This is a genomic window from Pseudomonas sp. NMI542_15, from assembly GCF_021283425.1.
GTDB classification, from domain to species: Bacteria; Pseudomonadota; Gammaproteobacteria; order Pseudomonadales; family Pseudomonadaceae; genus Aquipseudomonas; species Aquipseudomonas fortuita.
On the sequence record NZ_JAJSRO010000012.1, the window covers coordinates 1 to 110,881 of the forward strand.

Sequence of the window (110,881 nt, forward strand, 5' to 3'; positions counted from 1 at the left end):
CTGGCCCGGCTGGCAATACAAACAGCGCCTGTGGTGGTTTGGTCGCCCTCAAGGCCCTGGTATCGGCCGAAGATGTTCATGCGCATGCTCAAGGCTTGCCTCTTTTTTGAGGATGAAAGCCAGGAACCTAGCAGCCTGTAGACGGGTATTTTCGGAGCAGGGGGGCTTTAGGAAGCGTCCTACAGGGGATAGAGAATTAGACTACAAGCCTTGCTGGGTGGCACCGCCTGTCAGCCCTGATGCATTCCCAAGGCATGCGCCACCCCCACCACACGTTTAGTCATTAATGCCCCTTTGACTCCCCGGCGAGCAGTGCTTCACTGGGTCTCTCAAGCCTACCCGGATCCAGGAGCCCCCCGATGAACCTGCACCAGTACGCTGAAACCCACGAAGTCACCAACCAGCCACCGTCCCTCGACGGCGCCAACCTGTACCGCCTCGACCTGCCATTGCAGGAGTGGTCACGGCGTTTCGGCGCGGGCTGGGCCGAGTCGCGGATCGATGCCTATGGCGCCCTGGCGGGGGGGCCGCTGATGCAGGCAGGTTTCCTGGCCAACGCGCACAAGCCGGAGTTCATCAGCCACGACCGCTACGGCCATCGCATCGACCTGGTCGAGTTCCACCCGGCCTACCACCAGCTGATGCGCACCGCCGTCGAGCACGGCCTGCCTTCCTTGCCATGGGCCGAACCCCGCGCTGGCGCCCATGTGGCACGGGCTTCGATGACCTACCTGCACAGCCAGGCCGAAGCCGGTACCGGCTGCCCGCTGACCATGACCTTCGCCGCCGTGCCGGCGCTACGCCTTCAGCCCGAACTGGCCGAGTACTGGCTGCCGAAAATCCTGGCCTGCGAATATGACCCGCGCAACGTCGGCGACCGGCACAAGGCCGGGGTCACCCTGGGCATGGCCATGACCGAGAAGCAGGGCGGCACCGATGTGCGCGCCAATACCACGCGGGCGTATCCGGTGGGCGCACCTGGCCCGGGGCAGCCGTACGAGCTGGTCGGGCACAAGTGGTTCTGCTCGGCGCCGATGTGTGATGCATTCCTGACGCTGGCGCAAACCGAAAAAGGCCTGAGCTGCTTCCTGCTGCCGCGCCACCGCCCGGACGACAATCGCAACCAGTTCTATATCCAGCGCCTGAAGAACAAGCTGGGCAACAGCTCCAACGCCTCCAGCGAAGTGGAGTTCCGTGGTGCGCTGGCGTGGATGATCGGCGAAGAAGGGCGGGGTGTGCCGACCATCATCGAGATGGTCGCCATGACCCGTTTCGACTGCATGGTGGGCTCCAGCGCCCTGATGCGTCAGGCGCTGACCCAGGCGACCCACCACTGTGCGTACCGCAAGGTTGGCGGGCGGGTGTTGAACGAGCAGCCGCTGATGCAGAACGTGTTGGCCGACCTGGCCCTGGAGAGCGAGGCTGCACTGGCCCTGAGCCTGCGCATGGGGCAAGCGCTGGAGCAACTGGACGACCCGCAGCAGGCGCATTTCGCCCGGTTGGTCACGGCGGTGGGCAAGTACTGGATCTGCAAGCGCGCGCCGGCCATGATCAACGAGGCCGCCGAATGCCTGGGCGGTGCGGGTTATGTCGAAGACAGCATCCTGCCGCGACTGTACCGCGAGGCGCCGGTCAATTCGACCTGGGAAGGCTCTGGCAACGTACAGTGCCTGGATGTGCTGCGGGCCTTGTCCAAAGAGCCGGGCGTGCTCGATGCGCTGTTCACCGAATTGGGCGATGGGCATGGGGATCCGCGCCTGGCGGCGCATATCGGCAACCTCAAGGGGGCATTTGTCGACACCGGCGACATACAGTACCGCGCGCGGCAGCTGACCGAGGATATCGCCCTGGCGCTTCAGGCCAAGTTGTTGCTGGAGGCGGGCAATGCGGTGGTCAGTGACGCGTTCATCGGTAGCCGGCTGACGGGTGGTGGACGGGTGTATGGGGCGCTGCCTCGGGGTGCCGATGTGCAGGCACTGGTGAGCAGGGCAACACCTGCCTGGCCGAGTTGAGCTGGCTTTGAAGGGCTCACCGCCGGCAAGCCAGCTGCCACAGGTCATGCACAAGGTTCGATACCGGTGGAGTACTTGTGGCAGCTGGCTTGCCGGCGATGAGGCCGGTACTGACCGCCGGGGATGTAATTGCCACGAAACGCAGGCAAGATGGCTCACATGCATGTCCAGACAGGAAGCACAGTGTGAGCCACGCTTTTGTAGTCGTTGATACCCCCGAACAGGCCGTCGACCGTCTGGCGGCCCTGCATGAACAGGCCACGGGGGCCCTTAGCCAGGCCCTCAAGCGATACCTGAAGGACCGTACCGAGCCGGGCGCCGACGAGCGCGACCTGTTCCGTTACCCGGCACTGCGCCTGACCTACTACAGCCACGGTGAGGTTGCCGCCACCACGCGGGCCTATGCCAAGGTCCAGGTGGCCGGCACTTACAGCGTCACCGTCACCCAGCCCGCCGCGTTTCGCGGCTACCTGCTGGAGCAACTGCGCCCACTGATGCACGACTACACCGTCACGGTAGAAGTGGGCATCAGCGAGCAGAACATTCCCTACCCTTATGTGGTTGACCAGGGTGACGAACTGGCCGGCAGCGGTATTACCGCCGCGCAGCTGGCACGGGTATTCCCCAGCACCGACCTGTCGGCCGCCACCGACAACATCGCCGATGGCCTTTACGACTGGGACCGTGCCGAAATTTTCCCACTGGCGCTGTTCGACGCCGCGCGCGTCGACTTTTCGCTGCGCCGCCTGGTGCACTACACCGGCAGTGACTGGCGCCATGTGCAGCCGTGGATCCTGCTGACCAACTACCACCGTTATGTCGACCAGTTCATCAGCCACGGTCTTGAGCAACTTCGCGACGACCCGCGCTTCGTGCGCATGGTGCTGCCGGGTAACGTGATCATCGAAAAAGCCATGGACCATGGTGAAACCCAGGCCCTGGTCGCCAGCGTGATCTGGCACCGCTACCAGATGCCGGCCTACCACCTGATCGCCGCCGATGGCGACGGCGTGACCTTGGTCAACATTGGTGTCGGCCCATCCAACGCCAAGAACATCACCGACCACCTGGCCGTGCTGCGTCCGCACTGCTGGCTGATGATCGGCCACTGCGGCGGCCTGCGGCAGTCGCAAACCATTGGCGACTACGTGCTGGCCCACGCCTATATGCGCCGTGACGGCATTCTTGACCGGGTAGTGCCGCCGAACATCCCGATTCCCGCCCTGGCCGAGGTGCAGATGGCCTTGCAGGAGGCTGCCGCGCAGGTCACCGGTGAGCGTGGCGAACAGCTGAAAAAGCGCCTGCGCACCGGTACCGTGCTGACTTACGACGACCGTAACTGGGAGCTGCGCTGGGCGCAGGAGCGTCCGCTCATCAACTTGTCGCGCGCCGTGGCGGTGGACATGGAAAGCGGCACCATTGCCGCCCAGGGTTATCGATTGCGCGTGCCGTACGGCACCTTGCTGTGTGTGTCCGACAAGCCGCTGCACAGCGAGATAAAGCTGCCAGGTTCGGCCAACGCCTTCTACAACCGGGCGGTCAGCCAGCACCTGAAGATCGGCATTGCGGCCCTCGACCTGTTGCGCACCGAGCTCAACTCGCTGCACTCGCGTAAACTGCGCAGCTTCGATGAGCCGCCGTTCCGCTGAGGATCCATGTCACTGCCACCCCGTAACAAGCCGCGCCGTCCCCAGGCGCGGCCTGCCGCCGGCCCGCGTCGCCAGCCCAAGGCGCCACCGGCCGAGCCGCGCCTGATCCTGTTCAACAAACCGTTCGACGTGCTGACCCAGTTCAGCGACGGCGAAGGGCGCGCGACCCTCAAGGACTTCATCGACATCGCAGGCGTGTACCCGGCCGGCCGGCTGGACCGTGACAGTGAAGGCTTGCTGTTGCTGACCAACGATGGCGGGCTGCAGGCGCGTATTGCCGACCCCAGGCACAAGCTGGCCAAGACTTACTGGGTGCAGGTGGAGGGGGAACCGAGCGACGAGCAGTTGCAGCGTTTGCGTAATGGCGTGGAGCTGAACGATGGGCCGACCTTGCCGGCCGAGGCACGGCGCCTGGAAGAACCCGAACTGTGGCCACGCAACCCCCCGGTGCGCTTTCGCAAGAGCGTGCCGACCAGCTGGCTGGAACTGGTGATCCGGGAGGGGCGTAACCGGCAGGTACGGCGGATGACGGCGGCGGTTGGGCTACCGACCTTGCGCCTGGTGCGGGTGCGGATCGGGGATTGGGCGCTGGATGGGCTGGAGCAGGGTTGCTGGCGCGAAGTAGTTCCGAAGTTACAGCGATAATGGGGGCCGCTTTGCGGCCCATCGCGACACAAGGCCGCCCCGACAGGTACAGGGCCAGCCTCAGGCATGTGTATTCCCTGTTGGAGCGGGCTCGCGTCGCGAAAGGAGCGCAAAGCAGCCTTACACCCCTTCGAGAAACCCCACCACCACGCTCTTGATGATAAAGGCCAGCACCCCCAGCCCCAGCACGAAGAACAGGATCAACGTCCCGAACTTGCCGGCCTTGGACTTTTTCGCCAGGTCCCAGACGATGAAGCCCATGAAACCGATCAATACGGTGACCAGGATGATCATCATCCACTCTTCGAATACGGCGGGATCCATCTGTGTTCTCCAGGCAGGCTGAGCAGCTGATTATACGCGGGCTACCGTGGGTATTTAACGCAGGTGGGTCAATGGCAGCTCGGTGCTGGCCAACACCTGGTTGAGCACAAAGCTCGAACGCACGCTGGTGACGCCCTCGATGCGGGTCAGGCTGCCTAGAAGCAGTTTTTGGTAATGGTCCATGTCTGGCACCACCACTTTGAGCTGGTAGTCGGCATCCATCCCGGTGACCAGGCTGCATTCAAGCACCTGCGGCAGGACACGGATGGCCGCCTCGAAGGTTTCGAAGCGCTCCGGGGTGTGGCGGTCCATGCCGATCAGCACGTAGGCGGTCAGGCTCAGGCCCAGCTTCTTGCGGTCGAGCAGGGCCACCTGGCGCGAGATGTAGCCGTCGTCCTCCAGTTGCTTGACCCGACGCGAGCATGGCGACGGCGACAGGCCGATGCGTTCGGCCAGTTCCTGGTTGGAAATGCGCGCATCGCGCTGCAATTCGGCGAGGATGCTCAGGTCGTAGCGGTCAAGTTTGCTCATGGCATTTGCCTTTTCTGTACGTATTGCGGCGAATTATCAATCCAGGGTGAAAAATTGCGCAAGTGCTATTTATCTGAGCAATCTTCGCAATCCTCTGCCGCAACCTCTCCGGTATCTTTATCCACAGAATCACTGCCCGGACATCAGTCCACGGCGACGCGCTCTAGGCGGGCGGTCGCGGCCAGCCATCCAACAGGATGCGCCAGGCCCCCGGGCTACACACCCTTCAGAAGACGGTGTGAGGTGAGCCGGCGCCACAAGTGCCGAGCACGGACGACAATTTCAGAAGGGAGGCCCTGCGGCCTCCCTTTTTTCTGTCTGGAAATTTAATTGGCCTGGGTGGCCGTCACGGTAGACTGGCTGTGATTGCAGCATTTTCTACCGAGAGGAACACCATGAAGTCGCGCATCTGGCAGTTGGCAGGTGTTGGTTTGCTAGGTTTGAGCATCAGCCTGGGGGCTTTGGCCGAAGGGCCGGGTGAGGGGCATGGCGAACGAGGCCAGCAAGGGCAAGCAGATGGTATGCCCGGCCGCTCGCTGAACTCACGCGACGAAGTGCGCCAGACCCAGCCGCCAAGGCAGGGCTACTACCAGGACATTCCCCGGCGCCATGGCGATAACCGTCAATGGCAAGCCGGCGGCCCTGGGCAACGCCCGGGTGGTGATTGGCAGGGGCGCCCGGATGGCCATGGCAACGGCTGGGGGCCTGGGCCGCAGTATCGCCCGGGGCACACGGTGGATCATTTCCCCGACCGCTACTGGAAAGTGCCCTACCGTGGTGCTGACTACTTCTACTCCGGTGGCTACTGGTATCGCCCGCATGGCGGCAGTTACATCGTGGTGACGCCGCCTTACGGCGTGCGGATCAATTACCTGCCGCCCTATGCGCAGGAGGTATGGCTGGGTGGTGCGCTGTTCTTCCTGGTGGCGGACACCTATTACCAGTATCTGGCTGACAGCCAGGAGTATGTGGTGGTCAACCCGCCCTCCGTCGCGCCGGCACCCGTACCGGTGTCACCGGCCAACGGCGGGTACGACGTGGTGGCTTACCCGATGAACGGGCAGGGGCAACAGCAGCAGGAGCAGGACCGCTACCAGTGCCATCGCTGGGCGGTGAGCCAGTCGGGATTCGACCCGGCGACGGCGACTTACGCACCGGCGGCCAATGTGCTCGACACCTATCGCCGGGCGCTGGGTGCCTGCTTCAGTGGCCGGGGTTACAGCATCAACTAAGCCAGTTGTGCTGTCGGTCCCGACCCTGTCGCCGGCAAGCCAGCTCCCACAGGTATTGCGCATGCCCTCAGGCCGGTCACGCCTGTGGGAGCTGGCTTGCCGGCGATTTGCAGATTCACACCGGGTCGGCGTGCACCATCACATCCGCTTGTGGATAACGCTGGCGGATCACCCGCGACGCCTCCACACACAACCCATGCGCGTCATGCAGCGGCAACTGGCCCGGCAGCTCCAGATGCAACTGCACGAACCACTGATTACCCGACACCCGCGTGCGCAGGTCATGCACACCTTTCACGCCGGGTATGGCCAGAACCAACGCGCTCATGTCTTCGCCAACATCGCCGGGCAGTTCCTTGTCCATCAGTATCGACGTACTTTCGCGGGCAATCTGCAATGCGCTCCAGAGGATGTAGCAGGCAATGCCCAGGCCGAACAGTGCATCCAGTTGTGGCCAGCCAAAGCGTGCCAGCAACAGGGCCAGCAGAATGCTGCTGTTCAGCAACAGGTCCGAGCGGTAGTGCAGGGAGTCGGCCCGTACTGCGGTGGAGCCGGTCAGGCGAATGACCTTGTGCTGCAGTGCCAGCAAGGCAAGCGTCAGCACCAGTGACAGCAGCATCACTGCAATGCCGACACCGGTGTCGCCCAAAGGCTGCGGCGTGTGCAGGCGTTCGGCCGCCTGCACGCCAATCAGCACCGCACTGACGCCGATGAACAGCGCCTGCGCCATACCGGCCAAGGCTTCGGCCTTGCCATGGCCAAAACGGTGGTCGTCGTCGGCGGGGCGCAAGGCGTAGTGCACGGCGAGCAGGTTGATAAACGACGCGACAGCATCCAGTGCCGAGTCGGTCAACCCGGCCAGCAGGCTGACCGAGCCGCTCAGCCACCAGGCCAGGGCCTTGCTCAGCACCAGGATACTGGCCACCGCCAGTGAGGCGCGGGTGGCCAGGCGTAGCAGGCGCTGGTGTTCGGCTGGGGTGATCATCCGTGGTCAAGTCCGTGTGTGGGGTTCAGGCTGCCGGCACCAGGCCCAGGCTGGCCAGCTGTTCGACGCTGCCGCGGTGCTGGATCAGCCGTGGGTCGTTCAGCGGCAGGCGCTGGCCCAGTTCGCTTTCGAGAATGGCCTGCAACTTCAGGTTGTCGACCTTGCCGTCGGGGCTTACCGCTTCTTGCAGCTTGGCCGGGTCGACCTGGGCGGTGCGGCCACCCGGGTAGTAGATGGCGCCGGTGGCAAAGTCGATGCCGAAGGCAATCAGCCCCGGGATCACGTAGAACAGGATGCCGATGGCGTCCATTGCGGCTACCACGGGGTCGATCTTGCCGCCGATCTGGCCGCGCCGGTCCGGGTAGAAAATGGTGCCGCAGGCCGTCAGCTGGGTCAGCAAGGTGGCGATGAGAGCGCCGCCGATGACGCGGGATGGGATGCGCATGTAAATCTCCGAGAGGGTTTTCAGCAGGGCAAGCGAAGCGCCTGCGCCTGAAGCTTAAGACCATGATAGAGCAGGCTGGGTTCGCCGTTATACTCGCCAGATTGTTCGAGGACCACCATGATTTCATTACCGATCGATGCCGTCTTGCCTGCCTTGCGCCAAGCCCTGGAAAACCGTCACGAAGCCGTGCTCGAAGCGCCACCCGGCGCCGGCAAGACCACCCGCGTGCCGCTGGCGCTGCTGAACGAGCCGTGGCTGGCCGGGCAGACCATTCTCATGCTCGAACCCCGGCGCCTGGCGGCGCGGGCGGCGGCCGAACGGCTGGCCAGTGAACTGGGCGAGCAGGTCGGTGAAACGGTGGGTTATCGCATTCGCCTGGACAGCAAGGTCGGGCCGAAAACCCGTATCGAGGTGGTGACCGAAGGCATTCTTACCCGCCGCCTGCAAGCCGACCCGGCGCTGGAAGGTGTGGGCCTGCTGATCTTCGACGAATTTCACGAGCGCAGCCTGGATGCCGACCTGGCCCTTGCCCTGAGCCTCAATGGCCGTGAGTTGCTGCGTGACGACCCGCCACTGAAGATCATGCTGATGTCCGCAACCCTGGAGGGCGAGCGCCTGTCACGGCTGCTGGATGAAGCCCCGGTGGTCAGCAGCGAGGGCCGCATGCACCCGGTGGATATCCGCTGGGGGCGGCCTTTCCAGCCGGGCGAGTTCATCGAGCCACGGGTCGTGGACAGCGTGCTGCAGGCCTTGGCCGAGCAGACGGGGAGCGTGCTGGTGTTCTTGCCCGGCCAGGCCGAAATCCGCCGGGTGCACCAGAGCCTGCAGGAGGCACTGGGCGAGCGGCCGGAGATTTTGCTGTGCCCGCTGCATGGCGAACTTGACCTCAATGCCCAGCGCGCAGCCATCGACCCGGCGCCCAAGGGCCTGCGCAAGGTGGTGCTGGCCACCAATATCGCCGAGACCAGCCTGACCATCGACGGCGTGCGCGTAGTGATCGATGCCGGCCTGGCCCGGGTGCCGCGGTTCGATCCTGGCAGTGGCATGACCCGGCTGGACACCCAGCGTATCTCCCGCGCCAGCGCCACCCAGCGCGCCGGCCGTGCCGGCCGGCTGGAGCCGGGCGTGTGCTACCGGCTGTGGTCCGAGGCCCAGCATGACCAGTTGGCTGCCCATGGCAGCGCCGAAATCCTCCAGGCCGACCTGGCTGGTTTGGCCCTGCAACTGGCGCGTTGGGGCGTCGCACCTCATCAGTTGCGCTGGCTCGACCAACCGCCCAGCGCAGCGTTTTCCCAGGCTCAGGACCTGCTGGCGCGCCTGGGGGCATTTAAACCGGGCAGCCGCGACAACCTCAGCGATCACGGCCAGGCCATGGCCGAGCTGCCGGCTCACCCACGTATCGCCCATTTGTTGCTGCGTGGTCAGGGCCTGGGTTTGGCCGCCATGGCCTGTGATGTGGCGGCGTTGCTCGGCGAGCGGGATATCCAGCGTGGCGGCGGTTCCGACCTGCACAGCCGGCTGGCGTTGATCAGCGGCGAGACCAAGGCCAGCCGAGGCGGCCAGGGTGGCGTGCAGCGCGCCCGGCAGCTTGCGCGTCAGTACCGTGGCCTGTTGCGCGGCAAGGCCAAAGCCGCCGTCGCTGACCCTGATCACCCGCGCTGGCTTGGGGCTCTGCTGGCGCTGGCCTATCCCGACCGGGTTGCGCAGCAGCGGCGTGAAGGGGGCGCCGAGTATCGTCTGGCCAACGGCCGTGCAGCCTTGTTCGGTGAGGTCGATGCGTTGATGAAACACCCGTGGCTGGTGATCGCCGACCTGGGCAGCCGCCAGGGCCAGCGCGAAGAGCGTATCTACCTTGCGGCAGCATTCGACCCGGCGCTGCTCGATGATGTGCTGGCCGAGCAGGTAGAACGCGTCGATCTACTCGACTGGGACGAGCGCGAGCAGGTGCTGCGTGCCGAACGCCAAACCAAAGTGGGTGAGCTCATACTAAGCCGCGAACCACTGACCGGCCTGAGTGACGAAGCGCGCGCCAAAGCGCTGCTCGGCCTGGTACGACGCAAAGGTCTGAACCTGCTGACATGGACACCGGAACTGCGCCAGTGGCAGGCACGGGTGGCACTGTTACGCCAGCTGGACCTGGACAGGGGCGGGCAAAGCGAATGGCCCGACCTGGGTGACGAGGCGCTGCTCGCCAGCCTGGAAGACTGGTTGCAGCCCTACCTTGGCAAAGTGTCCCGCCTCAGCCACTTCAGCGCGCTGGACCTGCCGTCGATACTGCGCAACCTGCTGCCCTGGCCGCTGCCGCAACGCCTGGACGAACAGGCACCCGCGCATCTGGCCGTGCCGTCCGGCTCGAACATCCGCCTGGACTACAGCGAAATCCCGCCGATTCTTGCCGTGCGCCTGCAAGAATTGTTCGGCCTTGCCGACACCCCACGCATTGCCAATGGCCGGCAGCAGGTCAAGTTGCACCTGCTGTCACCGGCACGCCGACCCGTGCAGGTGACCCAGGACCTGGCCAATTTCTGGCGCACCACTTATGCCGAGGTAAAGAAAGACCTGAAAGGGCGGTACCCCAAGCATTACTGGCCGGACGACCCGCTGGTGGCCGAGGCTACAGCACGGGCCAAGCCCAGGGGGACGTGACCGTAGCCGGGCTGGTGGTCAGTCGGCTTCACCTTCCAGCAGCATGAACAGGCGGTACAGCACCACAGTGCTGAACAGCTGCAGGAAGCCGCTGAGGCTGTCCATGGCCAGCTCCATGCCGGGCGATGGCTCGGGGAACGCCATCAGCAGCAGCCCGTCGATCAGCCAGATCGGTGCCAGCACTGCCAGCACGCAGATCATGATGCGCATGAAGTGCCCGGTAGTCATGCGGGCGCTTTCGCGCATCGACTGCACCACCGGCAGGCCGCGCAGCACCAGCAGGTACTCGGCGAACACCAGGTTGATCATGATCCACACGCCCGGGAAGATGAACAGCGCAAGGCCGGCCATGATCAGCAGCGAGCTGATCAGGATCAGCAGGGCCAGTTGTGGCCATAGTTGCAAGGCGCGGGCGAACAGGTCGCGCTTGCCGATGTCCTGGCCGTTGCTGCGGGTGTGCAGGTAAAGAATCAGTGCCGCACTGTACAGCGGGTAGAACAGCAGGCTGACCAGCATGCCGTAGGCCGGCGATGCCTGGTCGCCCATCTGCCGGTACAGCAGCTGGGTGAGCAAGGCTTCCAGCACCACCAACGGCAGGCACAGCTGGAGAATGTTCGGCAGGTGGCGGCGGAAGAAGTACAGGGAGTCGCGCAGAACGCTCAGCGGATTCATCAGTCAACATCGCATGGCAGTAAAAACAGGGGCATAACTTTAGCCCAAAGCAGGCGTGGGGCTGTCACTTGCTGAAAAAAGTTTCACGGCGCCGGTGATTGAATCCTGTGCCGCTACACCCCATCTTTGACGCTGTCCGTTGTCACGCTACCCCACGAGGTCGCCCCATGAACACTGAAGAACAAACCCTGATCGACGGCCTGTTCGGCCGCATCAAGCAAGCCGAAGACCCGAACCAGCCGCGTGACGCGCAGGCCCAGGCGTGCATCGAGCAACACCTGCGTCAGCAGCCGGCGGCGCCTTACTACATGGCACAGGCAATTCTGGTGCAGGAGGCGGCAATCAAACGCCTCGACGAGCAGAACAAGCAACTGGAGGCCGAGCTGAAGCAGGCCCGCGCCCAGGCCGAGGCCGCACAAGCCGGTAACAGCGCACCAGGCAACGGCGGCGGTGGCTTCTTGTCCAGCATCTTTGGCTCGGGCGGGCGCAGTGCGGCCCCGGCTGTGCAGCCTCAGCGCCCTTCGGCGCCGCCTGCAGCATCCGGCGGTGGCTGGCGCGAGCCGTCGGCCCCAGGTTTCTCCCAGCCTCAGCCTCAGCCGCAGCAGCCTGGCTTTGGCGCTGCGCCGGCGCGCAGCGGTGCCAGCAGCTTCCTCGGTGGGGCCATGCAGACCGCAGCCGGTGTGGCCGGTGGTGTGTTGCTGGCGCAGGGCATCAGCAGCCTGTTCAACCATAACTCGCAGCCGGAAGAGGTGGTCGAGGTGATCAAGGAAGAGCCAGCACCGGCCAGTGACAGCGGCGGCTGGAACGACCAGGGCGGGCAGCAGCAGGTGGCTGACAACGGTGGTTGGGGCAGCGACCAGGGCGGTTATGCCGACTCCGATTACGGCAGTGACGATGGCGAGTTCTTCTCGGACGACGATTCGTACGTCTGACAGGTCTGGCATACTGCTGGCAATTCTGGGGGCGCTTGGCGCCCCTTCGCGGGCACGCCCGCGAAGGGCTGCGCAGCAGCCCCCGGTATCCCAGGCCAGACATGAGGTTCCCAGGTGAAAAAGATCGCGCTGTTCGCCGATGTGCAGAACCTCTACTACACCGTGCGCCAGGCGCACGGCTGCCATTTCAACTACACCGCGTTGTGGGCTGACGTCAGCCGTGAAGGCCAGATTGTCGAAGCGGTGGCGTATGCCATCGACCGTGGCGACAGCAAGCAACAGCAGTTCCAGCAGATTTTGCGCAACCTTGGTTTCGATGTCCGCCTCAAACCCTTCATCCAGCGCAGCGATGGTTCGGCCAAAGGGGACTGGGATGTGGGTATTACCCTGGATGTGATCGACGCGGCCAGCCGGGTCGACCAGGTGGTGCTGGCCTCTGGCGATGGTGACTTCGACCTGTTGCTGGAACGGGTGATCCAGCGCCACGGTACAGAGGCCGTGGTGTATGGCGTGCCTGGGCTAACCGCCTTGTCGTTGATCCGTGCGGCCACCCGCTATGTGCCCATCGAGGGTAAGCTATTGCTCAAACATTGAGGCCCTTTGATGGAACGTATTGCTGTAATCGACTTTGAAACTACCGGCATCAGCCCTGGCGCTGGCTGCCGCGCCACCGAAGTGGCGGTGGTGATGCTGGAGGGCGGGCGCATTGTCGAGCGCTACCAGAGCCTGATGAACGCCGGTGTGCCGGTGCCAGCCTTCGTCGCCGGGCTGACTGGCATTCCACCGCCATGCTGCGCAGCGCGCCGCCGGTGGACAAGGTAATGAACGAAGTCGCCGAGTTCGTCGGGGTCACCCCGTTGCTGGCGCACAACGCTGCCTTCGACCAGAAGTTCTGGGACTACGAGCTGAGCCGCATTGGCCGTAGCCGTAGCCAGTCTTTCGCCTGCTCCCTGCTGCTGTCCCGGCGCCTGCTGCCGATGGCACCGAACCACAAGCTGGGCACTTTGACCCGCTGGGCCGGCCTACCGGATACCGGTACCGCGCACAGGGCCATGGCCGATGCCGAGATGGCCGCCAACCTGCTGCAACATTTGGTAGGCGAATTGCGCCAGGCCCATGGTGTACAGCAACTCTCGCACGACCTGCTTTGCCGTTTGCAGAAGACCCCGGCTGCGAAAATGCGCGAAGCGCTGGCCAAATACCGTTAGGCAACACTGCCCCTAAACCGGACGCACCACAATTGTGCCGCTCATTTGCACCCGTTCTGTAACGTACCTTGACCCAGGCAGGCCGTTAGACTGAATGACCCGTAAACGGATTTCGAGTTTTCCCATGCCTGCCTCCCGTCGCTTCCCGTTGTTGCTCATCGGTGCTTTCCTGGCCTTGTACCTGGTCTGGGGCTCTACCTACCTGTTCATTCGCATTGGTGTGGAGAGCTGGCCGCCGATGCTCATGGCCGGGGTGCGCTTCCTGATTGCGGGTGGTCTGCTGTACGGTTTTCTGCGCTGGCGTGGTGCGCCGGCGCCGACCTGGGCGCAGTGGCGGGCGGCAGGGGCAATCGGTTTTCTGCTGCTTAGCTGTGGCAACGGCGGCGTGACCGTGGCCGAGCATGCAGGGGTGGCATCGGGCGTGGCGGCGCTGGCAGTGGCCACAGTTCCCTTGTTCACCTTGCTGTTCGGCCTGTTGTTCGGGCACCGCAACTCGAGATTGGAGTGGGCTGGGATCGCCCTGGGGCTGGTAGGTATCGGCCTGCTGAACCTGGGCTCCAACCTGCAGGCAAGCCCGATGGGTGCGGCGCTGATTGTTTTCGCGGCTGCGTCGTGGGCGTTCGGTTCGGTGTGGAGCAAGACCTTGCCGTTGCCCCAAGGGCCGATGGCCAGCGCTGCAGAAATGCTGGTGGGTGGCGCGGCGCTGTTGCTGGGCAGCGTGCTGTCTGGCGAGCGTATGACGCAGATGCCGACTGCGGCCGGCTGGGGGGCGTTGGCCTACCTGGTGTTCTTCGGCTCGATCCTGGCGTTCAGTGCCTACATGTACCTGCTCAAGCACGTACGCCCGGCGGCGGCCACCAGCTATGCCTACGTTAACCCGGCGGTTGCCGTGCTGCTGGGCATTGTCTTTGCCGGCGAACAGATTGGCGCCGAGGAGTGCGTGGCCATGGCGGTGATTATCGGTGCGGTGGTGCTGATCGGCCTGCCACAGTGGCGCAAGGCACCTACGCCTGCGCAGCCGTTGGAAGGCGAAATCTGCAAGTAGGCCGGGGTGATGCGGTAAACTTGCCGCCTTCGCTGAACCCCCTGACGGTATTGCCATGAATTTCGCCAAACTCGGCCTGATCGAACCCCTGCTGCGCACGCTGCAGCAGCTGGACTACACCACCCCGACCCCGGTGCAGGCCAAGGCCATCCCCGCCGTGCTGGCCGGCCGCGACCTGATGGCCGCGGCCCAGACCGGCACCGGCAAGACCGCAGGCTTTGCCCTGCCCGTGCTGCAGCGCCTGGCACTGGAGGGCGAGAAGGTGGCCAGCAACTCGATCCGCGCGCTGGTGCTGGTGCCTACCCGTGAGCTGGCCGAGCAGGTGCACAACAACGTGCGCGAGTATGCCGAGAACCTGCCCCTGAGCACTTACGCGGTGTACGGCGGCGTCAGCATCAACCCCCAGATGATGCGCCTGCGCCGTGGCGTCGACCTGTTGGTGGCCACCCCGGGCCGCTTGCTCGACCTGTTCCGGCAGAATGCGGTGAAGTTCAACCAGGTGCAGACGCTGGTGCTGGACGAAGCTGACCGCATGCTCGACCTGGGCTTTGCCGAAGAACTGCAATCGGTGTACGCCGCGCTGCCGCGCAAGCGCCAGACGCTGTTGTTTTCTGCCACGTTCTCTGACCAGATTCGCGTACTGGCGGGGCTGGCGTTGAATGACCCGCTCAGTATCGAAGTGAGCCCGCGCAACGCCACTGCAACCAGCGTCAAACAGTGGCTGGTGCCTGTGGACAAAAAGCGCAAGGAAGACCTGTTCTGTCACCTGCTGCGCAAACAGCGCTGGAGCCAGGTGCTGGTGTTTGCCAAGACCCGTAACGGTGTCGACCAGTTGGTGTCGCGCTTGCTGGCCGAAGGCGTAAACGCCGACGGCATCCACGGTGACCGCCCGCAGGCCACCCGCCAGCGGGCGCTGGACAGCTTCAAGGCCCGCGAGATTCAGGTACTGGTGGCGACCGACGTGGCGGCCCGTGGCCTGGATATCGACGACCTGCCGCTGGTGGTCAACCTCGACCTGCCGATCGTCGCCGAGGATTACGTGCACCGCATCGGGCGTACCGGGCGGGCGGGTAACAAGGGCGAGGCGATTTCGCTGGTGTGCGCGGATGAAGTGCAGTTGCTGGGGGCTATCGAAGTGCTGACCCGGCAGACCCTGCCACGCCATGAAGAACCGGATTTCATCCCTGATCACCGGGTGCCGATGACCGACGCCAGTGGCCAGGTGATCAAGAAGCCGAAGAAGCCCAAAAAGCCGAAAGAGAACAGCCCCAAGCGCGGGCTGGGGCGTTGGATGGACAGTGGGGAGCCGGAGCCGGCAGTGAAGGCGGTGCGCAAGGTGCCGAGCTTCAATGGTGGGCCGCGTAAGCGTAAGCCTTGAGATTGATGGGGCCGCTTTGCGGCCCCAAAATTTGTCAGGAAACCCGCGTAACCCACTCCGCCGCCGCCCGCCCGGCACGCAACCCGCTGGCAAAGCAAGCCGTCAGCAGGTACCCCCCGGTCGGCGCCTCCCAGTCCAGCATCTCGCCGGCACAGAACACCCCCGGCATGCTTTTGACCATCAACCCCTCATCCAGCCCCTCGAAGCGTACCCCGCCGGCACTGCTGATTGCTTCATCCAGTGGCCGCGTACGCACCAATGTGATCGGCAAGGCCTTGATCGCCTGGGCCAGCGCCAATGGGTCGGCAAAGGTCGCCTGATCGGTCAGCTCGCGCAGCAGCGCCGCCTTGACGCCATCAATGCCCAGCTGGCTGTGCAGATGCTTGGCCATGGAGCGCGAACCGCGTGGCTTGGCCAGTGCCTGGGCAATTTTGTCCACAGGCTTGTCTGGCAGCAGGTCGAGCAGCAGTACCCCTCGGCCTTCGCGGTTGATGGCTTCGCGCACCGGTGCCGACCAGGCATACACCAGGCTGCCTTCAACACCCTGCGCGGTGAGGATGAACTCGCCTTTGCGCGGCGCGCTGCCGGGGACGCTGAGGGCAATGTTCTTCAGCGGTGCGCCCGCGAATTTCTCCTTCAACAATGCGCTCCAGCCATCCACCTCAAACCCGCAGTTGCTGGGCTGCAAAGGCGAGATATCCACAGCCCGTTCAGCCAGTAATGGCTGCCAGGCGCCATCCGAACCCAATCGCGCCCAACTGCCGCCACCCAGCGCCAGTACCACGACTGCAGCCTGCACCGCGCGCTCGCCCTGTGGATAAGCGATCCGCAAGGCACCGTCGGCATTCCAGCCCAACCAACGGTGGCGGGTGTGGATAACTACCCCGCAGTCGCGCAGCCGCTTGAGCCAGGCGCGCAGCAGGGGGGCGGCTTTCATGTCGGTGGGGAACACCCGCCCCGAGGTGCCGACGAAGGTTTCGATGCCCAGGCTGTGAATCCACTGGCGCAAGGCTTCGGCGTCGAAGCCGCGCAGCAGCGCCTCGACTTCGCCCTGGCGCCCGGCATAGCGTGAAACGAACGCCGGGTACGGCTCGGAGTGGGTGATGTTCATCCCGCCAACACCCGCCAGCAGGAACTTGCGCCCCACCGAAGGCATGGCGTCGAACACCTCGACCGCCAGGCCTGCCTGGGCCAGTGCTTCGGCAGCCATCAGGCCGGCGGGGCCACCACCAATAACGACGGCGAGAGGAGGGGAGGCGGGGTTCAGATCGGACATGGTGGGCAGCAGGCTGTGGAAAAGATGCGCATTCTAGCGCAGCGCTGCCCATGGAAGCACTGGTCAAAAAATGATCATAGTTCTGCAGGCCTTGCGTACAAAGGGCTACAGCGCCTTTCCCGCAGGTTATCCACAAGCGGTTCCACAGTCACTGTGAACAACCGATGACGCGTGCCGCGCTGTGGTGAAGGATGCCATGGCGCCTGGCCAACGCTTCGCGGTCCTTGCTGTAGCCGCCGCCGATCACGCCAACCACCGGGATGTCACGGCCCAGACAATGGCGCAGCACCGCTTCGTCACGGGCGGCCAGGCCGGCGTCAGTCAGTTGCAGGTAGCCCAGGGCGTCGTCCTTGTGCACATCGACGCCGGCGTCATACAGCACCAGGTCGGGTTGATAGAGCGGCAGCAGGTAGTTAAGGGTGTCGTCCACCACCTTCAGGTAGGCCGCATCGCCCATGCCACGGGGCAGGGGAATGTCCCAGTCGCTCTGCGCCTTGCGGGCCGGGAAGTTCTGTTCGCAATGCAACGACACGGTGATGGCCTCGGGGGTGTCGTGCAGGATGCGCGCGGTGCCGTCACCCTGGTGCACATCGCAATCGAAGATCAGTACCCGGTGTACCCGGCCAGCCTCCAGCAGGTAGCGGCTGATCACGGCCAGGTCGTTGAAGATGCAGAAGCCGGCGGGGTGGTCGTAATGGGCATGGTGGGTGCCACCGGCGAGGTGGCAGGCGATGCCATGTTGCAGCGCCATCTCGGCGGTCAGCAGCGAGCCACCCACAGCCCGCACCGTGCGCCGGGCCAGGGCTTCGCTCCAGGGCAGGCCGAGGCGACGCTGGTCCTCGCGGGACAGGTCGCCGTTCATGTAACGCTCGATATAGCCACGGTCGTGGGCCAGGGCGAGGATATCGTTGGGGCAGATGTCCGGGCGCAGCAATGCCTGGTCGGTGGTCAGCCCGCTGTCCACCAGGTGGTCATGCAGCAGGCGGAACTTGTCCATCGGGAAGCGGTGTTCGGCGGGGAACTCCGGGCTGTAGTCTTCGTGGTAGATCAGCGGCAACGGCATGGGTGGGGTCGCAATCAGGGCCAGTGCTGATCTTGCCATGACGGGTGACTGCAATGGGAGTACCTGTTTTTTTCGCCGGTACTGGCCCTTTTGTGGGAGCGGCCTTGTGTCGCGATTGGGCCGCTCCCACAGGGATCGCGTTTACGTTTGAGGGCTATTTTCCTGTGCTGGCCAATACGCGTTGCCAGTCGGGTTCGTTCAGTCGCCCGAGGATGCGTGCCTTGCCATTGCCATCCACCGACACGAACAGGGCACTGGCATAGCCACTCTCGCGCTCGCCACCCGCAACGTTCTGCTGGCGGGCGAAATGGTCGATGCAGCCATTGTGGGTCACCAGCACCAGGTTGTGGCCGGGGCGCTTGCGTGACAGTGCTTCACTGGCGAACTGGTTGTCACAGCCTTCCAGCCAGTTCTCGCTGGCCACCGCCTGGCCGAGGATGAAATGCGCGGTTTGCCGGGTGCGCAGTTTCGGGCTGCTAAGCATATCGGTGTTGTCAAGGCCCAGTTGGTGCAACCCTTGGCCAACGCGTCCGGCGGCCTGGCTGCCGGCCACGGTGATGCCGGTGGGGTCGCCCAGGCAGGGGCCGGGGGCGCTGTCGCAGCGTTCGGCGTGGCGGATCATCACGATCACTGCGCCGTCGGCCCAGTCCTGCAGCAGGCCGCTGTCACTCAGTTGTTGCTCGTTACCAAGGTCCACGATATGCGTCCTCGTCGCCAGCCAGGTGGTCACCGCCGCCACGACCATGCAAAGCCCAAGGGCGGCACCGAGGGCTTTGCGTGACAGGCGCCGCTTGCGCCGGGCGTGAATGGCAGGGTGTCCCAGGGTGTTGCTCGATAGCATGTGTTGCTCCGTTGGCGGTGCCGCGGTTGGCGCGGAGGTGGATGGCAGCATCCTGCCAAGTGGCCTGTCGGGGACCGGTGAAGGGCGTGTGAAAATTGCATTTGGCGGCTGCCGGCTGGGTGAACCCCGCGCCCGCGCCTACGCTGTAAACTGCAAGGCGGTAAACCGGAGCAGGCACGATGACCCCCATTCTTGAACTGGAAAGCGCACGGCTGGTGCTGCGTCAATGGCATGACGATGACTTGCGCGAGTTCGCCGCGCTGTGCGCCGACCCACAGGTGATGCGCTATTTTCCGGCGCCGCTGACGCGTGTTGAGGCGGCAGCGTTGATCGGCCGGGTACGCGGGCATTTCAATGAGTACGGCTTTGGCCTGTGGGCCTTGGAGCGCAAGGACAGTGGCGCATTCATCGGCATGACCGGGTTGCTCAATGTCAACTTCGACGCGCCTTTTGCCCCGGCGGTGGAGATCGGCTGGCGCCTGGCACGTCGCCACTGGGGCCTGGGCTTTGCCAGCGAGGCGGCGTGGACCTGCCTGCGTTGTGCTTTCGCCCAATTGCGCCTGGAAGAGGTGGTGTCGTTCACTAGCGAGAGCAACTTGCCGTCGCAGAAGGTGATGCAGGCCATCGGCATGCAGCAGGACCTGAACGGCAGCTTCGAACACCCCCGCCTGCCCGTGGGGCACCCGTTGCGCCCGCATGTGCTGTACCGCATCGACCGCGCGCTTTGGGAGCGCACCCTGCGCGCCTGAATGCACGGCCATGCCCGGTAAGAATGACAAACCCTGTATCATTTGCCTTCATAACGAGCGCTGTAGAGACGTGTTGCCTTGCGAGGAGAACCCCCAATGAGTCATGTGTTGGACGACCTGGTCGACCTGTTGAGCCTCGAATCCATCGAGGAGAACCTGTTCCGTGGACGCAGCCAGGACCTGGGCTTCCGTCAGTTGTACGGTGGGCAGGTGCTGGGCCAATCGTTGTCGGCGGCCAGCCAGACAGTCGAGGACGCCCGCCATGTGCATTCGTTGCATGGCTACTTCCTGCGCCCGGGCGATGCCAGCCTGCCGGTGGTGTACTCGGTGGACCGCGTGCGCGATGGCGGCAGCTTCAGTACCCGACGGGTGACGGCGATCCAGAAGGGCCAGACCATCTTCACCTGCAGCGCGTCGTTCCAGTACGACGAGGAAGGTTTCGGGCACCAGGCGCAAATGCCTGACGTGGTCGGCCCGGAAAACCTGCCCACCGAGGTGGAGCTGGCCCGCGCCATGGCCGACCAGTTGCCCGAGCGTATTCGCGACAAAGTGCTGTGCGCCAAGCCAATCGAGATCCGCCCGGTCACCGAGCGCGACCCGTTCAACCCCAAGCCCGGCGACCCGGTGAAGTACGCCTGGTTTCGCGCCGACGGCAACCTGCCCGACGTACCCGCCCTGCACAAGTACCTGCTGGCCTATGCCTCGGACTTCGGCCTGCTGACCACGGCGTTGCTGCCGCATGGCAAGTCGGTGTGGCAGCGCGACATGCAAATCGCCAGCCTCGACCATTCGCTGTGGTTCCATGGCAACCTGCGCGCCGATGAGTGGCTGCTGTACGCAACAGACAGCCCCTGGGCCGGGAACTCCCGCGGTTTCTGCCGCGGCAGCATCTTCAACCAGGCCGGGCAACTGGTGGCATCGTCGAGCCAGGAAGGCCTGATTCGCCATCGCAAGGACTGGGCATGAGCCTGGGCGAGGTGCGTCACTGGGTGTTCGACATGGACGGTACCCTGACCGTGGCCGTGCATGATTTCGACGCCATTCGCGTGGCGTTGGAGATACCGGCCGAGCACGACATCCTCACCCACCTGGCGGCGTTGCCGGCAGACGAAGCGGCGGCCAAGCATGCCTGGTTGCTGGAGCACGAACGCGACCTGGCGGTAGCCTCCACGGCGGCCACCGGGGCGGTGGAGCTGGTGCGCGAGTTGGCCGGGCGCGGGTGCCGGCTGGGCATCCTGACCCGCAATGCCCGCGAGCTGGCGCATGTGACGCTGGAGGCCATCGGCTTGGCAGACTGCTTCCCGGTGGAGCACATTCTTGGGCGTGACGAAGCGGCGCCCAAGCCAAGCCCGGATGGGCTGCTGAAAATTGCCGGTGCCTGGGGCGTGGCGCCGAGCGAGCTGGTGATGGTGGGGGATTACCGGTTTGACCTGGACTGCGGTCGTGCAGCGGGTGCGCGCACGGTGCTGGTGAACCTGCCGGATAACCCATGGCCGGAGCTGGCGGACTGGCATGCGGCCGATTGCCGGGCACTGAAGGTGATGCTGGGCTGATTTTGTGTTGGCAATGCGGGACTCTTCGCGGGCATGCCCGCTCCCACAATGGCACTTGCTCCCTGCGCGACAGCGCAGCCCAACTGATTTACTGATTTAGCAATGACTTTGTGGGAGCGGGCTTGTCCCGCGAACCCCGGCGCAGCCGGGCCATGCATCGTGTCGCCTGCTTCGCGGGGCAAGCCCGCTCCCACAGGTATTGCGCAAGTCTCAGGGCTGTGGTGCCCCTGTGGGAGCGGGCGTGCCCGCGAAAGGGCCGAACCTGTCTATGCTGAACCCCATTCTTTCCTCTGATACGGAGACCCACCCATGACCAGCAAGGCCATCTACGTACAACCCGGCGGCGGCTACGACAAGGTCGAGGTCGGCACAAGCGAGGCCGCTGCCCCCAAGGCCGGCGAAATCACCGTGCGCCTGCACGCCAGCTCCCTCAACTATCACGACTTTGCAGTGGTCAGCGGCATGTGGGGCCCGAGCGAGCGGCGTATCCCCATGGCCGATGGCGCTGGTGAAGTGGTTGCGGTGGGCGAAGGTGTCAGCGAGTTCCAGGTGGGCGACGATGTGGTCAGCACCTTCTTCCCCGACTGGCTCGACGGCCAGGCCAACGTCGAAGGCTTTGGCAGGGTACCCGGCGACGGCCTCGATGGTTATGCCCGTGAGCAGGTCACTGCCCGTGCCACCGCGTTCACCCTGGCCCCCAAGGGCTTCAGCCACGCTGAAGCGGCTACCCTGACCACCGCAGGCCTCACCGCCTGGCGTGCGCTGATGAGCGACGACCACCTCAAACCTGGCGACACGGTACTGGTGCAAGGCACCGGTGGTGTGTCGATCTTCGCCCTGCAGTTCGCCAAGCTGGCTGGCGCCACCGTGATCGCCACGTCGTCCAGCGACGCCAAGCTGGAGCGCCTGAAGGCCCTGGGCGCCGACCACCTGATCAATTACAAGAGCACCCCGGCTTGGGGTGAGAAGGTGCGCGCGCTCACCGGCAACCGCGGTGTCGACCATGTGATCGAAGTGGGCGGCCCGGCGACGCTGGAGCAGTCGATGATTGCCGCGCGCATCGGTGGGCATGTCTCGCTGATCGGCATCCTTACCGGCGTGGCCGGTCAGCTGCCGCTGGTGCAGGCGCTGGTGCGGCAGATTCGTCTGCAAGGTGTGCTGGTGGGCAGCCGCGCCCAGCAGCAGGCGATGGTGAGGGCGATCGATGCCAACGGCCTGCGGCCGGTGGTGGACAAGCACTTCGAACTGGAGCAGATCGTCGAAGCGTTCCGCTACCAGGAAAGCAACCGGCATTTCGGCAAGATCTGCCTGACCTGGTGAAGGCTGGACTCCCAAAGGCCCTGCCCATACGCGGGACCTGTGTGAGCGGGCGCACCCGCGAAGGGCTGCGCAGCGGCCCCTAGCCCGGCAGCAAACGGTCGCGGCTGTTGGACAGGTGCAGGCAGACCGCCGCCCTCGCTGCGTCCGGGTCTTGCCGGCGGATGGCATTGAGGATTGCCTCGTGCTCCAGGTTGGCCAGGTACGCCTGCCGCGCCAGCTTCGCCCCGCCGCGTTCGGCCAGGGCCATGCGGTTGCGCGGGATCAGGCTGTTGCCCAGGTGCAGCAGCATCTCGGTGAAGTACAGGTTGCCGGTGGCCTCGGCAATCAGTAGGTGGAAACGTCGGTCGGGCTCGATACAGCTGTCGCCGGCGGCTGCCAGGTCCTGATAGTCATCCAGCGCCTGGCGCATGCGCACCAGGTGCCCCTCGTCACGGCGCAGCGCAGCCAGGGCGGCGGCCTGGCCTTCCAGGCCAATACGCAGTTCCAGCAGGTCACGCACATTCGCCGCGCTTTCCGCTGCCATACGCAGCCCGGCCTGGGCCTGGCGCGCCATCACGAAGGTACCGATACCGTGGCGCGGCTCTACCAGCCCGGAGGCCTGCAACTTGGACAAGGCCTCACGCACCACCGTGCGACTGACCCCGTGCTCGCGCACCAGCGTGTTCTCTGAAGGCAGCTTGTCGCCCGGCTTGAAGGTGCCCAGCAAAATCTGTTGGGTCAGGCTGGAGACAAGGTCATGGGCGCGGCTGTGGCCGTGCTTGCGGGCGTTTTCGGGTTCCATGCTGTGATCCGTTTCGCGCTTAACTTGTACGACAAGTTAAACCATCAAATTATTTTTTGCCGATTTTTTGTGCCTTCAGACTGCTGTTTAGCTTCGCTGTTTTTGAAAGATCGCAGCATGTTTACATTATGACAGCTTGTATTTTGCTGTTTTGCCGACATTGTTGATCTTGTCGTACAACATCGCCACGCATATGCTCATCCCCACTGCCATGTCAGACAACCCAGACCCGCACAAAAACAATTAGTGGGAGATTTGCAAGTGAACGACACCCTCACTCCGTCTGCCCGGCACGACAGTGACGCCTTGGCCAGTGCCGTGGCCAAGGTCAAGCGTCATGTCCTGCCGCTGTTTGTCATCATGTTCATCGTCAACTACCTCGACCGCGTCAATATCGGTTTCATCCGCCCGCACCTGGAAAGCGACCTGGGCATCAGCGCTGCGGCCTATGGCTTTGGCGCCGGCTTGTTCTTCATTGGTTATGCGTTGTTCGAAGTGCCTTCGAACATGTTGATGCAAAAGGTGGGGGCGCGGCTTTGGCTGACCCGCATCATGTTCACCTGGGGCTTGGTAGCCACGGCCATGGCCTTTGTGCAAAACGAAACCCAGTTTTACGTGCTGCGCTTTCTGCTGGGGGTTGCCGAGGCGGGCTTCTTCCCTGGGGTGATCTACTACTTCACCCGCTGGCTGCCAGGCGCCGAGCGCGGCAAGGCGATTGCCATCTTCCTCAGCGGTTCGGCGCTGGCTTCGCTGATTTCCGGGCCGCTGGCCGGGGCGTTGATGCAGATTCAGGGCCTGGGTATGCATGGCTGGCAGTGGATGCTGTTCATCGAAGGCATGGCCTCGGTTGCACTGTGCTTCTTCGTGTTTTTCTGGCTGGATTCCAAGCCGCAAGATGCCAAGTGGTTGAGCCAGGCCGAGCAGGACGCGCTAGTGGCCGCCATCGACCGTGAGCAACGTGAGCGTGAAGCCGTTGGTACAGTCAAGGCATCGGCCTGGACCCTGCTCAAGGATCGCCAGATCGTGCTGTTCTGCGTGATCTACTTCTGCATTCAGTTGACCATCTACGCTGCCACCTTCTGGCTGCCTAGCATCATCAAGCGCATGGGTGACCTCAGCGACCTGCAGGTCGGCTTTTTCAACTCGATCCCGTGGCTGATCTCGATCCTGGCCATGTACGCCTTTGCCGCTGGTTCTGCGCGCTGGAAGTTCCAGCAGGCCTGGGTAGCCGGTGCCCTGTTGGTCGCCGCCATCGGCATGTTCATGTCCACCACCGGTGGGCCGGTGTTCGCCTTTGTCGCCGTGTGCTTCGCGGCCATCGGGTTCAAGTCGGCATCGTCACTGTTCTGGCCGATCCCGCAGGGTTACCTGGATGCCCGCATCGCGGCGGCAGTGATCGCCCTGATCAACTCGGTCGGCAACCTCGGCGGCTTTGTTGCCCCCACCACCTTCGGCCTGCTGGAGCAGCAGACCGGTTCGATCCAGGGTGGGCTGTACGGCCTGGCCGTGACCTCGGTGCTGGCGGCCATTGCCATCTTCTTTGTACGCACTCGCCCCAAGGGCGCCCCTACCGATGACCTCAAGGCCCCCTCGGCCCTGGGCCATACCCACTGATGACTGCGAGACAACAATCATGACTATGCAGACCAATCCCGCCGTTCATACCAGCACTCCGGTGGTCACCGACCTGCGCGTTATTCCCGTGGCCGGCCATGACAGCATGCTGCTGAACCTCAGTGGCGCCCATGGCCCGTATTTCACCCGCAACGTGGTAGTGCTGCGCGACAGCGCTGGCAATACCGGGCTGGGCGAGGTGCCTGGCGGTGAAAACATTCGCCAGACCCTGGAAGAAGCCCGCAACCTGGTGCTGGGCCAGCCGATCGGCCACTACCAGCGCGTGCTCAATGCCATGCGCCAGACCTTTGCCAGCCGGGACTCGGCTGGTCGCGGCCTGCAGACGTTTGACCTGCGCATTACCGTGCATGCAGTAACGGCCATCGAGTCGGCACTGCTCGACCTGCTTGGCCAGCACCTCAACGTGCCTATGGCAGCCTTGCTGGGCGAGGGGCAGCAGCGCGATGCGGTGAAGATGCTGGGTTACCTGTTCTACATCGGCGACCGTCAACACACCGACCTGGCCTACCGCAATGAGGCCGATGCAGATGACGACTGGTTCCGCGTGCGCCACGAGAAGGCCTTGACCCCGGAAGCGGTGGTGCGTCTGGCCGAAGCGGCCGAGCAGCGCTATGGCTTCAGCGACTTCAAGCTCAAGGGCGGTGTGCTGCGTGGCGAAGAGGAGATGGAAGCAGTGACGGCGCTGGCCGAGCGCTTCCCCGAAGCGCGTATCACCCTGGACCCTAACGGCGCCTGGTCACTGAAAGAGGCCATTGCCCTGTGTCGCGACAAGCATCACGTACTGGCCTATGCCGAAGACCCCTGCGGCGCCGAGAATGGTTACTCGGGCCGTGAGGTGATGGCCGAGTTCCGCCGTGCCACCGGCCTGCGCACCGCCACCAACATGATTGCCACCGACTGGCGGCAGATGGGCCATGCGATCCAGTCGCAGGCAGTGGATATTCCGCTGGCCGATCCGCACTTCTGGACCATGCAGGGCTCGGTGCGGGTAGCGCAGATGTGCAATGACTGGGGGCTGACCTGGGGTTCGCATTCGAACAACCATTTCGACATTTCGCTGGCGATGTTCACCCAGGTGGCGGCGGCGGCGCCGGGCGAGATCACCGCAATCGACACCCACTGGATCTGGCAGGACGGCCAGCGCCTGACCCGTGAGCCGCTGCGCATTGTCGACGGGCATGTGCGGGTCCCGGCTCGGCCGGGGCTGGGGCTGGAGCTGGATGAGGACCAGTTGGCCAAGGCCCATGAGTGCTACCGCAACATGGGGCTGGGGGCGCGGGATGACAGCGTGGCGATGCAGTTTCTGATCCCGGGCTGGCGCTTCGATAACAAGCGGCCTTGCCTGGTGCGTTGAGGCGGTTACAGGCCCGCAGTGCAAAGACAGCCCCGGGTGACCGGGGCTTTTTTGTGAGTAGCTGAAATCGCCTGGGCCGGCACTGGCAACCCACATCCAGATGAAAAACAAAAGCTCCAGATGGCGAGGTGGCGCGATCGGGCATGCCATTCGCGACATCTGGCGGTAATGGAACTGCCCTGTCGTGATCGAACAGTTCCGGGGCGTTCTCGTGTAATTTCCCGCAGCCCTGCAAGGCTTAAATGAAGCCCGAACCGCACGGACATGTTGCTCTGTGATGCGCGCCAAAGATCAACAACAGCGCGCGAGCAACCTGTCGACTTACTGATTTGAAAGGAGATATTTTCGCCTACACCTGCCCGTCCATCCTTGTGTCAGCAAAAAGAGAACAACATCAATGAGCACCGTGGGATCTGATGGCAACCTTGCACAAGGTTTCAAGCCTCGTCATGTAACGATGCTGTCCATCGCCGGCATCATCGGCGCCGGACTTTTCGTAGGCTCTGGCCACGCCATCGCGGCGGCCGGGCCAGCTACCATAGTTTCTTATTTCGTGGCCGGAACCCTGGTGGTACTGGTCATGCGCATGCTCGGCGAAATGGCCGTGGCACACCCTGATACCGGGTCATTTTCCACCTACGCCGACCAGGCCATCGGCCGCTGGGCCGGTTACACCATTGGCTGGCTGTACTGGTGGTTCTGGGTACTGGTGATCCCTATCGAAGCGCTGGCTGCCGGGCATGTGTTGAATGCCTGGTTCCCGCAGGTGGACAGCTGGATCTTCGCGCTGGCTTCGGTGCTGCTGCTGGCCTGCACCAACCTGTTCAGCGTGGCCAAATACGGTGAGTTCGAGTTCTGGTTCGCCATCCTCAAGGTTACGGCGATTCTGGGTTTCATCGGCCTGGGCTTTGCCGCGTTGATGGGCTGGTTGCCTAACCGCGAGGTCAGCGGCCTGAGCGGGCTGATGGCTGAATATGGCGGCTTCGCTCCGAAAGGTTGGTCGGCGGTGGTGGGTGCGTTCATCACCGTGATGTTCAGCTTCATCGGCACCGAGGCAGTGACCATCGCCGCGTCCGAGTCCAGCGACCCGTCGCGCAACATCGCCAAAGCCACCCGCTCGGTGATCTGGCGTATCAGCACCTTCTACATCCTGTCGATCTTCGTGATCATCTCGGTGGTACCGTGGAACGATCCGCAGTTGGCAGTGGTGGGCTCATACCAGCGTGCGCTGGAAATCATGAACATTCCCAACGCAGCGTTCATGGTCGACCTGGTGGTGCTGGTGGCAGTGACCAGTTGCATGAACTCGTCGATCTACATTGCTTCGCGGATGATGTATTCCCTGGCCAAGCGCGGTGACGCCCCGGCCTTCCTCAACAAGACCTCCAAGGTTGGCGTACCGCGCGCTGCCGTGTTTGGCAGTACCCTGATCGGGGCAGCTATCGCCGTTCTCAACTACTTCGCGCCAAAGGGGGTGTTCGAGTTCCTGCTGGCCAGCTCTGGGGCCATCGCCCTGCTGGTGTACATGGTCATCGCCATCTCGCAGCTGCGCATGCGCCGCCGCCTGGAGCGGGAGAACACCGAGCTGAAGTTCCGCATGTGGCTGTTCCCGTACCTGACCTGGGCGGTGATCATCTTCATTGCCGGGGCCTTGGCGGTGATGATGTACACGCCCGAGCACCGGGTAGAGGTAAGTTCTACGTTGGGCCTGGCGATCGTGATTTCCTTCCTGGGGATCGTTACCTCGCGCGGCCATGTGCAACCTGTGGGGGCGCGGTCGATGGGGTGATTCAGTTCACCTGGCGGTAGGGCGAAGGGCACCCGAGGATGGGTGCCCTTTGTTTTTCAGGGCGACGGTCAGGCCGTCATCATCTCGATGTACCTCATCACCGCCGGCGCTTTCTCGAAGCGCCGGTGAACCAGGCTTAGCCACGAGCTAGCTTGGCAATCGACGACCCGCCGGTAATTCACCTGTGGCAGGTTGATGCGCTGCACCACCGATTCCGGGACGACGGCAACGCCTTGCCCCAGTGATACCAAGGTAATCACTGCCACCAGGCTGCCGGGTTGTGGGCCAAGCCTGGGGACGAAACCACCTTGCGCGGCCACTTCCAGCGTGCCGGAAATTTGCTCGGGCAGGATGAAGGATTCGTTGGCCAGGCGCGAGGCCGGGATCTGCGGCATTTCGTTGATACGCGAGCTGGCGGGCAGGGCGAGGACGAAACCTTCCTGGTGCAAGGCGATGGCTTCCAGTTCGTCAGGCAGCTCCATCGGTGAGCGCACGTAGGCAAGGTCGAGCAAGCCGTCGCGGACCATGCCGGGCAGTTCGGCCATGGGCAGTTCACGGATATTCAGGCGCACGCCAGGGCAGGTTTCGCTGTAGCGGCTGACTTGCTGCTGGAGCATGCCCGAGTAGGCGGCTGAAGCCACGTAGCCCAGTTCGATACGCCCGCTTTCGCCACGGGCGGCCTTTTGTGCGCCCAGTTGCGCCGCATCGAACTGACGCACGGCGTGCTCCGCCTCGATCAACAATGCCTGGCCGGCGGCGGTCAGGTTGACCTCGCGCTGGCTGCGCTCGAACAGGCGTACGCCCAGTTCGCGCTCCATGTCCTGGATCTGGCGGCTGAGAGTGGGCGGGGCGATCCCCAGTTGCTCGGCGGCACGGGTGAAATGACCGTGACGGGCGACGCAGAGGAAATAGCGGAAATGGCGGATTTCCATGGGTGTTACCTACAGGGTAATGACGCAGGCCGCCGGGGCTAACAACGCTTTGGGTTGGCGGCGTTATGGTTGAGGCCAACACTACAAGGCTGGTGGCTTGGGGGTAAAGGCCGCTTGTGGAATAGCCGGGCACTGCTTTGCAGGGGGCTGCACCGCTCGCGAAGGTTAGGCAAAACCTGTGGGAGCTGGCTTGCCTGCGATGGGCTGCAAAGCAGCCCCCGGCGATGCTGCAATTTGACCGTACCGCCAAGCCAACCCGCTCTGCTTCCGGAGCCTTATCATGCCCTCTGCACGTTTCACCCTGCTCACTGCCTCCTTGGTCTGCGCTCTGATCATTCTCGACACCAACATCGTCGCGGTCAGTCTGCCCAGTATCGCCCGTGACCTGGCGGGCTCGTTCGCCGATATCGAGTGGGTGGTCAGCGCCTACCTGCTGGCTTTTGCTGCCTGCCTGCTGCCTGCCGGTAGCCTGGCCGACCGCTTCGGCAGGCGGCGCATGCTGCTGCTCGGCCTGGTGCTGTTCGGCATCGCTTCGTTGGCTTGTGGTGCAGCGCCAAGCCTGTTGTTCCTTGACATGGCCAGGGCCGCCAAGGGTGTGGGGGCAGCGTTGTTGCTGACCTCGGCACTGGCCGCCATCGGCAACCGCTTTCATGAGCCGCAGGAACGCATGCGCGCCTGGGCCTTCTGGGGTGCCTGCATGGGTGCCACCATCACCTTCGCGCCGCTGTTGGGCGGGATAATCGCCAGTACCTTGGGCTGGCGCTGGATCTTCTACATCAACCTGCCGTTGGTGGCAGTGCTCGCGGTCATGGTGCTGTACAGCGTCGATGAGTCTCGCGACAGTGCGGCGGCCCGGCTCGACCCATGGGGCAGCCTGACTTTCGCCGGCGGCCTGGGTTACCTGATCTGGGCGATGATCGATGCCAGCCAGGTGGGCTGGGGCAGTGCGCAAACGCTAGGTAGGCTGGTGATCAGCGCCTTCCTGTTCGGCGTGTTCGTCATGGTCGAGCGCAGCCAGCAGCGGCCAATGATCGACCTGCGGCTGATGCGCAGTGCGCGTTTCGTCGGTGCCTTGCTGGGCATGTTCGCCTACGCCGCTTGCGCCCAGGTGATGATGACCCTGCTGCCGTTGTACCTGCAGAACGGCCTGCAGCTGTCGGCCCTGGCCGCGGGTGCGGGCATGTTGCCATTCGCCGTGGCCATGCTGCTGATGCCGCGGGTTGGCATGCGCCTGGCCGCGCACTGCAGCGCTGCGCAGGTGTTTGCGCTTGGGCTGATGCTGGTGGGGGTATGCAACCTGTTGTGTGCCTGGGCTGCAAACCATGGCGGCTACAGCGCGTTTGCAGTGGCCAGCCTGGTGCTAGGTGCGGGCGCCGGGCTGCTCAATGGCGATACGCAGAAGAACATCATGGCCTGTGTGCCCCGTGAGCGTACTGGCATGGCGTCGGGGCTGAGCACCACCACGCGGTTCGGCGCGATCGTGCTGGCAATAGGTGTACTGGGCGCAGTGCTGGCCGCCCGTACCGGCCAGTTGATGAAGGAGGCGATGGCAGTGGTGGCCCCAGCGCACCTGGGAGAAGTTACAGCGATGGCCACGCGAGTGGCTGCCGGTGACCTGGCCGCCGCGTTGGCCATGCTGGATCCCGCCTTGCGTGCCGAGGTTGCTCCCTTGGCTCGGCAGGCGTTCATCGGTGGTTTTGAGAGCGTGCTGCACGTCGCAGGCATTGCCGCCATGGTGTTTGCCATTGTGGTGGGTGTGTTGCTGAGCCGCCCGCCAGTGCAGCTGGAGGCGTGGGCAGAGCACGGTGCGTGAGCCCTCACGCGGCGTTACAGGATAGCGTTTTGCAATTATTTCTCCCGGGCCCTCAACTATTTCGAACGGCGAATGTCATTGATTGCGGGCCTGTTGAGTGATGCCAAAGTGCAATGAGCACCATCTGCCGTCCTGATGGCAAAAAGCCGCTATCGCACAAAACTGTGTAGATGGTGGAAAATCACGTTTTCGCCATACCAAGGCAGTACCTTGGGTAGAAGAAACCGCCCTTGAGCATCGGGCGATTCCGCCAGCGGTTGCCGCAATCTACTGTTTGGTGTGTGGCTTAAAAATGGATTTATCCCTTGTTTTACAAGGGTTTTAGTAAAAGTAGCGCTCAGTTCTATGGATACTCACGGAGGAGGGCTGGACCAAGATTCAGGTTTGTCATGGAGGATACGCTGCAAACCCCGCCATCAACCCTGCCGATCTTCCTGATCAGGTGCTGGAGATCACGGTTTACGTGGCCTTCAGGGCTTTTCGCACATTTTTCCGACCGCTGACTTCAGCCATTTTAAATGTCCGAATGGTCAGGTTTTGCACATCGAAAATATAGGTCGACGGTAATTTTTTAGAGTAGGCCGGTCAGCGCTGTTGTGCATGCCGGCGAGGTGCAGTAAACACCACCTAATTCGTTGATTTCCCCAGTGTAATCAGGGCTATAGCCCTGATTTTGGCGTGGCCGTATTGGCCGGCGCCCCGCTTTGATTTTGGGTATTTAGCGTCAAAAGCTTTTACATGGGTGTGCAGAAATGCGTCGCGGATTGCAGGTATTAACCCAATCTGTCAAAATTTCGCTGTTGCACATTTCTAAGTCTTGGATGAAAATGCTGCTTCATGGAGCGAGATATGGACGAACTGGGACCAACCACAACGTCATGGGGCAGCGGTGCGGGCGAGGATGTGGATGTTCGCGCGCTACGACGCTACAACCGGTTGCTGGGTGTTTTGCTGGATATCGGGGAGTGGGCCTGCATCGGCTTGCTGCCTTGTGTAGCGGTGGCCGCCATCTGGCTGGTGACGCAAACGAATTTTGAAAATGTCGTGTTCTATGACGGAACCGACTCGATTTGCATTTACGACGGAACGACAGGGGAAATCCGCAATGTCGAGTAAGGAAACCCAACACGGAACCCCTGATGGTGATGCGCCGCAGGCCCGGCGGGGCACCGATGAATAAAAGCTGCTGGAGCTGGCACTGGACGAAACGCCCGGTGAGGCCGCAGCCACCGTCAGGGAAGTCAAGCGTCTGCAGCTGGAGTGCCTGGATCTCAAGCGCCGTAACAAGCGCGTCTGGGGGCAGCTGCTGGCCCTGACTTGCGTGTTCGGCGTAACCATCGCGGCGGTGGTGTTCTGGTACCCGAAGTACCGCTGGATTCCGACGATTGACAACCATGCCATCTGTGAAGTCTCCACTGAAAGCAACCCGCGCGTCACCCCTGCGACGCTGGCCGAGTACGCCAAGGATGCGGTGGTCAACTCGTACTCCTACGACTATGTGAACTACCGCTCCAACCTCAATGCCGCAGGTGCGCGCTGGTACACCGATGAGGGGCGCAAGGCCTTCCTGAAGACGCTTGACGATTCAGGCAACCTGGAGCGCGTGCTCAAGGGGCGGATGATCCTGCGGGCCATGGCCACCCAGGTGGCCCAGGTCGAAGAAAGCGGTGTGCTGGCGAGCGGGCAGAACTACTGGGTGGTACAGGTGCCGATTGCCATCGAGTTCTATGTCGGCGGTGATCAGCAAGCACGCTCGCGCCAGGATTTCCTCGCAGCCGTAACCATCGTCCAGATCCCCGCTTCGGCCACCAACACCAAAGGCATCGCCGTCGATTCTGTTCAGCTGTCGCCGTACACCTCAAGGAAGTGACCATGAAGAAGCATCTGATCGCATCGTTGCTTGCGAGCGCTATCGCCATGCCGGCATTTGCCAACGAGGCGCCAGAAGCGCCGGCCGCCCAGGGTGGCATGGGGCAGATTGGCGCGACGCAAGCTGGCGAAGCTCCGCCCCAGCCACCGATGAATGGCCTGGGCCGGCAAGTATCCAGTGTTGCTCAAGTGGTCTACCCGCGGCCGGAAGATGTCATCAGCGACACGGTACAGGACGTTCAGGATTCGCAGCTGACGTCGTCGCAGGTAGAGCTGATCAAGCAGCTATGGCTGGAGCGTGAAAAGCAGAAAGCCACGGCCTACATAAGCCCGGCCAAACCTGTGACCCGCACGCTTGCACTGAACCTGGACCCGGGCGTGTCGCCACCCATCGTTCGCCTGAGCAAGGGGCAGCAGTCGTCGATCGTGTTCTCCGACTATGCCGGGCAGCCATGGATGATTCAGAACGTGTCGATCAACCGCGAACTCTTCAGCGACGGGCGCGAGCGAGGCGGTCAGAACGGACAGAACGGCACTGCCGCACCGACCAACATCCTCACCCTGGACCCCGCCACAGCGGCGGCCTACGGCAACGTCACCGTCACCCTGCGCGGGCTGGCCACGCCCATCATCCTGATCCTGGCTGCCGGCCAGGAAGAAGTGGACATGCGCGTGGATGCGAAGGTACCCGGGCGTAATCCGGATGCTGCGGCTTCTGTGGCAATGCTGAGGATGCCGGGTATCGATGATGCGCTGACCTACTTCCTGGATGGTGTGCCGCCGAAAGAGGCCAATCGCCTGAAGGTGACCGGGCTGGAGGGCGTCGAGGCCTGGAGCTATGGCCCGAACATGTACGTGAAAGCCAAGGCTGATGCGCAATACCCGGCCTACACCAACGCTGCGCGAAGCACCACCGGTGTGGCGGTGTATCGCTACGCGGGCCTGCAGAACAGCGTCACGTTCACGACTGGCGGGCAAGCCGTAACCGTCTTCATCGAGCAAGGGAATCTGCAATGAGTGATCACAACATGCCGCCGAACGACTCGGGCTTCGATGAAGAGGACGAGCACCTGGTAGCCGACCGCGACGGGCCGGCTGGCTCGCACGTGAAGAAGGCGCGCAAGTCCGATGAGATGCAGCGCAACCTGCACGCCGTGTTCGGTTCCGGTGTGGGCAAGGTGTCGCTGATTGCGGCCGGCCTGGTGGTGCTTGCGCTGGGGGCGCTGGCCTACAACGGCATGACCAGCAAGGACGAACCTGTCGGCAAGGCCTCTACGGTGGATGTCCCGCGTGCACCGCAGCCCGAGGTGTCGGTCGACCCTATTTCCGCTGCCGAGGCGGAGCGTCGCAACCAGCGAAGCTCGCTGGAGGCCGAGCAGGCTGCCGAGCGCGGCATGTCGTACCAGCCTGGCTTCGACCCCAATATCGTTCAGTCCACCGGCAGGGATGCTGCCCGTGGCCAGAATGCCCAGTTCAATGTGCCCGGGCAGCCGTACAACGATGCCAGCATGCAGCCGCCGCCGATCTATGTCGGGGCGGGGCAGCCGCCCCGCGAGGCCGCCCAGAACCAGCGCGCCGGCGCGAGCAACGCACAGTCTGATGAACAGGAACGCCTGCGCCTGGAAGAGCAGCTGAAAAAGGCCGAGCAGCAGCGCGACCTGTACGTCAACGAGCTCAAGGCCGAGACGCTCAAGTCGATCAAGCAACTGATGGGTGAGTCTGAAAGCGCAAAAGGCTTCGCCGAAAAAAGCAGCTTCAGCACGGTCAGCTATTACCCGACCGAGCGTGCTGGCAGCAGCGAACGTGATGGCGTGTTGCGTGCCGGCAACGACAAGAACAAGAAGGACCCCAACGACATCGAGGCCGTGGGTGACACCGACCGGGAGTTGCTCATCAAGACCGGTACCATCATGTACGCCACGCTGGATGCGGAGGTCAACACCGACGACGGCGGCGACGTGCTGGCAACCATTCGTGGCGGCAAATGGAACGGCTCCAAGCTGATCGGCAAGATCGAACAGGCGCCGGACAACATCCGTGTGAAATTCACCATTCTGGCGCCACCGGTGAACGATTCCCGCCCGACCATGCGCATCAGCGCCGTGGCGCTGCGAGAGGATGATGCCAAGCAGGGTATTGCCGAGACCAAGGACCACCACACCATGGAGCGCTACTTCGCCCTGGGGGCTGCCTCGCTGCTGTCTGGCTACGGTCGGGCTTACCAGCAGACGGCAGGTACCACGATCATCAGCCCCAGCGGTGTAGTGGCCCAGACCACGACCGAGCCTTCGACCAAGCAGGTCATCGGTTCGTCGGTGGGCGAGATGGGTACCGCGATCGCGTCGGAAGTACGCCGTGGGTTCAACCGTCCGGCTACCTACGCAACACCTGCGAACAAAGGCTTTGGCCTGTTCTTCCTGCAAGACGTTCACGATCAATCTCGATAAGGAGTTCGACATGAAGAACTGGTCATTCGGAAAACTCATAGGCGTTTTTGCCGGTAGCTTCGTGGCGCTGATCGTGGTCGCCGTGGTCGTGATCAAGGCCTCCTCGTCGCCGGTCGCCAAGGCCAAGCGCACAGCGCAAATCCAGGCTCAGTCGGCACAACAGCCACGCATGGATGTGCTGAGCATCGAGCTCGCCAAGTCCAGGGAGCAGGCGCAAGCGGCCCTGCAAGCCCAGGAGAACAGTGAAAAGCAACTGAAGATCGTGCGTGAGGAATCGCAGCGCAATACCCAGCTGCTGCTGAGCCAGATCAAGAACCTGGATAACAGCATGTCCCAGCTGGCCCAGCGCATGAACAGCTACGAGCAGAACCGTCAGCGCGTGGAAATCGTCAAGCCGCCGCGCAGGGCGCCAGCACCTGCCGCGTCGCAGGGGTACGCCAGAAGCGCTCACCCGATTCCGCAATCGAGTGGCTACAAAGTGCAGGCCGTGGTCGGGCACCGGGCCTGGGTGAAGAATGGTGAGAGTGAAGACAGCGTAAAGGCCGGCGACACGTTGCCACCGGTGCAGCGCGAATTGAAGGTGCTTTCAGTTGATCGCGACAGCGGTATTGTAGTGACTTCACCCGCTCTTTAAACAAGGACGTTGCCATGGCGGCCGGATTTGCCGATCTAGTAGATGTATTGGTCAATATCGGGAAAGTAATCCCGACGGCGATCATGATGTGCCAGGGTATTGCCGCACTTATCGGTCTTTACCTGACAGGTGCTGCGTTGATTGAAATCTGGGGTGTTACCCATGACAACGCATTGAAGTATGTAGCCGGGCGACAGCGTTTTTCTGTCGGCTCCGCCTGTGTGCAACTGGTGATCGGCTCTATTTTGCTGGCCATTGGCACACTGGAGTGGATGGGGATCATGTCGCGAACGTTGACCGGGGATTATGCCAACTCGCGCATGTTGTCCTATTCCTCTACCGGCACCACGTTGCAGCAACAGGCACAACTGGCCACGCTCGCCCTGCTGGGCATCATGCAGGTGGTCGGTCTGATTGCCATGGTGAAAGGTTGGTTGACGGTAAACGGTTATTACAACAATCAAACTCAGGCCGGCCTGGGGACCGCCAGTGGATGGATCATCGGCGGTGTGCTGGCGTGGAACTTCAAATGGTTCAGCGATGTACTCAACAACACAATCGGATTCAATCTGGTTGGACTTTTCACGCCGTGGTCGTAACGGCTTTTCGAAATATGAAACCCAAGGAGCGTCACTCATGAAAGCACTCAAAACCCTGAAAGCTGCTTACGATTCGGCCAAAGTTCGTGCGACCACTGCAGTTATCGGTGCCCTGGCAGCACCGTCGGCATTTGCCATTACCAAGACTGACCTGACCCAGGACACCTCGGGCGGCAAGACCGCTGACGACGTGATGACCAACATCGACAATACCGCTCAGGGCGGCGCCACGCTGCTGATCTCGCTGGTGTCGATTGGTGGTTTCGTGGTCGTTGCCATTTCGCTGTACACCCTGTGGAAAGCGTCGAAGGATGAGCGTGAAAAGCCGATGTCGGCCATTGTCGGCCTGTTCATCGGTGGCCTGATGGCGGGTGTCGGCACCGTGATGTGGATCATGCGCAACACCATGGTCAACTAAGGCTGCGCGCCGCTGACCCTAAAGCGGGGCGCCAGGCCCCGCAATTTCCAGACAGTTTCGGGGATATCGGACGTGAGCGAAACAAACTCTGCGCAGGGCAGGGCAGTGACTGTGCCCACGCTGGCGAGTGGTTATGTCAGCCGTACTGCCAACCAACCGGTATTCGGCGTGCGCCGGCCACTGTGGCGCTCTGACGATGATCAACGAAAACTGTTCAGTGAAGCGCACAACACACTGCGTACTTCGGTGTGGCAACGCGACAATTACACCTGTCGCTTCTGTGGTTTCAAGTCTGCCAAGTTTCAGGAACTCCATGCACTGGATGGCAATGCCGACAATTGCACCAAGGACAACCTGATCACCGCGTGCAACTTGTGCCGCCAGGTTCATCACCTGGGTGCCTGCGCCATGAATGGCACCGGTTTTTTCGTGGCAGTTCAGGAATTGACACAAACCGAGATCAACAACATTGCCCGGTGCATCTATGTCAATGAGTTGCTCGGCGACAGGGCGGTCAACGAGAAACTGACCAGCCTGTTGGCAGCGTTCCAGTTTCGCGGTGGCGACACGCTCAAGGACGTATTCGGCGGAGAAGTGATCACGGTATTGAGTGTGGCAGAAACCCTCGCAAGCAAAACACTTGTCAGCGATGAAGAATATGAAAGACGTGCTGAATGGTTGGCCCCGCTGCGGCTGTTTCCAACCAAGGGCGCGTTCAAGGATGGGCAGCTTGAATATTACGCGGCCAATAACCGCGCCTTGTTCCTGCCCGGCAACTGGTCGGCATTGACCGGCCAGCTACTGAAGCAATTCGCTTGATGCAACCTGAAGCAGAGCTGATCAGCCTCGCCATTGAGAACCTTACACAGGAAGAACAAGGAAATGTTTAACAAACTCGAGGCGGTGATCCTGACGGTTCTGAGCCAGCTCAAGGCAGACGTGCAGGACTATTGCGACCTTGAAACGGTCGACGGTGGGCAGTCCATCGTCGCCAACGACGGTTCACTGGCGTCCATCGTACGTTTCAACGGCACCAAGAGCGTACTGGGGCGCGAACAGTTCGAGCGCCTGGTGAGCCTGCTGGAAGCGTCGCTTTCGGTGTACTTCAAGGTGCGCGGCCATCACCTGCAGATTGTCTTCAGCCGCGACCTGGATGCGACTGCGCCGCTAGAGCAGAACGCCTCGCAGCAGGCAGCAACTGCCGAGCGGTTGAACCTCAACGTGCGGCACCTGATCAACGAGGGCGTGAGCAAGTACGCCCAGTATGTGTATGACGAAGAATGCTACCTGGTGTTCTGGTCGCGGCCCGCGCTGCTTGACCAGACCGAACGGTCGATGGCGCGCGAGGCGCTGAACGAGTTCAGGAAGGCATCGGAATGGCCGGCCACCGCCGAAGCGCAGAACCTGTTGCGGCCCATTTCCTACCTCAAGGACCGCCACCTTTCCTTTGTCACCAAGATTTCCGAAGACCTGACGTCCCCCGAGTTCGGTTGCTCGGCGGATGTGCTCGACGTCAGTGAAGCAATCCGCGCCATCCGCGCGAAGGTGAACCCCGACATCACGCCGCGTACCTGGAAGCCCTACATTCCGGGCAGCGCCATTCCGATGCGCTGGAAGACCAGCAAGCGCAGTGGGGACATGTCAGAGTTCATGTACCCCACGCTGCCCAGCCAGATCATGGTCACGTCGGCTGAAATCGGCAGTGGCGAGCGCACCAGTCTGCTGCCCGACCCTACCAGCGTGCGGGTTGGCTCGCGCGTGTATGCGCCGTTGCTGATGTCGATTCCACCGGCAGAGCCGCAATACTTCAACACCCTGTTCAACAGCCTCAACCGCGCGGAAACCCAGGAAAACGGTGTGTCACGCGCCTTGCCGTATTCGGTGTCGATCATGCTGTCGTCCGATGGCATGAGCGTGCTGGCCTGGAAAAGCCTGTTTGCCCAGTTGCTTTCGGTAACCTCCGAGCAGAACCGCAACATCAACCTGGCCACCAAGGAGCTGCGCGAGCGGGTGCGTGACGGTGAGTGCATGGTCAAGCTGCAGGTTGCCGCCATGACCTGGGCCAGCCCGGACGAGAAAGGCGTGAAGGAGCTTGCGCTGCGCAAGTCGAAGCTCTGGCGCACGCTGGAGTCGTGGGGCCAACCGGTGTTCATCGAGCGTACCGGCAACCCGATGCAGGCGTTCCAGTCCAACTGCCTGGCCTTGACCACCAAGCATCTTGGCGACCCTGCCGCAGCGCCGCTTGGCGATGCCGTGGCCATGCTGCCGCTGACCCGGCCAGCCTCGCCGTTCCAGGAGGGTTCGACCATCTACCGCAGCCTGGACGGCAAGATCCTCAAGTACCAGCGTTTCTCGTCTCAGCAGACCACCTGGATCACCCTGATCGCAGGCAAGCCGGGTTCGGGCAAGTCGGTGCTGATGAACAACAACCACTTCGAATCCTGCCTGATGCCGGGCCTGACCGGCCTGCCTTACATCGGCATCACAGACATCGGGATTTCCTCGTCCGGTTTCTGTGACCTGGTGCGCGACAACCTGCCCCCCCGGCTTCATCACCTGGTGGTGTACAAACGTTTGCAGAATGCCAGGAAAGACTGCATCAACCCGCTGGATACGCCGCTGGGCCAACGTTATCCACTGCCGAAAGACCGTGAGTTCAACAAGAACTTCCTGACCATTCTAGTGACGCCGCCCGAGCGCGAAAAACCCTATGAAGGGATGAGCAACTTCGTCGGCCGGATGGTTGACCTGGCCTATCGGCGCAAGGACGACAAGATCGAGCGGGCCAGCCCGGAAACCTACAAGCCGGGGCACAACGATGTCGTGGATACTGCCGTGGCGCAGCTTGGCTTCCGGATTCTTCCGGCGACTACCTACTGGGAGCTGGTCGACGCGATGTTCGATGCCGGCATGGTGTACGAGGCAGAGGTGACCCAGCGCTACGCGGTGCCAACCCTCAATGACCTGGTGGCGGTGGCGTCGACCGAGGAAGTGCGGGCCGAATACGAGGGGTCCGGCGAGGTCGGGCGTAGCCTGGTCGACGCCTTCATCCTGGGTATCCGCGAGGCGGTGGGTGACTTCCCGGTGTTCTCCGATCACACCCGCTTTGACGTGGGCAGTGCCCGCATCGTGGCCCTCGACCTGCAGGACGTGGCGCTGCAAGGCTCTGCATCGGCGAAAAAGCAGACGGCCTTGATGTACATGATCGCCCGCCAGTGCTTCATGAAGAAGGTGGCCTTCTCGAAGGAGGACTTCCCGTTCTTCACCGAGAAGTACCTGCCATTCTACGAGCGCCTGGTGGCGGACCTGGTGGATGAATACAAGGTCATGTGCATGGACGAATTCCACAAGACCGGTGGCCACGTGGGCTTGCAGGAGCAGATGCAGACCGATGGCCGTGAGGCCCGTAAGTGGAACATGGAGATCATCCTGGCTTCGCAGTTGATGGAAGACTTCGGCCAGCTGACCAAGATCGCCACGGCCACCTTCATCCTCGACTCGGGTACCAAGGAGACCCGCGACTGGCTGCGCAAGAACATCGGCCTGTCCGACACCGAGGAGCATGCGCTGGTCAACTTCGTGCACGGGGCCAACAAGCATGGCTGTACCTTCCTGGCGCGCTTCGAAACCAAGAACGCCACCTACAGCCAGCTGTTCACCATGTCTGCAGGGCCGATGCGCCTGTGGGCACTGACCACCACCGCCGAGGACCGGAAACTGCGCACCATGCTCTACGAGCACATGCCGCGCCCGGACGCGCTCGCATTGCTGGCCCGCCGCTTCCCGTCGGGTGGCTGCAAGGACATGGTGGAGCGGCTCAAGCGCGAGACGTTCAAGGATGTCGAGTTCGTCGATGACGACATGGAGCAGTCCGTGATTGCGCGCATCGCCAAGGATCTGGTCGCTGACTACATCAGCGCCAGTGCATACGAAGACGTAGTGTGAGGGAGTGACAGATGGCTCAGTACAAGGGCGCATCCCGTCAGCATGAAGTCAGCACCAGCCGGCGGCGCAAAGACACGCGCCTGGCCGGGCAGCGCTTCAGCGATTTTTTCCAGTCTGCTGATGGCGCAGTGTTTGGCACCTTCGCGCTGCCGATCCTGGCGCTGGTTTCGATCAAGGTGCCCTTCTCGGGTGAGCTGCTGTTGCTGCTGGCCTGGGTGTTCAAGCGAAAGTTCGTCGACGTCGAAAACCGTGCCTTCGATTTCCCTTACCGGGTACCCAAGCTGGCGGATGTCAATGACGGCTCGTACAAGGGCAAAAAGAAAGGCGAGGGGGTTACCCTTTTCGGCAATGACCTGGAGACCCGGGAGCAGATCTACGCCGGCGACAGCGACCTGAGGACGCACCAGCTGGTGTTGGGCACCACGGGCTCCGGTAAGCCGCAGCCCAAGCATGCCAAGGTGCTGACGCCGGGCGGCTGGGTGGAAATGGGCCGCATCCGGGTCGGAGACAGCGTGTGCACGCCCGATGGCAAGCAGGCTGCGGTGCTGCGGGTGATCGAGCAGGGCGTTCAGCCGATCTGGACGATTGCCACCCGCGACGGCCGCAGGGCCCAGGCCACCGGTGACCACCTGTGGCGAGTGCTTACACGCGGCCAGGATGGTAGCGAAGCAGCGCACACCGTGACGACCGATGCCATCCGTGAGCTGATGGGGCGTGGCGTGGTGGTGATGCTGCCCAAGGTGCGCAAGAAGCGTGGGTCTGCCAAGTTCAATGGCTGGGCCGAGGTGTGGAAGGTAGACGCTGCCGGGCAGGCGCCCTGCCAGTGCATCGAGATCGATCACCCACACCACCTGTATATCACCGACGACAGCCTGGTCACCCATAACACCGAGCTGTTGCTCGGCATCGTGTTCAACGCCCTGGTGCAGAACACGGGTTTCATCTACGTCGACGGCAAGGGTGACCCCAAGCTGCAGAAGGAAATCTTCCGCCTGTCGCGCTACCTTGGCCGCGAAGATGACCTGTTGATCATCAACTTCATCACCTCTGGCCGCGACTTCGTCGAGAAGCAGGTCGACAAGGTGACCAACAACATGAACATGATGGGGAATACCTCGTCGGGCATGTTGATCGAGCTGATCGTGTCGCTGATGGATGACTCCGGTGGCGGCGGCGACATGTGGAAGGGGCGGGCGATCATGTTCGTGGCAGCCCTGACGCGGCCGCTGACCTATCTGCGGGACAAGGGTCACATCAACCTGTCCCCCGAGAAGTACCTGGAGTACTTCGAGCTGAACGTGATCGAAGAACTGGTGTGGGAGCACGGCGGCAAGTACGGCGAGATGTTCGATGTGATCGTGGCCCCGCTGCGCTCCTACCTGCTGACGCTGCCGGGTTACCAGAAGGCGAAGTTCAAGAAGCAGGAAACCAAGACCCTGGAGCAGCACGGCTACATCGTCATGCAGCTCGGGCGGATCTTCAACGACCTGACCTTCAACTACGGCCATATCTTCAAGACACGCGTCGGTGACGTGGACTTCTACGATGTGGTGATCAACCGCCGCTTGCTGGTGGTGCTGCTGCCGGCGCTGGAGCGTGCACCTGACAGCATGCGCATGCTTGGCAAGATGATTGTAGGCAGCATCAAGCAGATGATGGCCGGCTGCCTGGGCAACCGGGTCGAAGGGGTGGTACGCGAAATCATCGACAGCCGGCCAACGGGCTCCAAGTTCCCGTTCTATACCATCCTCGACGAATACGGCTATTACGCCGTGGTCGGCTTCGCCGTGGCCCCGGCCCAGGCGCGTAGCCTGGGCTTCAGTGTCACCTTCGCGGCGCAGGACTTTTCCTCGCTGAAGAAATCCAGCGCCGAAGAAGCGGATGCCACCTGGGAAAACACCAACATCCGCGCCGTCGGCCGCCTGACCTCGGGCACCGAATCGGAAACCTGGCGACGCGTGCAGGGCGCGGCGGCCGAGTCTTCGCAGGCCATGCTGGGCAATTTCGAACGCACTGCGGGCAACGAAAAGCTGCGCCAGTCGGACAACATCGGCATCGAGCAGCGCAGCCGGTTGAACTACGACGACGTCGCCATGCAGGAAAACGGCGAGTTCACCTTCCTGGTCGGCAAGAAATCGCAGAATGGCAAAACCGGCGGTGTGGCCCTTATCCGCGGCATGGGCTTCTACACAGCCGGCCCGGCACCGAAAGAAATGCGCATCAACGATTTCATCCCGGTCGAGCCGCCCGAGCCGTCAGACCTTCCGCAGAACAGGCAATCGCGCCAGGCATTTGTCGACAGCCTGAAAGATGGCTCGTTCGCCAGGCGGGTGCGGGCGGTGGTCAAGGGCGACCCTACCTTTGCCCGTATGCACAGTGCGTTCGAACACAACTACGCAGACCCGGACCGGCCACTGCTGGGTAGGCTGGATACTTCGTTCGCCGTGCTCGGGGGGTATTTGACCGGTGCGTTGAAAAAGCCGGCTCCGGCTGCGCCATCTCCGCAGCAGGTGCTGGAGACACCCGTTACGCCACCCGCTGCGCCCGTAGCGGCAGCCCAGGAGGATCCACTGAGCCCGGGGGCGATCGAGGCGAGCATTCTGGCGGTGGCGGACCTGATCGTCGGGAACACGGTGGCGCCAGAAGTGCCCGCTGTTGCGGCTGCGGACGAGCAGACGCTGGACGATGAATGGGCCCGTGAACTGGCAATCGTCATGCCCAAGCAAATGCTCGACATGCAAGTGATGGCTGCCGGTGAAGGGTTTGCATCGCTGTCGGACAAGTGGGCCGCCGAAGAACGCATCCGCGAAGCCTGCGATGCCATCGCTCGCGAAACGGCCTATTCCGTAGCGCCCGCGCCTGAGGCGCAGGATGTGGCGGGTATGCGTGAACGGTTGAATGAACTGCAGGCGCAATGCCGCGCGCTGATGAAGAACAAACCGCATGAGTAGGCATCGAGCCCCCCGTCCACTGGTCGGAAGCAGATTCTAATTGGTGTCATAAATTGACGACGATAGATATCTAACAGATAATCAGAAACTAGAATTTTTGCATGCCAGGGTGACGTGATGGGGTTGTTCGATTCAGGGAAGAAGGCAGCGAAGTTCGCGTTCATCACCATGCCCATGGCGGCCTTGGGCGTGAACCAGCTGCGCATGGGCAACCAGCACATCAAGTCGCTGTGGCGTTCCAATTTCAGCCCCACTTGCCCCGAGTGCGAGCACGGGGTCCTGCTCAAGACCGAAGGCGATCATCAGGAGCTTGAGCAGAGCCCGAAAGGCAAGCTGCGTGTGCTGCACAGCTGGGGCTGCAACAACTGTGACTTCGCCTTGTTCGAAGAGGACAATGTCAAAAAGGTCCGCGAGCATGCTGCGCGCTACCGCAATGAGCGCGTCAAGGCACAGCTGACGACCATCGAGCGCGACGAACTCGACCGTATCGCCCGCAACCACCGGCTGCATTCCAGGGCGTTTTTCATCGCCAGCCTTTTCGCCGTTGTCGGGTTCGTCTACATGCTGGCGACCGGCGCCGGCATCATGATCGCCCTGAACTGGTTGTCGATCGGCTTTGCGCTGTGGGTATTCGGCATGAAGAAGTCCTATCGCAGCTGGCAGGTCTCGACCGGGCAACTGTTTGTCGAAGGCGCGTTCTGGTTCTGGTTCCAGCATCAGAAGTGGATTATCTGAACATGGCGCGCAACGGGCTCCAATGGGTAGTCGCCGTGCTGGCGCTGTGGTCTGCGCAAGTGCTGGCCGACGACTTCTATGCCGTGCGGCCTGCGGATATCGACTGCGTCGTGCAGGCCGCACAGCGCCAGGGTGTGCCGGCCAACGTGCTGCTGGCCATTTCCAGCAAGGAGAGCGGGAAGAACGGGCAAAGCGTGTCGAACAGCAACGGCACCTTCGACCTTGGCCACTTCCAGATCAATACCACCCACTGGGGGCCGAAAGGCGTATTTGCCTCGTACCCGGCCATTACCAAATCCGATGTCGCCTGGCGCGGTTGCTACAACGCAGAGCTGGCGGCCTGGCTGCTGCGCCAGAAGCTTGCCGAGAACAATGGTCAGGACTTCTGGACCCGTGCGGCCAACTACCACTCCCGCACCCGCAAATTCAACGACATCTACAAGAAAGACCTGATCCCGCTCGCGGTGAAATGGGGCAAATACCTTGAACGGCAGCGCCATGACCGGCTGGTGGTCAGCTACCAGTAACCAGGCCGCCGCAGGTTGCCCCTGCGCAGGGTCGATCAGAATGACAAACTTCAGGAGTTTTTAAATGAAAGGAATGCTCATGGGTGCACGCTGCTGCAAGGCCGGAGGCGTGCTGCTGGCATTGGTTGCGCTGGGGGGCTGTGCCAGTTCTGCCAAACCGACCACCGACGACACCGAGGCGTTTGCCAGCCGGATCATCGCCGACAAGGTATCGGTAGCGGTCAACTCTCAGCACAACTACGTGTCGCGCCTGAACGCTGACCGTGTGCAAGCCGCCTCTCGCCAGGCTGCGGTCGACACCGACCAGGTGGATATCGATTTCATCGGCAAGCCCCAGGAGCTGCTGCAGACCTTCGCCAGCCGCTACGGCTATGCCTACGTCGAGAGCGGCAAGCGTGTGGACCTCAAGCCCATCAACGTGTGGGTCCGCAAGGCTACCCCGATCAACGTGCTCAAGGATGTGGGCGCGCAGATCGACACCGGTGCCGATGTGGTGCTCGACAAGAGCACCAATACCCTGCGCCTGATCTACAAGCCGGTACCGTTGGCGCTGGGGAGGGGCTGAACATGGCGATGGACATGCCCCCGATGACCCTTGAGGACGCCGAGCGCCTCTATGACAAGCCTGCCTACGTTCAGCAGCAGGGCGACACCGGCGATGCCAAGTCCGCTGTCGAGGCCATGCGCGATGAGAAGAACCAGGCATCGGCAGCCCGTGGCGAAGCCATTCTCGATGCTGCGCTGCAGGTCGGTGTAAAGGCTGGCCTGGCCTGGCAGCTCACCAACATCAACAAGGCGCTGAAGGTGCGCGAGCGCGAGTTCGATACGGTCTATGACTTCAGCAGCCTGATGATCCAGGACCGCGTGGTGCCGCCGGTGATCACCGAGGCGCGCCACCTGTACAACCAGGACGGCGATTACACGCTGCGCCTGTCGGGGGCGGCCTACAAGATCGAATCGCAGGCGCGCTTTTCGTCCGTTCCGCCAAGCTGGCGCGAGTACCTGACCTTCCCGCTGCCCAGCTTCGACCGCACCTCGCTGGTTTCTGCGCTGGTGCCGCGTTCCGACGAGGAAGAGCGGGTATGGAAACTGGCTGTACGTGAAGGCTGGAAGCAAGGCGTCGAGCAGGCAAACCTGATGCTGACCTACGGCTTCGACCGGATGAACCGCGATATCGATGGCATGCGCCGTTTCAGTGAGTTTGCCCGCCACGGCCAGGTCACCCTGCCGATCATCTCCGGAGCGGCCATCCCTGTTACCAAGGAAGGGCGGTCGATGGCGGTGGACGAAACCCTGTTGCGCATCACGGCGCTGCCAGAATTCAACGACAACATGAATGTCTGGCGCAGCTCGATTGCCACCTCCACCACCGCCGATCCGGTGCGACGTGCTGCGCCAGCCCGTGCCGCAAACCCGGCACCGTCGCCGGCCGCCGCCCGTCAGCCTGCAGCGGCCGAGGCATTCGCGGCCCCCGGTGGCAGCCGCTTGCGCACGCAGCCCGCTGCCGGTGAAGGCGGGCCGCAATGAAGCAGGACTTCCACGATGACGTGATGATGCTGGAGCCGGGCGCACTGATCGAGCGCCTGGAGCGGCTGACCAGCTACGAAGACCCGTTTCGCTTCGACCGCGCCGACCAGTTCAAGGCGATGATGCTGGAAACCCTTACCCATGGCGTCAGCGATATCTTCATCCAGCCCGCATTGCCGGTGGTGGTGAAGAAGTACGGGCGGTTGTATGCGGTCACCCGCCGTACGCTCGATGTCGGGGAAGTCAACGAACTGTTGAAGATGGCGGCCAACCGGGACACCGCCACTACCGATATCGTGTCCGGGACGGCGGTCAACGAGCGGTACGAGTTGTTCGACCCGCAGCGCAAGGATGCGCGAGGCGCCCGCCTGCGTTATGCCTACCGGGTAAACGCCTCGCCTATTGCCTGCCATGGCGATACGTCGTGCCAGATTGTCATCCGGGCCATTCCCGATGACCCGCCCCGAATCCAGGACGTCGGTTTGAGCGAGGACATCGTCAGAATGGCCACGCCGCGTGATGGCATCGTCTATGTGGCCGGGGCCACGGGCCATGGCAAGACCACCACGTTTGCCGCCATCAACCGTTTCATTCTGGAAAACGACACGCCGATCAAGGGCAACCTGATCAGCCATGAAGAGCCGATCGAGTTCACCTACGACAAGATCCAGAGCAAGCATTCGATCTTCGTGCAGTCGCAAATTCCCACGCACTTCAAGGATTTCTACCGGGCCAACCGCGAGGCCATGCGGCGTGCCCCCGGCCTGTGTGTAATTGGCGAATTGCGAGACCAGGAAACCATTCGTGCGGCGGTCGAGCTGTCGCTGACTGGCCACCCGGTGTTCGGCACGGTCCACGCCAAGGACGTGGCGGCGATCATGCGCCGGATGATCTCCCGCTTCCCCGAACAGGAACGGGCGACGGCCATCTACGACCTGGTCGACACCAGCCGTTTCATGATGGCGCAAAAGCTGGTGCCAACGGTCGATGGCAAGCGCACGGCGGCGCGCTCTTGGCTGAAGTTCACCGAGCAGGTGCGTGACACCTTGATGGACCTGACCGACATGGGGCGGGTTACCCAGCGTGTCGCCGAGTTCGTGCGCGATGAAGGGCATACGTTTGCTGCCGAGGCGGACCGCCTGCTGGCAGCGGGCGTGATCAACGAAGCGGCTGCCCGCGACTTGCGCCACGGCTGAGCCGGGGCTCTCGTAAAGGCTACCCAACAGAATTCAGGGGAAGAACATGGCAACAGGACGGTATCACTGGAGCAGAAGTGCTCCACCCGCACGTTTCTTCGTGATCAACGCAAGCGCTGCCTTGCCTTGGTTGCTGTTGTTGCTGGTGCCGGCGCTGTGGAAGTTTCTGCTGCCGCTGGCGTTGTGCATGACGCTCGGGCTGGTCTACATCGAAGTGGTCAAGAAAATGACCGTACGCGCTGTTTTTCGTCAGGCTGCGGTGTTCATGGTGGGGCGTGTGCGTACCACCCACAACATCCTCAAAGAGCTGGTCAGGTAGGGGCACGGCAGGCATGACCGGCGAAAATCTTTGTGGCGGCAGAAGGGGCGTTGAATGAAGCAGCAAGGCGGTGGGCAAAAAAGTTTCACGTGGGATGATCCCGCGATATTGATAGGGATCATCGTGGTGCTTTACCTGGGGGGGTGGGGTGCCTGGTACTTCGCCCACGAAAAGATTTCCGCCGCCTACACCTACATCCGCTACGTGGAACTCTGGTTGCCGAGCGTGCTTGGCGACTTTGCGGACATACCGGGTATTTCGTCGATCAACGAATGGGTCGGGCGCATGTGTGCGCCCGACGGCATTGTGGGCGCCTGCCAGCGTGACTTTTCAAACGTGGCGTGGGGCGAAATTACCTCGTCCTCCCTGTTCATGAACGGGTTCTTGCTGGTACTCATGGTAGTGCTTTCGGTGCGCATGTTCCTGCGCATAAACAAGACCCACCCCAAGCTCAGGTTCACCCGGACACACAACATCAAGAGCTATGTGCAAGAGAACAAGGCGCAGTACCCGCACCTGCGGATGTTCGCCGAGCTCGACCTGATCGCCCAGCCACTGGACCACCCTGTATTCGGCATGTCGCAGACCTCCCGCCAGTTTGCCTACGAGCATCTGCTGATCAGTGGCTGGCAAGCGCAGTCGGACCGAAGCTGGGCGCCGACGCTCGACCGTGAGAAGGCCACCGAAGTGATGCGGCGTCAGTTGGGCCAGCACTGGACCCGGGTTGGCAGCTTGTCTGCGGCGGAAACCCTGCTGGTGGCAATTGCCTTGCCACGGGTGGTTGCCACAGACACGTCGCTCGATGACGAAGCCTTCAAGGCGGCGATGGCCGACAGCGACTACATGGTTGCGTGGTGTTGGGACCAGTTCAAGGCGCCTTCGGCGAAGGGGGGTAAAGGCGCTGGTGCCGCCGACCCTTATGCCTGGCTGAAGCCTGAGGTGCCACTGGAGGTGCCGCGGGCAATCATCCAGAAATACATAAAGCACCCTAACGCCAGTGCGATCCTGCATGCCCATGCGTTCGTCAGGACCATCATCTTCGCCATGTTCTTCCAGGCGCGGCGCCTGGGCGTGTTGCCTCCCGCCGAGATGCGCTGGCTGCGCTTTTTCGACAGGGACATGTGGTATGCCCTGCAGACGATCGGGCGCCAGGCCGGGTTCCCGGAGGCGCCGGGCATCCTGTCGCACTTCCTTTATGAGTGCAAGGCAGGTGCATCGCTGGCGGAGCCCCAGCTGGACAAGGCAGTCAATGGCCTTGAACAGGCCATGTCGGCGTACAAGTATACTGACGCCGACAAGAAGCGTTACGAGGCCGTCCAGGAAGAAGGAAGCCGCGGCACGGAAGGCGATGCACGATGAGAAAATGACATGAAGTGGCACTGCTGAGCCGGCAGTTCGCTGTCAGAGGGTCATCATTCAATATGTCCCTTTTTTGTTTTTTAGTGCCTTTTTCTGCTTTTTTGTTAGAATGCGGTCGTATTGGATTATTAATAAGGACGTTGAGCCATGAAGGGTGTGTTTGCTAGACCTGTTGCCGTGCTTGCGGTGCTTGCGGCGGGGGTTTCAGTCGCCCATGCCGCCCCGGCTCAAACGGCGGACCTCTCTGCTTTCATCACCGCTCAAGCCGTTGCGCCGGCCACTCAGGCACAGCAGGAACTCGATGACCTGACCGCGCAACGGGTATCGCGCTATGGCCGCATCGTCAACGCCCGCCCGGTGGGCCTGGGCGGGTTGACTGCCTGGACGGTGGAAAAAAACGGCCATCAGGTGGTGTTGTTCAGCACCCCGGATTCTGCGGTGCTGTTCACCGGTGTGGCCTGGAATGCCGAATCGGGCGCCAACATCTCCGACGCCTTCCTGCCGGGCGCTGCGCAGGTCGCCAACCCTGCGCCTGCTCCTGCTCCTGCAGCCGTTGCTGTTGCACCTGCCGCGCCGATGATGTCGCCGGTTGTCGCACCGAACGTGCGTGAGGCCGCAGCGATGGATGGCAGTTTCAAAGGGGCTGTACCGGAGTCGATGAAGACGGTCGACTCCCTTGCCGGGGTGAAGGAAGGCAAGGGCGGTATTGGCGATACCGTCTACATCATCATCGACCCCCGCTGCCCATACTGCCGGGAGGCGTACAACCTGACGCGGGCGTATGCGGCGAAGGGCCACTCGATCAAGTGGATCCCCTCAGCAGCGCTGGGCAACCCGGAAGATGGCGTCCCGCTTGCGGCCACTATCCTGCAGGCCAAGGACCAGAAAACGCTGGCGCGAGTGCTGGGCAAGCACGAGCAGATCCGCTCTGAGCCATCGCCGGAAACGGTCGAACAGTTGAGCACCAACCTGGCGTTCCTGTTTGCCGCGTTCGAAAACAACGGCAAGGAACAGGCGGGTGTCCCGGCTGCGTTCTTCATCGACCACCGCACAGGGAAGCCAAGGATGATGACGGGCCTTTCACAGGCCGTCGTACTTGAAGACATCTTTGGGAAACTTTAAGGAGCAACGTACATGAAATCCAAAGCGCCGAACTTCGAGTTCGATCCCGGCATCCGCATCTTCGGCTCGGGCGAGCACTTGCTGGTGGTGTTCGACAGCCAGAGCCCCCATGACGTGCTGCGGGCGCCCCGGACCGTGCGTATTCCCAAGGGGTTTCAGCAGTTGTCCCTGTTGGTTGCCGGTTTTGATACGGCTGAAGACGATGGTCATCAGCGCTTGCTGAAGGGCAGCGTCAGCCTGGCAATCGAGGATGCCACTGGCGCGCTGTCCAACCACGAGCTGGCCGCCCTGCAGCTGGTATTCCATGCCGAGGCAGATCGCAAGGGCGCGCTGACCCACATTGATCCGGCCCTGGTTGCCTACACCGTTCGCCAGGCCCTTGCGCAATGCTTGAACGAGGCCCTGAACGACTACTTCCAGCGCGATGAAGCTCAAAGGGTGGGTGGGCAGCTGCAGCCGGCGGCATTTAATGCTTCGCTTCCCGTGGCTGCGCCACAGCTTGCAGGGGCGGCGCCGCAACCGTCACGCAAGGCCCTGCGCGAACAGGCCGCCGATGATGCAGCTCGCCAGGCCCGATCGCGCCGGCGCAAGACTGCATTGGCCTGGGTTGTTCCGCCATTGGTAGTGGTTGCGGTAATGGCCACCATGTCTCATCTTGCTTCCTCCCCGTCGCCGATTGAAAATGCTGTCGCGCAGCAGATGGCGAATGACCCTGAGTCAATCAAGGCGCAGGTGGAGCTTACCAAGCAGACGCTTCAGTCCATGGGCCTTGACCCAGGTCAAGGCGGCGATCTCGGGTGCCTGGCACCGCAATGATTGCCGTTGCTTCCATCTTGAGGGATGGGTTATGCCTTTCGCTGGTTTGCGGGCGTGTGAAATGGCGTAATGCCTTTTCGCTTTGCCCGATTGTTGCCAAGCGGTGCCGAAGGTGGTTCTTTTCCAGGATTGGAGATTAAGAGCAGGCAAGGGCCGCGAAGCCTTCCGTGCTGTTCTGCTTGAGCAGGGTGTTGCTCTCCCTGCAGGCACTTTAAGACTATTTTGGATTGGAAAACCTTAGGTACGTATATGCGACCAGCGAATGAAGTGAAAGACGGGACCAAGTTGTTGTCGCTTGCCCAAGGCTTGCGGTCCCTGCTGGTCCCCTCGCCGGATGTACTGGCAGACACCGTCAAAGAGTTGCACCCGCTGGTCAACCTGTCCGACAAGGTGCTGCCGCTGAAATCGTATTTCAACATGGTCCAGGACATTCAGCGGACCAAGCACACCCATGCCGCCATGCGCGCAGCTGGCGAACCCCTGAGCCGCGAAGCCATTCAGCAAGGCGTGTCGCGCAAGCTCTGCACTGAAGACATTTTCATGGTTGCCTGCTCGTTCCTGGAAGTGGAAATAGCCAAGCAGGGCTCGGTCTACTACCTCAGTGGCGAGTCGCCCGATTTCAAGGAAACCAAGAAGAACCGAAACCCGCTGGACCTGTCCGATGAAGTCGTGCTGAAAAACCTTTCCAGCGGGCTGGCCCGGCCGGACACCGACCGCGGTGCCGTTGAGCGAGGTCAGATCGACAGTGGCTTCAATCACCTGGTGCGGCTCAACCAGTTGCACAACCTGATGCTGGAGTCGGTGCGGCTGATGAAGGCGGACGAGCGCCTGACCAAGGTCGATATCCGCAAGAAGTTCAACATTTCGCATACCGATTATGAGCGCATGATGTCGATGGCGCGCCGTTCTGGGCTGATCTCGTTCCGTAACCGGAAAAAAGATCCGTCCAATGCCTACACCTTGCGCAACGACAATCATGAGCGGGTGTCGGAACATGCCAAGAACTTTGGCCATACGCCGCAAAAGATGTTGAACAAGATTCTTGATGATTTCTTCGGGATGCTGGAAAAGCGCAAAAAGCACGAGGACTGATTTGATGGGAACCCAAGGCCATAAGGATGTCGGGCCGGCTATAAGCGCAGATGAGCGAGCCCGGATAGCGCGGGCCGCCAGGCAGGTGGTGGCGTACGCCAACTTTCTGCGCTGGACGGCGAACTTCAAACGGGACGAAGTGCTGCGCCATCCTGAGCACGACCGCGTGATGTTGCTCTCGCCCATGCAAAGTGGGCGATTCAGCTTTGCGCTGGAAGGGGACACCCTGTATGTGGGTGTGCAGCCCTTCGAGGCCGCCTGGGCCGGGTGCATGCCTTTCGAGGCTGCCTACGTATCCGACCGGCTGTATTTGTCGGTTGAGAGCGTCAACTTCATGGACACTCGCATGCCGCCGCTGGCGCTTGGCATTTTTGTCGACGATCAGGGCAAGCGCGAACTCATGGCTCAAGCCAGGTTCGTCCAGTTCGTGCGGGTGAGTGTGCATGAAGGCTATGTGGCTGAGGTCGGCGAGCCTTGTGGCGAGGCTTTTGCGATGCGGCCGGGCGATGTGGTGGGTCAGCTGCGCGAGACGCGAAAGGTGAAGGCACAGCAGCAAGACATGGGGCGGTTCTTCTGACGCGCTCAAGCAGATTTTTCAAGTAAGGACACGAGCATGACCAAGTGCAAACTCATCCTGCCCCTGCTGGCCGCTGCGGCGATGGCGGGTTGTGTAACCACCGAGCAGATGCCGGATGGGACCACCAAGATTCGTTTTTCGGACGAGGCTGTCAGTTCGCTCACCTCGATGATGCCTGGCAGCCTCGTTACCGGGATTGCAGGTGGCGCAGGTGGGGGAGGGATCAACCTTGTTCCGACAACAAGCCCGCTTGGCACGGGCGAGCAACTGTATCTCAACGGGCAGTTTGAGCTGGAGTGTGCTTCTGCCCTGCTCTACAGCGCAAAGTCTGGGCGCCCCATGGACGCGCAGATCAGCAACAAGTGCCGCTCCAGCTACTTCTTGCGCCAGGAGCAGCTGAGGATGGCGGGCAAGCCCTATGATCGGGGGGCGCCAGCTTATGATCCTTCGAACCCGCCCAATGAGTACTGGGCCAAAGTGGTGGGCCGCACTGTCAGCCAGTTGGCGGCTGCTGACAAGTTCACCGCGCGGTTTGCCGGATACCCGCGTATCGAGAGCAGCGGCGGCATCACCATTGCCGTGCGCTTGCTGGGAGAGTCCCAGGGCGCCCACGTAGCGCTGGCGACCACGCCGGCACGTACGCCGGTTGTTCTGGATGATGCGCAGTTCGAACTGGGTATGCGCCAGCGTGCCTCTCAGGTCAGCAGCCAGGTGGTGGATGCGATAGCGTGCGATGCGGTGCTTGCCTACAGCAAGACCGTAGACAAAGGCCCCAGGCCATCACGTGTTTCTGCAAGCGCCTACACGCGGTATGAAGTGTTGTTCACGGTTGCATCCATGGGTTGCAAAGACAGCACTCGTCAGTTCAAGACCGCTTCGCGATAACCTGTGATGGGCCGACCTCGTAGTCGGAAGCAGGCACAAAAAAACCGGACGCAGGTCCGGTTTTTTTTGCCTGCTTGTCAGGCTAGGGCTCTGCGTTCCAGGTGTCGTCCGCAGCTGCCGCTGACTCATCGATCCCCGTCCGTTGCGTATCGGCAGTGTTCAGCCACTCCTGGCTGACGTCCGCCTGCTGAGCCACGCGTTCGTGGGCAAATTCACGAAGCAGGATGGAGTCCTCGATCGACGTCATGAGCGCTGGGGATGCCTGGCCATAATCGCCGAGCAGCGTCCGTGTGGCTTCAGGTGGCAGCTGGCTGATTGCGTTGCGCAGCTCACGGCCGTAGTCGGCCAGTACGGGCTGCTTGGCAATGACAGTCTCCGCCGCCTGGGAAGGGAACACGGAGGCGGTGAAGCTCTGAAATTCCTGCGGGGTCGGCATGGCTTGAATCCTTACATGCTGTAGTCGTTACTGCTTTCGCTGCGTGGTAGCGATGGGTTGGCGTAGCGGGCGAACGTCTTGTCCAGGTCGGCAGCCAGGTAGGCTTGTTCGCTTTCACGCACCATCCGCTTCATGCTGTCGGCGTCGGAGGAGGCCGCGATTACCTGATCGCGCACGGAGGCCAGCAAACCTTCCCTGTCTGCCCGTGAGCCGGGGGTATTGTCGATTGCTTCGAGTGCATCGAGCAGCGACTGGCGCAGCTCGGACTCGGCGCCACTCCTCACGGACGGGCTGGCCATTTCCAGGGTTACGCTGCTGATCACGGCACGATGGATGGCTGTGAATGCGCTGGCTTCGGCTTCTCTGCTTTGCATTATCCGCTCGGAGCGCAGGGTGTGGGGAGGCGTGTTGCGCAAATATTCAGACGCTTGATCGGCCAGTGTGTCGATCGTCTGGCGGACTTTCTGGCCGTCAGGGCCTTCCCGCAGGGCGGCTTGCGCTACGTTGCCAAGGCTGATTGCCGGGTTGCCTGAGGCCTCGATGGCCTTTTGTCGCATTAGCCCGGCGCCGATCACGAATCGGCTCGCATCGCGTATTGATAGCTGCATCTATGTCCGTCGTTTTTTCACGGGGCTTGAACGTGCCCGAGTCAGTCGGCATTCAGCAACATCTGCTTCCCTGTGCGGCTCGCCGTACCCAGGCGCATAGGCTGATGCGGGCGGTCGAATGAGTCTGCGCTGACGTGCTGTGCCAGTCCACCGCGAACCCTGCGGTTCGCTTGCTTGAGTGACCATAGCATTTTTACTGTTATTTTTCTTGTGCTTGAGTCGGATAAATAGGTTTTTTGGTTGAATCAGGTATCCCCTTGAGCAAGCGCTGGCTTGTGTCCTCAAAAGCCCTCATCAGGACGCTGATGAGCGGGAGGCCCACTAAAAACGGGCTGTTGTGGCCAATCATGCCGCCCCTTTCGTGTGCTGACCAGTAGGTGAAATGTCTATTTACACAACTTTACAAGCCTGTAAGCCGTTCAATTGAGAGCCTTCTGTACGTTTTTTGTGCAGAAAAGGCAGGTTGACGGGGCTCCCGCCGGCATCTGAATAACGTGCTAGCCCGAAGGTTCAAAAAATCTCATTTTTGGCCAAATTATGAAATTTCGCGCTCATATCTCTTTCTTTAAGCCAAATTTTCGGAATTTTCACGAATTTACAGGTTGGTCGCTTTCCCCGTTTCGCTAAAAGCACGGCTTCATGATCAGTATTGATCCAGATTTTGTTAATTTTCTTTCGTAGCATTATTTTGATTTTTTTGTCATTTGTGGTTTAAGATTGCCGCGTTTTCCATATCTTCAGGATCATGCCTGCAGAGTAGTATCATGAGCTCAGGCTCAAAGCATCGGTGTAAGCCATCGCCTACCGGGTGCAGCGAGCTCAATTCAAGGACGACGGAGCATTCCAAGGGGAATTCGTCGCGAACGATTTAGATCAACCGTCCGCAACTCGATTCAGGTAGGTATTCTCAATGGCTCAGATGCCGTTTTCACCGTGCAGCGATGCAAACGCCTGCACCGACCAGTCAGTCGAGATGCTTGGCAGGATCTTTGGCCCGGTAATCGATGCCCTGGTCAAAGGCACCGACCCCAACGCTGTGCAGGCAAGCGCCAATATCCTCGCGACGATGTTCGGCTTCTTCAACAGCGGGATCCTCATCATCGGTTCGCTGATCGTTTCCTACGTTGCCGTAATGGGTGTCACCAACACGGCCAACGACGGGGAGGCGATGGGCAAGAACTGGTCCTCGCTGTGGACGCCGGTACGGATCGTGGCGGGCGGCGCAGTGTTGCTGCCCACAACAAGCGGCTTCTCTTTCATACAGCTCATTGTGTTGATGTTTTCCCTGTGGGGCGTCGGCTTTGCCAATGGCACCTACAAAGCAGGCATGGCCATGGGCGTGCTGTCGCCGAACGGCATCGTCGAAGGGGTTAACTCACCTGGCAATTTCTACGGCTTGCGCGATTTCGCCCGCAGCTACCTGGCGGCGTCGTATTGTGCCAAGGCGGCCAACTCGATCTATGGCAACAACCCGGCATCCGGTGCGGTTCCCGAAGTAAGGGCGAACAACACGCAGGACAAGCTCAACACGGTAAATGGCCGCACGGAATACGTCTTCGAAATCAAGGACCGCAACGCCGATACAAACCTGGCCGGTGGGGCGGCTTTCTGTGGCACCGTTAAGGTGGCGGTGTATTCGGCACAGACCCAGACGGAGGCGATGGCCAGGGCTCTGGAATCGCTGCGGGTGAATGTGCAGGGCAAGAAGCGCGAAGCGGCCATGGGCATGATGACCCAGCTGGACACCTGGGTGAGAAGCTGGCCTGCGACGATCAACGACGCTGGCTGGGATGCGGTCGACTCCGACCAGTTCAATACCATCGTGAACGCGGCGGAGCAGAAGGTGGCCACGCAACTGTTCGCCCAGGTGAGCAGTGATCAGGGCGATGTCGACAATGGCCTCAAGGACTTCCTCGGCACGCTGACCGATGATGGCTGGTCGGCGGCTGGCGGATGGTTCCAGCGCGTGGGTATGGTCCGAGGCCAGATTGCCGGGGTGCTGTCCGAGCCGGTCGGTTCGGTCAGTGCGCCTTCTCTCGGTGCACTGCCTGCCGATGCCCGGGCCTCTCTGCTGACGCACAGCGTGACCACGGTCACCGAGGCAATCGACAAGAAGTCAGAAGAGAAGCCAGGGTACAAGCAATCGACCACGGCCAAGCCTGAGGATATTGCCAGCCTCATTCCCAAGGACCCCAACAGCGATATCAACGTCGGGTCCTTGAAAGCTGACATGGACTCCAAGATGTCTTCGTACGTCAACAGTGTCATGTTGAACGTGGTGGAGATTGCCACGGGTGCGGGCAGCAACGGGCAGACACCCCTGTGCGGAACGGCCGGGCAGATGGGGGGCTCGCTCAATCGCATGAAGTGTGTGGGCGATTACCTGACCGTTGCGCGTGCCGGCATTCTTGTGGCCGATGTAGCCATCAAGACTGCCGGGACAGCGATTCGGGTGATTGCCGGCGCGCTTTCCTCGGTCAAGGGCTTGGGCAACGGCCTTGATCTGGACAAGGTTGTGACCCCGCTCTGGGACTGGGTAATGACCGTGCCGGTCAAGCAGCTCGCCCTGATGGCCTCGTACATCGAGCCTCTGGCGTTCTACTTTGCGGTCTTTCTTCCAAGCCTGCCGTACACGCTGTTCATGATCGTCTTTGTTGGCTGGGTGCTGGCCGTGCTGCAGTCGATCATTGCTGCGCCGCTGTGGGCGGTCATGCACATGACACCGGATCGAACGTTCGTAGGCTCCCAGACCCAGGGTTACCTGCTTCTGCTTTCGCTGTTCGCCCGCCCTGCGCTGGCTGTTCTGGGGCTGTTTGCCGCAGTGCTGGTGTCAGACCCGGTGATCGACTATATCGCCCAGGGCTTTTTTGCCATGCGGGGGGCAGTGGTGTCTTCTTCAGGTGGTGTAGGTGCCATCTCCGAGTTCCTGACCTTTGCCTGGTGGTTCATGGTGTTCGGGCTGACGTTGTTGCCTGTGTTGTACATGATCTTCGGCTTGCCGCAGACATTGCCTGACCAGGTATTGCGCTGGATCGGTGCAGGCATTGGCGACCTGGGTGAGACCAATGCTGTCGGCCAGATGCGGGGCGGTATGGCTTCTGTAGGCGCAGGCATTCAGGGTTCGGGTTCTGGCATGCGCCTCGGTAATGACAAAGGCAAGCTGCCGCCGCCCGATGGCTCTTCGCCTGGCGGCGGGCCCAGAGGTGGCGGGCCTCGAGGCGGGGCGGGTGGCGCAACACCTCTGCTTAATGCCAACGGCCAGGGCGCCGGTGGGGCAGCTGCCCGGGATTCAGGCGCACAGGCTTCGGCCGAGTCGGGTGACACGCGAAGCCTTGGCGAAAAGCGCTCCGAGGCTGCTGGTGTCGCGCTGGGGCGGGCAATCACGGGCGGCACTGCTGCAACTGCCAGGTCGCTGCGCAGCGCGGGGAGCGCCGCGCTATCGGCAGGGCGTTCGGGGGTGGAATCCTTCCAAAGCTCGGGCTCTGGTTCGATGGGCGGGCGGCTGCGTGACGGCGTCAGGGCCGGCGCGCTGACTGCCGGTGCGGGCCTGGCTTCCACGGCCAGCGCTGCTGGGGCTGACTATAAGCAAGCCTTCTCGACTGCCAAGGCAGAAGGCAAGGCGGCGTACCACGAAGGTGCGGGCGCCCGGGTTCAGGCATTCAAGGACTCGCTCAAGGGTGGTTCGGCACCGGCCGGGAGTGATGCGGGCCAGGATCAGGCCGCTTCGGCTGATGCTGCTCCTGAAACTACCGGCTCCCGGGGGCAGCAGTTCAATGACGCTGGGCTTCCTGCCGGGGCTGGTTCGGCTAACGCCAAAGACGACGATGAAGAGGGTCGATGAGCGGCAAAGTGCCGCTCTTGTTTTGGCATTTCGTGGGTGCAATAACGGTCCGTCGGCTGCCTGCGGGGGTGGGAATTTTTCAAACCTTCGGTTGTCTTGGACGATGACGCGCAATCGTGTGCGCACCTTGATACGCGACTCGGATCGCTTGGCGGAGACATCGCATGGATGAGAATCAACTGGAAGACCAGCTTCGACGGCTTCTTACCGGGTTGGCTGACCAGGCCATCGTGCGCGGTGAGCAGTTCATCTATGACGGCGGGGAACTGTACGCTGATGATGTAGCGGACATCGGGCTGGTCTCGGTGCTGTGCATTGCGCAGGCGTTGTCCGAGCGGGCCGGGTTGGGTGGGTTTGGTTATGAATTCCAGTTGGCTGCACCGGCCAATCCGGTGTTCCCTATTCACGCCACTGCGCCGGAGGTGCTGCCCGACTTTTTCAGGGTGGCGCCTTTTGTGTCGGCGGTTTTTCACAGTGAAGTGCTGAATGCCAGGCAGGACCTGACGCTGCTCTACCATGCGGCCGTGCTGCGATTGCAGTAAGTATCCGGAACGTGAAACAAGGCTGGCCGATTTTCTACCTGTAGCCCAAGGAAGTTTTTATGCACGACGAAGACAGTTCAAATGAAGGGAGTGGCCCAGCCGTTGAGCTGCCGCCTGGTGTGTTTCCGCCGATGGCGGGTTACACCATTGGAGATCTTCTGGCGGTAGCCAATGCCCCGTTCGAGGCATTGCTGGAAAGTCGCGATATCGACCCTGGGCTGATTCGTGAAACGGTTATTGCGCTGGCCCAGCACTTGTACGCGGCATTCGAAAGAGAGGACGCCCAGTACCAGATTGCCACGTGGTATCAAAAGCCATATGACCAGCCTGGAAAGCGCCAGCGCAGTATCGAGATCATCGCCGAGCAATTCGGCGTCATCACGCTGAAGGCAACGGCCGAATCATTGAAGGGATCACCGTTGCTCGGCCTGGGCAAACCGTTCTATCTGAGCCTTGTCGAGGCAGCCGGGCAGGCCATAAAGGCGCATATTCTGAGGTTGAATCAGGGCTGATGCGGCAGTTTGTTCATAGGGATATGAAGTGACTAATACAATTTATTTTAGTGTCTACATGGATGGCACCGATAACAACAAGGACAGGGACACGCCTCTCGGTAGCCATACCAATGTGGCCAGGCTTTATGAATACGACACCGCGCACGGCACCAACCTTTCCCTCAACTCCGGCGCTGCGCCCCGCAAATATGGCCCTGGCGGCCTTACCGGCCAGTCGGAGAAAATTTACCTTGATGGGGTGGGGAGCCAGAAGGGTAATGCGCCTATCGCCTTGATCGAGCGGGGCACAGGGCGCGGCAGCCAGAACCGGATCGAGCAGGCTTATGATGCCTTCGTCACGTTCTGCAACAAGAACCCTGATCTGAATATTGAATTGAATGTGATCGGCTTCAGTCGCGGGGCGGCGCAGGCCCGTGCTTTTACCAACGAGGTGATCGACCGTGGTGTGCCCCGACTCGACAGCCAATGGAAAGCCACCGACGATTACCTGATCCCGCCTGGTGAGGCGCAAATCAACAAGCTTGCCATTTTTGACACGGTTGCCTCCTACGGTATTCCCATTACTGAAAGCCACGTCAGGAAAAACCTGGAGATTAGTAACAACGTCAAGTCCACCACGCATTTGGTGGCCATGCATGAATACCGTGCGACATTTCCCTTGACCAGCGCGCTGCGCAATGACGACAACTCGCGCATCGAAGAGGTCAAGTTTGCAGGGGCCCATTCGCAGGTTGGGGGTGGCTACCGTAATGACTTGCTGGCAGCTGGCCCGCTTGCGTTCATGTATGACCGCTTGAAGTCAGCAGGCGTGGAACTGGTGAATTTTCCGGCCAAAGAGCTTGAGCGTATCGAGCAATATAATGCGTTGATCAAACAGCCCGAGCGGTTGCAGGAGGCTTTGATTGATTCCCGGTTGCTCAAGGGTAATGAAGCGTTCAAGCGGGAAGCGGATGGGTCTTACACCCGCATCAATAACCGGCCGTTTCCTGCTGAGAGCGGCACATTGAATTTTATTGGGTGGGAAAGCACGTCCGGGTTTATGGCATGGCAACGAAAACCCTTCGACCATCCAGTGAGCGGTCGTAAAGTCATTTTCGAAAATGATCGCTCGCTCGCTGCACCTCTCATCCAGCAAATAGGCAGGCATGTGGGGCAGACGCTGGCTGGGTGGAACGGCAAGGTCAGCAACGATTCAGCCGTGCCGGATAACCCTTCAGAAAACATGGCTGGTGCCATGGAGCTGATCGATGACGACTTCGATGCCAATGCCGCCGAGCCGCGCAAGCAATTGGCAGAGCTCTCGTCATTGCTCGCGGGCTCAAAGCCGGAGGCCGAACATATCCAGCGCCTGGCCCTGAAGGAAGTGCCTCTTCCCGGCGCGAGCGTGTCGGCGAAGTATGCAGTGCTTCGGGTCGATCCCGAAGGTTCTTCTGCCTTTGCTGACCTGGGCTTTGGCTACGAGGCCGCCCGCATTGTTGCCGATGCCGGTGAGTTGACCCGCAATCGAGGGCCGCTGAATATCAATGACCCGATCGCGCTCCACGATACCAATGGCAATAGGGTGGGCAGCCTGGAGGCTGTGCGTGAGGCGCCGGCATTTGCGGGAGAGCGCGGCATCCTGATCGCAATAGACATGCAGCATGTGGCGCCAGGTGCACAGGCGGGGGTCATTCGCGAGGGCCTCACTCAGGTTGCGCAATGGATCGCTGAACGGCCGGAAGGCAGCTTGAAAGACGAATACGAAATTGCCGGGGCGGATGGCAGGCCACGGGTTCGTGCCATGGTTGACTGCCCTGTTGTGCCAGAGCAGCAGCGAACCGTTGCCTGGGAGGCCCCAGCGCCCTGAGTGAGCCAATGCTGTTACACATACGGGCGATGGCACACACTGCAGTAACGCTTTTTGCAACCTGCTTGCTTAGAATGCACCTGTTGCCGGCGATGGTCGGCCAGTCAATCGGTAAGGGTTAGAACATGAAAATCCACAAATACCAGCCAGGCAGCTTCATCGAGGTCGATGACATGGCGGGTGGTCGCCGTGTGGGCATGGTCTGCAAGGACGGCGTGACATTTTGGGATTTGCTCGATTCCGAGCGCTGCACGCCACTGACGATTCATCCTTCAATGAATCCGCAAGAGCTGGGCAACCTGGTGCAGTTCAGCCGGGACAAGGGGTTGGGTAAAGCGACCCAGGCACTGGTCGGCCACATGCAGGCGGCGGATGACCAGCGCCTGAGCGGCGACCCGCTTTTCGTCATGCGTGCGCTGTGGTTCGTGGCCAAGAAGGCGAGCGGTGAGGACTATGTTCCTGATGCCGGAACACTGCGATGGGCCTGCGAGCAGGCCCAGGCGCAGACGCAATCGGCGGAGCGTGTCCACCAGCTGGCAGACCAGTACTGCTCCGCTTAGCCCGGAATGAAACTGCCCCTGCAGGGGCCGATCAGTCTGGGCTCGGTGCTTGCGGAGTTGCCTGCTTGGCCACCTGGTGCTCATGCAGGGCGGCATAGCCGTCCACCGTGGCGCGCAGGGTGTGCAAGGCCTGGCTGGAGATGGCGCCTGGGCTGTGCCGGGCCAGCGCATCGTAAACGCTCTGGGCATCTAGCCGGTGCACGCCAAAGGCTTCATCCATTGTCGCTTGCTCGACGCTTTGCCAATTCACCGCGGTCGGCAACTCGTCACGAAGGCTGGCTGCTGCGTGCTTGCCGAACAAGTGCGCCGCGCCGACCTTAGCTTCCAGTTCGGGCAGAGCTTGTATGCGGCTGCGTATTTCATCCTGGCGGGCGCGACGCTCGACTGTGGCGTCGGGAGAGGCCAGCGCCATCAGTAGTTCGCCCACATTGGTAAAGCCTTCACTCTCGAAGATCTCTGCGACCTTGCGTGAGCGTGCTTCATCTCTGGGCAGGAAGATGGCTACGCCATTGTCATAAGGCTGCGGCAGGTCGCCCCAGTAGTGGGTGGCCTTGAAGTCGCGCATGGCCTCGAGACCTTCAGCAAAGAACACGTCCTTGGTGACGGCGTAGATGGCGTAGTCATCGTTCAGCTGGGCAGCGGCTTCGGCATCGAGGCCGTTACGGACGAGGCGGCCTTGCAGCGCAACAGTTTGCTGCAACTGCCTGGCGATATGCTGGGCGGCGACGAAATGATGCGAGCCACCGCTGTTGGCCAGGTACAGTCCGTCATCCCAGTCGTACTGGACCAGGAAGTCGCTGGTGCCATGAACAATGCCGATCTCGGGCCAGCGCAGGTTTTGCGCAAGCCCTTCCTGGCTCACATCCCGGATGAACGCCTGGCAGGCCTGTTCCGCCATCTGCTGCATGGAGTAGAAACGATACAGGTCGGACTTGGAGGCCGACAGGCCCGTCACGTCAGCTATGTCACAGGTGAAGTGGGCCGTGGTTTCGCTGCTGCCCAGTCGGGCGAGTGCCGGGATATGCCGGTGTTCGCTCTGGTAGTGGCCGTCGCTGGCGCGCCAGCCCCTGACCTCACCGTTCTTTTCGCTGCCTTGGCTGAAGCCGATATGGTTCGACCACTCATGCCAGCGCACCACGCTCGAGGAGGCGATGACGGCGGCGGTGTCATCCACCCGCATTCGAATGTTCGGCGCCTGCGCGATGACCCGGCGCAGCCGGGCGGGGATGCCCAGGTCGTCCTTGACCGTTTCCAGAAACTTGGCAGCCAGTGTTCTGAAGCTCATGGCGTGACTCCATTCAACGCAGGGTGATTGGCACTTACTGGGTGACGCGCTGCACTGCGTCCGCTGCCTCGCGCGCTTTGCGTTTGAGGGTTTTCACCACCGTGCGTACATCGTACGAACAGCTGATGTAGGTATCGCTGCCGTCTGCATAAAGCCACAGGTCATGGTTGCCGACTTCTTTCTTGTAGTCGCCAACCTCGTCCTTGGGAATGTCGGCCAGCTTGGCGACCGTCTGGATGCTTTCGCCGCTGAATGCGCCGCCGTAGGCGTTGAAGTCGCCTTCGCCATTGGAACCAGGGTGCAGCGACAGCCGGGTGACGGGACGGCCGTACACGTCCAGCGGGTTTGGAACGGTGAATTCACCGTCGGACAGGTCCGATGCCTGGACGATGGCTTTACCGTTCGCGGCCTTGATCAAGGCTTCGAACTGCTCGGGCGATACATTGCGTTTGCAAGTGAGCGCCTGGGTCAGGCGGGCACTGGCTTCTGACGGGTCGATTTTTTCTGCGTAGGCCGAGGTGCAGGCGAGCGAAACCAAAAGCGGCAGGGCGAGTTGCAGGGGGTTCATGCGTCAGATCCTTCTGGATGACAAAATGCTATCAATTTTAGTTGTCAGAAAAATGTTTTTTGCATAGGGCGAGTGTGCGCTACGCCTTGCCCAGGGTCAAGCGATCAGCTGCTCATGAGCAGGATTCAAACCTTGACGGGGCAAGGCCTCAAATTCATACTCGCTATCCATATCAACATTTTTCTAACAGGCCATTTTGATAATTGACAGGACGTCGAGCAGTGGCTGACGCACTTCGCTGTCAGTTGTTGCGGCGTTTGCGCTGGGCCTTACCGTTCAGCTGGCCCTTACAAGGAGTTTCCTGGCATGTCCTACCCATTACCTCCACTTGCCGTGGAGTCGGGCCTGAGGGTGGTGGGCGATCGCCGCGCAGCCTTGTGGCTGTTGTCGGTGCCTTTGCTGGCGGCGCTTGTCGCTTTTGCCATCGCGGTCATTGCAACCCTGATGGGTGAAATGGCGCAAGGATCACCACGTTTCTACGCCGCCGCGCTGTCCTTTTCGACCTTGCTGCTAAGCGTGATGCTGCTGCCTGCGTACCTGTTGAGTCTGGGCTGGTACGCATGGTGGACGCGCGAAGGTGACCATCATCGTCTGCGCCTGGGCCTGTGGCTCGCGCCGCTGGTAGCGGTGTTGTTCGCATGGTTCCCGGCCACGCTGGTTCCTGGGCTGCAGCCGCTTGGCCAGGATGCTATCGACCCGCTGCGAACCTATTTGCTCGCAGGCATGCTCACCCTGTTGCTGGGCTATGCCTGGTCCGTCATCGTTTTCGTGATCCTGCGGTACTGGAGAGATGTATGAACACCGTGCTTGCCACCCCACGCAGCGTGCTGCCGCTTGTTCTGGCCGTCATGTCGGCGGTAATGGTGCCCAGGGCTTTCGCAGGGTTCGAACTGGTAGAAAGCCCCGCGGCGCCGGTCCCTTATGCCGCACCTTCTGCCCAGGGGCAGGACACGGCGCACATGCAGCAGACCATCAACGCCTTGAATGTCGAGATCCAGAGCCTGCGGGTTCGTCTGGCGGCTGCAGAGGCCGATGCCAATGCTAGCCGCCAGGAGCTGCTGGCAATTCGTGCGCGGCAGGACCACATCCAGTCCTCGATCAACCACATGACCCTGAATTTCGCCTTCGGCCACTCACGGTTCAGCCCCAGTGCCGATGATGGCGACGTCCTGGTGCGCTCCGCGCAAGACGCACTGCAGGTGAAGATCGTGGGTTTCACCGACGGTGTTGGCACGGTAGAGGCGAACCGCCGTGTGGCCTTGCTCAGGGCCCAGGCTGCGAAGATGCACCTGGTTCGCCGGGGGGTGGCAGCGTCGAAGATCAGTGCCGAAGGGCAAGTGGGCGATTACATTGCCCCGAACGACACTGCAGATGGCCGCGCCGCCAACCGCCGGGTTGAATTCGAGTTTTTCGGCCAGTATCAGGCAAGCACGCCCGTCAATCGTTAACGGCCAGGGCCATGCCGATGGGTCAGGCCTGTAGGCGCTGGTTGTCCAGGAACAACCGCGCCTCGGCGGCCGCGGCGATGGTGGCGTCGGCTGGCGCCTCCCAGGCTACCCCGTTGTAGCGCAAGCTGTAGCTTTCGCGGCAGGAGTGAAAGCCGATATGGGCCCAGTCAATGCTTTCACTGCCAGCCCATTCACCCAGAATCTCCGACCTTGCTGCGCCAGCCGCCCGGCGCTTTTCGATCTGCCCGACCACATCGGCGAACAGCCGCAGGTTTTCAAGGTCGATGCTGACCGAGGCAGGGCCAATGTTCAGCACGCCGCCGACATTGCCGGGCGCGGGTTGAAATGCACAGTGAAACTGATGGGTCATTGCTACATCCTTGAAGTGTGGGCTGCAAACATACAAAACACGAACGACTGCCGGCTGGACCTTTCAGCAGGTTGAAGTTCATTCTAGCCGAGCCGGTGCGAGGGAGTTGGACCATGTATACGCTGTATGAACTCGAGGCTTTTGTGGCGCAGGCCATCAGTGGCGATATCTTTGCGCAGGCAGGGGGTGGCTTCGTCAGCGTTATGGCCAAAAGCTCGCCTGCCATCCAGAAGGACATTCCCGCGGCTTTCGAGATGTACACGCTGCTGGAGCATTACCTGAAATCACTGCCCGTTCGGCACGCGGCAATCGGCTACGGCGCAAAAATGCTCGACCTTGAGCCGGGCATCGTGGTTGATGACGACGGGCGCAAGGTGATCGCACTGTTGCCGATTCAGGCCAACCAATTGGCGCAAGTGGCCTTCTGGCTGGCCGATGCGTTGCCCAGCCAGGAGGTGAAGGCGATGCCCGGGACGCTTGCGTTGATGTTCAGCGTTGAAACCCATGAAGGCACGGAACACTTGCTGCCGGAATGGATGGCCGTATTTTATGTCCAAGGCGATGCAAGGCATTGTGTGCCGATTCTCGCGCTCAAGTCTGTGCTGGAGGACGAGCGTTTCGGGGGTGACTGGGTAGCGGTTGCCTTGCACCGGCTGACTGATTTTTCTTTGCCTCAGGCGGATGCCCAGCAGGCCGCCGGGGCTGAAGTACACACGACAAAGTAGCCCTGATCCGCCCCCTTTCGCGGGCAATGGGCTGACCGATTCACCCTGAAGCTGATGTCGGCAGCGCGTGTGCCGGCGATATGCAGATGCCTGGAGGCAGCAATGGACCATAACTGGGGGGCAGGGCGGCGCAGTGGCGGCCTGGATGGCGGGTATACCGGGTCGCTTGATCATGCAATCTCCAACCTTCATGTCGGCCGCAGCCAAGGCCGCAAGCAAGGCCTTGAGGAGGGCCACAAGGAGGGCTTTGAAGAGGGGTACTCGCAAGGCTGGTATGCCGGGGCGGCGCGTGCCAACGAAAAACTGGAGCCGCTGCGTGACTATGTTCGCCAGTACTTCGACGAAGCCGTGCAACTGCGGGCCGAAGTAGAGCGCCAGCGTGAACTGATCAAGTTGATGCACGGGCAGATGCTGCAGTTTGCACAGGCCAGGCGCGCCGGGGCGCAGGAGGGCGGACCGGAAGCAGGGCTGGCCGAAGAGGTTGCCGCGCTCAAGAAAGCCAATCGGCTATTGCATGCAACCATCGATTCGATGGAAACGCAGTTCCAGTCCACGTTTGCGCAGTCCGGCCTGAAGACGCAGCAATACAATCGAACCCTGGTGTTCGCGCATGCGGCGCAGGCGCTTGTGGCTGAGCTGGTTGCCGATGGCACGCCTGAGGCTCAGCTGGTACGTGAGCGATTCGTGGAGCACTACCGGCAAGAAGTTGCGCATAGCCTGCGTGAAGGCGATATCCAGATAGCCCCGGAGCTCGATGAGGCGTTTCAGAAACAGCTGCCCGAAACGCATCGGTTCATCATCGACATGCTGCAATCGGTTGCACCCCGGCCAGAAGCGGGTGAACCTGACCCAATGCCGTAGGCGCCGGGCCAGGGCAGCTGCCTGTCGCAAGGGGTACCGAGGGGCTATTGAGCAGGCTGGTCGATTGCGGGTGGCGGCGCAGGCTGAGGCGCGTAGGGCGACTCGTGGCCTGGGTTGGCGGGGGCATCACCCGGCGTGCCCTGGCTGTCGATGGGTACGCATACCAACGCCGTGCGTACCTGCGCAGGGTATTGCTGCACTTCGTAGCCGTATGCCGGCGGCTGTCGCATTTCCGGGGCCTGGCAGGTGCCTTCGATCACGCCCTGGCGAGGGGTGGAGAAGTCACAGCTTTCGCCTTCGTAGCGATTGGCGCACGAACGGTAAGCGGCCACCGGCGTGACCTGCTTCGGCACAGGCACGTAGATGGTGGTGTTGCGCGGTAGCTCCTGCCACTGCTCCTCACGGGGCGCGGGGGCGTCCTGCGCCAGGGTGGCATTCGCCATGGCCAGCGCGCCGAGCGCCAGCACTATCGTCATGCTTGCTTTCACCGAGCCCCTCCAGCCGTCACATGCCGGGTTCATAATCCGAACCACTGCGGTTTCTGGGCGCAGGTTCGCTGTGGTCCAGGCCCGCGTCCACTTCCACGCCGCGCTCTTTCATCTCGCTGATCATGTATTCATAGCCGATCGTGAAGTGGGCCAGGTCGTAGCCAGGGTCGGCCTGCTTGATCTTCGAGGTCAACTGGACGATTTCCAGTTTCACCGGGTCCGGGGTTTCGTCGGTGTCCCAGTTGCCCGAGTTGTTTTCCAGGTTGTTCAAGTGGAAGGCCTGGCTGAAAGCCTTGCCATTCACCGTGATTTCCTTCGCCAGCTTCTCGTACAGGTTTTTGCCACCCAGGCCCTCTTCCAGGCTGGCGTCAACCACCCGCAAGAAGTCCAGATGGGCCTCTGGCGTGGCGGTGACTTCTTTCCAGTTGCTGTACTCTTTCATTCCGTTCTCCTTGCTTGGATGAATGCCTGCGCCCTCATGGCTCCCGTTCGGCATTGGCTGGGGGGTGAGCGTGTACGCGTGTCTGGCCTCAGGGAGTGAAACCGTTGTCTTGCGATGAGCCTGAAGGCTTGCCGCGGACCAGGCTGACGATGCCCTGCACCATTTCCTTCAGGCGCTCGAAAATGCGCTGCATGGCGTCTTGCAAACGCTCCAGGTGCGATTGCGATTCGCCTGCGAATGCGGGGGTGTTACCTGCATTGTGGTGCATGCTCTCGCTGGAGTTTTCCAGCCGGTTCTTGAGCTTGTCGTAATGCGGGCTGCCTTCGGTCTCGGGGTTCAGCAGCTCTTCCTGGGCGCGGCCGTACTGCCTGGCCCAGCCGGTGAGTGCCTTGTCCATGGCCTTCTTGCTGGCCTGTGCGTCCGGTGACTGCCCTACGGCTTCGACGAATGCCTCGTGCAAGTCGGTGAATTCACCGTCGGGTTTCATCTTCTCGACCACTTCGGGCACGGTAAGGCCGGTTTGTACGGCGCGTGCTTCGATCTGTTCACGAACCTGGGGCAGTTCGCCCGCGTTCCAGAAAGCCTGATGAGCCTTCTCGTAATTGCTGGCGGCTTTCTCGACCTGATCCACCCGGTATTCGGACAGGCGGGGCAATACCTGCACCCGGCCAGCCAGCTCTTCAGCAAACGCAGACTCACCCGCAGCGGCAGGTTGTTCCTGCGTTGCCGGCTGCGCCGCAGCGGCCTCTTCAGGCTGCTTGCTCGTGCCTGCACGCAAGGTACTGGCCAGCGCGCTGGCACCCTTGCCCAGGCCTTGCATGGCTGCACCCGTCAGCGAAGCCACGCCACCCACGAGCTCGGCACTGCCTTGCAGCAGCGTTTCGGCAGCGTTGCGCTCTCGCGCCTGCCGGTTGGGCGCGTCTGCAGCATTGGCGGCATCCGACTCGTGGAGGGTGGCGTTGATGCGTCGCACTTCTTCCGGGTCGAGCGAAGCGCCTTCGGGCTTCAATTCGCCGGCAACCTTCATGATGGCGTCAAACACGCTTGCGTCGAAGTCTGGGCTGCCTTGTGCCTGGCTGGCGTGTGGGGGTTGGCCAGCGCTCATCCCACCGGCTTCGACGTTGTAGGCCGGCAGTGCAGTTGCATCGATCGAGCGCGCTACCCAGGCGTCGCCCTGGTAGTCCATCAATACAGGTTCGCCGCGCTGCGCCGTTGTGTCGTGCATGGCCTGTTCAAGCCCTGCCCCCCACAGCGTCTGGCTGCCGTCGGGTGTTTCCAGGGTGACGTAGTAACTGCTCTGGTTGGTAGGGTCATGTTTGTAGGGCGCTGCGCCATGATGGACCAAGATGCCTGCATAACTCCGCCCTGGCTGGGCGGGTTGCCCGGCCGCAGAATCAGCGACGGCTTGATCAGGCTTGTCGAGTTCTTTGGGTTCCATCTGTGTTTACCTTTCGTGGGCGCCGCATTATTCAATGGATCTGGACACAGCTCCTTTCTGAGCACGCTGGTGCGCCCATTCGGTCTGTGCCCTTTGACCTGCCAATTTCTGCGACGCGTAAACGGCAAGCAATGCTTCAACTTTTTCCTTTTTGCGATAAATCGCTTCCGACAAGTAGTTGCTGACACCTATCGCCCGGTTGTAGTCAACCCATAGCGCGCGGCTGGAAACATGGGTGATGCTGTTGTTCCACTCGGCATCGCTGAACCGTCGGGAGGCTTCGGTCATCATCATTTCCGAAACCGACATGGTGTCGTAACCACCGATGGGTGGCGTCGGCAAGGCACCATAGCCATCGGCGTCGGACAAGTACATCGGTGGCGTCTTGCCGTCAGCCTCTGCCAGCGCCGCATCGGCATTGGCCGCTGCCACTTGCACGGGCTCGGCTGTGGAGTCTGGCGCAACGCCGCCTGAAGGTACATTGCCGAACAGGATCTCGTGCTGTGCCTTGGTATCCTTGCCCAGGATGCGCTGATGCTCCGGGTGGCCATCCTGAATGGGGTAAGTTTGGCAGAAATAGGGTGCCGGGTCAGTCTTCCAGCCAATGCCGTCCTGACGCTTGAACACCGGTGGCAGCTGCGCGGGGTTGAATGGCCCGCGCTGTGCGTTTTCGGTGAATGCCTTGGCCCTGGCGGCGTCTTTGGTGGAGGTGCCGTAGGTGAAGTGCAAATGCTTGGTCATCGAGCTACTGGGGGTATTGCCCGAAAGGCCCAGCTGTTGCCCGGGTTTGACCTGGGCCTTGCGCTTTACGCCGTTGGCAAAGCCGCTGAGGTGGTAGTAGGCGACGATGTCGCCGTTGGCCCGCTTGATCAGCACGGCGTTACCCGCAGAACCTAGCGCCCCGGCGAAGGTGATTTCGCCCTCGGTGGTGGCATAGACCGGTTGCGACGCGCCACTGGTGGAAAAGTCCAGGCCGTCGTGCATGTGCGCTTTCTGGTTGGCCGAGCCAAAGTTGCCCGAGCCACCACCACGGAATTTGCCGAAACGACCAGAAACAACTTCCTTGTCGGTTGGCGATACCATGCAGGTGTCTGCAACGGCACTGTGGGCGCAGGCCAGCACGCCCAATGTCACAACGCCGCGCAAGATCGTTTTTTTCATCCCTTGCGCTCCGTCACTTCACGCTCTGCTGCATGTTCTGCCTGGCAGCATCCGTTGCCGCTTTGCTGGTCAGGGTCTGGCCGCCAGCTGTGCTGACGTTCATCGATACCAGCGACGCCAACTGAGCTTCCATGTTTTCGTACTGCCGGTACTGCTTTTCCTGGATGGCCAGGTCCAGCGCCTTGATCTTCAGCAACTCGACCAATGCACCACGCTCGTTCTGTGCCGCCATGACCCGCGCCCAGCTGTCGTACTCCGCCGTGTTGCCCGAATAGCGCTTCACTTCGTTACGGAAATGCACTGCCAACGGCAGGTCGGTACCTGTTTCCTTGCCTTCAACGCCTGAGTAGTCGAGCTGGATCGCCTTGAGGCTGGACAGCGCAGGTGAAACCAGTGCGTCCTTGCGGGCTTTGGAAAGGGAGTAATCCTCGGCAGCAGACGATTTGCCCGCCGACGACGGGACCGGGCCGTCTGGCAGGCCGGCAACGTTGTTCACGAACCCGACCTTTGCCTTGTACAGGGTTTCGTTTTCCATGGCGGGTTCGAACAAGGTGGCGACGGTGAGGTCGGCGCCCGGCATCGTCCCCACCGATTTGCACAGGCCAGAGTCTGCCTGGTCCTGGGTGCAGAACGGCTTGCGTGCTTCTATCAGTGCCGTCTGGGCGCTGATAGGTTCGGCGTAGGTGCCCGGTGCGGCCACGATCTCGGCCTTGACCCGCTGGCGAACCTCGGTGCCCATGTCGGCATCCCGGTTGCTGATCAGCGTACGGGTCGAGAAGATCTTGCAGGGCGAATAGCCTTGCCCGAACTCGCCGCCGTAGTCGAAGCGCGCCTGTTTTACCCGCTGTGTCTGGGCCAGTACGTTGAGTGCCGTCGCTGTCTGCTGCGCTGCATTGCGCCCGGCCTCGGCAACCGTGTTGGCTGAAAGGGCTTTCTGCTTGGTCATGACCGCAATGGCCGATGTCAGGCGTTGGCTTTCGGTTTCGAGCAAGGCGGAGAGGGACGCATCGACAGCAGAAACGGCTGCGTTGAGCGCCGTGGTAGCCGCCGAGAACACAGGGGCTACGGTGTTTTCCTGGTATTGCGGTGGGCAATAGGCCCAGGCCAGTGTGGAGGTCAGGGCCAACGATACGCCGAATGAAACCTTCCATCTGCGCGCATCGCGTGTTTCGTCGAAATCTTTTTTCATGGCTACCTCACTTCACCGACCGTGCAGCGGTTTCAGACAATACCTTCTGGTACCGCGCTTCCAGCGTGGCATCGAGGCTGTCGGAGGAGGCGACCACCAGCGTTGCCAGGTTGGCGAGCAGCCGTTGGTTCTGCTCGTACTGCTGCTGATGAATCCATACCTCAAGCCCACCCATCTTGGCCGCCTCTACCAGCAACCCGCGCTGGGTCTGGCGTGCCAGGTTGCCTGACCATTGTTCCGCTTCCTTTCCACCGAAGTACTGGTTCACACGCAGCTTGAGCACTTCATTGGGGGACTTGTTGCCGAAGCCCGCGCTGCGGGTGTTGGCTGCGTTGATCATCGACAGGCTGTAGGCCGGTACCGAGAGCAGCGAGTCCTTGCGATTTTTCTGCACCATGTAGGTTTCACCGGCAGGCGTCGCACCGGCCTCTTTGCTCAGCGCCTGATCTGGCGGGCCCATTACATGCTGGATATAGGCCGTGCGTGCCTCGGTGGTCAGCGAGTTTTCGTCCGCGGGCTCGAACAGCAACGCTGCGTTCGTATCGCCGCCTGGCAAGGTGCTAAGCGTGCACAGGCCGGCGTTGGCTTCAGCTTCGGTACAGAACTTGTCGCGATGCTGCTTGAGCCGTTGCTGCATGGCCTGGCCCGTCGAGGCAACCAGGCGCCCTGGCGATGCGTCCAGTTCACCAACCGAGGCTTTGGCCTTGGCCGCCATGGTGCTGAAGGCGATGTCCATCGACTTGTTCTTGGCCACCGTGCCGCAGGGGTCAAAGCCCTGGCCGGTCGCTGCGTTGAAGTCGAGGTAGGCTTTGGCAACGGCCGTGTTCTGCTGCTGGGCGCGGATGGCGTTGACCAGTTGCTCGGATGTCTGCCGGTTGTTGTCTGCTACCACGTTGGCAGACAGCGCTTCCTGCTTGGTGGCAATGGCCACTGCCGAAATGATCTGCTCGAACTTGTACGACATCTGGGTACCGAAGCTCGTGCCAAAGGCCGTTATATTGGCGGACACACTTTTTGTCAGCGCTGCGATCTGGGCGTTGGTCCAGGCTTCTGCCGGGCCGAAGCCATACAACGCGCCATACGAAACACTCGAGAGCATCGTCGAGCCTGCGACGATGCTGGCCAGTTTGAGCCGAAAATTCATATCACTGCCCTGTGAGCATTGGCACGCGACGGTCCGTCACCTGCCCAACAAGAGAATTGGCAGCCATCGCGCTCATCGCCGAGGCAGCGAGCTGTTGCGACTGGGCGTCATTGCAGGCCACCGAGGTGCAGTCGATGTGCGCTTCGGCACGTTGGTCGGTGATCATCGCGGTATAGGCGTAGGCTGCCGCCTCGCCTTCAGGGGCGAGGGTCTTTTCGCTGAACGGCCCTGCGTAGTCCACGTCCCAGCCCTGCATGCCGTTGGCATTGAGCGCGCACATACCCTGCCTGGCTTCGGACACCGTGCAATAGGTATCCCGGTGCATGGCCAGGGTGGCCTGGTCGGCACCCGCCCTGGAGCCGACCCGCTGTGAGGCATAGGTGGCCATCAGCCGCGCTGCATCCTTGTCACGCTGTGATACCGCCTCGACGAAAAGCTTGCCCTGCTCCTGGGCGGTGCACTTGATGGTCACCGGCTGCCCGACTGCGGAGTCGAACGAGGTTGCGGCTTTCATCACCCGGTCGGACATGTCGATGGCCCCTACCGCGTTGGCAAGCTGCTTCTTCGAATCGCTGTCCATTTGCGAGACAACGTTGGCCGACAGCGCGGTCTGCTTGACCGTCACCGACCAGGCACTCATTTCTGTCTGCATGGTGCTGATGAAGGTCAGCACCGACGCCCAGGACAGCGCCTGGGCCGGCAGCGCAGTTGCCCCCAGCCCAAGGCCCACGGCCAGAACTGCCGCGACTTTTTTCATTGCCGGCCCCCTTTAGTTGAACAGGCCGGCAGCCGAGCTGGATGACCCGCTGCTGCTACTGGAAGAGGAGCTGCCGGTGCTGCTCGAAGAGGTGTCAGGTGCGGGGCTGGGCGCCGGTGCCACGGCTCGGGTTGCCGCCGCGCTGCCGGTCGTGGTGCCGCTGCCGGTGCTGGCGCCACCACCAAAGTCGGTCTGTACGTAGTTGAACGGGTTTACATCCACCGTGTAGGTGGCCTCGTACCCGGCGGCGGCGTTGTGGTAGCCGCTGCCCAGTTGTGGGTCGAGCGTGCTCATGCCTTTGCTGACCAGGCCATTGGTAAGGCCATTCAGGTCGCCCAGAGAAGTACCACTGCTGACCTTGCCGATGGCCTGGTTGATCGGGCTGGTCACCATCGAGGCAACCTGCTGGATCGCGGTGCAGACCTTTTTCTGTGCGTACTGCAGCACGGCAGCCTGGGCCGAGGCCAGGATGCTCCCCAGGCTCGGGATCGAGCCGGACAGGTCGAACAGGCTGCTCAAACCGCCGAAGCAGTCTGCCGTGGCACTGAACAGCGACTCGACATTTGGCGTTGCCGACGCCAGCTCGGTATGGATTTTCAGTGCGTCACTGATGGAGGCGCCAATGGTGCCTTCCTTGGTGCCTTCGGCGCAGGCTTCGGCGTCGGCCTTGATGGCTTCGGCCACCACCGAGTCTTGTTGTGAAATCAAGTTGCTGGAGGTGGCGCCCAGGCTACTGGTTGCCGCAACAGCCGGCCCGGCCAGCAACAGCCAGGCCCCCAGCACGCCGCCCATGACTGCGCGTTTGCCCACAGATTTGCCCACTGCCACAGCGACAGGGTTCAGTCGTCCGTCATACATCTGCGTAACTCTCCATGATCTGTGATATCTCGCGCAGCCGCTCCCCGGAGAAAATCTCGCTGAGCAGGTGAGCCTTGCTGAACGCCTCCAGCCGGCGGCGAAATGCCGTGAGCTCTGCCGGCTGCGACAAGTCGCCAGCCAGCAGGGGGGCCAGCGCGCCGGTGAATGCGATGTTGCGCTGTGCCACATACCGCACCAGGTACATGCAGCGCGAAGAGGTGAGGTGGGCCAGCAGCTCGGTGAAGGGTTGTGGAACCTGGTGCAGGACGAGTGCGTAGGCTTCGACGAAGGCCTGGATTTCTTGCATCAGCAACTGGATTTCGAACTGCTGCGCAGGGGCATCCTCATCGAAATCCACCGCCCAGCGGTCAAGCCGATCCATGCTCATCAGGAAACCCACCAGCTGGGCGTTGCGCGACGACTTGGCAAAATGCCCCAGAACGCCGTGTGCCGTGAGGTCCAGCTGATCGATCGGCGGTGTGCCCGCTTCGGAGGTTGTGTATTCGTCCATTCCCTGCACTCGCTTAAAGCATACTGAAATACGCTAAAATGCATCCTGTTTCTAATTCTGTATCAAAAATGCTGGCGTATCAACTTTTTGACATGGCGAGGCCCGGGAAAAATTTTGGCAATTGGCCATTATTTCCGGGTAGTTGCGAGGATTTCATGTGGCGCCAGCAGGGCAGCTGGCGCGTTATGGGGTGATGGGTGGGCGGTTAGCGCAGCACTACCAAGAGCTGAAAAGGGCAGACCTTAGCGAGGAGTTAGCAGCTAGAGACTCTGCATGGTTCTGCATTTGGGGAATGCCGAGCAGCCCCAGAACTGCTGCCCCACCTTTGCGCCTGACTTGAAGGTTCTGATCAGCAGCGCATTGCCACACTTTGGGCACTGCCGTTCTGCGCTCGGGTCGCTACGGCGTTTGAGGTTCTGCACATGCTCGCGATGAGTTGCCAGGGTTGGTGCCCGGCGTCCGGTTTGCAGGGCTTGCAGCATGGCGTCTACATCGGCCTCGCTGAACACCGGTTGCTCGAATGATTTCATGTAGCGAATGAACGTGCTGCCTTGAGTGACGTTGGCTGGCATCTCGGTCTTGAAGGTGCTGTCGCCAACAAAGGTGATCACTGAGTGCAGGTGCTCGGGGCTGACGTTCAGTGTCGCTTCCAATGCCTTCAGGTGCTTGTAGTTCTGTCGCAGCGGGTTCTGGAATTTGAAGGTGCGTTTGTAGAGCTTCTGTGTCCACTGGGCCTGCTTCTCGCCACCAAAGATCCAGCCGCTCATGTTTTTGGTTTCCAGCACGAAGATACCGTAGATCGAGACAAAGACATGGTCGATCTGCGTCGTGCCGTCAGGTGTATCCAGTGTGATGTTGTGCAGGCGGCGGTAAGTGTTTTCGTCCAGCTTCAGCCATGCGAAATAGCGCACCAGCAGTTCACCAAGGTACCCCTTGGTTTCTGGCCTTTTGAGGATTAGCAGCAGAACGACGAGCGGGATGAACCAACTCAGGGTTGTCCAGTGCTGGCTAATGATTGCAGTGAAATCCATTTCTTGACGCTCCATAGATGCTTGACCTTGTGGATTTTACCGAATCAGGCGAGGTGCCACGACGGCCTTGTCCCGAATTGAAAAATAAATGAGGTGATTTCTCATTCTCGTCCGGCCTGTAGAGAAGGCCGGATTACAGGCCACCCCGCCGACCCTCTTACACGGAGCGAGAGAATGAGTTCTACCCCGGTTCCACAGCGCCATCCACTGAGCCGTGCCTTGCACGCGGCACTGTTCGGTTTGATGGTCAGCAGCTACGCACTGCCGTCGCTGGCGCAGCCTTTGAGCGCTGATCACGACACCCCGCTCAAGCAGTGGAACATTCCTGCCGGCCCGCTGGCGCCCGCACTGGACCGCTTTGCACGTGAAGCGGGTATCAGCCTGTCGTTCGATGCGCAGAGCGTGGCCAACCGCAATACCCAAGGGGTGCAGGGTGCGCTGGATACCCCGTCGGCATTAGCGCGGCTGTTGCAGGGGACCGACCTGCAGCCCGAGCAGCAAAGCCAGGCTGCCTACCTGGTGGTACCGCAACCCCAGCCTGCCGGCCCGCTGGAGCTGGGCGCGACCGAGGACTACCGCCTGGCGCCCGTCATCATCAATGCCAAGGTCAAGGCCAGTGCCGACGATGACACCCACTCGGTGGTTGCCAAGGAACTGTGGGTGGGCGGCAAGGTGGCGACCAGCATCCTCAACACGCCAGCCTCCGTGTCGGTAGTGACCAACAAGGAAATGCAGCAGCGCAGCGTCAGCACTACTGAAGAGGCGCTGCAATACACCCCAGGTGTGGTCAGCGACTTCTACGGCTCGGACGACCGCAACGACTACTTCCAGATCCGCGGCTTCCAGGCCACCACCTACCGTGACGGCCTGACCTTGAGCTCGATGCGCGGTGTGCGCGAAGACCCGTTCGCCTACGAGCGCATCGAAATTCTGCGCGGCGCCAACTCCACCCTGTTCGGCCCGGCAGACCCAGGCGGCTCGGTCAACTTCGTGACCAAACAGCCGCGCTTCGAAAAATTTGGCCAGGGCTACGTGACCTACGGCTCCTATGACCATGCCGAAACCGGTATCGATGTAGGCGACGCCCTGAACGACGAACAGACGCTGGCCGGCCGCTTCACTGCCAAGATGCAGAACAGCGACCGTGAGTACGACCATTCGCAGGACGACAACCGCTTCGTGATGGGCGGCCTGACCTGGGCGCCTACCGACTTCACTTCGGCCACGGTGATCCTCGACTACCTGAAGACCAACAGCTCGCCAAACAGCGGTGGCTACCCACTGGACAAGGAATACGACCGCAGCGATTTCTACGGCGAGCCTGGCTACAACTTCCACGATGTCGAGCGCACCAGCCTGAGCGGCAACATCACCCACGACTTCGATAACGGCTTCACGCTGCGCGGCAACCTGCGCTACAGCGAGTTGAGCGATGACTTTGGCTATGTCTATCTGAGCGACAGCGCTTCGCGGGTTGGTACCACCCTGCCGCGCTATGTATTCGGAACTGACAGCGATGCCGATCAGCTCAACGGTAACCTGATGCTGCAATACGATGCCCAGTTCGAGCACATCGACAGCAGCACCCTGGTGGGTGTGGAATACCTCGACTCCACCACCAAGCAGAGCTCCGTATACAGCCTGGCGCCCTCCATCGATATCGCCAACCCAGTGTTCACCGGCGTGCCGGGCGGCATCACGCCCTATACCCGCAAGAAGAACGACGCCACCACCAAGGCCGTGTTCCTGCAGCAGAACCTGTCCTTCCATGACCGCTTGATCGCTACAGCGGGTGTGCGTAATGACTCCATGGACCTGTCCAGCACGGAGTACGTCGGCGGGGTGAGCAAGCAAAGCGACAACTTCTCTGAAACGTCCTACCGTGGCGCATTGACTTACATCGTCAACGATGAAGTCTCCACTTATGTGAGCATGGTGGAATCGGTTTCGCCGCCGCAGGTTGGCGTCACCCCACAGACCGGCAGGCAGTACGAAGTGGGCGTGAAGTATTCGCCGATGGGCATGGATGCGCTTTTCTCTGCCGCGGTTTATGACCTGACCCAGGAAAACGTCACCATCGCCGTCGTGCTGCCGAGCGGCATCATCGAGCAGCAGACGGTGGGCGAGTCACGTGCCCGTGGCCTGGACCTGGAAGCCAAGGCGCAAGTCACGCAAAACCTCAGCCTGATCGGTGCCTATTCCTACATGGAAACCGAGGTGCTGCGCGGTGCGCTGTATGACGGCAGTACGCTCAAGGGCAAGGAATTCACTGTGGCGCCGAAGCATACGGCTTCGCTGTGGAGCTACTACGACATTGCCAACACTGATGTGAGCGTTGGTCTGGGTGCCAGGTACGTTGGTGGCTATTACATGGATGCTGCCAACACCAAGAAGAGCGACGGCACCACGCTGTTTGACGCGGCGCTGAACTACAAGATTGCCAAAGGGACTGACCTTGCCCTGAATGTCAGCAACCTGTTTGACGAGCAGCATGTGGTGGGCTCGGGGACGGCGAACTATTACAACCCGGGGCGTGAGGTGACGGCGAAGGTGAGTTACAGCTGGTAATACGGCTAGCGGATGGCACGGGTTGCGCCCTGTTCACGGGCAAACCCGTGGCCACAGGGGCGCAAATCCTGAAGCTTGCAAAGGCCCCGGTGTTTGTCAGGCGCTCAAATCGGCACTACTAAAACCGTTGCGCTGATAAAAGCGCTCCAGCTCACGGGCTTCCGGCTCCCTGCCGGTAAAAATCTTCAGGTACTCGGGGATGTAGCGCATGCGCTGAGCCAACGGCTCCCGGGTTTTCATGCTGATGTAGCCGATTTGCGTAAGGTAGATCGACCGGGCGCGGGTAATCGCAGCATCGTTTTCAAAGCCGAAACGGTCGAACATCTGCCGTAACGCCTCGACGCGCTGCGCGTCTGCCTGGCCGATTTCCTGCGCCACTTCCGGTGACTGCAGCGCCCAGCTGCGCATGGCGAACTCGAATTGCGAGTCGAACAGTTCGCTGTTCAGCCAGCAGTCGAAGACGTTGAGAATCGCCTCGGTGATGGACTCGGCATAGGCCTGGGACTGGGTCACCAGGTTGAAGGTGTTCTTGTTTTTCCACTGCTCGATCAAGGCTACGAGCAGGGCATCGCGGTCTTCGAAAAACCAGTAGAAGCTGGTGCGCGACAAATTCAGTTTTTTTGCCAGCGGCATCACGCGCACGGCATCGACACCTGACTCAGTCAGGCTTTCATAGGCCGCATTAAGCCAGCTTTCCAGTGAGCCTCGGCCTGCGGGTTCCGCCTTTGAGGTGGCGCCTTTCATGGGCATTTCTCCCTTTTCAATCTGCTGTTTGTGGCAACTGTACACCATCGTCAAGAGTATTGACACCTGTGTACAGAGGGGCATATTGTCGGCTTGCCTGATGACCTGTTTGCGAGACCGATATGAAAAACGATCCGCTACTTCAGCCTTATCGCCTCAAGCATCTGACCCTGCGCAACCGCATCATCACCACGTCCCACGAACCGGCTTACCCGGAAGACGGGATGCCGAAAAAGCTCTATCGGGCCTACCACGTCGAGCGTGCCAAAGCCGGTGTAGCCATGACCATGACCGCAGGCTCCGCCGCGATCTCCCGTGACAGCCCGCCCGTGTTCAACAACATTCTGGCCTACAAGGATGAAGTGGTCGGCTGGATGAAAGACCTGACTGACGAGTGCCACGAACATGGCGCGGCGGTGATGATCCAGCTTACTCACCTGGGCCGGCGTACCCGCTGGGACAAAGGCGACTGGCTACCGGTGGTGTCGCCCTCCCACAATCAGGAACCCGCACACCGCGCCTTCCCCAAGCAGCTGGAACATTGGGACATCGACCGCATCATTCGCGACTATGCCGATGCCGCCGAACGCATGAAGGCCGCCGGCCTGGACGGCATCGAGCTGCAAGCCTACGGCCACTTGATGGACCAGTTCTGGTCGCCCCTGACCAATGAACTGGAAGGGCCTTACGGCGGCTCGCTGCAAAACCGCCTGCGCTTCACCTTCGATGTGCTCACGGCCATTCGCAAACGCGTGGGCCCGGACTTTATTGTCGGCATCCGCTACACCGGGGACGAAGTGCTTGCCGGTGGGCTGCAAAAAGAGGAGGGCTTGCAGATCTCTCAACTGTTGAAAGACAGTGGCATGATTGACTTCCTCAATGTGATCCGCGGCAATATCGCCACCGACGCCGGGCTGACCGACATCATCCCGATCCAGGGCATGCGCAATGCGCCGCACCTGGACTTTGCCGGTGAAATCAGGGCGCTGACCGGCTTCCCGACCTTCCATGCAGCGAAGATCCCCGACGTGGCCACAGCGCGTCATGCCATTGCCTCGGGGTTGGTGGACATGGTCGGCATGACCCGCGCGCACATGACCGACCCGCACATCGTGCGCAAGATCATCGAAGGCCGTGAAGACGATATCCGCCCATGCGTGGGCGCCAACTATTGCCTGGACCGCATTTACAACGCTGGTGCTGCGTACTGCATCCACAACGCCGCGACCGGGCGTGAAACCACCATGCCCCATGAAATACCCAAGGCGGTGCACAAGCGCAAAGTGGTGATTGTGGGCGCCGGCCCTGGTGGCCTGGAGGCGGCACGTGTGGCAGCAGAGCGCGGCCACGAGGTGGTGGTGTACGAGCTGGCGGACAAACCCGGCGGGCAGATTCGCCTGACCGCGCAGTCCGAGCGGCGCAAAGAAATGATCAGCATCATCGATTGGCGCATGGCGCAATGCGAGCGCCTTGGCGTGACGTTCCACTTCAACACCTGGGCAGACACCGCGGTTGTGCTCGATGAAAATGCCGACGTGGTGATCGTGGCGACCGGGGGCATGCCGCACACCGAAGTGCTGGCACACGGCAATCAGTACCTGGTTTCAAGCTGGGACATCATTTCTGGCGATGTGAAGCCTGGGCGCAATGTGCTGGTGTACGACGATGCGGGCGACCATGCCGGCCTGCAAGCCGCCGAGTTCATAGCCCGCAGTGGCGCCAAGACTGAAATCATGACCCCCGACCGTTCGTTCGCGCCAGAAGTCATGGGCATGAACCTGGTGCCCTACATGCGCGCGTTACAGCACCTGGACACCACCTTTACCGTCACCTACCGGCTCAAGGCGGTGGAGAAACAAGGCGACCAATTGCTGGCCACGATCGGCACCGATTACAGCGACCTGACTAAAACGCGCCTGGTGGACCAGGTGGTGGTCAACCACGGCACCCGGCCGCTGGACGAGCTGTATTTCGAACTCAAACCCTTGGCCAGCAACGAAGGCGCCGTGGAGTACATGGACCTGATTGTCGGCAAGCCGCAAACCGTTGTCAGCAACCCCGACGGGCGCTTCCAATTGTTCCGCATTGGTGATGCAGTGGCGTCGCGCAATACCCATGCGGCCATCTACGATGCCCTGCGGCTGGTCAAGGACCTGTAGCTACTGTGTGTTGCCCACAACAATAAAGACAGCCGTCACCCGATTTAGAAACCTTTAGTTACTGCCCCGAAAGTTGGTCTGACTCAGCGGAGGTTGTTGCATGCAAACGGGTTCTGATTCCATTGAGCTGCTCACTGCGTTAACCGAACGCGACCTGCGCTTTCGCAGCGATGCCAAGGTCACTGAACATGCCATCGCGCCGGTCGACACGGCGTTACTCGATGCGTATGCCGCCATCGACCGCAAAGCCTTGCGCCATTACCGCCTGGAGCGCATTCGCGAGCAACTGCGCGCCCAGGATTACGCCGGCATTCTGCTGGCCGACCCGATCAATATTCGCTATGCCACCGACACCAATAACCTTGGTTTGTGGGTGATGCACTCGCCCAGCCGCTATGTGTTTGTGGCCACCGACGGCCCGGTGGTGCTGTTCGAGTTCACCAGCAGCCGGCACAACAGCGAGCACGTTGAAACCATCGATGAAATTCGCCCGGCGATACCCTGGCTGTATTTTCTTGCCGGCCCCCGCGTGCAGGAAAAAGCCGAGCGCTGGGCACAGGAGGTGGCAGACCTGATGGCCCGCCACGCTGGCGGCAACCGCCGCTTGGCGGTGGACCGCTGCGACCCTTGGGGTGCCCAGCGCCTGACGCAACAGGGCATTGAACTGTTCGATGCGCAGCCCTTGATGGAGCAGGCACGCTTGATCAAATCGGCGGAAGAAGTGGCCAGCCACCGGGTGTCCATGGGTGTGTGCGACCTGGCCATTGCCCGCATGCGCACAAGCCTGGTGCCGGGGGTTACCGAAAACCAGCTGTGGAGCATCATGCACGGCACCAACGTCGCGCACGGCGGCGAGTGGGCCGAAAGCCGCTTGCTCAGTTCCGGGCCGCGCACCAATCCGTGGTTTCAGGACGCCACCGACAAGGTCATCAAGGCAGGTGAAATGGTCTGCTTCGACACCGACATGGTCGGCCCCGGCGGTTACCTTTCAGACATCTCGCGCAGCTTCATCTGCCCCGGCAAGGCGCCAACCATGGCCCAACGCGACTTGCTCGACATCGCCTCGCAGCAGATCAACCACAACGTCGAACTGCTGCGCCCGGGCCTGTCCTTTCGCGAGTTTGCCGAACACTGCTGGCCGGTGCCCAAGCGCTTTGAGCACAACCGCTACATGATGATGCTGCACGGCGTCGGCCTGGTGGACGAGTACCCCAGCGTCGCCTACGCCGTGGATTTCGCCGAGTGGGGCTACGACGGCCTGTTCCAGGAAAACATGGTGGTGTCGGTGGAAAGTTACATCGGTGAGCAAGGCGGTGGGGAAGGGGTGAAGCTCGAAGAACAGGTGCTGATCAGCGCCAACGGGCCGATCAAACTCTCGCGCACGCCCTTAGTCGACGGCGATCGATAGCTGGAGCAAAACCATGAGCAGCATGACCGTGATTGAAACCGCACCCACCTTGGCGCCGCGGCCGGTGGCCAGCGCCGAACCGTTCTTGCGCCTGGAGGGCATTCATAAACAGTTTGGCCCTTACCCCGTGTTGCACGACGTGTGTTTTGAAATGAACAAGGGCGAGGTGGTGGCCATTATCGGCCCCAGCGGGTCGGGCAAAAGTACCTTGCTGCGCTGCATCAACCAACTGGAGCCGCCGACCAAGGGGCGGGTCAGCATGGATGGCGTGCACATCGAAGCGGGCAAGGCGTTGCCCCGTACCGAGCTGCTCAAGTTGCGCCGGCGCATTGGCATGGTGTTCCAGTCGTTCAATCTGTTCCCGCACCTGACGGTGCTGCGCAACGTCAGCCTGGCGCAAATCCGCACCCTGGGCCGCAGCCCCAAAGACGCCGACGCCCGCTCCTTGCAACTGCTCGAACGCGTCGGGCTGGCCGACAAAGCCCAGCATTATCCGGCGCGCTGTTCCGGTGGCCAGCAGCAACGCATCGCCATCGCCCGCGCCCTGGCATTGGACCCTGAGCTGATGCTGTTCGATGAGCCGACCTCGGCGCTGGACCCCGAGCTGGGCCTGGAGGTGCTGGCGGTGATGAAAGAGCTGGCCGGCGAAGGCATGTCGATGATTGTGGTAACCCACGAGATGCACTTCGCCGAAACCGTGTCTGACCGGGTGGTGGTGATGGCTGACGGGCGCATCATCGAGCACGGGCCAAGCCAGCAGGTGATGCGCGAGCCCCAGCATGAACGGGTGGTGCAGTTTCTCCAGGCCGTGAGGAATCGCTGATGCAAGACATCCTGATGATGCTGTTGAACGGCGTGCCCTGGACCATTGCCGTAACAGTGCTCGCTTTCTGTGTGGGCGTAGTGCTGGGGTTTCCGATCTGTGCCCTGCGCATGTCCAGGGTCAAGATGCTGAGTGTGCTGGCTGCCATGCTGGTACTGACCCTGCGCTCGATCCCCCCGATTGTCTGGCTGTTTTTCATCTTCTTCGGCATCGGTGGCGGCTATGTCAGCCTGTCGCCGTTTACCGCAGCGGTGGTTGGCCTGGGGCTGATTACGGCGGCGCACATGTCCGAGGTGTACCGTGGTGCGTTCGCGGCGATTCCTGCCGGCCAGTTCGAAGCCGCCTACGCGCTTAACCTGTCGGCACCGCAACGGTTTTTCGATGTGGTGTTGCCGCAGTTGGTGCGCATCGCCATTCCCACCTCAGCCACCTACGCCATTGGCCTACTGAAGGATTCGGCCGTGGCCTCGACCATTGGCGTGGGTGATATCAGCTTTCAGGCTTATCAGGTTTCACAGCAAACCTTTCAGGGCCTGAGCGTCTACAGCGCGGCGGCGGTGGTGTACCTGGTGCTCAGCGTGCCAGTGGCCCTGTGCTCACGTTGGCTGTCGGCCACGTTGAAACAGAGGATTGCCCGATGAGCGAACTGTTGACGATGTGGGCGCAATGGTTGCCAGAATTGTGGAAGGGCTTTGTGCTGTCGATGCAGGTGACAGCGGTAAGCCTGGGCCTGGGCGTCGTGCTGGGCCTGTTGCTGGCCCTGGGCGTTTCGGCGCCGAACCGCTGGTTGCGTTACCCCTCCCTGGTAGTGGTAGAGCTGGGGCGTGGTGCACCGGCATTGATCCTGCTGCAGTATTTCTACTTCGGCCTGCCCAGCGTCAACCTGACCCTGACCTCGTTCTGGGCCGCTGCGCTGGCCATGGCGTACTGCACGGCGGCCTACACCAGTGAAATCATTCGCGGTGGCATCGAGTCGGTGGCCGCAGGGCAAACCGAGGCCGCCGAAGTGATCGGCCTCAACCGGTTCGACGCGCTGCGCTTTGTGATCCTGCCTCAGGCCTTGCGGGTGGCGCTGCCATCACTGCTGGGGTTCTCCATCATGATGTTCCAGGCCTCGTCGCTGTGTTTCACCATCGCCCTGCCAGAAATTGTCAGCCGGGCATCCTCCATTGGCTCCTCCACGTTCGAGTACATGCCAGTGCTGATACTGGCCGGTTTGATGTATGCCGCTGTCTGTGCCCCGGCGACCCTGGGCGTGGCAGCGCTGGAAAAAAGACTGGCCCCCAGCCAGCCATAACAACAAATGCCACTCGCGCCGATTTCGGCTGCTGCTCTCTTAATGCAAAGGTGACGTCATGACTCGCTCATTCAAACGTTTTACCCGTTGGATGTTCTTGTGCTCCACCTTGGCCGGCGCCCCGTACGCCCTGGCCGAATGCACCCCCGCGAACCAGTTTGAAACCATCACCCCAGGTGTACTCACCGTGGCGGCGTATGTGTTCCCGCCCTACTCGATACCGGGGCCCAACAACCAGTTGAGCGGCGTGGATGGCGAGATCATCAAGCGCATCGCTGAGCGCGAGTGCCTTAAAGTCAAAACCATGGTGGTGGACACCGCCGCCGTCGTGCAGGCGGTGGTGGCAAAGCGTGCCGACGTCGGCATCGGCGACTGGTATCGCACGGCAGAGCGCAGCAAGGCATTGGGCTTGTCGGCACCGTTGTACCTGGACGTGATGGGCATTATTTCGGATGAGGGTTACACCAAGATCTCCGAACTGGATGGCAAGCGTATCGGCACCGTGCAGGGCTACCTGTGGGTGGACGATTTGAAGAAAGCCTTTGGCGATAACCTGGTGCTTTACCCAAACCCGGTGGCCATGGCCCAGGACTTGGCGTCCAGGCGCATACAGGTTGGCGCGGACAGCTTCGCGGTGGCCGTTTCTTCGCAGCAGAAGGGCGGCTACCCCGGCAAGAGCATCAAGGTGTCCGAGCCCGACCAACGGGTCAAGGCCACGCTTGAGCCCGGGCAGAGCGCCTTCCCGTACACCAAGGCCAACGCAGCCTTGGGCGAGGCGCTGGGCAAGAACATCCAGGCCTTGCACGCCTCGGGCGAAATCGCAGAAATCCTCGCCACGTTTGGCCTGGACCGCGAGGCTGCAAAAGTGGGTGAGCCAAGGATGATTCAGTAAAGGTCATCAAATCCTGCAGGAGCGGCTACGCCGCCCCTGCAGGTTCTCAGGCTGCGGCACACCAACAATCCGAGAACACCGAAGCCACCATGGAAAACCACAAACCCGAAAAGCGCCTGTCTCTGGCCGATGCCACCGCCTTTGCACACCAACTCTGCCTGGCCCACGGCGCCAGCCACGCCGTGGCCTCGGCGCTTGCCGACGCCACGGTCTCAGCCCAGGCCCATGGCCAACACGAACTCGGTTTCGGCCATTTGCCTGACTACCTCAGTGGTTTTGCCACCGGCCGAATCGCCACGGCGGCCGAGCCCATCGTGACCCAGGTCGCGCCGGCCATGATCCGCTGCGACGCGGCCCGAGGCATCGCGCAATTGGGGTTTGATCGCGCTTTCCCACAGCTGTGCAGCAATGCGCATCAACTGGGTATCGCCCTGTTTGCGCAGTTCAACGCTTTTACCTGTGGCGAGTTGGGTTATTACACCCGTCGCCTGGCGCGGGAGGGGCTGGTCGCGTTGGCGTTTACCAATGGCCCTCCGCTGCTTACCGTGGCGGGGCAGCGCCGGCCGATGTTTTCCACCAACCCCATCGCATTTGCCGCCGCCAGTGACACGGGGCGGTTATTGGCGATTGACCAGGCCAGCAGTGCCACGGCCTACGTGAACCTGCTGCGGGCTGCTGAAGCGGGGGAGGCGATACCGGCAGGCTGGGCGGTTGATGCGCAAGGCAATGAAACGTGTAGTGCGCGGGAGGCATTGCATGGGACGTTGCTGGCGTTTGGGGGTGGGCGGGGGGCTAATATTGCGTTGATGGTTGAGGTGCTTGCGGCGGGGGTGACGGGGGCCAATTGGTCGTTGGATGCAGGCGATTTTCGGGCTGGGAGCGAATCGCCGGGGGCTGGGATGCTGGTGATTGGGATTGCTCCCAGGTTGTTGGATGAGTGCTTTGCTTCACGGTTGGGTGAGCAGATGGCCCGGCTTGAAGGCTTGGGGGTTTACCTGCCGGGGAAGGGGAAGGAGCAAGCTTATGCTCGGGCGGTTCGTGAGGGGATCAGCTTGCCGTTAGCGGCGTACGATGCGTTTGAGGTGCAGGTGGGGTAGTCACGTCCTTTGCCAACACCGGCTGCGCCAGAAGCAAACGATCCAGTCAATGATTGTTGTGTTGGCTAAGCCTAGTCTTGAAGTATTGCGCAGTCTCTTTGTCGGTGCAGTATAGATAGCAACCCTTCATCCCGCGTGTCATCAGGGTTCGGTATGTATTCTTGATGATCTGGTCTGTTTCATTTCTCGCGAGGGTGGGTTGCTCTTTCATCATTTTTTTCCAGCCGCGAATCGATTTATCGTGCTTGTCGCGCTCATCCGGCGATGTCACTACCTTACCGTCACGTACGACTAGGTCTGGCCCGATGATCACCCCGATGTAGTCGACTTCCAGACCTTGGCAAGTATGAATGCAGCCAACCTGCTCGACGGAGTTCTCAGCGACGATCCATAGGCTGCCATCCTGATCCAGGTTCCACTGGCGTTTGTAGTCACCAATGACGATATCAGCAGCGGTGGGGTCTTTCTTGCTCAACCAAGGCCAGCAATAGCCCGCGACCACACGCGCTTTGTTTCCGTGGTTTTTCTCATTGATTGCTTCATGCATCGCCTGAGGTGAGTCGAACACCTTAAACTCGTACTCTTGAGTCTCAAGCGTCGGATTTGCCGTCGAGCGGATACTTAGCGTGTCATCCAGCCATGCCAGGTAACCGTCGGAACCACTGCAGCGAAATTGCGAAGACAGCACGTGTTCTTCAACCACTGCACCCTTGGCTTTCGCAAAGGCGCGTATTGCCTGCTTGCTGCCGATATCGCTCAAAGTTACACGCTGGTCTTCATCAATGAAGAAAATTGAGCATTTCGCTGAATCAATCAGCTCCTTGATCTGGTTTTCCCCAAGGTTTCCGTAAAGCCCGCTTTTCTCGTTCAGTCGGTGAGCTTCGTCCACGATAAGCGCATCGAATGTGTTGGACTCAGTGTCGATGAATGCCCCAGAGCCTGAGAAGAAATTCGAGAAATGGCTGCGTTTGATGGTGCCAACCAGTTTGCTTTCGTAAACCTTGCGTGGGGCTGCGTTCTTGGAGACGTATTTGCTCATCAGCTTCAGTTCGGTGAGCCTCACCAGCAGATTGATAGCCAGAACAGTTTTCCCGGTGCCCGGTCCACCTTCGATGATCATTACCTTGGGTGCTTGGTCCGAGGCCTCGCTTGCCGCCGCCAGCGCCGACTCAAAAATTGCTTTCTGATCGTCAATCAATACGAACTCGGGCTTGCCTTTCATCAACCCCCCCAGCGCTTCGGCCAGGGCCTTGGAGGGGCGAATTTTTCCTTCGGAGAGCTCGTAGAGAACTTCTTTGTTGTCGCCATGAGTTATATGTGTTTTCAGAAAGCTTCTGAGTTTACTGAGCTCTTCCGGGCCTTTCAGAAACAGCGGTGCCTTGCTGATGTGGTGCTCATAGTGGGCTGAATCTATGACCCCGTCGCTAACGTAGTTATGGAGGTAGGCACACGGCCGGATTTCGATGCTTTTGTCATACACCGCCTCGTTGAAGCCTTCCAGCAGCGCTGCATAGGACCATACCTGGTAGGACGGGTGAATGGTCTCAACGAGGCCGCCACCCAGTGCCGTTTTGACGATGGCATCCTTGGTTGTGGCGTTGGCCTTACTCCATTGCTTGAGCTCGATCAGTACGGCCTTTTTTGCCTGGTTTTCGTCGCGACCGGTGAGCAGAAAGTCGATTCGCTTCGACGACTGCGGAATGTGCAGCTCAATGGCCAGCCCTGCATCGCTCGGCAGGCCCTCGTCTCTAAGGACCTTGGCCATGTACGTCAGGGATCCTTGCCAAGACCTGATTTCCGAGGTGCCAACGTTCTTGCCGGTAGCTTCCTTGTAATGCCTGAGGATCACCTCCTCAATGTCATCGTTATCGTTGTCTTTAAGAAATTGCTGTTTGGTCGCAGCGTAAACGATCACGGGTTGTCCTTAGGTGCGTGGTGGTCAGAGTCGGTCGTACTTCTTGCTGCTGCTTCTGGCTTTATCCACGGGATACTTCTCGCCATTCGAGGCGAGTTTCTGTGTCACGGCCTCGTTGAGGTCAATGCCAAGTACATCGCTTAGTCGAACCAGGTACATCAGTACGTCCGCCAGCTCGTCTTTGACGGCTTGGCCAATCTCGGCATCTTTAGCTGCGGAGAGAGAATCGGCATCATTCATCCATTGGAAAATCTCGCACAGCTCCCCAACTTCGCCAGTAAGAGCCAGGATCAGATTTTTGGGGGAGTGGAACTGTTGCCAGTCGCGATCATCTGCAAAACGCTGAAGGGATGCGGCTAGCTTCGCTACGTCAACAAGTGGCGCGGATGAGCTATCAGGATTACTCACGGGCTGCTCTCGGCATCAATGGGGGCAGAAAATGTGTAGGAAATTCGGCCTTTGATTGTAAGAGCTTTCGCTGTTTGCGCACCCTTTTTTGTTTCACGCTCACATGCTGTCTGCTTGCCGAAATCTTCGCCAAGACTCGTCATGCACTGTGATCATGGCAAGGTTGCTCGCGACGACCATCATGGCAACCAACTGAAGACTCGCTCACGCCTTGGTCGACTGAACGCAGCTAGAGCGGCAGTACTTTCCAATGGCGGCGCTGTGCGGTCTAGTGCTGGCAACCTCGCAGCAATCATTGATGACCTCAGGCCGTGCGAGTATTCGTTCCGGTGGAGGGATTGCAAATCCACCGATCGGGCAGGCAGTTCGGGAGAATGGGGGCGGCGATCACAATACGGTGTGCCGGCAGAAAATATTGAAATGGGGATCAACTATTGAGCGTTTGAAAGAAAGCTTTCCGCATTTTGATGATGTGGCCGCTACCTAGGTCGTGTGGTTGCGGCCACGTAATGCAAGAGTTCGACCTCAACGCATCATGCCGAGTTCGGCATCATCCAACAGCGCTTTACCTAGCGCACAGAGGTAATGCGCCGCCCAGATCAGCTTGGGCTTGTCTTCCATCAAGCCATCGATAGTCAGGTCCCGCGCATAGCCCATCAGTTCCGAGGCCTGTTCGCGCGCGTTCTGGCAAGGGATGCCGGGTTCGATGCGGAACAGTGGGTGGGTCTGGTTTTCGCCTTGAAAGAAAATGGTTTTGCCGACTGTGCAGTTTGTGTCTTCGGTGGTCATTGATCAATCTCCCTGGTCTGGTGGTTGCCTGGGCTGGCCCTATCGCCGGCAAGCAGGGCTCCCACAGGTTTTCTGCTTGGTATGCGAATCAGTGCATCGGTTGCGGGTTCGCTGGCTGCTGTATTTGCACCAGCGCTGATTCGAGTAATCGGCGCAGGGTTTCGAGCTCGTGCATCGAGGCCATGATCAACACCGATGCGGGCGACCTGGGGTGCATCAGCATCGCCTGCTGGGCTACGGCTTCTGCACAGAGTGCGTAGTCCGAGGCCATCATGATCGTGTCTTCCAGGGAGTGGAGGTGGTGAGGTGGGTCAGGAACAATCTTTAACATTGTGCTGTGTTCTCGATAGGGGCCACCGCCAACCCGCTGTCAAACGGAATGGTGGCAGCTGTGCATGGGTTGACAGACCGGCGAACACAGAAACCGGCGCACGCGAGCGTGCCCCATGCACAACCGCCATGAACGGTTATGCGCGCTGTGTATCGTTGCGGCCTGTCAAAGCCGGTCGTTGATGAGCAACGACCCACCGAGACTAAAACCCTGAAAAAATGACCGCAACGGAAAACAGGCGCTGGGAGTATCTTTGGGAAACGCCCTACAAGAAAGGGGGTAAATCCGATATTTCGGCCCGCAGATCCCAAAATCCAGACACAAAAAAAGACGCCCGAGGGCGTCTTCTTCTTTGGATTTGGTGGGCCGGGGGGATTTGAACCCGCGTCCATCTCAATGCTGGCGCGGGATGCAGCGATAATGTAGGCATAAAACTGTCATTCCCTTGATGGCATTGTCCGGGCGGGCTTTCGTCGTGGTATTATTGCGCCATCATTCGTAATGGAGTGCGATCATGGCGTACCTTGTTGTTCTATTAGCAGCCTTCCTAACTAAGCCTTTCTTCAATACGAAGCTTTGTCGTGGCGAATATGGTTTTTTTAAGACATATTTTTTGTATGGCGGAATTGGCTCATTTGCTATTTTCTTTGGTGTATTCTTCCTGTTTGGTACTCAGGCATTAGAGAACGATCAGAGCACTGGCAATTATGCATTTCTGACTACAGCAAGATTGGCACTGTTGTGTCTTTCTGTGTATTTGTCGGGTATTTCTTGGGCGGTTTACAAAATCAAGCTCAGAAGTGATTTTTCTCCGATTATGAATTTCTATGTTGTGGCAATATTAATTGTTTCTGTTCTGTTGTTGCCTTCAGTTTTGTTCAGGGCTCCTGTTATGTGTGCTGTATATGCTGCAGCATTGTTTGTGCTTTATAAGACCGCGTGGAATGGCGTTTTTATCAACAAGGAAGCTGCTAGCGATTAGTCGCTTTGCATACATTAAGCTCGCGGGGGAGCCATAGCTCCTCGGCCTTAGAGCCGGCAGTGGTATCTGCTGCTGGCATCCACCTCCCATATACTCTAGCGATCATTGTCCAGTCGCTATGCCCCATCTGCTTGGCCACCCACATCGGGTGCTCACCGGCAGACAGCATCATCGAAGCGTAGGTGTGGCGAGTCTGGTAGGGGCGCCGGTACCGAACACCTGCCTTCTTCATCGCGGGATGCCACATGGTCTTGCGGATCGGCTGATCGCCGGCCCATCGTTCAAGTGTGCGTGGGTTTTGGAAGACCTCGTTATCCGCCAGGAACGTGTGCGCCTTCTGAGCCGTCAGCGCTTCCAGAGCGGGGCGCAACAGCTTCACCGACCGCCGGCCCGCGGCAGTCTTCGTTACCTCGGCCTCTCCACCTGCAGCCTGGGTCATTGCCCGGCTGATCATCACTTCCCCCCGCACCCAGTCCACATCACCCCAGTCCAGGGCCACCAGCTCGCTTGTCCGCAGGCCAGTCCAAAGCGCGAACTGAACCATGTTCCTGGCTTGGCCGTTCAGGGCAGCTAGAATCGCCTGCTGCTCCTCGGGCGTGAACGGGTCCACGTCGTCATCCTTTGGCGGTGCTTCCCTCCTGGCGTAGGTCCACCCGGCCAGCGGGTTGATATCCAGCAACTCCTCGTCGACGGCATCATTGAGTGCAGACCGGAGGCAGCTCTGGATGTTGCTCAGTGTCTTGTTGCTGACCTGCAGCCCATCCAGCCAGTCGCGTACCATCTTCCGCTTGAAGTCCAGAACCAGGTGATGACCGAGCGCGGGCACTAGGCGAAGCTCGACAATCTTCCTGTAGCCCTCGAAAGTGCTGCTCGATATGTGCTTCTGCTTGGCGGCCAGCCACCTGGTGAGAAACCCACCCACGGTTTCCTGGCAGGTTTCCGGTGCAAACTTGGCGGCTCGAGGCGAGCGAGGGAACGTGACGGCATAGTCGAACGTCCCTTGGGCAATAGCGTGCTCAATCGCTGCCTTGTGCTGCTGAGCCTTCTTCAGATTAGTGGCGGTGGGCTTGAGCGCGACGCGCTCGCGGCACCTAACACCCCGGAACATGAACGTGATCTCGATGCTCGAGTCTGAGACTGCCCTGACCCCGCTCCCGCCTCTACCCATGATTCATACCCTTCCATGTCAATAAGCGTCCGGCCATCCGGCGCCTTTAGCCAAATTTCCCCAAGCCGCCAGATCCCGTCGCGGATCTTTGAGCGGATCGCGTCCTCGGTGTAGCCAGACTCGCTGGCAAACTTTCTGACGGTCATGTAGCGCATTGCCTTACTCCACCTGGCGCGTCAGGTTTTGGTTGTCACGCTGATCTGTCACGTCAGGTCCTTTTTGCCGGCGGCAGGGCTGGTTTCGATTCGATGAACGTGCTGGCTGAGTTCTCGCCGCCAATGTGGCGGAAGTAGTCGATCTCAACCTTTGCGCTTTCAATCAGAACGCGGCTGATATCCGATACTGACTGGGCACGCTGAACTTCTTTGGCCAGACTGTCGTCGTCGGCTTCACGCACCGCTTCGAGCTGGGCGAACAGGTGGTCGCGAAGGTCGCTGAGCTTATTTTTCATTCCTGGTCTTCCTCTTGATCTCTTTTTTCAGTTCGTTTTGCAGGTGGAGAATGTCAACGATCTCTTCCGGCAAACCTTTGTAGTGATGGTTGTTGCGCAGCTGGTGCTCGGCACGTGTGCGCAGGCATAGGTTGGCCAAGTCCGTGTTCTGCACGTCGCCGTCTTTGGCTGCTACAACCATCCCCTCTGGAACTGGTCCGTTGGCTTGCTCCCAGGTGTAGGTATGAAGCGGCTTCCACACGTCGGGCTGAGCTACCTTGATCAGCGTGTAACGGCCCTTGCGGTGGGTGGCTCCTACCGGCCTTGGATCTTGGCCAATCTGACCCCCTTTGGCCGCCAGCCTGGCAAGCAGGATTCGGCGATGCGTTTCCGACCTGTGGGCATCGGTCTTAACCAGTCCAAACTGGGCTGCCCTCAACGTGATGGCTGTCTTCGTCCGCCCTGGCAAAAGCAGGCAAAGTTCCTTGTTGGTTTTGTTGGGGTAGAGCTGGTGAAGGAGTGCATCCTCCGCATCGGTCCAGCGCTCGACCGGCCCGCGCTTAGTCACGCTCTGCCCCGAAAGTGGTCGACCAGAACTTGTCGCCCGTCCAGGCCGCAGGCGGCAGACAGGTCGAGGACCTGGCCAAAGGTTGTTTCGCGCTGCTGCAGAGCGTCCCACAGCAGTAAGAGCAGGCAGGCCTGGCTCATGGCTCCTGATCCCGGGGCTTTTCCGTCTGCTGCGCCTGGTCTCGATCAAGTAGCCTGTCGATCCGGGCGAGGAGCATGTCGCGATACTCGACGTTGACTAGGTCGTCGTTGATGTAGGCGATCGCCTCACGCAGCAGTGTGTCGGCTTCCTGTAACTGGGTCTCACGCTCTTCCAGCTTTGCCTGTAGGTCCCCCTCGCTTGCGCCGGCGATTACTGCCAGCCCTCGGCCAGCTGAGATCAGGTCACCCAGCTTGATGAAAGGCAGGATGCACGTGAGTGGTGCTGCTTCGCTGGCGCGCAGCACCAGGGTGATACGCTCAGGCGCCGACATGCTCACCTCCGCTGGCGGCCTGGAAGCCGGCCAAGAAAATCAAATAGTCACCGTGGGTGCGGTCGTCTACGAAGCCGCTGACCGGACCTTTTTCCAACTCGGCCGCGCTGGCGCCGATCGTATTGGCGGCAATAAACAGGTCGCGAGGATCGACTGACGCTGTCACTGGCTCGGAGCGTGGCGCGGTGGAGGGAAGATGATCGCCCTGGGCACGAATACGCTCGAAGATCTCCTGGCGATGCACAGACACGCCGGCAGGGGCTTCGACCCCGATGCGGGTTTGCATACCCTTTACGCCGAGAATGGTTACAGCGATATCGTTGTTGATGCGGATGGTTTCGCCTACGCGGCGAGTCAAAATCAACATGGTCAAACTCCTTTTTCAGGCAAGCCGGTGGCCTGCCGCGTTTGTTGGCTTTCGCAAAAGTCAGGGTTGGATCAGGTCAGGCGGGCAGCGTTATGCCACCGCCAAGGCGCACTCAGCGCGCCGGGTTGCAATACGAGTTTCAATCTTGCGCTCCCCGCTGTTGCTGCCGCGACGAACGCGTATTGCCTGGTCATCGCCGATCATTCCGTGGATGGCCATGATCAGCGCCAGAGCAGCAGCGGAAGAGCTGATGACACCTCGCCGAAATGCTTCGGCTACCATGCTGGCGCGATTAGACACGCCCAGTTTGTAGAACACTCGCTCAACTGATTTCTTCACGGTTCCAGGCGCGCACCCCAAGGCGCGCGCAACTTCCTTTCCAGACATCCCAGAGCAGATCGCCAAAGCTGTTTTCAGCTCTTGTTCCGCTAGCAGGCCAGTTGATCCCTGAAGGTTGCCAAAATAGATGATTCCGTTCATGAGGGGCGCTCTGAAGTGGTTGCTGTGGAATGCATTTAAGCGTGCTAAATCGAAGCAGTCAAGTATGCTAAATATTTTTGTTTAGCATGCTTCATTACCGGGCAACAAAAAAGCCCGCGACGGCGGGCTTTTGTCAGCTGTCGCAGTATCCATTCCAGGCGATATGGAATGCGCCATTACCTACTTCCTCAACCTTGACTCCGGCAGTGGAAGCTATCTCGTTGATCACCCGACGCCAGTCTGTGGGGTCTTCGTCCTCGAGGCGGCGTACAGTTACGCACTGCAAGCGCTGAACCTTTGGATCTGACACAAGGTCGCGGATTCTGTGGCCGATGCGCTCATATGTGTGAGGTGTGGTGGTGGTGAAAGACGGGGAGGAACGCATGCCTTAATCCTTGCGGCTACTGTATTTATGTACAGTATTTGGAAGGATCGAGGATGGCAATATCCCCCCAGAAATAATCCTGGGGGGTTCTTGGCGGGCTAGATAGCGTGAGCTGTTACAGCTTCTGAAGTGCCCGTACGACTACGCCTACGATACGGCAGTCTTCCGCGCAGACCTCTGTGGGATAGGCTGGGTTGAGCGGCTTCAAGTATTTTCGCCCGCCGTCTTCCACCAGCTTTTTGAAAGTCGCCTCATTGCTGTTCCCCAGCTTGGCTATCACTAGCTTGCCGTGAAATGCATCTGCCTCGGTGTCGACCAGGATGAGGGTGCCTTCTGCGATGGTCTGCCCAATCGGAGAGGTCATTGAGTCCCCTTTAACCTCAAGCCAGAACGCCGGACCTTTAGCCTGGTAGTCGGATATTTCATAGCGATCAGAAAAGCCCGGAGGGAAAGGCTCAACGGCTTCAGCCCAGGCTCCAGCTGCTACCCAGCTGATTACCGGATACCGGTACATCATATTGGGCTGCGCAACAGGGCGCACATTGGCTTCTGGATGACCCTCTTGCTCAGGCCCTTCCCCGATTGCTAACCACTTGGCGTGAAACCCTGTCGCCTTGGCCAAGGCGTAGATGTTCTCTGGCTTCATGCTTTTGCTCTCGCCGGTCACCCACTGCGTTACCGCAGAGGCTGACACGCCGCAGGCTGCAGCTATCTCGCTTTTTCGTTTGCCGCTGGCAGCTATGGCCTTGGCTATGCGTTCGTATCTTTCCATGGCGAAATTTTAAGCACTCGTGAGTTAAGCATACAGCTTGCTAAAAAAACTGTTGCTCCGATTTATTTAGCTTGCTTTAATTCTCTGGATAACCGGAGGAACGCACAGTGAACACAGATCAAGCCGTCGCGCATTTTGGAAGCAAGAAGAAGCTAGCTGACGCGCTTGGCATCTCTCCTGGGGCCGTGACGCTCTGGAAAAATGTCATCCCCCACCTACGCCAATATCAGATCCAAACGGTTACGGGTGGCCTCCTGAAGGTAGACAAGGCTATGACCGTGACCGCAGATGAATCATGCGCCTCGGAAGCGTTGAAATCACCTAAGCCCAACGGCTCTGTATGCGCATACAGTGAGTGGAGGGTGTCCCCATGACCTCCCGCGTCTTTATTTTCCTGCTGTCCGGATAGTTTTCGTCGGGCAACAAAAAACCCGGCTGGCCGGCCGGGTTTCTTAACCAGTCCCCTGCAAGGGACCTTCTTGAATCTTCGTCACTTGGAGACGATTTCATGCACCCAAAAAATACCACCTCCGAAATTCCAAATCAACATTCGCCAACGTCAACTGGTTCCTGCCAGCCTTGCGGCGGTTTAGCCGCGATCTTCACCCAAGACCAGCGCGCAGTTGTAGTTGGACTGCTGATCGCTGAGCGAAACCATGCCAGTCGTTGGTGGACCTACCTCTCGGAAATGCGCCTCCACGGTCAGTTGCCTGATTGGGTGGTCGATCAGGAGGTCGGCCGGCATGTCGATTACGACCGCTGGAGTCTTCAGTGCCAGGCCACCAATCGTGAGCTGCTCGGCTTTGAAGGCCACCTCAACAGCTATGGCAGTTCCGAGCTGGCTGTTACGGACCTCGAAGAATACGCTCCACAGAAACCTACTTCGCCAGTTCGTGGCGCGGGCGGTGCAGCATGCTAATAGCGCGAACCGAATTGGTGCCGATGGCGGTTGCTGGCGAGGTAGTCCAGGACGTGACTCTCACAGCAGCGGATATCGCGCGTTTCAACGAAGCGCGCGAATCATTCAAGTTGATCAAGGCCTTGTACTGGGCGCATGTCGTGCCTTCGCTCGGCGGATTTGATAATCCAGTAGCCGGAGAACTTGAGCGTCTGTTTGAGCGCGTCGTTTTCGACACGCGAAACTTTATGTGGCCTCACCGAAACGCGGCTGCCTTCCATGATGCAAAGGATGTGGGAGGTGCTGCATGAACCTGATCACCTCCGAAGCGATCACCATGTCCTCGCAGGAGATTGCTGACCTTGTCGGCTCTCGGCATGACAGCGTGAAACGCACCATAGAAAGACTCGCCGAGAAGAGCACTATTTCCCAGCCACCGTTGGTGGCTGGACCGCGCTCTGGCAATGGAGTTGTGGTGCAAGAGTACCTGGTGAACAAGCGCGATAGCTTCGTCGTGGTAGCCCAGCTCTCCCCAGAGTTCACGGCAGCCCTTGTCGATCGCTGGCAGGAACTGGAGCAGCAAGCCGCCCGCCCGATGACCCAGGCGGAGCTGATCGCGGCCAGTGCAAACCACCTGGTGGCGATCGAGCGCAAGCAGGCGGAGCAGCAGCAGGCTCTGGCGCAGGTAGAAGACCGTACCAGCCGGCTGGAGCAGGTCCGCTATCTCGACTCTGTGCCCAGCGGTTTCGAGACCATCACAACAATCCGCGAGCGCATCAACAATCGCCACGGCCTGCCGGCCTGGGTGGTCAACGCAGTGATGCGTGAGGTTTCGGGGGCGCCACTACCGTTCGCCATGGTTCGCAGCCGCCATTCCGAAGAAGGGGGCCAGCCGTTCGCGATCTGGCCCAAGCCGGCGATCACGCGCCGATTTGACCAGTTCGTGGAGCAATGCGCGTACGTCACTTCCGAGCGTGCGATCCACCCGGAGATCCCGCAGGGGCGGTTCAAGATCAATCCGAGGGCGGCGCAATGACCGGAAACGTGATCCCTCTGTTTGGTCAGAAGCCAACTGATCCGGTAGTTATCAATGAGGCCTATTTCGAGTCCTGGACGAACGAGCAGCTTGCTTATCGCGCTTGGTATGGCTGCGACCTAGCCGAAGAAATTCTCTTTGATGACGAGTCCTGTGATGACTCCCGCGGCGATGCTCGCTTTGAAGTGCTGATGGCTCAGTACGCGCTCCGGGTCTTGGTCCGCCGCCTTACAGGCATGGTGGCAACAGATATCCGAGAGCAGGCCGCAATGTCTTTCCTGGCACGTGTTGCTGCTGATTTGGACGAGCCTCAATGAGCCGTTCCTATGCCCCGCTAGCCAATGAGGATAAGCAACCTGCTGGCGCAGCAGTGATCAGCGGCCCCTGGCCAAGCTATGCAGCTTTCCGAGGGCTCCCTGAGCGTGATCGCTGGGTGCTTTACGGATCGGCGAAGGCCTACCGCGAGGCGCTGGAGCTTCAGGGTATCGCCATGGCTGAGCCCTACGACCAGTTTGCCCAGCGGGTGACCGCTGAGTTGGAGATCTGAAGTTATGAGCATGGAATTGATGGTCAAGGCCATGAAGACCAAGGTCGGCAACCCGCTCCGTAAGTTGGTGCTGATCAAGCTGGCGGACAACGCCAGCGACCAGGGTGAGTGCTGGCCGTCGTACCAGCACGTTGCCGAGCAATGCGAGATTGATCGAAGCACGGTGCGCAAGCACATCAAGCAACTTGAGGCCCAGGGTCTGTTGCGAATCGAGAATCGAGAAGGCCCAAAAGGGAACTCCACCAACCTGTATTTCCTGACCCTCTCAGGTGTAGGCCGAAAAAGCACCCCTGTAGGCCCAGAAAGCACAGGTGTAGGCCCACAGCCTACAGGGGGTGTAGGCCCAGAAAGCACCAGAACCAGTCACTCTTCTGAACCAGTCAAAGAACCTAAACCTATGTGCACTGCGGTGGCTGATGGGTTTGAGATTTTCTGGAAGTTGTACCCGAAGAAGAAGAGCCGAAAGGACGCGTTGAAGGCCTGGAACAAGCTCAACCCGGACGCTGAGCAGCAGGCCGTGATGATCGCTGCCCTGGCCCAGCACTGTGTGACGCGTGACTGGACCAAGGACGCTGGCCAGTACATCCCGATGGCCTCCACCTGGCTCAACGGCGAGCGCTGGCACGACGTTCTGCAGCCAGCCGGCGCAACCGCCCAGGGCGGCGCATTCAACAACCTCCCGCAGCACACCGATGACATGTACCAGGAGAGCCACGATGGCCGCTCGAATTTCTGATCTGTTCCACCGTACCCCGGCCAAGCGCATCTTCTCCGGCGAGTGCCCGGTGCATGGCCGCGTCGATATGAGCGAAGTCGAGCAGCTGGACGGCTCGATGCTGGCGCGTGGCTGCAAGCGCTGCGCTTGGGAGGCCATGCATACCAGCCCCCGCGACTCGGCAGAGCGTGCCCTAGCCAATGCCCAGCACAAGGTCGAGAGAGCCAGCGAAGCGCTGATCGCTGCCGGGGTCACCCCGCGCTTTGCTGGCGCCACCTTCAATAGCTACCGCGCCGAGACGGAGTCGCAGCACAGGGCCCTGGCCAAGTGCCAAGCCTATGCCGAGCAGTTTCCAGCCAACTTCAGGGCGGGCCGCTCCCTGCTACTGACCGGCAACGTCGGCTGCGGTAAGACTCACTTGGCCAGCGCTATCGTCCGTACGGTGGTGGCCGATCAATGCCGTGCGCTGATCATCCCAGCCGGGGACATTGTGAGCATTGCCCGCGCCTCGATGGCGCCCGGATCGGGTTACACCGATCGTGACGTGGCTGTCCATCTCGGTGGCTTGGATCTGCTGGTGATTGATGAGGTCGGAGCGCAGAAGGGCAGCGAATACGAGCTGGGCCTACTGCATAGCATCATCGACCGCCGTTATCAGGCCGTGCTGCCGACAGTGGTGATCAGCAACTTGAGCGCTGACGGCCTCAAGTCCTACATCGGCGATCGCGCCCTTGACCGCTTGCGTCAGAACGGCGGGCAGCAAGTCGGGTTCACCTGGGAATCGAAGAGGGCTGCGGCATGAGGGCCCTTTACAGCGACGAGGCTGAGCACGGCGTGCTTGGCGCGGTCATTCACGCTTCGCTGCAGCAGGACGTAGGCCTGGTCGAGGACATGCTCGGCCAGATGACCTCAGCCGACTTCTATCACGCCGACAATGCGGCCCTGTTCGAGGCCATGCTGGAGTGCCGCGAGCAAGCCATGCCCATCGATCCGGTGACCTTGGGGGCGGTTCAGCGCTTGCTTCCGGGTGGCGACAACGTCATGGCCTATGCGGCTGAGCTGGCCAGCAAGGTTCCTTCGTTGGCCAACTGGAAGGCCTACGCCAGGCACGTCAAGGAATGGGGCGTGATCCGGCGCATTCTTGATGTCGCAGGCGGCGCGCAGGAAATGGTGCAGGCCGGCGCACCTACCGGCGAAGTAATCGCTGCAGCCCAGCAGGCCATGGCTGACTTGCGCGACCTCGACGGGGAGGCCAAAGGCTTCAAGCGGCTGGACACCTGGATGGGGGAAGCGGCTCGGCTGGTGGATGACAAGCTGAACGGAAACGCTCCGGCTTGGCCAGGCACTGGCTTGGAAAAACTGGATGAGTTGGTCCAGGGCATCCGCCCAAAGAAAGTAACCGTGATCGCCGGCCTGCCGGGCAGTGGCAAGACTACCTTGGCCCTGCAGATCGCCCAGCACAACGCCGTCAAGGAGCGGAAGCCGTGGCTGGTGTTCTCCATCGAAATGCCTGGCGAAGAACTGGGGCTGCGGGCTATCGCCTCGCTGGGAGGGGTGGCGCTGCACAAGCTGGATAACCCGGCCCAGATGCGCGACGACGACTGGGCGAGGATGGTGGGGTCCGTAGCGCAAGCCAAGGGCGCCCCGCTGTTCGTATGCGACGACCCTGTCCAGACCCCGACTAGCATCCGCGCCACGGCTCGGCAGTGCCAGCGTGAGCACGGCTTGGCCGGGATTGTGGTCGATTACCTGACCTTGGTGCGCAGCGAGCGTGGTGGCCGATCTCGTACCGAGGAGGTGGGAAAGATCAGCAAGGCCCTTTTGCAGCTGGCCAAGGAAATGGGCGTTCCGGTCATTGAACTGGCCCAGCTGAACCGTGACTCGACCAAGCGCCCCGGGAAGAAGCCCCAATCCAGCGACCTGCGCGACTCCGGTGAGATCGAGGCCGACGCCAGCTGCATCCTGATGGTGCACCGCGATATGGATACGGAGGAGGGCCAGAACGGGCTCACGGAGATCCTGATGACCAAGTGTCGCCATGCGCGGGTTGGCAGCTGCATCGTTCAGCAGGAAGGGCAGTATGGCCGGTTCGCCACCTACGCTGGATCGCTGCCCAGTGATGATGAGGTCGAGGCTGGGCGTGGGAGCTACGCCCAGCGCTACAAGGGGGCGGGCAATGAGCGGTTCTAAAACCCTAACCGTTACCCTCAGCGATGCAGAGATCCGCCGGCACGCTGCTGGCCAAGTCTTCCAGCTGCGCGATACTCGCCACCGGGAGCTGCGGTTCCGGTTCTCGACGGTTGACCGTTCCCGTGGTGCCTGGCACGTCGTGGTGCGCGGGCGCTGGGGTAAGGCAGGTGATTACCCGGGGATCAACACCAAGACTATGCTGGCCACGCTGCCGGCCATCCTGGCGCGCCGGGCCGCCGATGCCGACGCCAAGTCGACGACCACCAACTGGGCCACGGTGGGCGATGTGCTGGCGTGGTACCGCGACCGGATGAACCGTGACCGGGGGCTTTCGGCCAAGCGCAAGGCCAGTGCCAAATCGGCGCTGGACCGCCACCTAGTGCCGCGCCTGGGTGATCTGCTGCTGGCCGAGACCAACAAGCAGGCGATCGACCAGCGCCTGATGTGGCCGCTGCAGGAGCGCTATGCCCTGTCCTTCGTGCGTTCGGTCTACGGCGTACTTTCGGTCGCGCTCCGCCAGGCCCTGCGTCTGGACATGCTGCCGGCTAACCCCATGGCCTCATTGAAGTTCACCGACTTCGTGCGGACCCGGATCAGGCCGCGACCGGCGCGACTGCGTGGGGATGATGTGCCGGGCCTGCTGGTGGTGGTGGCCGAGCGCTTCGAGGTGGAGCCGGCGGGCTGCATGCTGGCTTTGATGATGCTGTGCCACGGTTCGCGGCTGGGCGAGACCCGGCTGGCGCGCTGGCGCAACGTCAACCTTGAAGCTGGGCGCTGGTTCATTCCGGCGGGTGACACGAAGACGAAGGCCGAGCACACGCTGCCATTGACGACCCAGGCCTGCGCACTGCTGCGCCGGTACCAGCGTTTGCAGGCCGCCCAGGGTTACACCGGCCTGCTGCTGTTTCCGGGCAGCCACGGTGCACCGCTGAGCCCGAGCAAGGCCAACACCTTGTTCACCGATCTGGCCAAGGGCGAATGGTCGAGCCACGACCTGCGCAAGGTGGCCCGCACTGCATGGACCGACCTCGGCGTGGACTACATGGTGGGCGAGCTGCTGCTGAACCACGCCATGAAGGATCTCGACGCCACCTACATCCACACCACGGCCGAAGGGCTGAAACGTCAGGCGCTGGAGGCCTGGCACAAGCACCTCGACGGGCAGGGATTCGCCGCCATTCACACCGAGACATTGCCGGGACAGAAAACCGGGCCTGTAGCCGTTGACGCCACTACCGGCGCGGGTTGCAGCACCTCACAGCATCCATCCCAAGGGAGGATGCACGACCAAGAATTCAACCCAGGAGTTGGCCATGAGTGACGCTATCGCGGTCATGCCGCGCAAGAATCTGACCCCCGTAGAGCGAGAGTTCCTGAAGAAGGGCAACCGCATGATGCTGGACAAGCCCAATGGACGCATGGGGTCGGCCGCCCTCATGGACATCGTGGCTGACTGGCACGGATCGAGAGCCGTGCAGGGCTTTGAGCAATATGCCAAGGCCTGGATCATCCAGGGCGGCGCCAAGAGCAAAGCGGCGCACCAACTCCTATGCGAGCTGTTTGGCCTGGATACCGACCCAACGCCCCGGAGGGCTGCATGAAGAAACGAACCTACGCGGACAAGGCGCTGGGCGATACCGAGTACATGCTCGAGCAGTGGGGCTGGTGGCGAATGTGTGAGATGGGAGTGCCACGTTACGTGTCGCCTCTCTACGCACTCATGCGCGACAACGTTCCCAGTGAAGGTGGCATTCGCCAGCATGTGATCACTGACGACCTTGCGCTGATCATCGACGGCGCTGTGGCCAGGCTGACGAAGCGCAATCAGCAGATGGGGGATTTCGTGTGGGCTTACTACGGATCGAAGCACCCAGCCATGCGTGTTGGGAGGGAAGCGGGCATGTCTGAGCGCAAGGCGCGGGAGATCATCAAGGCCGGCGTTGCATGGATCGACTGCGCCCTCGAAGAAATTCGAGAGGCTGCATAAATAGCTCTATGCGGGCGGATAAACACCTGTTTTCATAGCAGCGTGTCCAGCTTGCAACGTTACGCGACACAGACAAACCCCGGCCATCGTGTCGGGGTTTTGTGTTTTTGAGGGGCTTCGATTCAGGTAGCCCTCCAGAAAAAGCATTTTTCTTGTATGAGGGAACGATTTGATAGCGCTATGATTCTGATAGGTTGCTACTCAATAATATGGAAGACCGTGAGTATGAAAAACGTTCTCGCCGTTGTGGCGCTTTCCCTTTTCGCTGCGTCCGCCGGAGCGGCTGAGCTATCCGGAGCGCTTGGCGCGACAGGCCAAGGTGGTCTTACAGCGCGCGTCGGCATTGGCTTTAACTGGGACAAAAGCTGGTTTGAATCCAGTACTGGCCGTCTCACCGGTTATTGGGATGCTGGCTACACCTACTGGGAAGCAGGCGATGCTTCAGGTGGGGCTCACTCGCTGTCCTTCGCTCCTGTGTTCGTCTATGAGTTCGGCAGTGGGAATGTGAAGCCCTTCATCGAGGCGGGTATCGGCGTGGCCGTGTTCTCAGGCACTTCGGCAGGCGATCAGGATTTTGGCTCTGCTTTCAACTTCGAAGACCGTATTGGTGCGGGTCTCAAGATTGGCGAGACACAGAAAGTAGGCATCCGAGCGATTCACTACTCCAACGCTGGTATCAAGCAGCCGAACGACGGCATTGAGTCGTACTCTCTCTTCTACAGTCACCAGATTTAACCATTTTCTGCGTTGCTCCCCTTGCCCGCCCTGTGTGGGCTTTTTTATGCGGATGACACGCTCAGGCAGCTGGGCTAAGTCGGTAGTGGCGTCGATCAAAGCCGTGCGCTCCCTGATCGGCTACGCGATGAGAGTCTGGGGTACGTGACCCAGCGAGCCAGACCAACAAGCCGGGTAAGCACCGGCCCTCCGCACCCATTCCAAGCCTCGGTATCTGCCGGGGCTTTTTCGTATCTGGAGGCTGTATGGAAAAGCTACAGCTCGACGTTGAGGTTGAGGGCGCCGCTGACTTCCTGCGCCCTCTGGGCGAAACGCTCAAGTCACTTGAACAGTTTCCCGAGCTGCCGCTCCAGGTCTTTCGTGACCTTGTCACCCACAGCCTTCATGAGCTTTCCGTAAGTCTCGACAGCGCCGCACTTGCCGCAGGTGACCTTCGAGTTGTTGTTCGGCCTAGCCGGAACCTCGAACTTGTCACTGCCGCACTTGGCGCACTTGAGGGTTACCTTCATCGTTTTTCGCTCCGTGAAACGTCTTGTGTGGAAACTCGACGATAGCACGGGGCCATCTTTTCACGTATCCAAGGGCTCGCCAGTTCGACGGTCATTTTGTTTCTGGAGCACCACCTATGGCCGAGCCAAGTACCGGCGCCCTCGCAGTGACCGGCGTACTTGCCAGCGTCGGCCTGGGTGCCCCGGCATAGCTAATCATCCCCCTCAATGCGTACATCCGAGATACCCAAATCTGCGACCGCAATGCGGAGATCATCATGTGATAAGCGGCACGGCGCGCGCGCCTCAGACAAGGGGTCAGCGGGGGCATGCAGACGGAGGAGAGCGGTCAGCACATTGTCTTCGTTCGGCGTGCTAGACCAATCGCATATCCAGAATCTGGTATGGCCTTTGAGGTTGTAGTCGATGCGGTATTTCATAGGTTGCCGGACCTCCGCCATTGGACGTCAGTTATGCCGAAGCGCTCAGCAGCAGGCCGAGAGACTTTTCTGATATCCGAAGCAGTGAACTTAGGGATGACTCCAACGCCGGCTTCGCAGGCAGCCCAGTGCCAGGCCTCAGCGTTATCCATCCTCTCGGCGCGGACGATGAATTCGCGAGCTTCTCCATGGAGGTGATAAGCGACCACATAGATGTTACTGACGGGCATTTACTAGTTCCTTCTAGCGAAGCCAGATCGGCCAACATTCCTTTTAACCCCTAGGGATTCCGGGGGCAAGCATCCGGCCGGTTTAACGCCGGAGCACAATTCTCACGTACGGAGCAAGCAAATGGACCCGACCGACCTGGGCCCAGGCACAGCCACCTGGCTGGGCGGTAGTGGCATCGTTGTCACGGGCGCATTGCTATGGGTGCGCCGCTTCCTGTCCAAGGACGCTGCTGATCGCGCTATGGACAATGCCGATATCGGCACTGTCCGCCGGCTTAATGAACTGCTCGATTCCGAGCGAGAGGCCCGAAAGCTGGCCGAGGCCCGCGCCGATCAGTTCGCCAAGGAGCGCAACGAGTTGGCAGCAGCAGTTGGACGGATGGAAGGAAAGATCGAAGCGCTCACGTGTCAGGTGGGCCAGCTCACTGAGAAGGTGACCACGCAGAGCGCAGAGATCTCCCGGCTGCGTGCACAGCTTGGAGGTACAGCCTGATGGACAAATGCGCTTTGGAATTCATCGCTCGACGCTGGTGGCGACGGGCAGAGGTGTGGGTCATCGCTGTGGTGCTCATTGCAGGCGGTGCAGTTCTGGGTTGGCAGTCTGCTTATTGGTCGATGGCCAGCACTCAGTCGCACCAGGTCGACGAGATCCGGAAGGCCTACGACGCCGCAATGGCTGAACGTGACAAGCGTCTGGACGAGCTGACCAGAAAGGCCGAGAGCGCCGCGACCAAGGCGTCGAAGGCAGCCACTACCGCGACCCAGGCAGCCGACAAGGCTGATGAGGCGCTGAACCGGGTATCGCAGTAGCCGCGCCACAAATCAGACATGCGCCGTTTCGTGGCGCGAGCACGCTGATCATGCGTTCCGCCAGATTAGTGAAGCACTCGACCGAGGACCGGTTGAAGCTGATCCCTTTCGTGGATGACTCCGCGCGCTGCCTTGGTAATTACATCTTGCTGAAGCTGATTAACCTGCATGGTGAGGACACGAACGGCAGTTTGATAAACAACTGATCCGGACGCCACGGGATGCTCCTCCAGTAGGCCTTCAAGCTTCTCGGTTAACAAAACGCACCTGTCTATAAGCTCTTCGATTTCTTTCATCACGGTTTCTCCAGATCTTTCCGCTACGACCATCCGGGCGGAATGTCGTTCCGACGACCCCGCGGATGCGCCGAATTCATTGCGCGAGAGAGCTTATCGAATCATGGCCAAACAACCCTATACACCATGCAGGCTGTATGTCGACGGTGCCGACGGCATTGCAGTCAGTGATTTCTAACCACTGCTGCCGGATCTGCCTACTTGGTGCAGACGCTGCGTGTGAGCGGCACCCGGCCAGAGCGCAAGTACATGGGCTGCCTGCGCTGGCCCATCGCCGAGATACCCGCCGATGCGCGGTGCTACCAGCTGACCTGGTGCAGGAGGTGAGCAATGGCCTGTAGTGGATGCGCCGCGCGGCGCGATTGGTTCAAGAAATGGACAAAGGTGGCATATGAGCGAGCCAAATCCCTCTTCGACGGTGACTCTGGCCGAGTGCAAAGTGACGCCAGAGCAGATGGCGATGATCCAGAAGAACGAGCAGGCGTTCCTGTCGATCTTCAAGCAGATCCTGGCCGAGCAGGCCAAGACGAATGAGCTGCTGGCCAGCTTCCTCCAGGCGCTGGCAGAAGACCAGGGCCTGGAGCCGGATGCCGCGCCTCAAGCCTACCTGAGCGGCGCGCCCATTCACGGTGGCCGCTGATGGCCCGGCTCACGTCCCTCAAGCCACCGATGCAGGCGCAGCCATCAAGGCTGGCGACGGTCAACCCGGAGTCATGGCGAACGGCGAAGGGTACAGCTGCCCAGCGTGGCTATGGGTACAAGTGGCAAGTGGCGCGGGCCGAATGGCTCCAGGCCAACCCGCTGTGCGTGTACTGCCAGCGTGAGGGGCGGGTGACCGCAGGTACTGTCGTCGACCACATCGTCCCGCACAGGGGCGACATGAAGCTGTTCTGGAGCCGAAGCAACTGGCAGACCCTGTGCCGGCATTGTCACGATGTGGTGAAGGCAGCCGAGGAGGCCGCCGGCCAGATCGGTTGATGCACGTCAATGGCGTGCCTCAAATGATTGAAGCACGTCACTCCCCCCCGTTTCGAGGGGTGGGGTGGGTAGAGAGTTCATGGCTTTTCGCTTCCAGACCACCTGCCCCCGCACGCGTGAAATTTTTCCCTGTTTCAGAGGTTTTTGTTAATGGCGTTAACATCGAAAAAGCGCCGTTTTGTCGAGTCCAAGGCTGCTGGAGCCTCGAATCGCGAAGCGGCGGAAGCCGCAGGTTACGCGGCGGGCAGCGCTTCGGCTGCAGGTTCTCGGCTCGCCAAAGACCCTGACGTTGTTGCCGCCCTGGAAAAGTTAAAGGCGCCCCGAAATGTTAAGCCTGAGCCGGAGCGCGAGACCTTCGAGGCCGACCCGCCAGGTGACGAGTCGGGCGACCTGGTTGACCTACCCAACACCGATGATCCGCTCGTTTGGTTACTGGCGCTGATGAACGATCCCCAGGCCAAGATCTTTGATCGGCGCAACGCCGCCCAGTCGGCGCTCCCGTACTTTCACGGCAAGAAGTCCGGCATGGGCAAAAAGGAACAGAAGCTCGAAGAAGCGGCGAAGGTGGGAGCTAGCGGCAACCGCTTCGGGCTGCGTGAGCGCCACTTGAAGGCCGTCAAATGAAGAAGTGGTCTACCGCGTGCCCCGACTGGGAGAGCAGGATCGTCCGTGGCCAGGCACTCGTGCCGGTGGAGCCCATCTTCCCCGAGCAGGCAGAAGATGCTCTCGACGTGTTCTGCAACCTTCGAATGGTTGATGCCGACGGTAGCCCCCTGATGGGGGATACCTGCCGCAGCTGGGTGCTTGATGTTGTGGCCGCGCTCTTCGGCGCGTACGACGCCGACGCCGGCCGCAGGCTGATCACCAACTACTTCCTGATGGTGAGCAAGAAGAACGGCAAGTCGACGATCGCAGCGGGCATCATGCTCACGGCCCTGATCCTGAACACCCGGCCCTCTGGCGAGTTCCTGATCCTGGCGCCCACGAAGGAAGCGGCTGACAACGCGTTCAAGCCGATCCGGGACATGATCGATGCGGACGAAGACCTGCAGGCCAGGTTCCATGTGCAGGAATACAACCGGATCGTCACCGACAACCTGAACAAGGCAAACCTGAAGGTGGTGGCGGCCGACTCGGCCACTGTCACTGGCAAGAAAGCGACTGGTGTGTTCATCGACGAGCTCTGGGAGTTCGGCAAGCAGGCCAAGTCGGCGAAGATGCTGGTCGAGGCCACTGGCGGCCTAGCGTCACGCCCAGAGGGTTTCGTTTTCTACTGCACCACCCAGTCCGATGAGCCGCCGGCCGGCGCCTTCAAGGCCAAGCTGGACTATGCGCGCAAAGTGCGTGACGGGGAGATCGAGGACCGGCGCTTCCTGCCGGTGATCTACGAGTTCCCGAAAGAGATGATCGAGCGGAACGAACATCGTGACCTGGCAAACGCCCATGTGACAAACCCCAATTGGGGGCTTTCTGTCGATCAGGAGGTGATCGAGCAGAAGTATCAGGAGGCGCAGGCAGAGGGCGAGGGAGCAATTCGCGGCTTCTTGGCTAAACACCTCAACGTCGAGATTGGGCTGGACCTGCGGTCGGACCGCTGGGCGGGCGCTGATCATTGGGAAGCTGGAGCCGAGGCTGGCCTGACTCTGGAGAGCCTGCTGCAGCGTTCTGAAGTGGTCACGGTGGGGATCGACGGAGGCGGCCTTGACGACTTGCTCGGCCTGACTGTGCTCGGTCGCGAGCCCTTCACTCGCCAATGGCTCCACTGGGCTCACGCCTGGGCGCACAACATCGTGTTCGAGCGGCGGAAGGATATCGCCAGTGCGCTGAGGGACTTCGAGAAGGCGGGCGATCTGACCGTCGTTGATCGACCAGGTGATGACGTCCAGCAGGTGGCTGACATCATCTGCGATATCAGGGACCGCGGCCTGCTGCCGGAGAAGCTGGCAATCGGTGTGGACTCGGCCGGTATCGGCGACATCGTTGACGAGCTGACCACCCAGGAGCGCGGGATCACCATGGAGCAGATCGTGGCCATCTCGCAGGGCTGGAAGCTCAACGGCGCGATCAAGACGACCGAGCGCAAAGTGGCTGGGGGCGAACTGGTCCACTGCGGCAGCGCGCTGATGAACTGGTGTGTCGGTAATGCCCGTGTCGTTCCGCAAGGCAATGCCATCACGATTACCAAGCAGGCCAGCGGCTCGGCAAAGATCGATCCGCTGATGTCGACATTCGATGCTGTTTCGCTGATGGCGCTGAACCCGGAAGGCTCTGGTGATCTCCAGGGCTTCTTTGACAACCCGATCATGGTAGGAATCTGATGGCCGACAAGAAACCGGGCCGGGTGAAGGCTGCGCTGCAAAACTGGCTCGGGGTGCCGATAGGCCTGAAGGACGGCGCATTTTGGCAAGAATGGTTCGGCAGCTCTGCATCTGGAAAGCACGTATCAGTCGACAAGGCCATGCAGTTGTCCACGGTATGGGCATGCGTAAGGCTGCTGTCCGAGTCCGTCTCTACGCTGCCGCTCAAGCTTTTTCGGCGCCTTCCCGACGGATCACGCGAGGTTGCCAAAGACCATCCGCTGTTCCGTGTGCTGTGCCGAATCCCAAACGCCGAGATGACCCCGCAGCGCTTCATGCTGCTGGTGGTGGCGAGCATCTGCCTTCGAGGTAATGCGTTTGTCGAGAAGAAGATGATCGGCAGCCGGATCATCGCCCTGGTGCCGCTTCTCCCCCAGTCCATGAGGGTGAAACGGCAGGACAACGGGCGTCTGAAGTACACCTACAACGAGAATGGCGTGGACCGCGACATTCCCGAGAAGAACCTGATGCACATCCGCGGCTTTGGCCTGGATGGGGTGTGCGGGATGCTTCCGGTAACCACTGGGCGCGAGATCTTCGGCTCGGCGATGGCGATCGAGGAGGCCGCGGCGAAGGTGTTCGCACAGGGCATGCAGGCGTCCGGCATCCTGAGCAGCGACGCCAAGATCACACCGCAGCAGCGCGAGCAGCTTCGGGCCAGCATGCA

General features: G+C 61.0%; 117 protein-coding genes and 2 pseudogenes (1 of these 119 cut by a window edge). 78 read left to right on the forward strand and 41 right to left on the reverse strand.

Going from position 1 to position 110,881, the window contains the following annotated elements:
* The first annotated feature begins 359 nt into the window (after window positions 1–359).
* From LU684_RS17540 to LU684_RS17550, 3 genes are all read left to right on the forward strand, one after another.
* Window positions 360–2,012, forward strand: a complete 1,653-nt coding sequence (locus LU684_RS17540; RefSeq protein WP_016489334.1) for an acyl-CoA dehydrogenase family protein — start codon at window positions 360–362, stop codon at window positions 2,010–2,012.
* A 185-nt stretch (window positions 2,013–2,197) separates the two neighbouring features.
* On the forward strand, window positions 2,198–3,661 hold the full coding sequence (gene amn / locus LU684_RS17545; RefSeq protein ID WP_016489333.1) for an AMP nucleosidase: 1,464 nt from the start codon (window positions 2,198–2,200) through the stop codon (window positions 3,659–3,661).
* 6 nt (window positions 3,662–3,667) lie between these two features.
* Window positions 3,668–4,306: a pseudouridine synthase gene (locus LU684_RS17550; protein ID WP_016489332.1), complete on the forward strand. Its 639-nt coding sequence runs from the start codon at window positions 3,668–3,670 to the stop codon at window positions 4,304–4,306.
* A gap of 120 nt (window positions 4,307–4,426) precedes the next feature.
* Here the strand turns inward: LU684_RS17550 and LU684_RS17555 are convergent, their stop codons facing one another.
* Both LU684_RS17555 and LU684_RS17560 read right to left on the reverse strand, forming a co-directional pair.
* Complete coding sequence (locus LU684_RS17555) at window positions 4,427–4,630, reverse strand: DUF2788 domain-containing protein (RefSeq protein ID WP_003249787.1); 204 nt, start codon at window positions 4,628–4,630, stop codon at window positions 4,427–4,429.
* Window positions 4,631–4,684: 54 nt separating this feature from the next.
* On the reverse strand, window positions 4,685–5,161 hold the full coding sequence (locus LU684_RS17560; protein ID WP_016489331.1) for an Lrp/AsnC family transcriptional regulator: 477 nt from the start codon (window positions 5,159–5,161) through the stop codon (window positions 4,685–4,687).
* A 395-nt stretch (window positions 5,162–5,556) separates the two neighbouring features.
* Here LU684_RS17560 and LU684_RS17565 point away from each other — a divergent pair, with 395 nt between their 5' ends.
* Window positions 5,557–6,393, forward strand: a complete 837-nt coding sequence (locus LU684_RS17565; protein WP_191087015.1) for a DUF6515 family protein — start codon at window positions 5,557–5,559, stop codon at window positions 6,391–6,393.
* 115 nt (window positions 6,394–6,508) lie between these two features.
* On the opposite strand, the gene LU684_RS17570 is transcribed toward LU684_RS17565, so the two are convergent.
* On the reverse strand, window positions 6,509–7,378 hold the full coding sequence (locus LU684_RS17570) for a cation diffusion facilitator family transporter (RefSeq protein ID WP_016489329.1): 870 nt from the start codon (window positions 7,376–7,378) through the stop codon (window positions 6,509–6,511).
* Window positions 7,379–7,403: 25 nt separating this feature from the next.
* Window positions 7,404–7,823 carry a hypothetical protein gene (locus LU684_RS17575; protein ID WP_016489328.1) on the reverse strand — a complete coding sequence of 140 codons (420 nt, stop codon included), beginning with the start codon at window positions 7,821–7,823 and terminating at the stop codon, window positions 7,404–7,406.
* 117 nt (window positions 7,824–7,940) lie between these two features.
* On the opposite strand from LU684_RS17575, the gene hrpB reads away from it, so the two are divergent.
* Window positions 7,941–10,469: an ATP-dependent helicase HrpB gene (gene hrpB / locus LU684_RS17580; RefSeq protein WP_232894859.1), complete on the forward strand. Its 2,529-nt coding sequence runs from the start codon at window positions 7,941–7,943 to the stop codon at window positions 10,467–10,469.
* Window positions 10,470–10,487: 18 nt separating this feature from the next.
* On the opposite strand, the gene LU684_RS17585 is transcribed toward hrpB, so the two are convergent.
* Window positions 10,488–11,141 (reverse strand): YciC family protein, encoded by a 654-nt coding sequence (locus tag LU684_RS17585; protein WP_023048888.1) that lies wholly within the window; start codon window positions 11,139–11,141, stop codon window positions 10,488–10,490.
* Window positions 11,142–11,308: 167 nt separating this feature from the next.
* Between LU684_RS17585 and LU684_RS17590 the strand changes: the two genes are divergently transcribed.
* The 5 genes and pseudogenes from LU684_RS17590 (at window position 11,309) to LU684_RS17610 (ending at window position 15,704) form a co-directional block, all read left to right on the forward strand.
* Window positions 11,309–12,073 carry a DUF2076 domain-containing protein gene (locus LU684_RS17590; protein ID WP_016489325.1) on the forward strand — a complete coding sequence of 255 codons (765 nt, stop codon included), beginning with the start codon at window positions 11,309–11,311 and terminating at the stop codon, window positions 12,071–12,073.
* Window positions 12,074–12,187: 114 nt separating this feature from the next.
* A complete protein-coding gene (locus tag LU684_RS17595; RefSeq protein ID WP_016489324.1) occupies window positions 12,188–12,667 on the forward strand; it encodes a LabA-like NYN domain-containing protein in 480 nt (159 codons plus the stop codon).
* A 9-nt stretch (window positions 12,668–12,676) separates the two neighbouring features.
* Window positions 12,677–13,281, forward strand: a pseudogene (locus LU684_RS17600) (3'-5' exonuclease).
* A 124-nt stretch (window positions 13,282–13,405) separates the two neighbouring features.
* Window positions 13,406–14,326, forward strand: a complete 921-nt coding sequence (gene yedA / locus LU684_RS17605; protein ID WP_060518541.1) for a drug/metabolite exporter YedA — start codon at window positions 13,406–13,408, stop codon at window positions 14,324–14,326.
* 55 nt (window positions 14,327–14,381) lie between these two features.
* Entirely contained in the window at window positions 14,382–15,704 is a 1,323-nt protein-coding gene (locus LU684_RS17610; RefSeq protein WP_232894860.1) for a DEAD/DEAH box helicase, read from the forward strand.
* A 34-nt stretch (window positions 15,705–15,738) separates the two neighbouring features.
* On the opposite strand, the gene LU684_RS17615 is transcribed toward LU684_RS17610, so the two are convergent.
* From LU684_RS17615 to LU684_RS17625, 3 genes are all read right to left on the reverse strand, one after another.
* On the reverse strand, window positions 15,739–16,980 hold the full coding sequence (locus LU684_RS17615; RefSeq protein ID WP_016489320.1) for a TIGR03862 family flavoprotein: 1,242 nt from the start codon (window positions 16,978–16,980) through the stop codon (window positions 15,739–15,741).
* 148 nt (window positions 16,981–17,128) lie between these two features.
* Window positions 17,129–18,043, reverse strand: a complete 915-nt coding sequence (locus tag LU684_RS17620; protein WP_016489319.1) for a histone deacetylase family protein — start codon at window positions 18,041–18,043, stop codon at window positions 17,129–17,131.
* A gap of 154 nt (window positions 18,044–18,197) precedes the next feature.
* Window positions 18,198–18,884 (reverse strand): histidine phosphatase family protein, encoded by a 687-nt coding sequence (locus LU684_RS17625; RefSeq protein ID WP_060518535.1) that lies wholly within the window; start codon window positions 18,882–18,884, stop codon window positions 18,198–18,200.
* Between the two features lie 179 nt (window positions 18,885–19,063).
* Between LU684_RS17625 and LU684_RS17630 the strand changes: the two genes are divergently transcribed.
* From LU684_RS17630 to LU684_RS17645, 4 genes are all read left to right on the forward strand, one after another.
* Window positions 19,064–19,633, forward strand: coding sequence for a GNAT family N-acetyltransferase (locus LU684_RS17630; RefSeq protein ID WP_023048884.1), 570 nt, complete (start codon window positions 19,064–19,066; stop codon window positions 19,631–19,633).
* A 96-nt stretch (window positions 19,634–19,729) separates the two neighbouring features.
* Window positions 19,730–20,599 carry an acyl-CoA thioesterase II gene (gene tesB, locus LU684_RS17635; RefSeq protein WP_016489316.1) on the forward strand — a complete coding sequence of 290 codons (870 nt, stop codon included), beginning with the start codon at window positions 19,730–19,732 and terminating at the stop codon, window positions 20,597–20,599.
* Window positions 20,596–21,186 (forward strand): HAD family hydrolase, encoded by a 591-nt coding sequence (locus LU684_RS17640; protein ID WP_016489315.1) that lies wholly within the window; start codon window positions 20,596–20,598, stop codon window positions 21,184–21,186. The genes tesB and LU684_RS17640 overlap by 4 nt, the downstream gene beginning before the upstream one ends.
* A 309-nt stretch (window positions 21,187–21,495) precedes the next feature.
* Complete coding sequence (locus LU684_RS17645) at window positions 21,496–22,506, forward strand: zinc-dependent alcohol dehydrogenase family protein (protein ID WP_016489314.1); 1,011 nt, start codon at window positions 21,496–21,498, stop codon at window positions 22,504–22,506.
* 79 nt (window positions 22,507–22,585) lie between these two features.
* On the opposite strand, the gene LU684_RS17650 is transcribed toward LU684_RS17645, so the two are convergent.
* Window positions 22,586–23,287, reverse strand: coding sequence for a FadR/GntR family transcriptional regulator (locus tag LU684_RS17650; RefSeq protein WP_016489313.1), 702 nt, complete (start codon window positions 23,285–23,287; stop codon window positions 22,586–22,588).
* A 261-nt stretch (window positions 23,288–23,548) separates the two neighbouring features.
* Here LU684_RS17650 and LU684_RS17655 point away from each other — a divergent pair, with 261 nt between their 5' ends.
* The 3 genes from LU684_RS17655 to LU684_RS17665 all read left to right on the forward strand — a co-directional run bounded on the left by LU684_RS17655 (window position 23,549) and on the right by LU684_RS17665 (window position 28,065).
* A complete protein-coding gene (locus tag LU684_RS17655) occupies window positions 23,549–24,901 on the forward strand; it encodes an MFS transporter (RefSeq protein WP_232894861.1) in 1,353 nt (450 codons plus the stop codon).
* A 19-nt stretch (window positions 24,902–24,920) separates the two neighbouring features.
* Entirely contained in the window at window positions 24,921–26,276 is a 1,356-nt protein-coding gene (gudD, locus tag LU684_RS17660; RefSeq protein ID WP_232894862.1) for a glucarate dehydratase, read from the forward strand.
* A 397-nt stretch (window positions 26,277–26,673) separates the two neighbouring features.
* A complete protein-coding gene (locus LU684_RS17665) occupies window positions 26,674–28,065 on the forward strand; it encodes an amino acid permease (protein WP_016489310.1) in 1,392 nt (463 codons plus the stop codon).
* A gap of 68 nt (window positions 28,066–28,133) precedes the next feature.
* Here LU684_RS17665 and LU684_RS17670 read toward each other — a convergent pair whose 3' ends face one another.
* Window positions 28,134–28,997, reverse strand: coding sequence for a LysR family transcriptional regulator (locus LU684_RS17670; protein ID WP_060518531.1), 864 nt, complete (start codon window positions 28,995–28,997; stop codon window positions 28,134–28,136).
* Between the two features lie 280 nt (window positions 28,998–29,277).
* Here LU684_RS17670 and LU684_RS17675 point away from each other — a divergent pair, with 280 nt between their 5' ends.
* The 23 genes from LU684_RS17675 (at window position 29,278) to LU684_RS17785 (ending at window position 53,828) form a co-directional block, all read left to right on the forward strand.
* On the forward strand, window positions 29,278–30,810 hold the full coding sequence (locus LU684_RS17675) for an MFS transporter (RefSeq protein ID WP_232894863.1): 1,533 nt from the start codon (window positions 29,278–29,280) through the stop codon (window positions 30,808–30,810).
* Window positions 30,811–31,659: 849 nt separating this feature from the next.
* The gene (locus LU684_RS17680; RefSeq protein WP_016489307.1) at window positions 31,660–31,926 is read left to right on the forward strand and encodes a hypothetical protein; all 267 of its coding nucleotides are present in this window, start codon (window positions 31,660–31,662) and stop codon (window positions 31,924–31,926) included.
* A gap of 196 nt (window positions 31,927–32,122) precedes the next feature.
* Window positions 32,123–32,680: a DotI/IcmL family type IV secretion protein gene (locus tag LU684_RS17685; RefSeq protein ID WP_269803309.1), complete on the forward strand. Its 558-nt coding sequence runs from the start codon at window positions 32,123–32,125 to the stop codon at window positions 32,678–32,680.
* 2 nt (window positions 32,681–32,682) lie between these two features.
* The gene (locus LU684_RS17690) at window positions 32,683–33,696 is read left to right on the forward strand and encodes a DotH/IcmK family type IV secretion protein (RefSeq protein WP_016489305.1); all 1,014 of its coding nucleotides are present in this window, start codon (window positions 32,683–32,685) and stop codon (window positions 33,694–33,696) included.
* Window positions 33,693–35,126 (forward strand): DotG/IcmE/VirB10 family protein, encoded by a 1,434-nt coding sequence (locus LU684_RS17695; RefSeq protein WP_016489304.1) that lies wholly within the window; start codon window positions 33,693–33,695, stop codon window positions 35,124–35,126. The genes LU684_RS17690 and LU684_RS17695 overlap by 4 nt, the downstream gene beginning before the upstream one ends.
* A 10-nt stretch (window positions 35,127–35,136) precedes the next feature.
* Window positions 35,137–35,760, forward strand: a complete 624-nt coding sequence (locus tag LU684_RS17700) for a hypothetical protein (RefSeq protein WP_016489303.1) — start codon at window positions 35,137–35,139, stop codon at window positions 35,758–35,760.
* Window positions 35,761–35,774: 14 nt separating this feature from the next.
* Window positions 35,775–36,359 carry a hypothetical protein gene (locus tag LU684_RS17705; protein ID WP_016489302.1) on the forward strand — a complete coding sequence of 195 codons (585 nt, stop codon included), beginning with the start codon at window positions 35,775–35,777 and terminating at the stop codon, window positions 36,357–36,359.
* A gap of 37 nt (window positions 36,360–36,396) precedes the next feature.
* Window positions 36,397–36,777, forward strand: coding sequence for a hypothetical protein (locus LU684_RS17710; protein ID WP_016489301.1), 381 nt, complete (start codon window positions 36,397–36,399; stop codon window positions 36,775–36,777).
* A 111-nt stretch (window positions 36,778–36,888) separates the two neighbouring features.
* Entirely contained in the window at window positions 36,889–37,596 is a 708-nt protein-coding gene (locus tag LU684_RS17715; protein ID WP_232894865.1) for an HNH endonuclease, read from the forward strand.
* 63 nt (window positions 37,597–37,659) lie between these two features.
* Entirely contained in the window at window positions 37,660–40,722 is a 3,063-nt protein-coding gene (locus LU684_RS17720) for a type IV secretion system protein IcmB/DotO (protein WP_016489299.1), read from the forward strand.
* 11 nt (window positions 40,723–40,733) lie between these two features.
* On the forward strand, window positions 40,734–43,673 hold the full coding sequence (locus LU684_RS17725; RefSeq protein WP_016489298.1) for a hypothetical protein: 2,940 nt from the start codon (window positions 40,734–40,736) through the stop codon (window positions 43,671–43,673).
* Window positions 43,674–43,790: 117 nt separating this feature from the next.
* Window positions 43,791–44,408: a hypothetical protein gene (locus tag LU684_RS17730; RefSeq protein ID WP_232894866.1), complete on the forward strand. Its 618-nt coding sequence runs from the start codon at window positions 43,791–43,793 to the stop codon at window positions 44,406–44,408.
* Window positions 44,409–44,410: 2 nt separating this feature from the next.
* Window positions 44,411–44,935 carry a transglycosylase SLT domain-containing protein gene (locus LU684_RS17735; protein WP_016489296.1) on the forward strand — a complete coding sequence of 175 codons (525 nt, stop codon included), beginning with the start codon at window positions 44,411–44,413 and terminating at the stop codon, window positions 44,933–44,935.
* A gap of 64 nt (window positions 44,936–44,999) precedes the next feature.
* Complete coding sequence (locus LU684_RS17740) at window positions 45,000–45,500, forward strand: DotD/TraH family lipoprotein (protein WP_231995295.1); 501 nt, start codon at window positions 45,000–45,002, stop codon at window positions 45,498–45,500.
* A 14-nt stretch (window positions 45,501–45,514) separates the two neighbouring features.
* The gene (locus tag LU684_RS17745; RefSeq protein ID WP_224372393.1) at window positions 45,515–46,462 is read left to right on the forward strand and encodes a type IV secretory system conjugative DNA transfer family protein; all 948 of its coding nucleotides are present in this window, start codon (window positions 45,515–45,517) and stop codon (window positions 46,460–46,462) included.
* Window positions 46,459–47,658, forward strand: a complete 1,200-nt coding sequence (locus LU684_RS17750; protein ID WP_016489293.1) for an ATPase, T2SS/T4P/T4SS family — start codon at window positions 46,459–46,461, stop codon at window positions 47,656–47,658. Before LU684_RS17745 ends, LU684_RS17750 begins: the two co-directional genes overlap by 4 nt.
* 46 nt (window positions 47,659–47,704) lie before the next feature.
* A complete protein-coding gene (locus tag LU684_RS17755; protein WP_172455929.1) occupies window positions 47,705–47,977 on the forward strand; it encodes a hypothetical protein in 273 nt (90 codons plus the stop codon).
* Window positions 47,978–48,031: 54 nt separating this feature from the next.
* Window positions 48,032–49,336 (forward strand): secretion/conjugation apparatus DotM-related subunit, encoded by a 1,305-nt coding sequence (locus tag LU684_RS17760; protein WP_232894867.1) that lies wholly within the window; start codon window positions 48,032–48,034, stop codon window positions 49,334–49,336.
* A gap of 147 nt (window positions 49,337–49,483) precedes the next feature.
* Window positions 49,484–50,458 (forward strand): hypothetical protein, encoded by a 975-nt coding sequence (locus LU684_RS17765; protein WP_016489290.1) that lies wholly within the window; start codon window positions 49,484–49,486, stop codon window positions 50,456–50,458.
* A 12-nt stretch (window positions 50,459–50,470) separates the two neighbouring features.
* Window positions 50,471–51,274 (forward strand): hypothetical protein, encoded by an 804-nt coding sequence (locus LU684_RS17770; RefSeq protein ID WP_096426810.1) that lies wholly within the window; start codon window positions 50,471–50,473, stop codon window positions 51,272–51,274.
* Between the two features lie 249 nt (window positions 51,275–51,523).
* A complete protein-coding gene (locus tag LU684_RS17775) occupies window positions 51,524–52,366 on the forward strand; it encodes a hypothetical protein (RefSeq protein WP_016489288.1) in 843 nt (280 codons plus the stop codon).
* Window positions 52,367–52,370: 4 nt separating this feature from the next.
* Window positions 52,371–52,943, forward strand: a complete 573-nt coding sequence (locus tag LU684_RS17780; RefSeq protein WP_232894869.1) for a hypothetical protein — start codon at window positions 52,371–52,373, stop codon at window positions 52,941–52,943.
* A 36-nt stretch (window positions 52,944–52,979) separates the two neighbouring features.
* The gene (locus LU684_RS17785; protein ID WP_016489286.1) at window positions 52,980–53,828 is read left to right on the forward strand and encodes a hypothetical protein; all 849 of its coding nucleotides are present in this window, start codon (window positions 52,980–52,982) and stop codon (window positions 53,826–53,828) included.
* A gap of 82 nt (window positions 53,829–53,910) precedes the next feature.
* Here the strand turns inward: LU684_RS17785 and LU684_RS17790 are convergent, their stop codons facing one another.
* Complete coding sequence (locus LU684_RS17790; RefSeq protein ID WP_016489285.1) at window positions 53,911–54,264, reverse strand: hypothetical protein; 354 nt, start codon at window positions 54,262–54,264, stop codon at window positions 53,911–53,913.
* Between the two features lie 11 nt (window positions 54,265–54,275).
* Entirely contained in the window at window positions 54,276–54,872 is a 597-nt protein-coding gene (locus LU684_RS17795) for a hypothetical protein (protein ID WP_232894870.1), read from the reverse strand.
* A gap of 910 nt (window positions 54,873–55,782) precedes the next feature.
* On the opposite strand from LU684_RS17795, the gene LU684_RS17800 reads away from it, so the two are divergent.
* From LU684_RS17800 to LU684_RS17820, 5 genes are all read left to right on the forward strand, one after another.
* Window positions 55,783–58,713: a DotA/TraY family protein gene (locus LU684_RS17800; protein ID WP_096426809.1), complete on the forward strand. Its 2,931-nt coding sequence runs from the start codon at window positions 55,783–55,785 to the stop codon at window positions 58,711–58,713.
* Window positions 58,714–58,877: 164 nt separating this feature from the next.
* Entirely contained in the window at window positions 58,878–59,255 is a 378-nt protein-coding gene (locus LU684_RS17805; protein WP_016489282.1) for a hypothetical protein, read from the forward strand.
* A gap of 59 nt (window positions 59,256–59,314) precedes the next feature.
* Window positions 59,315–59,767 (forward strand): hypothetical protein, encoded by a 453-nt coding sequence (locus LU684_RS17810; protein WP_232894871.1) that lies wholly within the window; start codon window positions 59,315–59,317, stop codon window positions 59,765–59,767.
* Window positions 59,768–59,795: 28 nt separating this feature from the next.
* Window positions 59,796–61,616 (forward strand): phospholipase effector Tle1 domain-containing protein, encoded by a 1,821-nt coding sequence (locus LU684_RS17815; protein ID WP_232894872.1) that lies wholly within the window; start codon window positions 59,796–59,798, stop codon window positions 61,614–61,616.
* 125 nt (window positions 61,617–61,741) lie between these two features.
* On the forward strand, window positions 61,742–62,176 hold the full coding sequence (locus tag LU684_RS17820) for a hypothetical protein (RefSeq protein ID WP_016489279.1): 435 nt from the start codon (window positions 61,742–61,744) through the stop codon (window positions 62,174–62,176).
* A gap of 31 nt (window positions 62,177–62,207) precedes the next feature.
* Here LU684_RS17820 and LU684_RS17825 read toward each other — a convergent pair whose 3' ends face one another.
* Window positions 62,208–63,461 (reverse strand): DUF6685 family protein, encoded by a 1,254-nt coding sequence (locus tag LU684_RS17825; protein WP_232894873.1) that lies wholly within the window; start codon window positions 63,459–63,461, stop codon window positions 62,208–62,210.
* 34 nt (window positions 63,462–63,495) lie between these two features.
* A complete protein-coding gene (locus tag LU684_RS17830) occupies window positions 63,496–64,029 on the reverse strand; it encodes a hypothetical protein (RefSeq protein WP_016489277.1) in 534 nt (177 codons plus the stop codon).
* Between the two features lie 306 nt (window positions 64,030–64,335).
* Between LU684_RS17830 and LU684_RS17835 the strand changes: the two genes are divergently transcribed.
* Both LU684_RS17835 and LU684_RS17840 read left to right on the forward strand, forming a co-directional pair.
* Window positions 64,336–64,827 (forward strand): hypothetical protein, encoded by a 492-nt coding sequence (locus LU684_RS17835; RefSeq protein ID WP_016489276.1) that lies wholly within the window; start codon window positions 64,336–64,338, stop codon window positions 64,825–64,827.
* On the forward strand, window positions 64,824–65,477 hold the full coding sequence (locus LU684_RS17840; RefSeq protein WP_232894874.1) for an OmpA family protein: 654 nt from the start codon (window positions 64,824–64,826) through the stop codon (window positions 65,475–65,477). Before LU684_RS17835 ends, LU684_RS17840 begins: the two co-directional genes overlap by 4 nt.
* Before the next feature lie 22 nt (window positions 65,478–65,499).
* Here LU684_RS17840 and LU684_RS17845 read toward each other — a convergent pair whose 3' ends face one another.
* Complete coding sequence (locus LU684_RS17845; RefSeq protein WP_016489274.1) at window positions 65,500–65,847, reverse strand: hypothetical protein; 348 nt, start codon at window positions 65,845–65,847, stop codon at window positions 65,500–65,502.
* A gap of 113 nt (window positions 65,848–65,960) precedes the next feature.
* On the opposite strand from LU684_RS17845, the gene LU684_RS17850 reads away from it, so the two are divergent.
* Window positions 65,961–66,572 (forward strand): hypothetical protein, encoded by a 612-nt coding sequence (locus tag LU684_RS17850; RefSeq protein WP_016489273.1) that lies wholly within the window; start codon window positions 65,961–65,963, stop codon window positions 66,570–66,572.
* A 102-nt stretch (window positions 66,573–66,674) separates the two neighbouring features.
* Window positions 66,675–67,433, forward strand: coding sequence for a hypothetical protein (locus tag LU684_RS17855; RefSeq protein ID WP_016489272.1), 759 nt, complete (start codon window positions 66,675–66,677; stop codon window positions 67,431–67,433).
* Between the two features lie 44 nt (window positions 67,434–67,477).
* On the opposite strand, the gene LU684_RS17860 is transcribed toward LU684_RS17855, so the two are convergent.
* From LU684_RS17860 to LU684_RS17905, 10 genes are all read right to left on the reverse strand, one after another.
* Complete coding sequence (locus tag LU684_RS17860; RefSeq protein WP_224372387.1) at window positions 67,478–67,909, reverse strand: hypothetical protein; 432 nt, start codon at window positions 67,907–67,909, stop codon at window positions 67,478–67,480.
* Between the two features lie 28 nt (window positions 67,910–67,937).
* Window positions 67,938–68,363 (reverse strand): hypothetical protein, encoded by a 426-nt coding sequence (locus tag LU684_RS17865; protein WP_016489270.1) that lies wholly within the window; start codon window positions 68,361–68,363, stop codon window positions 67,938–67,940.
* An 88-nt stretch (window positions 68,364–68,451) separates the two neighbouring features.
* Window positions 68,452–69,801, reverse strand: a complete 1,350-nt coding sequence (locus LU684_RS17870) for a hypothetical protein (protein ID WP_232894875.1) — start codon at window positions 69,799–69,801, stop codon at window positions 68,452–68,454.
* Between the two features lie 27 nt (window positions 69,802–69,828).
* Window positions 69,829–70,962, reverse strand: a complete 1,134-nt coding sequence (locus tag LU684_RS17875) for a M23 family metallopeptidase (protein ID WP_095116520.1) — start codon at window positions 70,960–70,962, stop codon at window positions 69,829–69,831.
* Window positions 70,963–70,975: 13 nt separating this feature from the next.
* Complete coding sequence (locus tag LU684_RS17880; RefSeq protein ID WP_096426803.1) at window positions 70,976–72,151, reverse strand: hypothetical protein; 1,176 nt, start codon at window positions 72,149–72,151, stop codon at window positions 70,976–70,978.
* A gap of 7 nt (window positions 72,152–72,158) precedes the next feature.
* Window positions 72,159–73,295 (reverse strand): hypothetical protein, encoded by a 1,137-nt coding sequence (locus tag LU684_RS17885; protein ID WP_096426802.1) that lies wholly within the window; start codon window positions 73,293–73,295, stop codon window positions 72,159–72,161.
* Between the two features lies 1 nt (window position 73,296).
* Window positions 73,297–74,052 (reverse strand): hypothetical protein, encoded by a 756-nt coding sequence (locus LU684_RS17890; protein WP_016489265.1) that lies wholly within the window; start codon window positions 74,050–74,052, stop codon window positions 73,297–73,299.
* Between the two features lie 12 nt (window positions 74,053–74,064).
* Window positions 74,065–74,910, reverse strand: a complete 846-nt coding sequence (locus LU684_RS17895) for a hypothetical protein (protein WP_016489264.1) — start codon at window positions 74,908–74,910, stop codon at window positions 74,065–74,067.
* A complete protein-coding gene (locus tag LU684_RS17900; RefSeq protein ID WP_016489263.1) occupies window positions 74,903–75,421 on the reverse strand; it encodes a type IVB secretion system protein IcmW in 519 nt (172 codons plus the stop codon). Before LU684_RS17900 ends, LU684_RS17895 begins: the two co-directional genes overlap by 8 nt.
* 260 nt (window positions 75,422–75,681) lie before the next feature.
* Window positions 75,682–76,452, reverse strand: a complete 771-nt coding sequence (locus LU684_RS17905) for a nuclease-related domain-containing protein (RefSeq protein ID WP_060518504.1) — start codon at window positions 76,450–76,452, stop codon at window positions 75,682–75,684.
* Window positions 76,453–76,626: 174 nt separating this feature from the next.
* On the opposite strand from LU684_RS17905, the gene LU684_RS17910 reads away from it, so the two are divergent.
* Window positions 76,627–79,020: a TonB-dependent siderophore receptor gene (locus tag LU684_RS17910; protein WP_232894876.1), complete on the forward strand. Its 2,394-nt coding sequence runs from the start codon at window positions 76,627–76,629 to the stop codon at window positions 79,018–79,020.
* Window positions 79,021–79,116: 96 nt separating this feature from the next.
* Here LU684_RS17910 and LU684_RS17915 read toward each other — a convergent pair whose 3' ends face one another.
* Window positions 79,117–79,764: a TetR/AcrR family transcriptional regulator gene (locus tag LU684_RS17915; protein WP_016489260.1), complete on the reverse strand. Its 648-nt coding sequence runs from the start codon at window positions 79,762–79,764 to the stop codon at window positions 79,117–79,119.
* 122 nt (window positions 79,765–79,886) lie between these two features.
* Between LU684_RS17915 and LU684_RS17920 the strand changes: the two genes are divergently transcribed.
* The 7 genes from LU684_RS17920 (at window position 79,887) to LU684_RS17950 (ending at window position 87,440) form a co-directional block, all read left to right on the forward strand.
* A complete protein-coding gene (locus LU684_RS17920) occupies window positions 79,887–81,923 on the forward strand; it encodes an NADH:flavin oxidoreductase (RefSeq protein ID WP_016489259.1) in 2,037 nt (678 codons plus the stop codon).
* A gap of 100 nt (window positions 81,924–82,023) precedes the next feature.
* On the forward strand, window positions 82,024–83,331 hold the full coding sequence (locus LU684_RS17925; RefSeq protein WP_070086978.1) for a M24 family metallopeptidase: 1,308 nt from the start codon (window positions 82,024–82,026) through the stop codon (window positions 83,329–83,331).
* A 13-nt stretch (window positions 83,332–83,344) separates the two neighbouring features.
* Window positions 83,345–84,154: an amino acid ABC transporter ATP-binding protein gene (locus tag LU684_RS17930; protein WP_060518496.1), complete on the forward strand. Its 810-nt coding sequence runs from the start codon at window positions 83,345–83,347 to the stop codon at window positions 84,152–84,154.
* A complete protein-coding gene (locus tag LU684_RS17935; protein WP_232894877.1) occupies window positions 84,154–84,795 on the forward strand; it encodes an amino acid ABC transporter permease in 642 nt (213 codons plus the stop codon). The genes LU684_RS17930 and LU684_RS17935 overlap by 1 nt, the downstream gene beginning before the upstream one ends.
* Window positions 84,792–85,451, forward strand: a complete 660-nt coding sequence (locus tag LU684_RS17940) for an amino acid ABC transporter permease (RefSeq protein WP_019470406.1) — start codon at window positions 84,792–84,794, stop codon at window positions 85,449–85,451. Before LU684_RS17935 ends, LU684_RS17940 begins: the two co-directional genes overlap by 4 nt.
* Before the next feature lie 58 nt (window positions 85,452–85,509).
* Window positions 85,510–86,343 carry a substrate-binding periplasmic protein gene (locus LU684_RS17945; protein ID WP_016489254.1) on the forward strand — a complete coding sequence of 278 codons (834 nt, stop codon included), beginning with the start codon at window positions 85,510–85,512 and terminating at the stop codon, window positions 86,341–86,343.
* Between the two features lie 89 nt (window positions 86,344–86,432).
* On the forward strand, window positions 86,433–87,440 hold the full coding sequence (locus LU684_RS17950) for an Ldh family oxidoreductase (protein ID WP_232894878.1): 1,008 nt from the start codon (window positions 86,433–86,435) through the stop codon (window positions 87,438–87,440).
* 46 nt (window positions 87,441–87,486) lie between these two features.
* On the opposite strand, the gene LU684_RS17955 is transcribed toward LU684_RS17950, so the two are convergent.
* From LU684_RS17955 to LU684_RS17970, 4 genes are all read right to left on the reverse strand, one after another.
* The gene (locus LU684_RS17955; protein WP_016489252.1) at window positions 87,487–89,355 is read right to left on the reverse strand and encodes a DUF2075 domain-containing protein; all 1,869 of its coding nucleotides are present in this window, start codon (window positions 89,353–89,355) and stop codon (window positions 87,487–87,489) included.
* Between the two features lie 24 nt (window positions 89,356–89,379).
* The gene (locus LU684_RS17960; protein ID WP_016501662.1) at window positions 89,380–89,763 is read right to left on the reverse strand and encodes a nucleotide pyrophosphohydrolase; all 384 of its coding nucleotides are present in this window, start codon (window positions 89,761–89,763) and stop codon (window positions 89,380–89,382) included.
* A 525-nt stretch (window positions 89,764–90,288) separates the two neighbouring features.
* Window positions 90,289–90,552 (reverse strand): DUF3077 domain-containing protein, encoded by a 264-nt coding sequence (locus LU684_RS17965; protein WP_016489250.1) that lies wholly within the window; start codon window positions 90,550–90,552, stop codon window positions 90,289–90,291.
* 88 nt (window positions 90,553–90,640) lie between these two features.
* Window positions 90,641–90,883 (reverse strand): hypothetical protein, encoded by a 243-nt coding sequence (locus LU684_RS17970; protein WP_232894880.1) that lies wholly within the window; start codon window positions 90,881–90,883, stop codon window positions 90,641–90,643.
* A gap of 514 nt (window positions 90,884–91,397) precedes the next feature.
* Here LU684_RS17970 and LU684_RS17975 point away from each other — a divergent pair.
* Window positions 91,398–91,865, forward strand: a complete 468-nt coding sequence (locus LU684_RS17975; protein ID WP_114941950.1) for a hypothetical protein — start codon at window positions 91,398–91,400, stop codon at window positions 91,863–91,865.
* Here LU684_RS17975 and LU684_RS17980 read toward each other — a convergent pair.
* The 8 genes and pseudogenes from LU684_RS17980 to LU684_RS18010 form a co-directional block, all read right to left on the reverse strand.
* Entirely contained in the window at window positions 91,855–93,033 is a 1,179-nt protein-coding gene (locus LU684_RS17980) for an Arm DNA-binding domain-containing protein (RefSeq protein ID WP_114941951.1), read from the reverse strand. The two genes, LU684_RS17975 and LU684_RS17980, sit on opposite strands and share 11 nt — an antisense overlap.
* Window positions 93,034–93,241: 208 nt before the next feature.
* A complete protein-coding gene (locus LU684_RS17985; RefSeq protein ID WP_114941952.1) occupies window positions 93,242–93,484 on the reverse strand; it encodes a hypothetical protein in 243 nt (80 codons plus the stop codon).
* Entirely contained in the window at window positions 93,474–94,031 is a 558-nt protein-coding gene (locus LU684_RS17990) for an HNH endonuclease signature motif containing protein (RefSeq protein WP_114941953.1), read from the reverse strand. The genes LU684_RS17985 and LU684_RS17990 overlap by 11 nt, the downstream gene beginning before the upstream one ends.
* A gap of 136 nt (window positions 94,032–94,167) precedes the next feature.
* A complete protein-coding gene (locus tag LU684_RS17995) occupies window positions 94,168–94,503 on the reverse strand; it encodes a hypothetical protein (RefSeq protein WP_114941954.1) in 336 nt (111 codons plus the stop codon).
* A 187-nt stretch (window positions 94,504–94,690) separates the two neighbouring features.
* Window positions 94,691–94,870: pseudogene (gene csrA, locus LU684_RS18000) on the reverse strand (carbon storage regulator CsrA); the annotation flags it as partial.
* 90 nt (window positions 94,871–94,960) lie between these two features.
* Window positions 94,961–95,350, reverse strand: coding sequence for a response regulator transcription factor (locus LU684_RS18005; protein ID WP_114941956.1), 390 nt, complete (start codon window positions 95,348–95,350; stop codon window positions 94,961–94,963).
* Between the two features lie 133 nt (window positions 95,351–95,483).
* Window positions 95,484–95,735: a DUF1654 domain-containing protein gene (locus LU684_RS30760; RefSeq protein WP_114941957.1), complete on the reverse strand. Its 252-nt coding sequence runs from the start codon at window positions 95,733–95,735 to the stop codon at window positions 95,484–95,486.
* 115 nt (window positions 95,736–95,850) lie between these two features.
* The gene (locus tag LU684_RS18010) at window positions 95,851–96,507 is read right to left on the reverse strand and encodes a LexA family protein (protein ID WP_114941958.1); all 657 of its coding nucleotides are present in this window, start codon (window positions 96,505–96,507) and stop codon (window positions 95,851–95,853) included.
* A 107-nt stretch (window positions 96,508–96,614) separates the two neighbouring features.
* Between LU684_RS18010 and LU684_RS18015 the strand changes: the two genes are divergently transcribed.
* The 13 genes from LU684_RS18015 to LU684_RS18075 all read left to right on the forward strand — a co-directional run bounded on the left by LU684_RS18015 (window position 96,615) and on the right by LU684_RS18075 (window position 104,615).
* A complete protein-coding gene (locus LU684_RS18015) occupies window positions 96,615–96,881 on the forward strand; it encodes a Cro/CI family transcriptional regulator (protein ID WP_114941959.1) in 267 nt (88 codons plus the stop codon).
* 134 nt (window positions 96,882–97,015) lie between these two features.
* Window positions 97,016–97,426 carry a hypothetical protein gene (locus LU684_RS18020; RefSeq protein ID WP_156858331.1) on the forward strand — a complete coding sequence of 137 codons (411 nt, stop codon included), beginning with the start codon at window positions 97,016–97,018 and terminating at the stop codon, window positions 97,424–97,426.
* Window positions 97,420–97,716 (forward strand): hypothetical protein, encoded by a 297-nt coding sequence (locus LU684_RS18025; RefSeq protein ID WP_114941961.1) that lies wholly within the window; start codon window positions 97,420–97,422, stop codon window positions 97,714–97,716. Before LU684_RS18020 ends, LU684_RS18025 begins: the two co-directional genes overlap by 7 nt.
* Window positions 97,713–98,441 carry a Rha family transcriptional regulator gene (locus LU684_RS18030; RefSeq protein WP_114941962.1) on the forward strand — a complete coding sequence of 243 codons (729 nt, stop codon included), beginning with the start codon at window positions 97,713–97,715 and terminating at the stop codon, window positions 98,439–98,441. Before LU684_RS18025 ends, LU684_RS18030 begins: the two co-directional genes overlap by 4 nt.
* Entirely contained in the window at window positions 98,438–98,758 is a 321-nt protein-coding gene (locus LU684_RS18035; protein ID WP_114941963.1) for a hypothetical protein, read from the forward strand. Before LU684_RS18030 ends, LU684_RS18035 begins: the two co-directional genes overlap by 4 nt.
* The gene (locus LU684_RS18040) at window positions 98,755–98,988 is read left to right on the forward strand and encodes a hypothetical protein (RefSeq protein ID WP_114941964.1); all 234 of its coding nucleotides are present in this window, start codon (window positions 98,755–98,757) and stop codon (window positions 98,986–98,988) included. Before LU684_RS18035 ends, LU684_RS18040 begins: the two co-directional genes overlap by 4 nt.
* A 4-nt stretch (window positions 98,989–98,992) precedes the next feature.
* Entirely contained in the window at window positions 98,993–99,724 is a 732-nt protein-coding gene (locus LU684_RS18045; RefSeq protein WP_114941965.1) for a helix-turn-helix domain-containing protein, read from the forward strand.
* Complete coding sequence (locus tag LU684_RS18050) at window positions 99,705–100,505, forward strand: ATP-binding protein (protein ID WP_114941966.1); 801 nt, start codon at window positions 99,705–99,707, stop codon at window positions 100,503–100,505. The genes LU684_RS18045 and LU684_RS18050 overlap by 20 nt, the downstream gene beginning before the upstream one ends.
* Window positions 100,502–101,893: a replicative DNA helicase gene (locus LU684_RS18055; protein ID WP_114941967.1), complete on the forward strand. Its 1,392-nt coding sequence runs from the start codon at window positions 100,502–100,504 to the stop codon at window positions 101,891–101,893. Before LU684_RS18050 ends, LU684_RS18055 begins: the two co-directional genes overlap by 4 nt.
* Window positions 101,880–103,214, forward strand: a complete 1,335-nt coding sequence (locus tag LU684_RS18060) for a tyrosine-type recombinase/integrase (RefSeq protein ID WP_114941968.1) — start codon at window positions 101,880–101,882, stop codon at window positions 103,212–103,214. Before LU684_RS18055 ends, LU684_RS18060 begins: the two co-directional genes overlap by 14 nt.
* Window positions 103,207–103,494 carry a hypothetical protein gene (locus LU684_RS18065; protein ID WP_009685280.1) on the forward strand — a complete coding sequence of 96 codons (288 nt, stop codon included), beginning with the start codon at window positions 103,207–103,209 and terminating at the stop codon, window positions 103,492–103,494. The genes LU684_RS18060 and LU684_RS18065 overlap by 8 nt, the downstream gene beginning before the upstream one ends.
* Complete coding sequence (locus tag LU684_RS18070; protein ID WP_064314520.1) at window positions 103,491–103,880, forward strand: antiterminator Q family protein; 390 nt, start codon at window positions 103,491–103,493, stop codon at window positions 103,878–103,880. The genes LU684_RS18065 and LU684_RS18070 overlap by 4 nt, the downstream gene beginning before the upstream one ends.
* Before the next feature lie 225 nt (window positions 103,881–104,105).
* On the forward strand, window positions 104,106–104,615 hold the full coding sequence (locus LU684_RS18075) for an acyloxyacyl hydrolase (RefSeq protein WP_012313238.1): 510 nt from the start codon (window positions 104,106–104,108) through the stop codon (window positions 104,613–104,615).
* A gap of 320 nt (window positions 104,616–104,935) precedes the next feature.
* Here LU684_RS18075 and LU684_RS18080 read toward each other — a convergent pair whose 3' ends face one another.
* Together LU684_RS18080 and LU684_RS18085 are read right to left on the reverse strand one after the other, a co-directional pair.
* A complete protein-coding gene (locus LU684_RS18080; RefSeq protein WP_009685283.1) occupies window positions 104,936–105,124 on the reverse strand; it encodes an ECs_2282 family putative zinc-binding protein in 189 nt (62 codons plus the stop codon).
* A 415-nt stretch (window positions 105,125–105,539) separates the two neighbouring features.
* Window positions 105,540–105,773, reverse strand: coding sequence for a DUF6555 family protein (locus LU684_RS18085; protein WP_009685285.1), 234 nt, complete (start codon window positions 105,771–105,773; stop codon window positions 105,540–105,542).
* Between the two features lie 121 nt (window positions 105,774–105,894).
* On the opposite strand from LU684_RS18085, the gene LU684_RS18090 reads away from it, so the two are divergent.
* Together LU684_RS18090 and LU684_RS18095 are read left to right on the forward strand one after the other, a co-directional pair.
* Window positions 105,895–106,266: a chemotaxis protein gene (locus LU684_RS18090; protein WP_009685286.1), complete on the forward strand. Its 372-nt coding sequence runs from the start codon at window positions 105,895–105,897 to the stop codon at window positions 106,264–106,266.
* Complete coding sequence (locus tag LU684_RS18095; protein ID WP_012313242.1) at window positions 106,266–106,583, forward strand: hypothetical protein; 318 nt, start codon at window positions 106,266–106,268, stop codon at window positions 106,581–106,583. The genes LU684_RS18090 and LU684_RS18095 overlap by 1 nt, the downstream gene beginning before the upstream one ends.
* 65 nt (window positions 106,584–106,648) lie before the next feature.
* On the opposite strand, the gene LU684_RS18100 is transcribed toward LU684_RS18095, so the two are convergent.
* Window positions 106,649–106,879: a hypothetical protein gene (locus tag LU684_RS18100; RefSeq protein ID WP_070086692.1), complete on the reverse strand. Its 231-nt coding sequence runs from the start codon at window positions 106,877–106,879 to the stop codon at window positions 106,649–106,651.
* A gap of 391 nt (window positions 106,880–107,270) precedes the next feature.
* On the opposite strand from LU684_RS18100, the gene LU684_RS18105 reads away from it, so the two are divergent.
* The 5 genes from LU684_RS18105 to LU684_RS18125 all read left to right on the forward strand — a co-directional run.
* The gene (locus LU684_RS18105; protein WP_156858330.1) at window positions 107,271–107,519 is read left to right on the forward strand and encodes a hypothetical protein; all 249 of its coding nucleotides are present in this window, start codon (window positions 107,271–107,273) and stop codon (window positions 107,517–107,519) included.
* Window positions 107,519–107,857 carry an HNH endonuclease gene (locus LU684_RS18110; protein ID WP_009685291.1) on the forward strand — a complete coding sequence of 113 codons (339 nt, stop codon included), beginning with the start codon at window positions 107,519–107,521 and terminating at the stop codon, window positions 107,855–107,857. Before LU684_RS18105 ends, LU684_RS18110 begins: the two co-directional genes overlap by 1 nt.
* Before the next feature lie 150 nt (window positions 107,858–108,007).
* The gene (locus LU684_RS18115) at window positions 108,008–108,481 is read left to right on the forward strand and encodes a terminase small subunit (RefSeq protein WP_064314516.1); all 474 of its coding nucleotides are present in this window, start codon (window positions 108,008–108,010) and stop codon (window positions 108,479–108,481) included.
* Window positions 108,478–110,175 (forward strand): terminase large subunit, encoded by a 1,698-nt coding sequence (locus LU684_RS18120; protein WP_064314515.1) that lies wholly within the window; start codon window positions 108,478–108,480, stop codon window positions 110,173–110,175. Before LU684_RS18115 ends, LU684_RS18120 begins: the two co-directional genes overlap by 4 nt.
* Window positions 110,175–110,881 carry the 5' portion of a phage portal protein gene (locus tag LU684_RS18125; protein WP_070087083.1) on the forward strand. Its footprint extends 691 nt past the window's final position, so only the first 707 of its 1,398 coding nucleotides appear in the window; the start codon lies at window positions 110,175–110,177; its stop codon lies beyond the right edge, outside the window. The genes LU684_RS18120 and LU684_RS18125 overlap by 1 nt, the downstream gene beginning before the upstream one ends.

Excerpts from the sequence above, each read along its gene's own strand:
- LU684_RS17710 (WP_016489301.1), top strand. The coding sequence starts at position 36,397 with ATGAAAGCACTCAAAACCCTGAAAGCTGCTTACGATTCGGCCAAAGTT.
- LU684_RS18105 (WP_156858330.1), top strand. The coding sequence starts at position 107,271 with ATGAGCGAGCCAAATCCCTCTTCGACGGTGACTCTGGCCGAGTGCAAA.
- LU684_RS18060 (WP_114941968.1), top strand. The coding sequence starts at position 101,880 with ATGAGCGGTTCTAAAACCCTAACCGTTACCCTCAGCGATGCAGAGATC.
- LU684_RS17920 (WP_016489259.1), top strand. The coding sequence starts at position 79,887 with ATGAAAAACGATCCGCTACTTCAGCCTTATCGCCTCAAGCATCTGACC.
- LU684_RS17805 (WP_016489282.1), top strand. The coding sequence starts at position 58,878 with ATGGATGAGAATCAACTGGAAGACCAGCTTCGACGGCTTCTTACCGGG.
- LU684_RS17865 (WP_016489270.1), bottom strand. The coding sequence starts at position 68,363 with ATGAAAGAGTACAGCAACTGGAAAGAAGTCACCGCCACGCCAGAGGCC.
- LU684_RS17550 (WP_016489332.1), top strand. The coding sequence starts at position 3,668 with ATGTCACTGCCACCCCGTAACAAGCCGCGCCGTCCCCAGGCGCGGCCT.
- LU684_RS18080 (WP_009685283.1), bottom strand. The coding sequence starts at position 105,124 with ATGAAGGTAACCCTCAAGTGCGCCAAGTGCGGCAGTGACAAGTTCGAG.
- LU684_RS18005 (WP_114941956.1), bottom strand. The coding sequence starts at position 95,350 with ATGAACGGAATCATCTATTTTGGCAACCTTCAGGGATCAACTGGCCTG.
- LU684_RS18020 (WP_156858331.1), top strand. The coding sequence starts at position 97,016 with ATGCACCCAAAAAATACCACCTCCGAAATTCCAAATCAACATTCGCCA.
- LU684_RS17785 (WP_016489286.1), top strand. The coding sequence starts at position 52,980 with ATGACCAAGTGCAAACTCATCCTGCCCCTGCTGGCCGCTGCGGCGATG.
- yedA (WP_060518541.1), top strand. The coding sequence starts at position 13,406 with ATGCCTGCCTCCCGTCGCTTCCCGTTGTTGCTCATCGGTGCTTTCCTG.
- LU684_RS17670 (WP_060518531.1), bottom strand. The coding sequence starts at position 28,997 with ATGGAAATCCGCCATTTCCGCTATTTCCTCTGCGTCGCCCGTCACGGT.
- LU684_RS17905 (WP_060518504.1), bottom strand. The coding sequence starts at position 76,452 with ATGGATTTCACTGCAATCATTAGCCAGCACTGGACAACCCTGAGTTGG.
- LU684_RS17950 (WP_232894878.1), top strand. The coding sequence starts at position 86,433 with ATGGAAAACCACAAACCCGAAAAGCGCCTGTCTCTGGCCGATGCCACC.
- LU684_RS17820 (WP_016489279.1), top strand. The coding sequence starts at position 61,742 with ATGAAAATCCACAAATACCAGCCAGGCAGCTTCATCGAGGTCGATGAC.
- gudD (WP_232894862.1), top strand. The coding sequence starts at position 24,921 with ATGACTATGCAGACCAATCCCGCCGTTCATACCAGCACTCCGGTGGTC.
- LU684_RS17640 (WP_016489315.1), top strand. The coding sequence starts at position 20,596 with ATGAGCCTGGGCGAGGTGCGTCACTGGGTGTTCGACATGGACGGTACC.
- LU684_RS17770 (WP_096426810.1), top strand. The coding sequence starts at position 50,471 with ATGAAATCCAAAGCGCCGAACTTCGAGTTCGATCCCGGCATCCGCATC.
- LU684_RS17925 (WP_070086978.1), top strand. The coding sequence starts at position 82,024 with ATGCAAACGGGTTCTGATTCCATTGAGCTGCTCACTGCGTTAACCGAA.
- LU684_RS17895 (WP_016489264.1), bottom strand. The coding sequence starts at position 74,910 with ATGTATGACGGACGACTGAACCCTGTCGCTGTGGCAGTGGGCAAATCT.
- LU684_RS17755 (WP_172455929.1), top strand. The coding sequence starts at position 47,705 with ATGGCAACAGGACGGTATCACTGGAGCAGAAGTGCTCCACCCGCACGT.
- LU684_RS17995 (WP_114941954.1), bottom strand. The coding sequence starts at position 94,503 with ATGTCGGCGCCTGAGCGTATCACCCTGGTGCTGCGCGCCAGCGAAGCA.
- LU684_RS18075 (WP_012313238.1), top strand. The coding sequence starts at position 104,106 with ATGAAAAACGTTCTCGCCGTTGTGGCGCTTTCCCTTTTCGCTGCGTCC.
- LU684_RS17885 (WP_096426802.1), bottom strand. The coding sequence starts at position 73,295 with ATGAATTTTCGGCTCAAACTGGCCAGCATCGTCGCAGGCTCGACGATG.
- LU684_RS17830 (WP_016489277.1), bottom strand. The coding sequence starts at position 64,029 with ATGAACCCCCTGCAACTCGCCCTGCCGCTTTTGGTTTCGCTCGCCTGC.
- LU684_RS18070 (WP_064314520.1), top strand. The coding sequence starts at position 103,491 with ATGAAGAAACGAACCTACGCGGACAAGGCGCTGGGCGATACCGAGTAC.
- LU684_RS17810 (WP_232894871.1), top strand. The coding sequence starts at position 59,315 with ATGCACGACGAAGACAGTTCAAATGAAGGGAGTGGCCCAGCCGTTGAG.
- LU684_RS17880 (WP_096426803.1), bottom strand. The coding sequence starts at position 72,151 with ATGAAAAAAGATTTCGACGAAACACGCGATGCGCGCAGATGGAAGGTT.
- LU684_RS17965 (WP_016489250.1), bottom strand. The coding sequence starts at position 90,552 with ATGACCACCGAAGACACAAACTGCACAGTCGGCAAAACCATTTTCTTT.
- LU684_RS17585 (WP_023048888.1), bottom strand. The coding sequence starts at position 11,141 with ATGAATCCGCTGAGCGTTCTGCGCGACTCCCTGTACTTCTTCCGCCGC.
- LU684_RS17915 (WP_016489260.1), bottom strand. The coding sequence starts at position 79,764 with ATGAAAGGCGCCACCTCAAAGGCGGAACCCGCAGGCCGAGGCTCACTG.
- LU684_RS18090 (WP_009685286.1), top strand. The coding sequence starts at position 105,895 with ATGGACCCGACCGACCTGGGCCCAGGCACAGCCACCTGGCTGGGCGGT.
- LU684_RS17795 (WP_232894870.1), bottom strand. The coding sequence starts at position 54,872 with ATGCAGCTATCAATACGCGATGCGAGCCGATTCGTGATCGGCGCCGGG.
- LU684_RS18110 (WP_009685291.1), top strand. The coding sequence starts at position 107,519 with ATGGCCCGGCTCACGTCCCTCAAGCCACCGATGCAGGCGCAGCCATCA.
- LU684_RS17855 (WP_016489272.1), top strand. The coding sequence starts at position 66,675 with ATGGACCATAACTGGGGGGCAGGGCGGCGCAGTGGCGGCCTGGATGGC.
- LU684_RS18045 (WP_114941965.1), top strand. The coding sequence starts at position 98,993 with ATGAGCATGGAATTGATGGTCAAGGCCATGAAGACCAAGGTCGGCAAC.
- LU684_RS17870 (WP_232894875.1), bottom strand. The coding sequence starts at position 69,801 with ATGGAACCCAAAGAACTCGACAAGCCTGATCAAGCCGTCGCTGATTCT.
- LU684_RS17850 (WP_016489273.1), top strand. The coding sequence starts at position 65,961 with ATGTATACGCTGTATGAACTCGAGGCTTTTGTGGCGCAGGCCATCAGT.
- LU684_RS17845 (WP_016489274.1), bottom strand. The coding sequence starts at position 65,847 with ATGACCCATCAGTTTCACTGTGCATTTCAACCCGCGCCCGGCAATGTC.
- LU684_RS17610 (WP_232894860.1), top strand. The coding sequence starts at position 14,382 with ATGAATTTCGCCAAACTCGGCCTGATCGAACCCCTGCTGCGCACGCTG.
- LU684_RS18055 (WP_114941967.1), top strand. The coding sequence starts at position 100,502 with ATGAGGGCCCTTTACAGCGACGAGGCTGAGCACGGCGTGCTTGGCGCG.
- LU684_RS17620 (WP_016489319.1), bottom strand. The coding sequence starts at position 18,043 with ATGCCGTTGCCGCTGATCTACCACGAAGACTACAGCCCGGAGTTCCCC.
- LU684_RS17625 (WP_060518535.1), bottom strand. The coding sequence starts at position 18,884 with ATGCTATCGAGCAACACCCTGGGACACCCTGCCATTCACGCCCGGCGC.
- LU684_RS17690 (WP_016489305.1), top strand. The coding sequence starts at position 32,683 with ATGAAGAAGCATCTGATCGCATCGTTGCTTGCGAGCGCTATCGCCATG.
- LU684_RS17555 (WP_003249787.1), bottom strand. The coding sequence starts at position 4,630 with ATGGATCCCGCCGTATTCGAAGAGTGGATGATGATCATCCTGGTCACC.
- LU684_RS17615 (WP_016489320.1), bottom strand. The coding sequence starts at position 16,980 with ATGTCCGATCTGAACCCCGCCTCCCCTCCTCTCGCCGTCGTTATTGGT.
- LU684_RS18010 (WP_114941958.1), bottom strand. The coding sequence starts at position 96,507 with ATGGAAAGATACGAACGCATAGCCAAGGCCATAGCTGCCAGCGGCAAA.
- LU684_RS17750 (WP_016489293.1), top strand. The coding sequence starts at position 46,459 with ATGAAGCAGGACTTCCACGATGACGTGATGATGCTGGAGCCGGGCGCA.
- LU684_RS18095 (WP_012313242.1), top strand. The coding sequence starts at position 106,266 with ATGGACAAATGCGCTTTGGAATTCATCGCTCGACGCTGGTGGCGACGG.
- LU684_RS17705 (WP_016489302.1), top strand. The coding sequence starts at position 35,775 with ATGGCGGCCGGATTTGCCGATCTAGTAGATGTATTGGTCAATATCGGG.
- LU684_RS17565 (WP_191087015.1), top strand. The coding sequence starts at position 5,557 with ATGAAGTCGCGCATCTGGCAGTTGGCAGGTGTTGGTTTGCTAGGTTTG.
- LU684_RS17680 (WP_016489307.1), top strand. The coding sequence starts at position 31,660 with ATGGACGAACTGGGACCAACCACAACGTCATGGGGCAGCGGTGCGGGC.
- LU684_RS17900 (WP_016489263.1), bottom strand. The coding sequence starts at position 75,421 with ATGGACGAATACACAACCTCCGAAGCGGGCACACCGCCGATCGATCAG.
- LU684_RS17740 (WP_231995295.1), top strand. The coding sequence starts at position 45,000 with ATGAAAGGAATGCTCATGGGTGCACGCTGCTGCAAGGCCGGAGGCGTG.
- LU684_RS17570 (WP_016489329.1), bottom strand. The coding sequence starts at position 7,378 with ATGATCACCCCAGCCGAACACCAGCGCCTGCTACGCCTGGCCACCCGC.
- LU684_RS17575 (WP_016489328.1), bottom strand. The coding sequence starts at position 7,823 with ATGCGCATCCCATCCCGCGTCATCGGCGGCGCTCTCATCGCCACCTTG.
- LU684_RS17675 (WP_232894863.1), top strand. The coding sequence starts at position 29,278 with ATGCCCTCTGCACGTTTCACCCTGCTCACTGCCTCCTTGGTCTGCGCT.
- LU684_RS17970 (WP_232894880.1), bottom strand. The coding sequence starts at position 90,883 with ATGTTAAAGATTGTTCCTGACCCACCTCACCACCTCCACTCCCTGGAA.
- LU684_RS17945 (WP_016489254.1), top strand. The coding sequence starts at position 85,510 with ATGACTCGCTCATTCAAACGTTTTACCCGTTGGATGTTCTTGTGCTCC.
- LU684_RS18120 (WP_064314515.1), top strand. The coding sequence starts at position 108,478 with ATGAAGAAGTGGTCTACCGCGTGCCCCGACTGGGAGAGCAGGATCGTC.
- LU684_RS17985 (WP_114941952.1), bottom strand. The coding sequence starts at position 93,484 with ATGAAAAATAAGCTCAGCGACCTTCGCGACCACCTGTTCGCCCAGCTC.
- LU684_RS18050 (WP_114941966.1), top strand. The coding sequence starts at position 99,705 with ATGGCCGCTCGAATTTCTGATCTGTTCCACCGTACCCCGGCCAAGCGC.
- LU684_RS17835 (WP_016489276.1), top strand. The coding sequence starts at position 64,336 with ATGTCCTACCCATTACCTCCACTTGCCGTGGAGTCGGGCCTGAGGGTG.
- LU684_RS17800 (WP_096426809.1), top strand. The coding sequence starts at position 55,783 with ATGGCTCAGATGCCGTTTTCACCGTGCAGCGATGCAAACGCCTGCACC.
- LU684_RS18035 (WP_114941963.1), top strand. The coding sequence starts at position 98,438 with ATGACCGGAAACGTGATCCCTCTGTTTGGTCAGAAGCCAACTGATCCG.
- LU684_RS17875 (WP_095116520.1), bottom strand. The coding sequence starts at position 70,962 with ATGAAAAAAACGATCTTGCGCGGCGTTGTGACATTGGGCGTGCTGGCC.
- LU684_RS17940 (WP_019470406.1), top strand. The coding sequence starts at position 84,792 with ATGAGCGAACTGTTGACGATGTGGGCGCAATGGTTGCCAGAATTGTGG.
- LU684_RS17890 (WP_016489265.1), bottom strand. The coding sequence starts at position 74,052 with ATGAAAAAAGTCGCGGCAGTTCTGGCCGTGGGCCTTGGGCTGGGGGCA.
- LU684_RS17980 (WP_114941951.1), bottom strand. The coding sequence starts at position 93,033 with ATGGGTAGAGGCGGGAGCGGGGTCAGGGCAGTCTCAGACTCGAGCATC.
- LU684_RS17825 (WP_232894873.1), bottom strand. The coding sequence starts at position 63,461 with ATGAGCTTCAGAACACTGGCTGCCAAGTTTCTGGAAACGGTCAAGGAC.
- LU684_RS17730 (WP_232894866.1), top strand. The coding sequence starts at position 43,791 with ATGGGGTTGTTCGATTCAGGGAAGAAGGCAGCGAAGTTCGCGTTCATC.
- LU684_RS17560 (WP_016489331.1), bottom strand. The coding sequence starts at position 5,161 with ATGAGCAAACTTGACCGCTACGACCTGAGCATCCTCGCCGAATTGCAG.
- LU684_RS17630 (WP_023048884.1), top strand. The coding sequence starts at position 19,064 with ATGACCCCCATTCTTGAACTGGAAAGCGCACGGCTGGTGCTGCGTCAA.
- LU684_RS18115 (WP_064314516.1), top strand. The coding sequence starts at position 108,008 with ATGGCGTTAACATCGAAAAAGCGCCGTTTTGTCGAGTCCAAGGCTGCT.
- hrpB (WP_232894859.1), top strand. The coding sequence starts at position 7,941 with ATGATTTCATTACCGATCGATGCCGTCTTGCCTGCCTTGCGCCAAGCC.
- LU684_RS17735 (WP_016489296.1), top strand. The coding sequence starts at position 44,411 with ATGGCGCGCAACGGGCTCCAATGGGTAGTCGCCGTGCTGGCGCTGTGG.
- LU684_RS18065 (WP_009685280.1), top strand. The coding sequence starts at position 103,207 with ATGAGTGACGCTATCGCGGTCATGCCGCGCAAGAATCTGACCCCCGTA.
- LU684_RS18100 (WP_070086692.1), bottom strand. The coding sequence starts at position 106,879 with ATGAAAGAAATCGAAGAGCTTATAGACAGGTGCGTTTTGTTAACCGAG.
- LU684_RS17720 (WP_016489299.1), top strand. The coding sequence starts at position 37,660 with ATGTTTAACAAACTCGAGGCGGTGATCCTGACGGTTCTGAGCCAGCTC.
- LU684_RS17775 (WP_016489288.1), top strand. The coding sequence starts at position 51,524 with ATGCGACCAGCGAATGAAGTGAAAGACGGGACCAAGTTGTTGTCGCTT.
- LU684_RS17745 (WP_224372393.1), top strand. The coding sequence starts at position 45,515 with ATGCCCCCGATGACCCTTGAGGACGCCGAGCGCCTCTATGACAAGCCT.
- LU684_RS17695 (WP_016489304.1), top strand. The coding sequence starts at position 33,693 with ATGAGTGATCACAACATGCCGCCGAACGACTCGGGCTTCGATGAAGAG.
- LU684_RS17935 (WP_232894877.1), top strand. The coding sequence starts at position 84,154 with ATGCAAGACATCCTGATGATGCTGTTGAACGGCGTGCCCTGGACCATT.
- LU684_RS17860 (WP_224372387.1), bottom strand. The coding sequence starts at position 67,909 with ATGACGATAGTGCTGGCGCTCGGCGCGCTGGCCATGGCGAATGCCACC.
- LU684_RS17540 (WP_016489334.1), top strand. The coding sequence starts at position 360 with ATGAACCTGCACCAGTACGCTGAAACCCACGAAGTCACCAACCAGCCA.
- tesB (WP_016489316.1), top strand. The coding sequence starts at position 19,730 with ATGAGTCATGTGTTGGACGACCTGGTCGACCTGTTGAGCCTCGAATCC.
- LU684_RS18025 (WP_114941961.1), top strand. The coding sequence starts at position 97,420 with ATGCTAATAGCGCGAACCGAATTGGTGCCGATGGCGGTTGCTGGCGAG.
- LU684_RS17760 (WP_232894867.1), top strand. The coding sequence starts at position 48,032 with ATGAAGCAGCAAGGCGGTGGGCAAAAAAGTTTCACGTGGGATGATCCC.
- LU684_RS17780 (WP_232894869.1), top strand. The coding sequence starts at position 52,371 with ATGGGAACCCAAGGCCATAAGGATGTCGGGCCGGCTATAAGCGCAGAT.
- LU684_RS17975 (WP_114941950.1), top strand. The coding sequence starts at position 91,398 with ATGGCGTACCTTGTTGTTCTATTAGCAGCCTTCCTAACTAAGCCTTTC.
- LU684_RS17840 (WP_232894874.1), top strand. The coding sequence starts at position 64,824 with ATGAACACCGTGCTTGCCACCCCACGCAGCGTGCTGCCGCTTGTTCTG.
- LU684_RS18085 (WP_009685285.1), bottom strand. The coding sequence starts at position 105,773 with ATGCCCGTCAGTAACATCTATGTGGTCGCTTATCACCTCCATGGAGAA.
- LU684_RS17910 (WP_232894876.1), top strand. The coding sequence starts at position 76,627 with ATGAGTTCTACCCCGGTTCCACAGCGCCATCCACTGAGCCGTGCCTTG.
- LU684_RS17930 (WP_060518496.1), top strand. The coding sequence starts at position 83,345 with ATGAGCAGCATGACCGTGATTGAAACCGCACCCACCTTGGCGCCGCGG.
- LU684_RS17700 (WP_016489303.1), top strand. The coding sequence starts at position 35,137 with ATGAAGAACTGGTCATTCGGAAAACTCATAGGCGTTTTTGCCGGTAGC.
- LU684_RS18030 (WP_114941962.1), top strand. The coding sequence starts at position 97,713 with ATGAACCTGATCACCTCCGAAGCGATCACCATGTCCTCGCAGGAGATT.
- LU684_RS18040 (WP_114941964.1), top strand. The coding sequence starts at position 98,755 with ATGAGCCGTTCCTATGCCCCGCTAGCCAATGAGGATAAGCAACCTGCT.
- LU684_RS17790 (WP_016489285.1), bottom strand. The coding sequence starts at position 54,264 with ATGCCGACCCCGCAGGAATTTCAGAGCTTCACCGCCTCCGTGTTCCCT.
- LU684_RS17590 (WP_016489325.1), top strand. The coding sequence starts at position 11,309 with ATGAACACTGAAGAACAAACCCTGATCGACGGCCTGTTCGGCCGCATC.
- LU684_RS17650 (WP_016489313.1), bottom strand. The coding sequence starts at position 23,287 with ATGGAACCCGAAAACGCCCGCAAGCACGGCCACAGCCGCGCCCATGAC.
- LU684_RS30760 (WP_114941957.1), bottom strand. The coding sequence starts at position 95,735 with ATGCGTTCCTCCCCGTCTTTCACCACCACCACACCTCACACATATGAG.
- LU684_RS17665 (WP_016489310.1), top strand. The coding sequence starts at position 26,674 with ATGAGCACCGTGGGATCTGATGGCAACCTTGCACAAGGTTTCAAGCCT.
- LU684_RS17725 (WP_016489298.1), top strand. The coding sequence starts at position 40,734 with ATGGCTCAGTACAAGGGCGCATCCCGTCAGCATGAAGTCAGCACCAGC.
- LU684_RS17645 (WP_016489314.1), top strand. The coding sequence starts at position 21,496 with ATGACCAGCAAGGCCATCTACGTACAACCCGGCGGCGGCTACGACAAG.
- LU684_RS17765 (WP_016489290.1), top strand. The coding sequence starts at position 49,484 with ATGAAGGGTGTGTTTGCTAGACCTGTTGCCGTGCTTGCGGTGCTTGCG.